The organism is Rothia sp. HC945 (assembly GCF_051370785.1).
Classification (GTDB): Bacteria; Actinomycetota; Actinomycetes; order Actinomycetales; family Micrococcaceae; genus Rothia.
Genome location: NZ_JBFCSN010000001.1, coordinates 1,824,876 through 1,925,109 on the forward strand (window position 1 = coordinate 1,824,876; position 100,234 = coordinate 1,925,109).

A 100,234-nucleotide genomic window follows, 5' to 3' on the forward strand; every position below is an offset into this window, starting at 1 on the left:
TGCCGCTGGTACTCCGGGTGTTCACGACGGCGGAGCCGATGGAGGGGCCGACCGCTCTTGAACCCCTTCGACATCGCCTCCCAACGCCCCGGATCCCCAACAGGGACCGGGGTGTTGGACTCTCTGCTCACGAACTGTGACCAAGACACCTTCGCCCGCGAAGTCTGGGGCAAGCGTGCCTTGCTTTCCAAAGGCGCGAGCGACTTCTCCGACCTCTTCTCGGGACGGGCCGTGGACGAGCTCATCTCTCGACGTGGCTTGAGGTCACCTTTTCTGCGCGTGGCAAAGGACGGGTCGACCCTTCCGACCTCTTCATTCACCGGACCAGCCGGTGTGGGGGCCACGATTACGGATCAGCTCGACGACACGTCCCTGTGGCGCCACTTCGACGACGGCGCAACCCTGGTTCTCCAGGCATTGCAGAGAACGTGGGGACCGGTCGGCGATTTTTCGGCCCAACTCAGTTCCGAGCTCGCGAACCCGATTCAGGCAAACGCCTACATCACGCCGCCTCAGAACCAAGGTTTTGACGACCACTACGACGTCCACGACGTTTTCGTCCTCCAGATCGAGGGCACGAAACGATGGGTTATCCACGAACCGGTTCTCGATTCCCCTCTGAGGGACCAACCGTGGACCGATCGTCGCGATGCGGTGGCCACCGCGGCCGCTGGGGAACCCTACATCGACGCCGTGCTCGAACCGGGAGACGCGCTCTACCTGCCTCGGGGGTGGTTGCACGCGGCCACGGCCCAAGGTGAAGTATCGATCCACCTGACTCTCGGCATCCACAACAGGACTCGATACGCGGTCGCCGAACAGGTGGTGGCCTCGGTTCTGGCGAACCTGCGCGATGATCCGCAGATGCGCGCCAGCCTGCCGCTAGGAATCGATGACCCTGACTCGGCCGATCTGGACATGGTCAAGGAAGCCATCCTCTCTGCGGTGCCGGAGGCTGACCCCTATCCAGAACTGGCCCGGGTCCACCGTTCCCAAGCTCGTCCGGGACCCCTGGGGCCCTTGGCACAGTACGAACTGCTGAAGAACCTGACCGAGCAGACTCCGCTCCAGCTGCGTGACAGCCTCGATGCGCGATTCGAGGGCTCACGTCTGCGGACCCGCGTGGGCTGGCTGGAATTCTCGGACGACGATCTTGAGCATGTCCGCGCACTGGTCGTTGACCGGATCACGACTGCGGGGGACCTCGGCGTCGACCTCGCCGAACGTCTCGTCAGAGCGGGCGTGCTCGTGCCGGTTGCCCACTGATCTGTCGTGTCGGCATCATCAATCCCTGCTCGTTGCGCCGATGCGGCCCGGCAACGCGGTGACAATATCGGTGGCACGGCACCCTGCGGGACCTACTGGGTACTCATCGAATACCGCGGTGGTTGGCCTATTAACGGCTTCGACGGACTCGACCTCGATCCGGACGTGAAAACCGAGGTATTCCAAGCAGCCCAGGCCCTTCGCGCCAGGATCCTGCTGATCAGGCGACACGGGAAGCGGGCCCGGGAAGGAAGCGCACACTGGGCGGTCATGCACCTCGGCGGACCCGGGAACCTGGTACAACTCTGGGGGACCTGGACCCAGGATTCGGACTTGCTCGGCATCGTTGCCGCATTGCCACGGTGCACGGAGAACTCCGCATCTTCACCGGACACGCAGACCCCTCTCGTCCTGGTCTGCGCCCACGGCCAGCACGACGTCTGCTGTGCCATCCGCGGACGGCCTGTGGCGGCTGCCCTGAACCAACGGTGGCCCGAGAACGTCTGGGAATGCACACACGTCGGTGGAGACCGTTTTGCCGCGAACATCCTCCTCGTTCCCGACGGCATCTATTACGGAAATGTGGACGCCGACTCAGCGGTGGACGTCGTCGACCGTTACCTGTCCGGTCAGGTGGTTGGCGAGTATCTTCGCGGATACACGGATCATGGACCTGTTGAGCAGGCGGCGATCCGCGCCGCACTGAACCGGAACGGTTCTGCCGGCCGGTTCGACTACACGATTGCGGACATTGCGTCCGACGGCGGCTCGTGGACGGTGCGCGTCCGCGGCCGGCGCCCAGGGCAGACCGACCTCGACGTCGGGATGCGCGTGAGCCGGTCCGAACCCGAATATCTGACGTGCCGCGGCCTGGAAAAAGCCGTCGCCTCCAGGATCAGCGTCACGAGAGTCCGGCCGGTGGACGCCGAGGCGCGGTGATCTCGGGCGGACGGCCACCCGCGCCGACCCCCTGCTTCCTGATGGCGGCCGAAGGCTAGGTGAAGATCCCAGACACGAGGCTGACACCGGTCGCCAGAATCACCGTGCCGAAGACAAAGGACAGCAGTCCGTGGCGCAGCACAATGGCACGCAACGTGGTGGTCAGTACCCCGACGTCGGTGGTCCCGTACGTCATTCCGACCATGAAACTGAAGTAGAGAAAATCGATGTAACAGGGCTTTCCGGGCTTCCCGAAATCCAAGCCGCCGGATTCATGGCCGCTGAAATAGACGTGCGCATACTGGGTCGTGTACATCACGTGAAGCATCGCCCAGGCGAGAAAGACCCCGGTCAATCCGACGAGAGCGGCAAGGGATCCGCGTCCCGAATCGTCGATGACCATCACCATGACCATTCCCACCATGCTGATGACAGCGACGATGGTGATCAATAGTTCTTCCAATACCGGGTTGTACCGCTCCCGCATTGCGTGTCTTTGCGTCTGCTCCGGGTCCATGGGCCACAGGGCCATCCAATTGAGAACCACGAAAGCAAGGGCCACTACGGTCAGGCCGACCAGAACGCCCCAGGACACGTCTAGGCCGAGGGTCATGAAGAACCCCACCAGAACCCCTAGAACGAGGGAGTACAGGAGGCGAACGTGGGCGGAGAGCGGAAGAAGCCTTCGCATGGTCTCAGGCTATCTCCCATAGCGGTTGCTGAGGAGGGGCCCGCCTCGTCGCCGTTCCGGTGAACCGCTCCCTGTGCTGGATGGCGCTTTCGCCCCTCGTCCGGGCCGCCCCTTCCGGAAATGGTCCTCCTGGGCCGGGAACGCCCATGGTGACATCAAGGTATGTCCTTTCGCGACGGCGCATGACGTCACCGCCGAAACACCACTCCACACAATTTTTGTTGACTCTCCTTTGTCCCCTCTTCCGAGACGGGAAAACGGCATTGGCCACCGCCCGTTCAACTATTGCATTCCATGACGGATTTCTCCGCGAGTCTTCCCGTGAATAGGCCGTTGACCAGGCTTTTTCGCCTGCTCTAGCGTCCTCAATCAATACCTGTTGAACAGCAGGAATTGTAAAAAGCGCACACGCATCACTCATGCATCACGAGCAGTAACCGGGACCTGACGATTTCAGGCTCGGGCGAAAGGTCACACACCATGCCATCTTTCTCGAAGGGTCTCGCCCCACGCCATGGGCCAAACGCATCGCCTTCCCACGATGCGGGCCTGACGAGGCGGACTGCGCTCCTCGGCCTTGGTTCCCTGGCGGCGATGGGATCGGGAGCGCTGCTCACGGGGTGTGGCGGTGATGCGAAAGCCGCCGAAAGCAGCGACGTCGTCCGTTACCAAGGCTGGCCCCAGACGGTCCTGTTCGCTGAACTCGCCCAGGACCTCGGGTACATCCCCAATGTCACGCTCAAACATATTGGAAGCACCACGAGCGGCCCACAAGACATTCAGACGGTCGCGACTGGGGACGCAGAAATCGGCCACGCTTTTTCCGGAGCAGTCATCAAATTGGTAGAAGCAGGAATTGATATTCGTGGAGTATCCAATTATTACGGTTCGGATGACGACACGTTCGTGGGAATATTCGTGGACAAAAAGAGCCCCATCACCTCACCGCGAGACCTGATCGGAAAGACCGTGGGTATGAACACGCTGGGCGCCCACGCAGAAGCCTTCCTCTACGAATTTCTCTCGACAAGCGGCCTGAACGCGCAGGAAATCAGCGACATTACCTTCGTCCCCATCCCACCGAGTGACCTCGAGATATCCATCCTTCGAGGACATCTGGACGCGGGGGTGATCGACGGGATCGCTCAGGATGTCGCCAAGGACCATGGCACCCTCAGAACGCTGGGTCGCGACGTCGACCTCTTCGGAAAATTCCCCGCAGGGCAGATGGTCATGCGGCAGGAGTGGATCGATGACCATCCCGAGACTGCCGCCGAGTTGGCGCAGGGGGTCGACCGCGCCATCCGCTGGGCCAACGATCAGCCCCGGGAAGCGGTGATCGAGCGATTCACGCGGATCGTCTCCGAACGCGACAGGGGAGAGGATCCCTCCCCGCTTAAGTATTGGAAGTCCACCGGCCTGCCCCGCGGCGGCGAAATGGAGCCGGCAGACTTCTCGCGGTGGGAAACCTGGTTGCGAGACAACCACATTCTCAGTGGTCCGCCCTCCCCACGCCGCTATTTCACCAATTCCCTGATCCAGGCCACACCGTCGAAGGAGGCATCGTCATGACCACTGCCAAGATCCGCGTCAGCGACGTGAACAAGATCTTTGAAGTACCGGGCTCACGTCGAGTACCGGGGCACCTCGCGACCGCCGTCGAAGGGATCGACTTCGATGTTAACGACGGCGAATTCGTGACCATGGTCGGGCCTTCCGGCTCCGGAAAGACCACCATCCTCGATCTGGTGGCCGGGCTGACGACACCGACCTCCGGCAACGTCCTCGTGGACGGGACGCCGATCAACGGGCCGGGGCGCGACCGCGGCGTCGTCTTCCAGCAGTATGCCTTGCTTCCGTGGAAGTCCACCCTGGACAACATCGTCTTTGCCCTCAAAGCTGCCGGTCGGGGGCGTCACCGTGCGGAGAGGCGCCGTTTGGCCAGGGAATATTTGGAGCTCGTGGGTCTCGAGGACCACGCGAACCGTTACCCGCACCAGCTCTCGGGTGGGATGAAACAACGGGTGGCGATCGCTCGGTCGCTGTCCTACCAGCCCGAAATTCTACTCATGGACGAACCCTTTGGGGCGTTGGACGCACAGACTCGTGAACTCCTGCAGTCGGAACTGCTCCGGCTCTGGAAGAGCACGGGAACCACGGTCCTGTTCATCACCCACTCGGTCGAGGAAGCCGTGTATCTGGGCCAACGCGTCGTCGTCCTCGAGGCACGGCCGGGACGGGTGAAAGCAGTGGTCGACGTCGACCGCCCGGAACCTCCGGCAGGTACGGATCCCAGATCGACGCCGGAGTTCATCACTCACCGACGACGCGTCTGGGAACTCCTCCACGGCCGGGACCAACTGACCGAAAACCCCGTGGATCCGGATGCTCACCACGGTCCCGCAACCCACGAGTTCTCCACCGTCGGCCTGACCGGAGACGCGCACCGTCTTGAAAGGAACCCCGAATGAGCACGACGACGACCGAGAAACCCCTCGACTCGCGAACGAAAACACCCACGTCCTCCGGGGCGACGCCGCCCGAAACAGGGCCGAGGGAACGACGGAACCCGAAGCGGTCCGGCGGGGGTCGAACACCTGGACCCTCACAGCGGGCGGCGCCCGCCTGGCGCGCACGACTCCGCGGTTCGTACGCGATTCTTGCCTTCATACTCCTCTGGGAATTTGCGCCTCTGCTCGGATCGCCAGCTTTCCAGGTATTTCTGCCTCGCTTCCACGAGGTCGCTCTGGCGTGGTGGGAACTATTGGTGTCGGGGCAACTCTGGGAACACTTCGCTGCGAGTTTCGCCCGATCGATCGTCGGTTTCGCGATTGCGACGGCCGCAGGAATCGCGCTGGGACTGCTCATCGGGTGGTACCGCGCGCTGCACGAAGCGCTGAATCCGCTCCTCGAAGTGTTCCGCAATACCGCGGCACTGGCCCTGCTTCCCGTTTTCGTGCTGCTGCTGGGCATTGGCGAACTGTCCAAGATCACCATCGTTGTCTACGCCGCCTTCTTTCCCGTGCTGCTCAACACGGCCGCAGGCGTCAAGACCGTGGACCCGCTACTGATCAGGGCCGGTATGACCCTCGGCCTGAACCGATACCAGCTGTTCACGCAGGTGGTCCTCCCGGCCTCCGTTCCCACGATTTTCACGGGGATCCGCATCGCCGGCTCCTCGGCGATCCTGGTCCTCGTGGCGGCCGAGATGGTCGGCGCCAAATCCGGACTCGGGTTCCTGATCACCTCGAGCCAGAACAGCTTCCTCATCCCACAGATGTACGCGGGCGTGCTGACCATTTCCCTTCTGGGGTTGATCGTCAACAGCGCCCTCGTCGCCCTGGAACGCCGGGTCTCCCGGTGGAACTCGACCCTCTAAGGAGAATCCCATGACCAATACCAGCACGACATCGCAGACCACCTCGGCCAATACGACCGGTCCGGGTGGTGCGACCGACCACGGGTTCAGCGTCCGACCCCTCGGGCAACACATCGGCGCCGAGATCCGGGGGCTTGACCTCACCCGTGAACTCGCCCCCGATATCGTGGCCCGCATCCGGGAACTGCTGAACCGCCACAAGGCGCTTGTCTTCAAGGGCACCGGGCTTACCACGGACGAGGAACAATCACGGTTCGCGGAGCATTTCGGCCCACTCACGGCGGCACACCCGACGGTACGTTTTACTGGGCAGAGCTCCAGCAATGTGCTTCCCGTGGACAGCGAGTCCTCGGTCGCCAACAAGTGGCACACGGATGTCACCTTCGTGATCAATCCTCCCCAGCTCTCGACCCTGCGCAGCGTGGTCCTGCCCGAGTACGGCGGGGAAACCTTGATCGCCAACGCGGCCGCAGCCTACGCCGACCTCCCCGAGGAATTACGAGAATTCGCGGAACGACTCTGGGCGGTGCACAGCAATGATTCGGACTATGTCCGACCCGACCGCGTCACCTCCGATGCCGAGCGGAGCTATCAGGAACAATTTGTGTCTTCCGCATTCCGCACGGTGCACCCAGTGGTGAGGGTCCACCCGCTCAGCGGTGAGCGCGGCCTGTTCATCGGTGCTTTTGCCCAACGGTTGAAAATCCTGGGGGTGACCGCCGAGGAGTCGTTGGACATCCTGCGAATCCTCCAACGACACGTGACCAAGCCGGAATATGTGGTGCGAGTGACGTGGGAGCCGGAACAGCTGGTCCTGTTCGACAACCGCATCACCCAGCATTACGCCATCGACAATTACGACCGGCAGCCCCGAAAGCTCAACCGCATCACGGTTGCCGGGGACATTCCGGTCAATGTGAAAGGGGAGCGCAGCTACTCGGTCGAAGGTGACTCGTCGGACTACTCGCAGATCGTGGAACCCTGATCGAGCGGTCGTCGTCGTCCGTTCCCCGCATGCGGGATCCGGTCCGGAGAGATACGGCGGGGGTGTGGTTGTTCTGCCCGGTCAGGAGGCGAATCTCCGTGGACCTCCGCCGTATTCCGGTCCGTTGGCCTTACGATGTGTAACTAACTCGACGAGTTGCAGGCCGCACGGAGGGACGACTCCCATGACTACCCAAAATCCCGGTCCCACGACCGTGGTGGAAGATATCAACCGGTACAGCGATGACTCCCGGCGCTGGACGGCCGAAGCCATCAAGGCTGTGCAGGCCGACGCCCAGCGTTCGGCAGATACGCACATGATCCGGGTGCCCTTGCCCGAAGAGTGGGGCATTGACCTGTACCTCAAGGACGAGTCCAGCCATCCGACCGGATCGCTCAAACACAGGCTGGCCCGGTCCTTGTTCCTCCACGCCCTGTGCAACGGGTGGATCCGACCGAACAGGCCGGTGGTCGAGGCATCGAGCGGGTCCACCGCGGTCTCGGAGGCCTACTTCTCCCGTCTGATCGGGGTGCCATTCATCGCCGTCATGTCGAAGACGACGAGCGCTCGCAAGGTCGAGTTGATCGAGTCCTACGGCGGACAATGCCACTTCGTGGACAGCCCCGACCAGGTCTACACCGTTGCCGCGGATCTGGCCCGCGAAACGGACGGGCACTACATGGATCAATTCACCTACGCCGAGAGGGCCACCGACTGGCGCGGCAACAACAACATCGCCGAGTCGATCTTCAACCAGCTCCGGCTGGAGCCGCACCCCGAACCCGCGTGGATCGTGGCCACCGCCGGGACGGGGGGCACCTCGGCCACACTGGCCAGGTACGTCCGATACACGGGCCGAACCACGGGCATCTGCGTGGCCGACCCGGACAACTCGGCGTTCTTCGCCGGCTGGCGGGACGAAAATCCGGGTGCCACCACGGACAGCGGATCCCGCATCGAGGGGATCGGACGCCAGCGCATGGAGGCCAGTTTCATGCCGGCGAGTATCGACCGCATGATGCACATCCCCGACGCCGCGAGCGTGGCGGCGATCGTTCTGCTAGAACGCCTGATCGGGCGAAAGGCGGGAGGCTCCACGGGCACCGGACTCTACGCCGCCTTGAAGATCGTCTCCGACATGCTCGCGGCGGGGGATCGGGGCAGCGTTGTGGCACTCATCTGCGATGACGGCGACCGCTACCTCGACAAGTACTACAACGCAGACTGGCTACGCGACGAGGGGTTCGACGTCGATGCCCACAGCGCGCGGCTCGATGAGTTCATGCGCACGGGACGGCTCTAGACGCCGATTCTGCGCGGGCTCCCGGCGCTCCGGGGCTCCTGCGCCCCGGGATCCTGTGCGAGGTGGCAGTTTTGTGCGGAATTAAGCCTTGGATCGGCACAAAACTGCCACTTCGGTCGGCCTCGCCTGGGGCGGCGGCGACGTCGTGGTGTGGCGCGGCGCGGTTTGGTGGCGGTCACCCGCTTCAGTGTCGGTTGCCGGCCACGTAGGGCTGCGTGCGCGGCGATATTTGGTGGTGGTTACCCGACAGAGAGGCGTTTTCCGTCGTTAGGTGGCGGCTAAACCCCCACATAACGTCGGAAACCAGCCTCGAATCGGGTAACCGCCACCTAACGCTGACGGCACGCGCGCCAGGTCGGGTATCCGCCACCGAACGCTGCCCGTGCACCGTCCAGTGCGCGGATTGCCGGCGCGCGGCCGAAGCCTTTCGCGGCCCCGACCCGCGACCCGCACTCCTCGACCCGGCCCGAACCCCGCGGCATCAGGCGAAGGGGGCCGAGGCCTCGTCGAGTCGCGATACCTCGGCGTCGTCCAGGTCGAGGGACGCCGCCGCCATCACTGCCGTCAGCTGGTCGGTGGTGCGTGCAGACGCGATCGGGGCGGTGACTCCCTTGGCCAGCAGGTAGGCCAGAGCCACGCTGGTGACCTCGACGTCGCGCGCGCTCGCGACCTCCTCCAAGGCCGACACGACGTCGACGCCGCTCCTGAGGCTTGCTTCAGAGAAGTAGTCGTCGATCATGTCCTTGCGGGCCGACCCCTCGATGTCGGAGGTGCTCCGGTACTTGCCGGTCAGGAAGCCGGAGGCGAGGGAGAAGTAGGAGAACACCGCAGCATCGAATTCGCGGGCGATCGGGGCGTACTCCTGCTCGTAGTCCTTGCGCTTGAGCAGGTTGTAGTGCGGTTGGATCGCGACCGGGACGGTCAGTCCCTCGGCGCTCGCGTACTCGAACCAGCGGCGCATCCGCTCGGGGCTGTAGTTGGACACACCGATGGCGCGTGCCCGGCCGGACTCGACGATGTCGTGGTACGTCCGGGCCTGGTCCTCGATGGAGACGGATTCGTCGTCGAAGTGCGCGTAGTACAGATCCACGGCATCGATCTGGAGGCGCTTCAACGACGCATCGATGGCCGCGAACACGTTGTCTCTCGACTGGCCGGACAGTTCCGGGTGTGCCCCGGCTTTGGTCGCGATGACGACATCATCCCGGTTGCCGCGGGCCGTCAACCACTCGCCGAGAACAGTCTCGGACTCCCCGCCCGAATGGCCCTCGGCCCAGGCCGAATACACGTCGGCCGTGTCGATGAAGTTTCCTCCCGCGGCCACGAACGCGTCGAGGACATCGAAGGACTGTTGACGATCGGATGTCCACCCGAAGGTGTTGCCGCCCAGGTTGATGGGGAACACGGAAAGATCGGTGCGGGGTATGCGTTGCGATGTAGCCACGAAAAGCTCCTAAACGGTCCGGTGTGAAACTCTGTCCTACGCCACAACGACGCGTCACCGGGTGGATATTCCGGGGCCCACCGGTCAGTCCTCGTCGAAGAGGATGATCTGCCGGACCGCCTTTCCTTCCGCGAGCGTGTCCATGGCCTCGTTGATGTCGTCCAGCCGGATGCGGTCGGAAATCAGCTCATCGACCGGCAATTCGCCCTTGCGCCAGAGATCCTCGTACTTCGGTATGTCGCGTGAGGGGACGGCGGAACCGAGGTAGCTCCCGACGACGGTGCGCGCCTCCGAGGTCAACAACAAGGGGTGAATCACGGACTCGGCCTGGGGATGCGGGAGTCCCACGGTCACGGTCCTCCCGCCCAAAGCGGTGGCGTTGAAAGCGGTCTCGAACGCCTTGGGGTGGCCGGCGGCCTCGACCACCAGGTCTGCCTTGACCCCTTGCTCTAGGACATCCTGCGGGGAGTAGGCCTCGTCCGCTCCCAGCTCGCGTGCCCTGACGAGCTTGTCCGGATTGGCATCCACGCCAATGACCTTGCCCTTCTTGAGCCCTATTGCGGTCATGAGCGCCGCTATTCCGACGCCGCCCAGCCCAACGACCATGATGGTGTCGCCATCCTCCGGCTCGCCCGCATTGATCACCGCGCCGCCGCCGGTCAGGACCGCGCATCCCAAGGGTGCGGCGGCCTCGGGCGGAAGGTCGGAGCCGACCTTGACGACGCTGGCCTGATTGACCACGGCATGGGTCGCGAAAGCAGAGACGCCAATATGGTGGTAGATGTCGCCGTCGTTCGGATCATGGATCCGGATCTTGGCTCCGCCCCCGGGAAGGAAACCGGCGTTGTTGGACTCGAGACCGCGACTGCACGGCAGCTTGCCATCGGTCCGACAGTTCTTGCACTCGCCGCACCGGGGCAGGAAGACGGTGACCACTCGGTCACCCGGTTCGAGGTCCGTAACCCCCTCACCGACCTCCTCGACGACGCCGGCCCCCTCGTGCCCCAAAAGCATCGGCACGGGGCGGGGTCGGTTGCCGTCCACGACGGAGAGGTCCGAGTGGCATACTCCGGCCGCCGTCATGCGCAACAGGACCTCGCCCTCTTGCGGAGGATCCAGCTCGAGTTCTCGAACCTCGAGAGGGCGAGACTCCGCGAAGGGAGCCTGGGCATCGGATGTGGTCAGTACGGCGCCGCGAATCTTCATGTCGGTTCCTCCGGTCGAAGGCGAACGGTTTCCTCCATCACAGTACGCCCGAACGGAGCGTATTTCCCAGAATTATTTTTACATTACCGGGCCACAGAAACGTGAGTGAATTGGGAGGTTCCTGCTATTGACACCCCCGAAGAGTAGTGCAAGTGTGACCCACAACGCTTGTTGGCAATCGAGATCGACCAGAAGAACCTCAAGGGGCACCCGATGGAAATGAAAGCGCACGTTCTCCATTCCGGAACCATGGAAGCCGATTACACCTGGTTGTTGTTGAAACCGGGTCGCATTATCAGAACGGTACAAGATCGGGAGGTGCCTCGAGAGTTCGGGGAAGTGCCGACGCACGCCATCCTGGTGGAAACCCCGGAGGGACGAATGCTCTGGGACACCGGCGTGCCGCGAGACTGGCGGCAACGCTGGGAACCCACTGGCTTCGACGAATTCTTCCCTGTCCTGGACGATGAAACGGAACCGCACTCGGGGTATCTCGACCACAGCCTGGCGCAAATGGGTCTCTCCCCGGAGGATATCGATCTGCTGGTCCTCTCCCACCTCCACTTCGATCATGCCGCAAATGCGAAAATGTTCGACAATGGGAAAACCAAGATCATGACCAGTTCTGCGGAATTGGAGGGCGTCAAAGGAATTGAGGGATACAACCAAGGTGCCCACATTCCGTCAGATTATGAGGGGCTGAATATATCCGGAATTTCGGGGGACGAAGAAATCCTTCCCGGCGTCAAAGTGATCCAGACGCCGGGGCATACCTGGGGCACCATGTCATTGATGTTGGATCTTCCCAATGACGGTAAGAAACTCTTCACGTCGGACGCCGTGTACATGCGGGATTCGTGGGGTCCGCCCGCGGTCGGTGCGGCAATTGTGTGGAACAACCTGGCCTGGCTCGATTCGGTCGAGAAATTGCGGCGGATTGCGGAGGAGGAAGAAGCCGAGGTCTTCTTCGGGCACGACGCCGACCAGGCGGAGAACGACATTCGCTGGGCTCCGGAAGGACACTATTCGTGATTCTCTACGACTTCAGATGCCGAGACGGTCACCGCTTCGAGGCGGCCGTGGAATCCATGACCTCGGAAAATCCGCCCTGCGCGGTGTGCGGCGAAACGACGTCGCGCGCTTTCTCCCGGGTCAATATAGGAAATTCTGCCGATGCCGGGCCCACCAGGGAAGAGATGCCGCACAGCTGGGAGGGCATTGGCCGGGGCCACCCGGACGCCGTCCGGCACTGGCGGAAGAAGATCGAGAAGAGGGAGAAACTCGAGGAACGGTACCCCGAGCTGGCGGGCGACCGTCGACCCGTTCTCGCCCACGAAGGAATCTTCGCCGGGTCGCCGTTGCGGGCGGGTGACGACGTCGGAGCCTCGGTGGACGCAGCGCTCAAGCGGTCCGGGTCATCAGGATCGAACGAGACGGCCGAGGGGTCATCGAGCGCGGAGGGACAGGGCTGAAAGCCTGATTCGGTAGGGTGTTTCTGCCACTCATCCGTCGTTTCAGGAGGTCAGCATGTCGAGCCCCGCCATTCGATCGGCCGTACCAGAGGACGTTCCGGAGATCGTGCAGCTCATCGTGGAGCTCGCGGTCTATGAGAAGGAACCGGACGCCGTGAAACTCACGGAGGAAAAACTGGCTGGTGACCTCTTCGCCGAGCACCCCGCCGTATTCGTGAATGTTGCTGAGGCACCGTCCGGGGCAGGACGCCGCATCGACGGGTTTGCCCTGTGGTTCCTCAACTACTCCACGTGGGAGGGGGTCCACGGTATATATCTCGAGGACCTCTACGTCCGTGAGGACGCTCGCGGATCCGGGGCAGGGAAAGCCCTTCTGCGCAGCCTTGCCCGCACCGCCGTCGATCGCGGTTACAAACGGGTCGAGTGGAGCGTCCTGAAGTGGAACGAGCCGTCCATCGGTTTCTACAAGAGCCTGGGCGCTTTCCCTCAGGAGGAGTGGGACACGTATCGGCTGACGGGCGGCGCGTTGGAGAATTTCGCCCGGGCCTAGAGGGACTGTTGGCACTGAGCGCGCATCGCGGTTCAAGGGATTGGCCCGGCGGCCTATCCTGCGCGAATAACCACGTTTTCCGCCTCGGTAGCTTCTTGGGTCTTTCCTCCGTGTCGCCGGAGGACCAGGTGGATGAGCAACAGCATCTCGCCCGAGGTGATGCCGAAGGCTCCGAAGGCCACGAAGCCCCACTTCTCCAGGCCGAGAGCTAAGAGCTGACCGCCCATCCAGGGGCCGAAGACTGCCCCGAAGCGCCCCATGCCGGTGGTGAGTCCGAGGGCGGTCGCACGGGACTCGGTCGGGAAAACGTGCGATACGGCGGCGTAGATCATGATCTGCGCACTGAAGAGGAAGACGCCTGTCACGAAAACCAGGATGTAGGTCACGACCATGGTGGACTTGATGCCCATCGCGCAGACGCCGACGGCCGTGAGCAGGAACCACAGCATCGAGACTCGCACCGGCCCCCAGGTGTCCGAGACTTTGCCGGCCACCAGGGTTCCCACGATCCCGCCCGCATTGATGAGGCACAGGAGCACCAACGAGTTGCCCAGGTCGAACCCCAGGGATTCCATGAGTGATGGCAGCCAGGTGCTCATTCCGTAGACGAGCAGGAGTCCGCCGAAGGATCCCAGCCAGAACAGGAGAGTGACCACGGCGTTGCGCCCTCGGAACAGCTTGGAGAGGTTCTGACCGAAGTTTCCCCCGCGGTTCTTGATGGTGGACTTCTCCAGTGGGACAACGAGGTCGAATCGCTCCGCCAGGGCGCGGGCCTTGTCCAGGCGGCCACGAGCCACGAGGAACGTGGGGGACTCGGGCAGCAGGGCCAGGATCAGTGGAACGAGGACGATCAGGGGCAGGACGCCGACCCAGTAGATCGAGCGCCATCCCAGAGTGGGCAAGAGGTAGAGGCACAGGAGCGGGGCGACGATGCCGCCGGCCTGGTGCGCCGTCATGACTGCCCCGACCGAAAAGTTGCGCACACGGTCCGGAGCGAATTCGGAGACCATCGCAATCGCGGTGGGGAGCAGACCGCCCAGGCCAAAGCCCGCGATCGTGCGCCAGATTCCGAAAGCCCCCGCACTGGCCGCGAGGGCGCACCCTGCGGACGAGATCGAAAAGATCGCGGAACACAGGATGATGCTCCACCTGCGGCCGATCGTGTCGGCAACAATGCCGATGGCCAGCGCGCCGAGGAGCATTCCGAAGGTTGCCAAGGATCCGATGTTGCCGGCGTGCGCCGCGGTCATGTGGAACCCGGGGTCGGCCGTCATGCTCGGGATGGTGGACCCGTACATGAAGGTGTCGATGCCGTCGAAGAAGATGGCCACCCAACACAGGATCAGAACGATCTTGAATGCTCTGTTGTTGGTGATTCTCTGCGTGCGCGGTGCAAGGTCGTGAGTCGTCATGAGGTCCCCTAGAAGTCACGGACCTCCTCGTCGAGGTCCCTGGGATGCGGCATCCCTGAGCCTCCTGTGGCAAGGGGCCGCATCGGGGATCAGTGAATCAGGACACACTCACATTGTCAACAATTTAGTTAATCATGGGAGCGCGGATGAATCATGTATCCGTGGAACGGATGGCCTCGGCGACACTCTCGAGGTGCCGACTCATGGCCTCGGATGCGGCGTCGGCGTCGTGCGAGCAGACCGCCTCGATGATGGCCAGATGCTGGGGGAGGGAAACGCTCGGGCGCCCTGGGTGGTTGGAGAGTCGGAACTGGTACCTCACGGCTTGCCCGCGAAGTCGCTTGATGGTTTCGGCGGCAGTCCGCTGCCCGCTCATTTCGATGATGAGTGCGTGAAGGTCCTTGTTGCACTGGGAGTATTCCGTGAGGTGGCCGGTCTCGACGGCGCGTGTCATTCGTTCGGCGATCGAGCGCAATGTGCGGATCTCTTCTTGTCCGGCTCGTTTGGCTGCCTTCGCTGCGCACATCGCCTCGATGGCTCCGCGGACCTCGGTGATCTCGACCGCCTCCTGGACCGATACTGCGCGGACGCGAGCACCCCGGTTCTGGACGCGCTCGACGAGGCCCTCCACGCTGAGTTCCGACAGGGCGATGCGCACGTTTCCGCGAGAAGCGTTGTACTCCTCGGAGAGGTCGGCCTCGACCAGCCGTTGGTTGGGCACAAGCTGTCCGGAGACGATCGCGTCCCGGAGCATGGCAACCAACTGCGGAGCGGGAGTCGACGGCGTGCGACGGGATCTTTCCGCGCCGTGTGGCGCTTCTGTGGTGGCTGAGCTCTCCTTCGGCAAGGCGGCTCTCCTTCGGGTTGTTCGGATGTCTCCAACTCACACATCTTACCGGGTGGCACCTAAATCGTTTGCAGGATTGTAAACAATAACGTTGACGATGTACGCTCATGTCATTCACATCACGCCTCAACGTTGAGGTCAATCAGGAGGAGGTCAGTCCGGATGACTGAGACCTTTGCGAAGTCCCCGGGCTGGCTTGATTGGGACTCCGACATCGGCAGCCCGAATCTCGAGCTGCCGCACGGTGCGGTCGACTCCCACTGTCACGTGTTCGGGCCATCGACGGAGTTTCCCTTTGCGCCCGAGCGGAAATACACACCCTGCGACGCGGGGAAATACGATCTCCGAAACCTGCGCCGGACGCTGGGGGTATCGCGTTCAGTGATCGTCCAGGCCACGTGCCACGGTCGAGACAATTCGGCAATGCTCGATGCGCTCGACTTTTTCGGCGAGACCGCCCGCGGAGTGGCGACGGTCGGGCCGGATATCGGCCGCGAAGACCTCGAGTCCATGCACCAACGCGGAGTTCGGGGCGTCCGGTTCAATTTCCTCAAACGCCTGGTCGCCGAGGACCCTTCCGAAGACCTGTTGTCGGTCGCGGCGAAGATCAAGGAGTTCGGGTGGCACGTGGTCCTGTACTTCGAACCGGATGCATTGCCCGATATCGAACCGCTCCTGGCGCGGATTGATGTTCCCGTGGTGATCGACCACATGGGGAGACCGGATGTTTCCTCTGCCCCGACTCCCCGTGAATTCGGACGGTTTCTTGAGGCCGTCGACAGATATGAGGCGTGGGTGAAGATCAGCTGCCCCGAACGCCTTACGAAGACCGGGCCTTACGCCGAGCGGGGCGCGAAGAGTCTGTACGACGACGTCGTCCCGTTCGCCCGCAAAGTCGTCGAAGAGTTCCCCGAGCGGGTCCTGTGGGGCACCGACTGGCCTCATCCCAACCTGAAGACGCACATGCCGAATGACGCTGTGCTCCTGGATTACATTCCCCGCGTGGCGGAATCGGAGGCCGCACGGCGCGCGCTGTTGGTGGACAACCCGATGTCTCTCTATTGGCCGAGCCACTCCTCGCGGAAGCGCGAAGACGGCGGGGATGCCTGATGAACACGGCAAACTCGATCAATCGGATCAATCGGCTGCCCGTGACTCGGTATCACAAGACCATGATCGCGCTCATCGCGGTCGCGTACTTCTTCGAATTCGCGGACATCAATACTTTTGCCGCCACGGCTCCCGAAATCAGGAGAGTCTGGGGAATGTCCGTCCCGGACATCGGCTACATCACCTCGATTGCCTTTGTCGGCATGTTTCTGGGGTCTCTGGTGGGCGGCTGGTTGGCGGACCGATGGGGTCGCAAGTCCGCGTTGCTCTCGACCACGGTGTGGTTCTCGGTATTCTCGCTGCTCACCGCCGCGGCCTGGGACTTCACATCCATGGCCGTTCTCAGATTCCTCACGTCCGCAGGTCTCTCGGCGATGACGGTCATCGCAGTCATCTACGTCAACGAGGTATTCCCGGCCAGACTCCGCGGACGGTACCTTGCGTACGCCATGGTCATCGGCATTTGCGGAACACCCGTGACCACCTTCGTCGCCAGCTTGGTGATTCCCTGGAGCGATTCCAGTTGGAGGCTCGTGTATTTGTGGGGGGCACTCGGAGCCGTTCTCGTGCTCGGATTCAAGGTGCTGGTGGAGTCGCCGACGTGGCTTGAGAGCAAGGGCCGCGTGGCGCAGGCCGACAGCGTGTTGCGGCGGATGGAGGAGCGAGTATCCGCTTCCGGTGCGATTCTCGACGACGCCGCACCACCCGAGGAAGAAATCAGACGGTCGGCCAATACCCCGCTCAAAACACTCCTCCACAAGCGCTATCTCGCCCCCTTGCTGGTTCTTTCCGTCCTCTGGATCACCCAGACCGTCGGATTCTTCGGATATTCGAGTTGGGCACCGACGCTCCTGGCGGACCAGGGGTTCCTGGTCGAGAAGTCGATCTTCTACGTCGCTTTGACCACCGTGGGTGCACCCCTGGGCTCCCTGCTGGCCGCCTTCATCACGGACACCTTCGAACGGAAATGGCTCTTGGTTGTTTTCGGGGTTGTGATCGGCGTGTGCGGTCTGCTGTACGGCCTCACCTTCAACCCGGTCATGATCGTGGTCTTCGGGTTCCTGGTGAACATGTTCGAGCGGGGATACACGTCATTCGCGTACGCCTATTCCCCTGAACTGTTCGACACGAGGACTCGTTCCCTGGGCACCGGAATCACCTACGGGATCGGGCGACTGTCGAACGCCGTCGGACCACTGGTCATCGCCGCGATCTATGGGTCGTCCGGGTATTCCTCAGTCTTCGTCTTCATTGCATGCACGTGGTTCTTCGGCGCCGTGGTTCTGGCCCTGTTCGGGCGAAGAACGCGGGTCAGGAGCACCGAACCCGTGGAACCGATCGCAAAGGAACCGAAACTATGACAGCATCTCCGACATCCGCGGGATGGGTTGCCTCCCAGACGGCGATCCCGGCCCATTTCATGCGTGGCGGGACCTCGCGCGGACCGTTCTTTCACGTTTCCGACATGCCCGGTGACCGGGAGCTCAGGGACCGCGTTCTGGTATCGCTCATGGGCAGCCCCCATCCGCTCCAGGTGGATGGAATCGGGGGTGGCCATCCTCTCACCAGCAAGGCCGGCATCGTCTCGGGCTCCGACGAGGCCGGGATAGATCTCGATTTCGCCTTCGTGCAGCTCCATCCCGGGAGCACCAGCGTCCAGACAACCGCCAACTGCGGGAACATGCTCTCCGCCGTGGTGCCCTATGCGCTCGAGACCGGACTGATCGAACCCGGTGGAGAGACCACCACGGCAGTGGTCAGGACCCTCAACACCGGGCTGGTCTCAGAAATCACCGTCCGGACCCCAGAGGTCGGAACCGGTCCCGACTCGCGGCGCGTGGTGGCCTACGACGGTGATACTGCAATCGACGGCGTCGGGGGAACGGCTTCTCCCATCAGGATCATGTTCCGGGACACCGAGGGATCGGTGGCCTCGTCCCTGTTGCCCACGGGCCACGAGCGTGACGTCGTGGTCCTTGCCGGTGGGCGTGAACTCGAGGCGACCCTGATAGACAACGGCCAACCCATGATTCTGGTGCGAGCGGCCGACGTCGGGCGGACGGGATACGAGTCCACGGAGGAACTCAACGATGACGCCGATCTCAAGGAACTTCTCGAAGAACTGCGTATCGAAGGGGCGGGCCTCATGGGTCTCGGAGATGTGCGGGACAAGAGCTACCCGAAGATGACCCTCCTCGCCGAACCACGTGGTGGGGGTGCGGTCTCCACGAGATGCTTCATCCCGCACGTTGCGCACGAGTCCATCGGAGTGCTCGCCGCGGTAACGGTGGCGACCGCCGTCTGCATGGACGGAACCGTGGCCCATGACCTGGCCGAATCCGGGATCGGTCGCCAACGCACCCTCGCGATCGAGCACCCGAGCGGCAACTTCGACGTCGACCTGGAACTGTCCGACCGCGGCGAGGTGCTGCGTGCCGGGATCACCAGGACGGCACGTCTGCTGATGTCAGGAAACCTCTGGGTTCCCCGCACGGTGTGGGACCCCGAGAGCGAGATTCCAGGAACGGAGAGAACCGAGTCATGATCGTCGATTGCCACGGGCACTACACCACCGCCCCGGAAGCGCTAGGGCGCTGGCGGGAACAACAGATTGCGGAGCTGGACGGAGGTCCCGAACCCGACCCGGCCGGTCCGGAGATCACGGATCAGGAGATCAGCGAGAGCATCGAGGCCAATCAGTTGCGCCTGATGGACGAACGGGGCATCGACCTCACCGTCTTCTCGCCGCGGGCTTCTTTCATGGCACACCACATCGGGGACTTCCGCACGTCGTCGGACTGGGCGCGCATCTGCAACGACCTCTGTGCACGCGTTGCGTCCCTGTACCCGGACCGGTTCGCGCCCGCTGCCATGTTGCCCCAGTCGCCGGGGGTCGACCCCTCGACGTGCGTCGAGGAGATCGATCGTTGCGTCCGGGAACACGACATCGTGGCGATCAATCTCAACCCGGACCCCTCAGGCGGCTACTGGACGGCTCCACCACTGACCGACGAATCCTGGTTCCCGGTCTACGAGGCCATGACCGAGCACGGGCTCCCCGCCATGATCCATGTCTCGACGTCGGTCAATCCCGCCTTCCACACGACCGGGGCCCACTACCTCAACGCGGATACGACCGCCGTGATGCAGCTGATCCAGGGCGATCTGTTCGCCCGCTGGCCCGACCTGAAGTTCGTGATTCCGCACGGTGGGGGAGCCGTGCCGTACCACTGGGGTCGCTTCCGGGGCCTGGCCCAGGCTCTGGGTAAGCCCCGCCTCGAGGAGCACCTGCTCGGCAACGTCTACTTCGACACCTGCGTCTACCACCAGCCGGGAATCAACGAGCTGCTGTCCGTGATCCCGCACCGGAATGTCCTGTTCGCATCGGAAATGATCGGGGCCGTTCGGGGCGTGGACCCGGAGACCGACCAGTTCTTCGACGACACCGCCCAGTACATCAAGTCCGCCGCGCTGACCGACGACGAGCGGGCGAACATCTTCGAACGCAACGTCCGCGAGGTCTACGGCCGTTTGGACCGGCGCATCACGACCACCCGTTCCACGGAAGAGAAGGAGAACCGTACTCATGTTTGATCTCGGAATCGTTCACACCGATGTTCACCGGCCCGACCCCGAGCACGTTGCGGCCCTGGACCGATTCGACGTGCCGACCATTCACGAAGCCATGGGGCGCGTCGGGCTCATGCGCCCCTACATTCGTCCCGTCTATCCCTCCGCCAGAGTGTGCGGAACCGCCGTGACGGTGCTTCTGCAACCGGGCGACAACTGGATGCTCCACGTGGCCGCGGAGCAGGTCCGGGAGGGCGACGTCGTCGTGGCGGGGTGCACCACGGAGAGCGAGGACGGATTTTTCGGCGAATTGTTGGCGACGTCGATGCGAGCCCAGGGGGCCAAGGGGCTGGTGATCGACGGCGGATGCCGGGACACCACGCAGCTCGAGGATATGGACTTTCCGGTCTTCGCCCGGGCCATCAACTCGAAAGGAACGATCAAGGCCACCCTGGGATCCGTCAACGTGCCGGTGGTCTGCGCCAACGCGCTGATCCACCCGGGCGATGTGGTGGTGGCGGACCATGACGGAGTCGTCGTGGTCCCGAAAGACCGTGTGGAATCGGTGGCCCGGGCGGCGCAGGAACGAGTGGATCGGGAAGAGAGCAAGCGCAGGAAATTCAGGGACGGAACCCTGGGACTCGACCTCTACTCGATGCGCGAACCGCTCGAAGCCGCCGGGCTGAAATACATCGACTGAGCCGACGATCGAGAAAGGACACCTCATGGCCGAGACAGAGAATTTCGACCTCTCCCACGTGGGAGCCGTTGAACTCTACACCCCCGAATTCGAGAAGAGCCTCTGGTTCTTCCGCGACCTGCTCGCAATGCGCGAGATCGCCCGTATCGGCGACTCCTCGTACCTCCGGTGCTGGGACGAGTACGAGAACTACACCATCAAACTCACCGCTTCAGAAACCAATGGCGTGGGGCGCACGCTTTACCGAGCATCCAGTCCGGACGCACTCGAACGGCGGGTCACCGCGATCGAGGCGGCCGGGCTCGGGCACGGTTGGAAGGAACCCGAGGTCGGAGTCGGCCGGTCCTATGAATTCGAGGATCCGGACGGCCATCTCATGGCGGTGTACTACGAGACGGAACGCTACGTTCCCGACGACGAGGACACACCGGCGCTCAAGAACCAGGCCGCGGCCTACCCCGGGCGGGGAGTCAATGCACGGCGTCTGGACCACATCAATTATCTCGCGAAGGACGTCAATGCGGTCGGTGAATTCTGGCGAGATGTGATGAAGGCGCGGGAATCCGAGCGCGTCAGGCTCGATCGAGGAGGGTACGGTGCCTGGTGGTTCAGGTTCCAGCAGAAGTCCTACGACGTCGTGTACTCGGACGACTGGACGGGTGAGCGCGGGCGCTTCCATCACCTGGCCTTCGCTCCGGATACTCGCGAGGACATTCTCAAGGCCGCGGACATCTTCCTGGAAAACGGCGTGTACATCGAGTACGGGCCGTACAAGCACGCGATCAACCAGACCTTCTTCCTGTACGTGTGGGAGCCCGGCGGAAACCGCATCGAACTGGCAAATGCCGGTGCGCGACTGGTGATGGACCCCGACTGGCCGGTGGTCGAATGGTCCGAGGCGGAACGTGCCAAGGGGCAGGCCTGGGGCATGAAGACGGTGCCGACCTTCCATACCCACGGCACGCCGTACGTGAGGGATCAGGAGCGTATTGACCGCGAAGCCATGGACGGCGTCCGGCACGAACAGGTCAAAGAGGTCTACACGGACTGACCCCGATGCGTGCCGGAGTGCACGGCCCGTTTCGCATAGTGATCCCGAAATATGGGGCGTCCCCGTGCCGGAGTAGCCTGGGGCACAAAGGCCTGGGTCGCCGGTCACACGGCTCACCCCGGGTCTGTCATGAGCACTTCTGAAAGGATCCCCGCTTCACGATGTCCACCTTGTCCGACCAGATCAGCGCAACTATTTCAAGTAATGGGAGCGAGATGGTCGCGTTGCGCCGCGAGCTCCATCAGATTCCCGAGCCCGGGCTGCACCTCCCCGAGACCAATGCTCGGCTCCGGCAGGAATTTGAGGCGTTGGGCATGGACATGACCGATGCTCAGGAGGTCTCCGGGTTCACCGCGGTGCTCCGGGGCGGCGCCGGTGCGTCGTTGCCGATCGAGAAGCGGCCGATCGTTCTCCTGCGCGCCGATATGGACGCCCTCCCCGTGACCGAGGAGACCGGGCTGAGCTGGGCCTCGACCAACGGGGCGATGCACGGATGCGGACACGACATGCACATGGCCGGCCTGGTCGGGGCGGCACGAGCGTTGCACGCGGTGCGCAAGGAGCTGAAGGGCGACGTCATCTTCTTTCTGCAGCCCGGCGAGGAGGGGTGGGACGGCGCCCAGCACCTGATCGACGAAGGTCTGCTGGAGTCCGCGGGACGGCTGCCTGACCACGCCTACGGCCTGCACGTGTGGTCCGCGCAGTACCCGAGCGGAACCATCGTGTCGAAGCCCGGACCGCTGATGGCCTCCTCGGACACGATCAACGTGCGGGTTCACGGCGTCGGCGGTCACGGGTCGGCCCCGCACAAGGCGTTGGATCCCGTGCCGGTGGCCGCGGAAATGGTGACGCAGTCCCACGTTGCGGTCACTCGGGAGTTCGACATCTTCGACCCGGTGGTCGTGACCTGCGGCAGCGTGGTTGCCGGCTCGACGGCCAATGTCATCCCGGACCATGCAACCGCCAAATTCACCCTCCGGGCCTTCGACCCCGACACTCGCAACCGACTCATCGATACTTTGGTCCGCCTGTTCGAGGGGGTCGCGGCCGCTCACGGCACGACGTGCGAGATCGAGGTCAAGAAGCTGTATCCGGTCACCACGAATGACGACGACGAGACGGGCTTCCTCTCGGAGGTCACCGAGGAGGTCTTCCCCGGTCGCTGGTCGGAGCTGACCGATCCCGTGGGTGCCGCCGAAGACTTCTCCAAGATCCTGGAACGCATCCCGGGAACCTTTGCCTTCGTCGCCGCGGTGGACCCGGACAAGGACCCGGAGACAGCTGCCTTCAACCACTCGCCGTTCGCGACCTACGACGATTCGGTACTGGTGGACTGCTCACGCCTCCTCGCGGAGCTCGCCGCACGACGGCTCAGCGTCTGAGAGCCCCCTTAACTTCCCTCCTCACTACACCTCGAAAGGACCAGTATGAGTTCCTCGAGCACCGCGACGGCGCCCGCCCCGAGCAAGCAGTCGCACGCCAAAACCCTCCTGGGCACCGGTATCGGCAACGCCCTGGAGTGGTTCGACTGGAATATCTACGCCAGTTTCGCCGTATATTTCTCGACCCAAATCTTCAACGACGACAACCCGCAATCGGCCTTCCTGGAGACCATGGCGGTCTTCGCGGTCGGGTTCGTGGCACGGCCATTCGGCGGCTTCGTGTTCGGTTTCCTGGGCGACCGGTGGGGGCGTAAACGCTCCCTGACGCTTGCCGTGGTCTGCGCCTCGATAGGGTCGCTGATCGTTGCGGTCTGCCCCACGTACGACAAGGTCGGTTGGCTGGCCTCGGCCCTCCTGCTGCTCGGCCGGCTCGTCCAGGGGCTATCCCACGGTGGTGAACTCCCGGCGGCCCAAACCTATTTGGCGGAGCACGCACCGCGCGAGAAGCGTGGCCTGTTCGCGAGCTCGATCTATGTGACCGGAACGATCGGACTGGTCTGCGGACTGGTGCTCGGGCTCGTCCTTCAGGGCGCCCTGACCGAGGACCAGATGAACTCTTGGGGTTGGCGGGTGCCCTTCCTGGTGGGCGCATTGCTCGGCGTCGTCGCCATTTGGATCCGTTCCTCGATGGAGGAGTCCGAACTGTTCACCGAGCACATGGAGGCCGTGGAAAAGCAGGAGGTCAAGAAGGAGAACATCCTGCTGGCCGTCCTCAAGAACTGGAGGACGGGTCTCCAGGTCATTTTCCTGACCGCAGGTCTCACGATCGCCTACTACGTTTGGTCCGTATCCATGGCCTCCTTGGCGACGACGACGTTCGGGTACGACTCCCAGACCGCCTTCACCGCCTCCCTCATCGGCAACGTGGTGTTCATCCTGGTCCTGCCGTTCTGGGGCATACTCTCGGACAAGATCGGGCGGAAACCGTGCATCCTCATCGCGATGCTCGGGAGCCTGGTCCTGTCGATCCCGATGATCAAACTCGTCTCCGGAGGAGAAGGGTGGCAACTGATCCTCGCGATCTGCGTTCAGCTGGTCCTGCTGGGCGGATTCCTCAGCCACGCCCCGGCAACGTACGCGGAGATGTTCACGACCGACCAGCGCACGGCCGGTTTCGGGATCCCGTACTCGATCGCCATCGCCCTCTTCGGCGGAACCGCAAGCTACGTGCTGACGGCGCTCGGCGACCCGTACAAATTCGCGGTCTACACGATGGTGTTCCTGGCGCTGTCGGCCCTGACCGTCCTGACCCTGCCGGAGACGAAGGGCAAGGACCTGAGGTAGCCGGCGCTCGCGGTCGGTCGTGGATCCGCGCTTCGCGGGGTCGTCCCTGTGCCGAGTCAGTCATAACGTTCGTCGGCCGTGACCCAGACCGGGAACGGATCGGGCATCACATTCCACGTCTCCGGTGCGCTGAGCAGTTCTCGGTCATTGAGCGTGGCATCGTCGAGGGCCTGCGTCAGGCGAGTCGGTTGGAGATCGACGCCGGTCAGGATGATGTCCTGACCAAAGCTGAGGGGCTCTTGGGCGGCGTCGTCCCTGGCCAGGGGCTCTATGACCATGGCTCCACCGGCGTGGCTCCACTGGGCCGTGACGCCCTGCCGTGTGGCGAGGCGGCAGAACCCGCACGACCGGATGACCGAACCGCCCGTACCGGGCTCGATGTACTCGTCCAGGACTCGTTGCAATCGCAGCGGGTGGAACGGCCGAGGGTTGGTGTACCGCATGGAGGCCACTCGTGGGTTCCGGTGCGGCGTTGTGTGCTGACCGTTCAGGTGGGCGATCCATCCCGGGCGGATACGGAGTCCCGGGTGCCGCAACTCGATCTGGTCGGTGGCCATGGATCCATGCTCCGGGCGGGGTTCGGGCTCGACATCGTGCAACCGCTTGCCGTGATAGCCGTCCCTGACGACCTCGGCCAGGGACTGAGCTCGCCGATCACGGAAACCATGAGGGAGTCGTCTTCGGATGGAAGATTCCGGCCGTTGACCACCAGGGCCGTTGAGCAGTACTCGATGTGCTGGGCGGCGAACAACGACCTGGCCGTCACGGCCTGGAACGGCATGCCGTGATGCACTTGGAGATGCTCGACCCGGTCCGTCCGGGACAGCTCGCTGAAGAAGTGCGTCGCGTCCAGCACGCAGACGACGTCGACGAGCCGCGTGGGCTCCTCCGGGTCCGCGAGCGAGCCGATGACGTCCAGAATCGGTGCCTGGATCGGGTATTCCACCACGACGCCGTCCGCCTGGGCCCAGGGGATGAGGGCCATCGCTTCCCGGATGGGGTCCATCGCGATAGCCAGCCTCTCGGCAGTGATCACTTCGAAGCCGGTTTCGCTCGCGATTTTCTGTGCGTGGAGGCGACGCTCGGGTTCGCACGTGCCGACGACGGCGATCACGGCGGTCCTGTCCATGGGCTTCTCCTTAGTTCGGCCGGGTCCTGATGCGTGGTTGGGATTCGTGTGGTTCGATCTTCTACTGTACTCTGTGAATGAGAATCAATAGCAATAAGGAGAATCATGAAGGTTCGAGCATCACTGCGATCGTTGAAGAATCAGCCCGGTGCGCAGGTCGTCAAGCGCAAGGGTCGGATCTACGTGATCAACAAGCAGAACCCGCGCATGAAGGGCCGGCAGAAGTAAATCCGGCGGGGGTCCTGTGCGGTTCCTGTCGCGAGGTGGCAGTCTTGTGTGGTTTCTGGCCCGATTTCGTCCCAAATATGCCACCTCGAGGGGGAGCGGCGGGTAGTGTCACGTCGCGGGGCGGCGTCTGACCGGGGCATTCCGGCAGTCCCCATCACCAGCCGAACCGCTATCGACCCGAACGAGGACCCATCGTGAGCACCACCTTGATCACCGGCGCATCGTCCGGCATCGGCGAGGAGCTTGCCTCGCGGTTCGCGGAGCGGGGAGAGGACCTCGTTCTCGTGGCGCGACGCAGGGACCGGCTGGACGCGCTCGCTGACAGGATCGGCGACGAGTTCGGTGTCGACGTCGAGGTGATCGACATGGACCTCTCCGATGTGCACGCCGCCCGCGAACTCCGAGACCGGGTCGGTTCCCGGCGGATCGACACGGTCATCAATAACGCCGGTTTCGGTCTGAGCGGCGACGTCGCCGACCTGGATCCCGAGGACCTGGACGCGATGGTGAGGGTCAACTGCCTCGCCCTGACCGGGATCACGTCACGATTTCTGGGGGACATGGTGGCGCGAAATCACGGAACCATCGTCAACATTGCCTCGACCGCTTCCTACCAGCCCGTTCCGCACATGGCGGTCTACGCGGCGTCCAAGGCCTTCGTGCTGTCATTGACCGAGGCCCTGTGGGCCGAAGCCGCCGAGCACGGGGTCAGGGTCCTGGCCGCCTGCCCCGGCCCGACCGAGACCGAATTCTTCGAACACGCCGGGCGGAAGGCCGCCGTCGGGCGCATGCGATCAACCGGGCAAGTGGCCGATGCTCTCATGGAAGCCCTCGACGGGCGCTCTCCAAGCTTCGTCGACGGGTGGCTCAACCGCCTCATCGCCCAAGGATCATCATTTCTGCCGAAGAGGTGGGTGCTCAAGATCGCCGGCGCGGCCGTGAACTGACTCGCGTACCAACCCGTGCGCTCGAGGCCGGCCCCCACGGAGTGGGCTGACGGCGAATTCCTGGACAGCTCTCAGCCGTGGGGAGCACTCTGGGATACATGCACGAACACCGCGGTGACTGCGAACAAATTGCCCAGCTCATGACCGGTACTCGGAGGACGGCACGCGCGCCGTGACGGGAAACCAACGCCATAATCACCGGGGAGAGCGAGGAACGCGACCAGTATCCCCGGGCCCACGCCGCGCCGGCCTACATCCTCCACCTCAGGGGATGGCCGTTGACCCAGGAGTACCCGACCCAGGGCAGCGCCATGGCACGAGACGTCAAGGGGGCCGCCTTCGCGTGGCTCGGTCAGGAGAAGAATTCATGAAAACACTCATCAGTTCCGTCGGCGTCTTCAACGGCGAAATTCTCTTGGAAGGTCTCCACGATGTCGTCTTCGACGACACCGGCATCCTCTCGGTCCAGGCCGCCGGAACGTGCGAGGCGGCCGCCGCGGAGGTGGCCGTGGACGGGACCGGACGGACCCTCCTTCCCGGCCTCATCGACTCCCACGTGCACATCACGGACCCCCAGCAACTGGACCAGTTGCTCGATCACGGTGTCACCACCGCGTTGGACATGGCCATGTGGCCATTCGAGTTCCAACAGCAGATTCGTTCGGAGGAACACGGCACCGCGATCCTCACCGCGGGCGCACCGCTCGTCTCCCCTCACGGAACACATGCCCAGATCCCGAACTTTCCCGCAGCATCGATGGCGGACGACGCCGAGGGCGCCCGCAGGCTCGTGCGTGAGCGCGTCGATCAGGGCAGCGACTACATCAAGATCATCCTGGAGAACCCGGATCATGGTGGTTTGGAGGCCGACGTCGCCCGGGCCGTGGTCGATGAGGCACACCGTGCAGGGAAATTGGTGGTTGCCCATGCTGCGGCCGCCGGTGCCTACGAGATCGGGGTGGAGGTCGGCGTCGACATCCTGACCCACGCGCCGCTCGACAAGAAACTGTCGCCGCGCCTGCTGACCGACATGCTCCAGAAGCACATCGTCTCCTCGCCCACGCTGACCATGATGAAGGGGACCGCCGAGTTCTACGCCGCCCAGGGGCTCGACTTCGCCTACGCGAACCAGGCGGTCGCCGACATGCACAGGGCCGGAAGCACGATCCTGGCAGGTACCGACGCTAACCAGGCGCCCGGCGTCCCGGCGAACGTGGTCCACGGAACCTCGATCCACGAGGAACTCGGGTTGCTGACACAGGCCGGCCTCGCCCCCGTGGTAGCGCTCCAGGCGGCCACGAGCCTGACCGCCAAGGTCTTCGGGCTGGAGGATCGCGGCGTCGTCGAACCCGGGCGTCGTGCCGATCTGGTTCTCGTGACCGGGGATCCAACCCGTGACATTACCGTGACCGAGAACCTCGAAGGGGTCTGGATAGGAGGTCGCCCGACGTCGCCCCGATCTGCCCCGCGCGACCAATGACACGCTTGCCGCTGCGATGAACCGGCACCCGTCCCCGGCCTCGCTGGCCACCACCGAGGAGAATGACGGCGAGTTCAGCGAGGCGGTGACGGCCCGACTCCAGACAGTTGCTTGGGTGTCACCAGGAGATGGCCGTCCATTTCCTGCACCTGGTCCTTGCGGGCGTGTTCGACCGACACCCCGATCTCAAGCCCATCCTGGGTCACTGGGGCGAGTGATTCCGTTCTTCCTGGAACGTCTCGACGAGATGTTGTCGACCCGAATCTCGCGGTCTAGGAGAGCGCTGCGACGTCGTCGATGACGTAACATGTATCACTGGCCACTGTGACCTGACGGAAAGACCAAGTATGAGCGAGTCCTCTTCGAAACCTGTCTCGACCAGCACCCAGGGAGAGAGCCTGGAACGGGGACTCAAGAACAGGCACCTCCAGCTCATTGCGATTGGTGGAGCCATCGGGACCGGGTTGTTCTTCGGCTCCGGCAAGCTGACCAACCTGGTCGGCCCCGGCCTGCTTCTGGTTTACGCACTGATCGGCTTCGTCCTCTTCTTTGTGATGCGCGCCCTCGGCGAGTTGTTGCTGTCCAATCTCAACTACAAGACGTTCGGCGACATCGCGAAGGACAACATCGGCCCGTGGGCCGGGTTCATGGTGTCGTGGAACTACTGGTTCTCCTGGGTGGTGGGGTGCGTTGCCGACCTGGTCGCCATCACCGCCTACATTCAGTTCTTCTGGCCGGACGTGCCCGTCTGGCTGCCGGCGCTGGTCACGGCGATCGGCTTGATCGTGCTGAATCTCCAGCCGGTCAAGGCCTTCGGCGAGACGGAGTTCTGGTTCGCGATCATCAAGATCGTCGCGATTCTTGCGTTGATCTTCGTAGGCATCGTGCTGGTGCTGACCGGGTACGAGAGCGGTGACGGAACCCGGGCGGCGGTTTCGAACCTCTGGACCCACGGTGGCTTCTTCCCGACCGGCATCACCGGATTCGTGCTCGGATTCCAGTTGGCGATCTTCTCCTTCATTGGGATGGAGCTCGTGGGCACCACGGCCGCCGAGACGGAAAACCCGCACCGCAACCTGCCTCGGGCCATCAACTCGATCCTGTTGCGCATCGTCGTCTTCTACATCGGGTCGCTGGGAGTGATCATGATGGTCACCCCGTGGGATCGCATCGATCCCGAACAGAGCCCCTTCACCACGATGTTCAGCAACACGGGTTTTGCCGCCGCCGCGTTGGTGGTCAACCTGGTGGTCCTGACGTCGGCGGCTTCGAGCGCCAACTCGGGGGTATATTCTGCTACCCGCATGTCTTTCGGGCTGGCGAAAGACGGTCACGCCCCCAAGGCGCTGGACTATACGACCCGGCGTGGTGTGCCCATGAAAGCCGTCTTCTTCACGACGGTCTTCCTGTTCGCCGCAATCCCGATCCTGTTGGGCGGCGATGCCCTGACGCAGGCGTTCACCGTGGTCAGCTCGATTTGTTCCGCGGACATCCTGTTCACGTGGGGATCCATCGTGGTCAGTTACATCATGTACCACCGGCGTCACCCGGACCGGCACCGTGCTTCTGGGTTCCGCATGCCGCTGCCCCGCATTGCCCCGTGGGTGGTCCTGGCCTTCTTCGTGTTCATCGCCTTCACGCTGACGCTCAGTCCCGATACCAGGATCGCCGCAATCCTCAGTCCCTTCTGGTTCCTGCTCCTTGCGGTGCTGTGGCAGGTGGTCAAGCGACGCCTCCAGAAGCAGCACCGGCCGCTGACCTCCGAGATCCCCTTGGTCTCGGCGCGGGAAATCCGGCAACACTTCGACGACGCCGAGGACAAGTAGCCGTCAGGCCGAAGGCGACGCCGGACTCACACTTTTGTGAGGGTGAGTGTGGCATGAGGCTCATGCGGTGGAGCGCACCGGACCGGCGCGGAACGGTTTACACTGCGGATTGACCCGACGGACCGATCCCCACCCGCAAGCAAAGGACCCCATGTCTCACCGCATCATTGGACGCAGAAGCTTCGACTTCGAGAAGCAGGTTGCGGTGATGGCGGTGATCAACCGGACGCCGGATTCCTTCTACGACCGTGGAAGGACCTATGAGATCGATGCCGCGGTCTCGTCCGCGGTGCGGGCCGCCGAACAAGGTGCCGACTGGGTCGATATCGGGGGTGTGCCCTTCGGGCGCGGACCCGCGGTCAGCCCGGCCGAGGAACTCGACCGCATTGTTCCGGTGATCGAACAGGTTGCGGCTGCGAGCGACGTCGTCATCTCGGTGGACACGTACCGCGCAGAGGTCGCGGAGGCGGCTACCGCTGCGGGCGCATCCGTCATCAACGACACCAGCGGATTCTCCGACCCCCGGATGGCGGCGACGGTCGCCGAGTCGGGGGCGCACGTCGTCATCACCCACAGTGCCGGTAGGCCGCGCGAGGAGAAGCCACCGGCCAGGTACGCCGACGTGGTTGATGACGTCTGTTCATTCCTCTCCGAGCGGGTCGACCAGGCCGTGGAGGCGGGCATCCCGCGTCAGAACATCATCCTCGACCCCGGGCACGACCTGGACAAGAACACCCTTCACACGCTCGACATCACGCGGCGGCTCGACGAGATCGTCGGCCTCGGTCTTCCGGTGCTGGCGGCAGTCTCCAACAAGGACTTCATCGGCGAGGCCATCGATCGTCCGCAGGGAGAACGCCTCCACGGTTCGATTGCCGCGATGATGGCGTGCATCGAGCGAGGAGCGCGGATCGTCAGGATGCACGACGTCGCCTCCGCCGTGGACGCGGCCCGCATGTATGAGGCCATCCTCGGGTGGCGGGAGCCCGTCCGAGTCGAGCACAACGCCCAGTCAGGAGGGAATGTATGAGCATCGACCAGTTGTTTCCGACCGCCCGGCAGGGACTGACCGACGAGCAGTTGCTCACCCTCTACGCGCCGCGCACCGCCGACGACGGCGCCTGGCTGCGCATGAACTTCGTGGCCAGCCTCGACGGCGCCGTTGCGGTCGACGGGGTTTCGGGGAGTCTGGGCGGCCCAGGCGATTTCCGGGCCTTCGAACTCCAGCGGTACCTGGCCGACGTCGTGCTCGTGGGTGCCGGAACGGTGCGGGACGAAGGATACGGCGCCATGGTCCTCCCACAGGAGGCCACCCAGTGGAGGGCAGATCACGGTCTCGCGGCCCAACCCGTCTTCGCCCTGATCAGCGGGTCGGCCGATCTGTCCCCGGACGCGGAAACCTTCTCCGGGGCACCGGTCCGGCCCCTGGTCTTCGTGTCTGCTGATGCCGACGAAGCGTGCCGCGACGCACTCGCGGAGGTCGCCGACGTCGTCATTGCCTCGGTTCCTGGCGGAGCGGCCATCGATCCTCGCATCGTGCGAGCGCACCTGGTCTCCCGCGGGCTGACACGGATCCACGGCGAAGGCGGCCCCCGGGTCTTCGGCTCGTTCCTTGAGGCCGGAGTCGTGGACGAACTGTGCCTGACGATGGCCCCGAAGCTCCTGGGCGGACGGGCCGGCCGCATCGCCGCCTCGGAGTCGTCCGTCCCGACGCAGATGGACCTCGCCTCCGTGCTCCGGTCCGAGGATGAGCTTCTGCTTCGGTATATCCGGAAGTGAATCGCCGGGCCGGGTGAGTCGCGTAGTCAGGGCCGGGGGCCGTGGCGTGGTGGCGAGCGCTCGCCGTCAGGCCCCGCCCCGCAACCACTGGCCCGTCGCGGACTCCTCGCACGCGGCGACGTCGGCCGGGACACCGGAAACCAGGATTCGGCCACCGCGGTCACCGGCGCCCGGCCCCATGTCGACGACCCAGTCGGCACCGGCCACCACCCGCAGGTCGTGCTCCGCGACGATCACGCTGTTCCCCTGATCGACCAGCCGGTTGAGCTCGCCGACCAGAAGGTCCGTGTCCGCGGGGTGCAGGCCCGTGGTCGGCTCGTCGAGCAGGTAGACGGTATGCCCCCGGGGTGCCCGCTGGAGTTCCGTGGCGAGCTTGATCCGCTGGGCCTCGCCGCCGGAGAGCTCCGTGGCGGGTTGGCCCAGGGTGAGATAGCCGAGACCCACGCCGTTGAGCGCCCGCAGGGAACGGGACACGGTCTTGTCCTCGCCGAAAAAGTCGAGAGCGTCACGCACGGACAGGTCCAGGACCTTGGCGATGGTCTTTCCGTTCCACGTGACCTCGAGCGTCTCCGGGTTGTACCGGGCACCGTGGCAGTCGGGACACGGAGAGTAGCTGCCCGGCAGGAACACGAGTTCGACCTCGATCTGTCCCTCACCCTGGCAGGTGGGGCAACGTCCCTCCGTCACATTGAACGAGAACCTGCCGATGCCCCAACCGCGCGCCTCGGCCTCTGGCGTCGAGGCGAAGAGCTTGCGCACGCGGTCGAACAGGCCGGTGTATGTGGCCAGGCATGACCGAGGGCTGCGGCCGATGGGCTTCTGGGTGATCTGCACCAGGCGGTCCACGACGTCGGCCCCGGCCACCGAGTCGATCGCGGGGGACTCGCCCGGGTCGTCGTCGTTCTCGAGCACGCTCGAACGGGCGCTGTCTCGCAGAACCGGGGCCAGGACTTCGCTGAGGAGCGTGGACTTGCCCGCGCCGGACACACCGGTCAGTGCCGTGAACGTGCCCAAGGGGAAGGACACATCGATGTTTCGGATATTCCGCGCTTTCACACCGCGCAGTGTCAAGTGACTGGTGGCTTCCCGGGCGTCGTCCGCGGTTTGCGGATCGGGCAGGGGCTGGTACAGGTACGGTGCGGTCTTCGAATCGGCGACGTCGGCGAGATCGCGGACCGGCCCGGAGTGCAGGACCCGTCCGCCGTCAACACCGGCCGCCGGTCCGACGTCGACCGCCCAGTCCGCCCTCTCGACCAAGCGCATGTCGTGCTCGACCAGCAGCACCGAGTTGCCGTCCTCGATGAACCGCTCGAACAGGTCCAGGAGAACACCCTTTTCGCTGGGGTGCAGGCCGGCCGAGGGCTCGTCCAGAACATAGGCGACCCCGAAGAGCCCGGATCGCAACTGGGCCGAGAGCCGGAGCCGTTGCATCTCCCCGGTCGAGAGCGTTCGCGCCGGGCGGTCGAGGCTCAGGTGACCGAGCCCCAGCCCGACCATGGTCTCCAGCACGGGAACGACATTGGGAAGGAGAAGACGTTCCGCCTCGACCTCGGGCGTCTCCGTTTCGTCGAGGACCTCAGCCCACCTGTCCCGGAGTAGTGTCAGGACCTCTTCGGCGGAGCGGGCATTGAGCTCGTAAATCTTCAACCCCAGATAGTCGACCGTGAGCGCATCGGGGTTCAGCCGGTGGCCGCGACAGGTCGGGCACTCGAAGGTGTCCAAGTAGCGGAGGGCACGGGCCCGTGTCTTCTCCGACTTCGCCTGCTCCACGGTCTGCAGCAAGTACCTGTTGACCGACCGCCACCGGCCTTTGTAGGTGCCTTGGGCCTGATCGACTCCGCGCACCGGGCGGACCTCGACCACCGGTTGTTCCTCGGTGAACAGGATCCAGTCCCGGGTTTCCTGGGGTACTTCGCACCAGGGCCGGTCCATGTCGACGACGTCGAGCGTTGCCAGGATGTCGTGGAAATTCTTGCCGAGCCAGGCCCCGGGCCACGCCTGGATCGCGCCGTCGTTGATGGACAGACGGGGGTCTGGCACCATCGACCGTTCGGTGGGTTCGTGAAGCACACCCGACCCGTGACACTGCGGACACATGCCTTCCGGGGTATTGGGGCTGAACGCCTCGGCGAGCAAACGACCCCCGTGCACGGCGGATCCGCGGTCGAGCGGTTCATCGGGGTGCTCGCCTGCACGAGAGTAGAGCAGACGAATGCCGTTGGAGAGCGTCGTGATGGTGCCGACGCTCGAGCGGGCGCCCCCGCCGCCGGTCCGCTGCTCGAGGGCCACCGTGGGAGGAAGCCCCGTCAACGACTCGACGCGAGGGTCCATCGTGCTCCCGATCAACCGGCGAGCGAACGGGGCGATCGACTCCAGGTAGCGACGTTGGGACTCGCCGTGGATCGTCCCGAACGCGAGCGACGACTTGCCCGATCCCGAGACTCCCGTGAATGCGACGAGAGATCCCCTGGGGAATGCGGTACTGACGTGTTGGAGGTTGTGCAGGTGGGCGTCCCTGACGACGACGTCGCCCCCTCCCCATTCGGTAGCAGGGCGGTGTCCGGAGGGGTAGGGGCTGGGAGCGGGCTGCTGGTCGGGGCGTGGTTCGGAATGCGGCATGTCTTCGAGGCTAACGGGAATTCGAGTCGATGCCACCGACGCGAGGCTCGCACGGGATTGCCACCTCGACGCCGGAGGGTCGGGCGCGGGGCGTCGTGGGAGGAACGGAGCGCGCCGGCCGCCGCACGCACCCGCCGCGCGCCCGCAGGCCACCCACACCCCCGCAGGCCACCCACACGCCCGGCGTCTCCGACCAGCATCAGGCCTTGCGCTTCTGGATCCCCTTCGGCAGATCCATGGGACCGGCGAATACCCCGGTCCACACGGCGCCCAGGATGGTGAGTACCCCGGTCGCGACCACGGCCAGGGGCAGTGACGCAAGGCTGAGCAACAGTGCCACGATCGCGGGCCCGCCGAGTTTGCCCGAATTGTTGAAGACGGCCCAGATGCCCAGGAACTTGGCTCGTCCGACCTTGGGGCTGAGGTCGGCGCCGATGGTCATATTGACCCCGGCACCCAGACCGTTGCCCACGGCCATGACGACCACGGCAATGATCGTCCACACCAGGACCGGTTGGATGCTCATGATCAGGAACCCACCACCGAAGATCACCAGGCACACGATGAGCACGGCCGTGCGTCCGAGGCGGTCCTTGATGTACCCGCCGGGGAACATCAGGACCAGTTCGAGCGCGGCCCCCAACGCGACCAGCAAGGAAATGCCCGACTCGTGCAGGTGAATGTGGACGCCCCACAGCTGGATCAGGGTGGGCTGAGCCGCCCGCGCGATCGAGAGAATCGTGACCGCGATGCCGGCCAAGAGCACCGCCTTCCACCGAACCCGCAGTTTCCGGGACGCGGGTTCGTTCGGGTCGGCGAGGGCGGCAGTCGGCGTCGTCGCCGTGCTCGTGGATTCCATCGCGTCGAACCCGCGGTTGAGCGCCGGAATGCACAGCACGACGACGGCGAGCACCGCACACATCGCGCTGAACACGTAGACCGACCACAGCGGGAACCACAGCAGAAGCATCGCACTGATCATCGGCCCCACCAGGTTGCCCACGCGCTGTGTCCCACCGAGTGCCGTCATGGCTTTGCCCATGTGCATCGCGGGTATCTTGTCGGCGACGACGGCCTGCCTGGCGAGACTCCAGATGTCCTGGACCGGTGCGAGCAGCATGAGCAGGACGATGTACATGACCAAGGCGAACGGATCGGGGAGCGAACCACTCAGGGAAAGCACCAAGAGGCTGGTCACCACCACGGCCGCACCGGTTCCGAAGATCATGGCCCGGCGGTCGCCCACTTTGTCGATCAGCACACCCACCGGGACCGTCAGGATGAGGCTCGCCGCGCCCATCAGGGAAACGACGGCACTGGCAAGAGCGCCGCCGGCGCCCAAGCTCAACGCCGAGAGAATCAGCACCGGGACGGTGGACCCCACCCCGATCGCGAACAAGAGGGAAGGCACGATAACCGGCCAGAAGATGGGGCGGAGCATGGCTTCCACCCTACTCGCGGCATTTCGGCACGTCAGATGACTCTCAGGCCGGAGATTCACGACCTGCCGAGCCGCCCCGCACGACGTCGGAATCGGTGGTCCCCGGCACAATGGCCGAATTCACACCCAAATTTCTTTCGAACCAGAAATAAACGCCCTGCGCCCTCAGTTGTTGTCGAAGGTCGCGGGTTCTCGCGGCCGCGCACATTGCTTGAGAAGGGAGGGATCATGTCGGCAAGCCGTATGTTCACTTTGAATCGGAATTCATCCAATACTCGACTCGTCACCGTCCTGCTGGCGGTCGGTACTTTTGCCTTCGGGGTCGGCGAATTCGCCTCGATGACTCTCTTGCCGTCGATCTCTTCCGAGATGGGCGTCGACGAGGGCACCGCGGGGCACATCATCACCGCGTACGCCCTCGGCGTCGTCCTGGGCGCGCCGGTCATTTCCGCCGTGGGCGCCAAATGGCCTCGCAAGCCGTTGCTCCTGGGCCTGCTGCTCCTGCTCACCGCGGGGAACCTGTTCGTCTCGGCCGCACCGTCGATGTCCTGGCTCGTCGCAGGCAGGTTCGTCTCCGGTATTCCCCACGGGGCCTTTATCGGACTGGCCATGGTCACGGCCTCGAGCATCAACCTGCCCACCAAGCAGGCCCGCGCCGTGAGCACCGTGCAAATGGGAATCACCGTGGCAACCATTATCGGCGTCCCGCTGTTCACCCTCGTGGGGCAATTCGGCGGTTGGCGCGCAAGTTTCGTGCTGATGAGCGTGATCTCCGCGATCGCTCTGGGCATGCTGTGGAATACCGTGCCGAACCAGGCCGGGAACAAGGCCACGAACTCGCGCGTCGAACTGTCCGCACTCACCAACCCCAAGGTCCTGTTGACCCTGGTGACGGGGGCGATCGGTTTCGGCGGCATCTTCGCCGTGTACTCATACTTCAGCTCGGCCTTCGAGGGCTCCCACGCGGGTCCCGGTTGGGCGATGTCCCTGATCCTCATGCTCTACGGAGTCGGCTCCACGGTAGGAAGCTACGTCGCCGGATTCATCCATGCCAAGATCCTTCTGCCCGCCGCGATGGCTTTCCAGGTGCTTCTGGGGCTTTCGGCGGTGCTCTACGCCGTCGGGATCGGCAACGCCTGGGTCACCGGGATCGCGATGGTCCTCATCGGAGCCAGCGGGGGAATGGTCGTTCCCCTGCAGACCCGGTTGATGATGGCCGCGGGCGACGCCCAGACCATGGCGGCCGCGATGAACAATGTCGCGTTCAACCTCGCGAATGCTCTCGGCCCGTTCCTCGCGGGAACGGCGATGTCGAACGGGAGCAGCTGGGCCTCAACCGGCTGGATCGCGGCGGCGCTCGCGCTCTGCGGACTGTTCCTCCTCGGGGCCAACGTGCTCTCCGACCGGCGCACCCCCGTGACCCGCTACGCCGTGCGTTTCGAGCCGCAGACTCTGACCGTTCCGATCACCGGAGTCGTCCCCGTCGCCAAATGACGTCCGGTTACCGAACTGTCGACGTCGTCGACCCGGCGCGAGTACTTTCAACGTGATCAATCGACGCACCGAATGAAAGCAGACAGTTCACTATGATCCTCACCGGACTCGTCGTCGGCGCCCTCTTGGGAATCGTCATGCAGCGCGGACGCTTCTGCGTGACGGGCATGCTCAGGGACATCTTCCTCCAACGCTCGTGGCGAACGTTCACGGCACTCATGGTCGTGATCGCTGTTCACGGCGTGGGCATCGCGGCGTTGACCTCGGCCGGCGTGATTTCCCCCGAGTACGAGGGGTTCGCGCCCGTCGCCGTCGTCGTCGGAAGCCTCATGTTCGGCCTGGGCATCGTTCTGGCCGGCGGATGCGCCTCGGGAACGTGGTACCGGGCGGCCGAAGGGCTGGTTGGCTCCTGGATCGCCCTGGCGATGTACGCCGTGTCCTCCGCCGCCATGAAGAAGGGCGCACTGGGCGGATTCACCACCTGGATGAAGCAGTGGGACACCGGTCTGACCACCGTGCCCGCCGCGCTCGGCGTCTCCCCGTGGATCTTCGCGATCCTCGTGCTCGTGGTGGCAGGCCTGATGGTGCGGCACTTCCTGCTCAAGGAGCGTCGGATCGCCAAACCGGCAGCACCCAGCAACCGCCCGCGGTGGAAGCGGCCGCTGCACTTCTACACGGCCGGTGCCCTGATCGGCCTGATCGGCGTCGTTGCCTGGCCGCTTTCCGCGGCTACTGGGCGCAATGACGGACTCGGCATCACGACTCCGTCCTCCAACATCGTGAAGTTCGTGGTGACCGGGGACGGCGGCTCGATCGACTGGGGCGTCATGCTGGTGCTCGGCCTGTTCGTCGGCGCCTTCGTGGCGGCAAAGGCCAGCGGTGAATTCCGCGTCCGCGTGCCGGACGCCAGGACCGCGACCCGGTCCGTCGCGGGCGGAGTCATGATGGGTGTCGGGGCCTCCCTTGCGGGCGGGTGCACCGTGGGCAATGGCATGGTCCAGACGGGCCTCTTCACGTTCCAAGGTTGGGTCTCGCTCGTGTTCATCGCCCTCGGCGTCGGGTTGGGTGCCAAGCTGTGGCTTCGCCCGACGACGTCGCTCCGCGTTTCTCGCGACGCCACCGGATCCGACGGGGTCGTTGCTTCGGGCGTTCCGTCAGGCTCGGAGGATGGCACGTACTCGACCAGCGAGAGCCTCGACAACACCCTGACCGTGGCTTCCGACGGGCGGTCGATCGAACCGGCACCGATCGGTTCGGGGTCGGTCGGTTCGGAACCTGTGGGGGCCGGTACCGGACGGGCGGAGACGACGTCGGGTTCTGCGGTTTTCGGCGGGTTCGCTGCGGTTCCCAACGCCGTCGGGATCAAGGAGAAATCCCAGGCTTCGTCGACGCTGCGTGAGCTCGGGAACGGGTACTACGCCTTGGATTCCCTGGGCGCCGTCTGCCCCTTCCCGCTGATCGACGCGAAGGACGTTATGACGACCCTGGACTCCGGCGACCACTTGGTGATCGATTTCGACTGCACCCAGGCGACCGAGGCCATCCCTCACTGGGCTGCCGAGGACGGTCACGAGATCACCGACTTCCGGGAGAAGGGCGACGCGAGCTGGCAGATCACCCTGCGCAAGGCCTGACGCGGTCGGCGGAGGATGCCGCCACCAACCCCGAGAGCGAACACCTCATACAACATGAAAGAGGGCCGGCGCGGAACATGTTCCGCGCCGGCCCTCAGTGTGGTTCTGGCTTGATGCGTCAGCCGACCCAGCTGACGTTGACGAAGGGTTCGAACGGGGCGCTCTGGACCAGCGTGGAATCCTTGAGATCCAGACGACCGTTCTCGGAGGCGACCGTGAAGTGCTCGGTCTGACCGCCGACCGTGATGTCGACGCTGTAGGTCGCATCCGGTGCCGGTGCTTCACCGATGCCGTTCGGGCTGGGAACCTTCAGGTAGTAGACCGTGGGGTCGGTGACCGACTTGACCAGGACGGCCTGGTTGATGACCTCGGGACCGCTCTGCTGCGCGTCCTCCGCCTGGTGGGTGCCCTGATCCTGCGACGAGCCGGCATCGGTTGCAGCAGGAGTCTCTGCGTTTGCCGGACCCATCGCCAGCATTCCCCCGCAGAGGGCCAATGCGGCACCAGCGGCTGTCATGGAAACCTTGCGGCTGATTGCCTGAGTGCGGGTCATTTTTCATCTCTCCTTTGTCGATGGATCCCGGAAGCCTTGCGGCTCAGCAGGACGTCTTCACGCTATCGCACGATTTTCGGAGGTAGACGAGACCGTGATGGTGGTGTCCGGCCGGTCACGGATTGATAACCCGCGAATGGCCGGGACGAAAAGGGAGAACGACGACGCCGACGGGCCGTGCCGTCAGCCGGCCGTAACTCGATCGTTACCGAACCTGGAGGGAATTCACAGCCTCAGCATGGTCCTGAGCACGCTGGCCCGTCCTCGCGCCCATACAGCAACTCTCCACGGCCAGGTGAAAGCGGCATGAATGCATACGTTCCCAATGTTTGCCTGTCCGAAAACCTCGACGGATAGCTTGATCGGGTCAATCCCCCAGTACACACGACAGTGAGGTATGACCCCGTGCATCACGCATCGCCATCGTCGCACCAAGGCCTGAGCCGTCGAAAGCTTCTCCAACTCAGCGGAGTCTCCGCAACCGCCCTGGCCTTGGGCATGAATCTTCCCCGGGCCGAGGCCTCCGTTGCGGCCCCGGACCCGCAGCTCACCGCACCGTTCGGTTTGGGGGTGGCCAGCGGCGCCCCGAGGCCGGACGGCGTCGTCCTCTGGACACGGCTCGCCCCACAGCCCCTGGCCGAGGACGGAAGCGGCGGAATGCCGCAGAGTCCCGTGGCCGTGACGTGGGAGGTGGCGCGGGACCAGAATTTCGTCGGCATCGAAAAGAAGGGTGAAGCCCTTGCCCAGCCCGACCTGGCCCATTCCGTCCATCCGCGGGTCGACGGGTTGCGATCCGGGACCGAGTACTTTTACCGATTCCGCGTGGGCGACCAGATCAGCCGGGTCGGCAGGTTCCGAACCCTGCCCGCCGCCGGGACCTCGGTCTCGAAGTTCTCCTTCGGATTCGTGTCCTGCCAGGCCTGGTACCACGGGCATTACACGGCCCACAAACACCTCGCCCAGGAACCCGATCTCGATCTCGTCCTGTTCCTCGGCGACTACATCTACGAATACGGGATCACGCCGGAGAACATGTGGCGGCAGGGGGCCGAGGTCGGGGCCGCGCACTCCGTGGAGGCCGTGACCCTGGAGCAGTACCGGCTCCGGTACTCCCTGTTCAAGACCGATCAGCACCTCCAGGACGTCCACGCCCGTGCGGCTGCCGCGGTGATCTGGGACGACCACGAGGTGCAGAACAACTACACCGGCAAGACCCCGGCCGTGTCCACCCCTGACCCGAACTTCCGAACCCGCATCGCCGCGGCCTACCGGGCTTTCTACGAGAACATGCCGCTCGACGTCGAGGCCCTCCCGCAGGGCGACACGAGCGACATCACCACGTCGATCGACGTCGGGAACCTGATTCGATTCGCACTGCTCGACAGCCGGCAGTTCCGTGACCCGGCACCCGTGGACGAGGTGGACCGGACGAGTCCTCAGCGCACGATCCTGGGCGCCGACCAGGAAGCGTGGGTCGCGAACCAGTTGCGGACCAGCTCCGCGACCTGGAATATCCTGGCCAACGGGGTGGTCCTTTCCCCGATTTCGCCCGACAAGGTCGACATGTGGGACGGTTACCCCGCAGCGCAAACCCGGATGCTCGAGGCGATGAGCAGGGCTTCCAACCCGGTCATGCTGGCAGGGGACATCCACAAGCACGTGGCCGCGGAGCTCAAGGCCGACTATGCGGACCCGAACAGCCGGACGACCGGCGTCGAACTCGTGTGCAGCTCGATCGCCTCGGACGGAGACGGCGCCGTGACCGACAAGCACACCGCGGAGTGGACCCGGCATCCCTACGTCAAGCACTACGACGGCCGTCGTGGCTATGTCCACGTGACCGTGACCCCCAAGGACATGGTCTCGACCTTCTACTCGGTCGACTGGGTCCAGAGCGACGACCTGGCGCCCAAACAGGTTTCCGCACGCTTCTGCACCAGGGCGGGCCAGATGGGGCTGAGCCCCATGTGACCCGCCTCAGGGCTAACCGATCGGATTCCTCAGGCTCCCTGTGTAAATCAGGGAGCCTGAGGCGTCCTGAAGGTCGACCATCTCCAGGGTGTTCCGCAACTGGAGCCGGTTGAGGCACGAGTGGCGGAACTCCGGTACCTCGAGATCCAGGTGACGGCGGCGAGGGAGCCCGCGGGCCCGGTACGCATCCACGTTCTCCCTCACCAGGGTCCAGAACTCGGCATGATCGAGGACACCGGCCCGGTGAAGGATTCCGGACAGGTGGCGCAGGACGCCCACGAAGACGTCGGTGAAGATCAGCTGAGCGGCCTCGTCGTCGTCGATCACGTGGCGCATCCGTGAGATCTCCTCCGGGAGATCACGATCGCCGATGATCGCCGCTTCCTCTCCGATGTCCTTCATGAAGGCGCCGACGACGCGCCCCTCCTTCACCCGGAGGATCAGATTCTCCCCGTGGGGCATGAACGCCAGGTCGTGCCCTTCCACGGAGTGCAGGACAGGTGTCAGGTAGGCGGCGAGGTATTCGCGGATCCACGTCCGGGCGTCGGTCCCGGAGGCGCGGATCAGTTCGGTGACCACCGACCTGCCGCGGGCATCCCGGTGAAGCAGGGATGCCATCGAAAGAATGCGCTCGTCCTCGTCCAGGAACGGCAGGGGGCTCTCGCGCCACAGGGCCGCGAGCATCTTCTGCTGGTCGGACTTGGTCTCGGTCGCGTGGTACGCATCGCCCGTGTAGCCGATCGAGGCGTGTTCGCGCAGCACGTCGAAGTTGAGTTCGCGGAAGAGTTCGTCCCCGCGAACGAGCTCGGCCACCCAGTCGTTGATCGCCGGAGTGGCACGCATGTAGGCGGGTGACAGGCCGCGAAGGAACCCCATGTTCTGGATCGAGAGGGCGGTCTTGATGTACGACTTCGCGGGGTGGTCCCGGTTGAAGGCCGTGCGGATCGACTGCTGAGGCTGGTATTCGTCCGATGCCTCGCCGAGGACCACCAGGCGCCGCGAGGCAATGTCCGGGGCGAAGCTGACCGCGAGTCGGTGCTGGAACTGCCACGGGTGGACGGGGATCCACACGTAGTCCTCGGGGTTCAGGCCCAACTCGGTCAGGCGGTCAGCGAACTCGCTCCGGGTCTCGGTGGACAGCTCGTCGGCCCAGTGCTTCTCCTCCGTGCTCGCCCGCGATACCTCCAGGGTCGTGTGCTCACGGTGTGCGGCCACCCAGACATATCGGAAACGTGAACCGGCTTCCGGGGCGTAGCGGCGGAATTCGTCCAGGCCGAACCCGATGCGGCCATTGGTCGCGACGAAGCACGGGTGTCCCTCGGTCATCGCCGCCTCCGTCTGCTGGAAGTCCGCCGTGACGTCGACATCCTTCCGGCCCAGGGCCAGCTGGTGCGCATTCGGGCCACCGCGGAAGTTCTTGAACGCCCCACTGGCCAGGGTCGAGGCGAGTTCCTCGAGATAGGTTCCCAGGAGTTTCTCCGGGATGCCGAGCGTCTCGTGCAATTGCGCCACGAACTCCTGCGCGTCGAGCGGCAGGCCCTCCGGACTGGCCTGCGCGTGACGGGTGACGGACCCTTCGTCGATGACCCAATGGTTGAGGGGGAGGACCTCGGCGCAGAACCGGTAGACCGAGCCGTCGGGGAGGGCGAGCTCCCACAGGTCATTCTCGATCCGGGTCGGTTGGATCAGGTGCTCGTGGCTGAACTCGGCCAAGGCCTTCGAGACCACGTGGCGCTGCGCCGCATCCATGTATTCGGGATGCAGGTGGGGCGTGGGGTCCGAGGCGAGGGGCCGGCCGGCGTCGTCCGCCTCGACGATACTGAGCGCGGCGACCTTCCCCGGCAGATCGACAGTACGGAGTACCCGGAAGCCGACCTCGCGGTTCTTCGCCGCGATCGCGTGATTGCGCACGTCCGGTTCGACGACGATGCGCCGTGCGCCCAGCTCGCGAATGCAGTGGTCGACGACGGCGCGCATCACGCGACCGGTCAGGCCGCTTCGGCGACGGGACTGGTCCTCCGGCGGGGGAGCAACGAGCAGGTGCATGCCTACGTCACCGGGTCGGGCGTCGAAAACCTCGTTCAGGAGCACGCGGGCCGGATCGTAGGTTTCGGCGTACCCGATCGGTTCGTCGGCATCGTGGATCAGCCACGCGTTCTGGGCGTCGTCCGCGACGATGTCGACGAGGTAGGCCCGCGTCTTCTCCGGAGTGGTCTCCTGCATATCCCAGAAGTGCGACGCCGGGTGCGTCAGCCAGTCGGTGATGATCCGCGAATCTGCGTCGGGGTCGACGGGGCGGAAGGTCAGCGAGCCCGTGGTCTGCTCGCGGTGCTGGGGTGTGTCGACGGTTGTGGTCATTTGATGTCCTCCTTGGCCTGGGACGTGCCGAAGTCCTGGAACGCGATGCTGCGCTCGACGGGATAGACCTCCCGGCCGGTGATCTGTCGAAGAATGGTGGCATTGCGCCATGCGCCCATGCCGAGGTCGGGTGCCGTGAGGCCGTGCGTGTGCTCCTCCGCGTTCTGCACGAAGATGCGGCCACCCAGGGTGTCGACGTGGAATTCCAGGTCGACGTCGAACCGTCCGGCCTTGTCCCGTGCGATGAGGTCCTCGACGGGTTTGAGGAATTCCGGGTCGCGCGGGGCGTAGCCCGTGGCCAGCACGAGCTGCTGGGCCGTGCGCTCCGAGGTTTCGCCCGTCTCCTCGTGGCGCAGGGTCAGGCGGACCTCGCCGTTGCCGGCGTCGTATTCCGAGCCGACGACGGCCGTATTGGTCAGCAGGGTCGTCGGCACGGTGCGGTCGACCGATTCCCTGTACAGGGCTTCATAGATCTCGTCGATGGTGTTCATGCTGATGCCCTTGTAGAGGCCGCGTTGTTCGCGTCCCAACCGGTCGCGCGTCTCTTCCGGAAGGCTGTGGAAGTGACGAACGTATTCGGGGGAGGTCAGCTCGAGGGTCAGCTTGGTGTCCTCCATCGGGAAAAACCGAGGTGAACGAGTGATCCAGTCGAGACGGTACCCGTAGTCCTTCTGCGCGTTCAGGAGGTCGAGGTAGATCTCGGCAGCCGACTGGCCGCTGCCGACGACGGCGACCGACTCCGCGGCGAGCAGATCCTCTCGTTCGTGCAGGAAGCGCGAGGAGTGTCGAGTGTTCCCGTCCAGGCCGCGGAAGGGCTCCGGGACGCGTGGACCGGTTCCGATGCCGGTCACCACGTTCCGGGCCAGGTGCTTCTCGACTCCTTGCGGGGACAGCGCCGTGACCCGGAAGACGTCGTCGTCCTCGAGGTACTCGACCGATTCGACGCGGTGCTGCCAGCGCAGACTGGACACCTGGTTCGCGGCCCAGCGGCAGTACGCATCGTATTCGCGGCGGAGCGGGTGGAAGTCCTCGCGGATGTAGAAGGGATAGAGCCGGCCGGTCTGCTTGAGCCAATTCAGGAACGAGTACCTGGAGGTCGGGTCGGCCATGGAAACCATGTCCGCCAGAAAGGGCACCTGGATCGTGGCGTCGTCGAGCATCATGCCGTGGTGCCAGGCGAAGCCGTCGTTTTCGTCGAAGAACAGGGCGTCGACGTCGTCGAGCGGCTCGCTCAGGCAGGCCAGCCCCAGATTGAACGGGCCGATCCCGATCCCAATGAGATCGTGGACGCGTTCTGCGGGGTCACTTCGTGTCATTCAGGCTCTCCTCGTATGTGGGGGTCGGGCGCGCGGTCTGCTCGTGCATCCGTGCGGCAGTGGCGGCGATCTCCTCGATGCGCTCGGCGATGCGATCGACCTCGGCACCGGGATTCCGAAGAGTCAGTTTGAGGCAGGGCCGGTTCGCGATGACCGTCTTGGCGACGAGCAGGCTGCCGGACTCCTGAAAGTGGCGTCGGATGGGGGCAACCAGGGCGTCGGCGTCGACATCGGTCACTCCCTCGGGCTGCCATCGGAAGACCACGGTCGACAGATCCGATCCGGAGACGAGACGCAGGTCAGGATGCTTCTCGACTACCTCGTGCACCTCGTGGGCGAGATCGACGACGCGGTCGACCGCTTGGCCCAAGGCGTTGGCCCCCGTTCCGCGGAGTGTCGCGAACAGCTTGAGCGCGTCGAAACGGCGCGTGGTCTGCAGGGACTTGTCGACCTGGTTCGGCTCGTCCGATTCCTCGGGGTTGAGATAGTCGGCGTGCCACGTGCCCAGACGGAAGTCCCGCGGATCGCGGAGCAACAACGCGGAGGACGATACGGGCTGGAAGAACCCTTTGTGGAAGTCCACGGTCACGCTCCGTGCCCGCTCGATCCCGGACAGGAGGTCCCGACGCGTGGGGGAGAGCAGGAGCGCCCCGCCGTAGGCCGCGTCCGCGTGGAACCAGATGTCGTATCGCTCGGCGATCTTGGCGATGTCGGGGAGCGGATCGATCATCCCCCGATCCGTGGTCCCGGCCGTCGCGCTGATGGCCATCGGGACCTTGCCGGCGGTCAATGCGTCCTTGAGGCTCTCCTCGAGAGCCGCGGGATCCAAGCGTCCTTCGACGTCGGAGCGGACGGTGACCACGGCGTCGTCGGCGAGACCAAGGAGCAGCGCCGACTTGTCCACGCTGAAATGGCTCTCCTCGCTGGTCAGAATGACCAGTCGGGATTGCCGTTCGCTGCGATGGCGCCAGGAGAAACCATGGAGTGCGGCCTCGCGCGCCAGGAACAGGGCTTGCATGTTCGACTGCGTCCCGCCCGAGGTGAAGACTCCATCCCCCTGGGGGAAGCCGATTTTCCGGGTGGTCCAGTCGATCAGCTTCCGTTCGATGAGGGTTGCGATACGGGACTGGTCGTAGGTGTCCACCGACGTGTTGACCGCAGCCAACGCCGTCTCTGCGGCCACGGCGTTCACGTCCACCGGGCAATTCAGGTGGGCGAGGTAGTCCGGGTGGTGGAACCAGACCGCTTCCTGGAGGAACAGCCGGTCGATTTCTTCGATGACCCGTTGCCCTCCGAGGGGCTCGGCGTCCATATCGATGTCCTCGACGCGGCGCCGCAGTTCGTCGATCGGCGTCGAGGTGGCGGGGGACGATGTCGCGCCGAGATGGCCTGCGACGCGGCCCGCCATGTCCGAGACGAGGTCGACGTATTCACCCGTCGAGTTCGCGTCCAGGAGGTCCAGACGCCCCCTCTTTACTGTATTGACTGCACTCAATTTTAGGTAAGCCTAACCATAGGGGATGAATCCATTCAGAGAAGCTAGCAGAGGGGCAACATGGCCTTCTACCCGGCAAAACGCCCGAACCCAGGGTATTTGACACGTGGAGACCTTGAGGGAAAGAAAAGTTTGCTAATTATTATTTGAGAAGTAAAGTTTGTTGCGGGACTATGCGAATTGTCACTGTGTGTGGGGGCGCCCGGTCGGGTGGCCCGGTTGGGTGGCGGTTTCCCGATGGGGTGGCGGTTTCCCGGCGGGTCGGCGTCGTCCGCGCGGCGGTTCTGTGGGAGATATGTGGCGGTTGCCCGATGGCGTGGCGCTTACCCAACGGTTCGGCGTCGTTCGGGCGGTGATTCTCTGGCAGTTGTGTGGGGGTTGCCCGATGGGGTGGCGCTTAACCTTGTTTGGAGGCGGTTAAACCGCCACCCAACGGGGGCTATCGCCTCCGAATCGGGTAACCGCCTCGTAAGTGGGTCTTACAAGCGGGCCGAAAGGGGATGGCCCCGACATCCGGACCCCGACAGGGCGACCGCGTGGGACCGTCGTCGCGCGCCATCGACCGTCCTTTGGGCCGTCCGTCTTGACCCGGTATGCAAAAATGAGGGGTATGACCAGGTCAGGTATCGATGCCTCGCGGCGTCAGGAGGTTGTCGGCGGATTGACCGTCGGCACCAGATAGCCCCGCTCCGACGGGTTGCGCTCCCACCAGCGGCGCAACTCGCGATTGAACCTGCCCGATGAGAGCCCGCGGCGGGCCGCGAATGGGCGCAACGTAAATAGTCGTCTCGAACGCGCGCCGACCGGACCCACTGCGTCGGCCGGTCGACGGGGCCCTTGGGGGCCTTCGCTCCCACAGACCTCAGACCTCGGTATCCGGACGTACGCGCCCGACGCCGACGACGCCGCCGCAACAGCGCCGTTCCGACGACGCAGCAGCGTCCCCGACGCCGCGCGCCGCCACACCGACGCCGCGCGCCGCCAGGCTGTCGCCGCGCCGGACACGGCCGCTGCGCCCGACGACCAGCCGCGGAACGGCGTCGTCCCGGGCTTCCATCCAGGCAGGATGCACCTACCAATCCCGCGCGGGACCCCGACCGTGGTGTCCCCGCGCCATCAGACCAATGGGGTACTGACCATGCAGCAGCACAGCGAGAAAGAGATCCGCAAGAGTTTCATCAACTGTTCCAAGGGGGCGGCTCAGCGGCTGAACGTTCCCAAGGGTCTTGCCGAGACCGCCTGGGATTCCGAAATTTTTCTCGGATGGATCGACCCGAAGGCACCGCAGAATGCCTATGTCGTCGCCGAAACTGAGAACGGGCTCAGAGGCCTCGTCCTTCAGAAGAACGACCAGAAGACGCGTGGAGGGGCACAGATGTGTCAGCTCTGCATGACGCTTCATCCGGGCAGCGGCGTCTCGATGTATTCCATCCAGCGATCCAAGAGCACCAAGGAGCACTACAACAGCATCGGGACCTACATCTGCTCCGATCTGAAGTGTTCCGACTACACCTGGGGAAAGAGGAAACCAGAGGGTGTGCGTCAGATGGAGGAGACGTTGACGCCGGAGGAACGAGCCGAGCGAACCCGACGCAATGTCGAAGGGTTGATCGAGCGGGTCGCCGAAAAGATGAAGTGATCGGTCGGTCGCGGAGCCGTGCCAGAGGCGTGGACGCAGTAGGATTCTGACTATGTCCATTGCATCCAGTTCTGCCCAGCACGGCTCCAAGATCACCGGCCTCGGTCACTATCAGCCCGAGAAGGTCCTGACGAATTTCGACATCGCCCGGATGGTCGACACGAGCGACGAGTGGATTCAGGAACGTACCGGGATCGTCGAGCGGCGCGTCGTCGAGGACGAGACCGTGGCCGACCTGGCCGTAGCCGCCGCCCGTATGGCGCTTGAGGATGCCGGTATCGAGGACGTGGACCTGGTCGTCGTCGCGAGCACGACGTCGACCGACCGCAGCCCCAACACCGCCGGCCGCGTGAGCCAGCGCCTCGGATTCACGTCCCCGGCCATCATGGACGTCAACACCGCGTGCTCGGGATTCGAGTACGCCATGGGCGTTGCCGACCAGGCCATCCGCGCTGGGAGTGCCGAGTCGGCCGTCGTCATCGGGTCCGAGACGCTGAGCATCGTGACCGATTGGACCGATCGTCGGACCTGCATCCTCACCGCCGACGGCGCCGGGGCCGTGGTCCTGCAGAAATCGGAGGAGCCGCGCGTCAGCCAGACCGTTTGGGGATCCGTTCCCTCGATGGCTGACGCCGTGGTGATCGACGGCGACCCCGAATACTTCTCCCAGGACGGTCGGCAGGTTATGCGTTGGGCATTCACCGATGCGTCGAAGCAGGCGCACAAGGTGCTCGACGCCGCCGGCCTCGGCCTGGACGACATCGATGTCTTCGCCTTCCACCAGGCGAATCTCCGCCTGGTCGAGCCTCTCGCCAAGGCGCTCAAGGCCACCGACGAGCAGATCGTCATCAAGGACGTCATCGAATCCGGGAACACCTCGGCCGCGAGCGTTCCCCTCGGCCTGTCGAAGTACTGGCACCGCGGGGATCTGCCCCGGGGCGGTACCGCCCTGTTGCTTGGTTTCGGCGGAGGATTCACCTTCGCGGGCCAGGTCGCGAAGTTGCCCGAATAGGAGGTCGCCCGAGCAATTCGGGCCCTTACCCGTCCGGCCGGTGGTGTCTGTGCGGGCTCAACTGTTCTGCGATGCCTTGTGGCGCATCAAGTCCAGCGCGATCATGCCGCCGATCAGACCCATGCGGTCCAGTGGGGTGACGTCCGGCCGGATGTCCAACGCGTAGCGGCTGTGCCCCAGGATTCCTCGGCCGAGGCCGCCCCATCGGCGGGTGGCCCGGGCGATGTCGACGTCGCCGACCTCGGCAACGAACTCCATGCCCAGGGGTTTGCCCCTGAGCACGATGGTGGACCCACCACCAATCTGGATCTCGGCTCTCAGCCCGATCATGGAAAACCGCTTCTTGATCAGCGCAAATTGGTTGCCGTACGCGTCCGAGAGCTCGTAGGTATCGCGCATGAAGTCTATGGGGTCGGTGACCCCCATGATGAATCGGCCGTCCGCTTCCGTCACGACGAAGGAGCGGCTGCCGATGAGCCAGCGCGGACCTGCGTCGTTGGTCGTGGCGACGTTGCCGACGGCCGCACCGGCCTCATCGAGGATCTGGAAGTCATTGGACATGAAGCCGGTGACCTGTTGCATCACCAGCGTGTTGTGGTTCAGGAGCGACTGCGGAGAATTGCTGTGTTCCATGCCTCCAGTATGAGCGGTCGGCCGGCTATTGCCGACTGGAGCGCGTCGTCGGTGGGCCGCGAGGTGGCAATCCTGGGCAGTTCCCCGGTCGAGACGGCCATCCCGTGCAGTGTTCGGCCCGAATTCGTCCCGAATCTGCCACCTCGCGAGCGGGGCCGCACGAATCTGCCACCTCGCCGACCCGCCCCGTCCGGCCCATACACCCCGCCCCTGTAACAATTCTCCGTGAGATGACACGGACGCGACATGCGGCGTCATTCCCGCAACGGCGGGACACAGCCTGTCTTGATGACGGTCGTTTCTCCTAGCCTCGACCTAAAAGGTTCGTCCCCAGAGAAACGAGGCCCCATGACGGACATACCGAGCCTGCCCAGCGATTACCCCTCCTTGGCGCAACATTTCGCCCCGCTCTTCGAGAGCATTGCGAAGGGGTCGTTGGAACGCGACGTCGAGCGGCGTCTTCCGTACGAGGAATTCCGACGGCTCGAGGCCGCCGGATTCAGCACGCTCAGAGTCCCCGCGGAGCACGGTGGTCCCGGTGCCAGTATCGAAACCTTCACCCGTCTCCTGATCGATCTCGCCGCTGCGGATGCCAACGTCGCGCACGTCTACAGGTCGCATTACGGGTTCGTCGAATCTCTGAGGTTCCAGCCTACGGAGATCCAGGCCGCCTGGTACCCGCGTGTCCTGGCGGGTGAGACGGTGGGCAATGCTTCGACCGAGATCGGCGGCAACTCTCTGGGAACCCTGAACACCCGACTCGCGGACACGCCGGGAGGCTGGCGCGTGCGCGGCGAGAAGTATTACACGACCGGGACGATCTTCTCGGACTGCACCCGTGTCTCGGCGTCGCTCGAGGAAGGCGAGGGTCGCCGCTTCGCCGTCGTGCGGACGGACGCCCCCGGGGTGAGCATCGCCGACGATTGGGACGGCTTCGGTCAGCGCCTGACCGGCACGGGCACGACGACGTTCGAGAACGTCCCCGTCGAAGAGCACGGTGTCCTGGACAGGGTCACCGGGTCCCCCGAGGCCATCCACGAGGCGGCCTTCTTCCAGCTCGTGCTTCTGGCGGTCATGGCCGGTATCGCTCGCGCGGCCCGCGACGATGCCGCCGGGGCAGTCGCCCGGAGGGCGCGCACCTTCAATACGGGGTCGGGACTGCCCTTCCGGGAGGACCCCCTGATCCAGGAGGCGACGGGGAGAATCGCGGCCAAGGCCTACACCGCCGAAGCAGTCGTGACCCACACGGCCAGGATTCTCGATGACGGTATCGCCGCGGCAGAGGCGGCCGGGGCGGCGTCGTCCGAATTCCTCGACGATCCGGACTTCGTGGCCCGGATTCCGGAGGCGCTCTCGTTCTCCGAGGTCGCGGTCGAGCACGCGCAGGTGAGCGTGCCGGAGGCCGCCCTCGGTGCCGCCCAGGAGCTCTTCCTCACGGGTGGGGCGTCGGCCACGTCGCGGTCCAAGGGCCTGGACCGCCATTGGAGGAATGCTCAGACGGTCGCCACCCACAATCCCATTGCTTTCCGCGCTCGGGCCGTGGGCGACTACTGGATCAACGGGACCCTGCCCGAGGGGCTCAACGCGATTGGCGACGCGACCTCAAGGAAGGGCGCAACGTCATGACCCAACAGACCCTCGATGCCGCCCCCGGCCCGCGGGAGACCGTGAACCGGTCCCGTCCCGTCCGGGTCCTGGGCAGTGCCTTCGCCGGTACGACCTTGGAGTGGTACGACTTCTACCTCTACGGGATTGCCGCCGCGATCATCTTCAACAACCAGTACTTCCACGGGTCGACCCCATTGATCAGCCTGCTCGCCTCGTTCGCGACCCTCGCCGTCGGGGTTCTGGCGCGCCCCATTGGGGGAATTCTCGCGGGGCACATCGGGGACAGGGTCGGGCGGAAGTCCCTGTTGGTTGTCTCGCTGCTGACCATGGGGATTTCATCGTTCCTCATCGGCGTGCTCCCGAACTTTGACGCCATCGGCATCTGGGCCCCGATCGCCCTGGTGGCCCTGCGCATTCTCCAGGGCCTGTCCGCGGGCGCGGAATGGGGAGGGTCCGCGCTGCTGAGCGTCGAGCATGCGCCGACCGGATTCCGGGGATTTTTCGGATCGTTCACGCAGATCGGCTCCGCCGGGGGAATGCTCCTGGCGACCGGGCTCTACGCCATCGTTCAAGGCGTCTTCACGGACGAGCAATTCGTTGCCTTCGGGTGGCGGCTTCCCTTCCTCGCCTCCGGAGTGTTCGTGCTGGTGGCCCTGTGGATTCGCCTCGGCGTCACGGATGCCCGGGAATTCACCGAGATCAAAGGGGCGGGCCGGACCGAACGGGCACCGGTGTGGACCATGGTCAAGAAGTATCCTCGTGCCCTGGCCGTGACCACCTTCCTCCGCGTGGCACAGAACGGGATCTACTATCTGGTCACGGTCTATCTGCTGACGTATCTCAAGGACACGCAGGGCGGGTCCGGGCCGGTGCTCACCGCCGTCATGATCGCCTCCGCCATTGGACTGGTATCCGGACCCTTCTGGGGGTGGGTCTCGGACCGGGTCGGTCGGCGGCCCGTGTCCCTCGCCGGGTACGCGGCGATCGGCGTCTTCGGCTGGGCCATCTTCCTCGCGGCCGACGCCGGAAGCTTCTCGACCCTCCCGCTCATCATCATCGTCGGTCTCGTCTTTGCCCACGACTCCGTCTACGGACCGCAGGCCGCGTGGTTCGCCGAGCAGTTCCCCGTGGAAGTCCGGTACTCCGGGGTGAGCATGGGCTACCAGCTCGGAACCCTCATCGGTGGCGGCCTCATGCCGTTCACCGCGACCTTGCTCTATGCCTGGGGCGGCGAGACCCCCTGGCTGATCACCACTTACCTGACCGTACTCGTGGTTCTTTCCATCCTCGCGGCCCTGCTGGCCGTGGACCCGGTGAGAGCTGCCGTCAAGGAGAACAGATGACCCGTCCCCTTCTCATCAACGCGTTCGACATGCTCGTGCCCGTCCACCAGACCCCAGGTCTGTGGCGACACCCCGAGTCACGGATCCATGAATTCGACACGTTGAGCTACTGGACCGACCTGGCCACGACGCTCGAGGACGGCGGATTCGCCTCCCTCTTCCTCGCGGACATCCCCGGGATCTATGACGTCTACGGGGGAGACGGCGACGCCGCGGCGCGCGGTGGCGTGCAGTACCCGCTCCTGGACCCTTTGGTCGTTGTGACCGCCATGGCCCAGGGGACCGAGAATCTCGGCTTCGGGGTCACGGCCTCCGTCAGTTACGAACAGCCTTACCTCCTGGCGCGGACCTTGAGCACCCTGGACCACTTCACCGACGGTCGCGTCGCCTGGAACATCGTGACGAGTTACCAGGACTCGGCGGCCAAGAACTTGGGAATGGCCGGGCAAATCCCGCACGACCAGCGGTACGACCGCGCCGACGAGTACATGGAGGTCATGTACAAGCTGTTCGAGGGTTCCTTCGAACCGGGGGCGGTGCAGAACGACGCCGAGGCCAACGTCGTCGTCAAGCCGGACCGGGTGCGCCCCATCGAACATGAGGGGCGGTACTTCTCCGTGCCGGGAGTTGCCCTTGCTCACCCCGGCCCCCAGGGGACGCCGTTCCTCTTCCAGGCCGGCGCGTCCAAACGTGGGCAGCAATTCGCCCTCGATCATGCCGAGGCGATCTTCTTCTCGGGCGGCACGCCTGAACTCGTCCGCACCTGGACCCAATCGGTCCGGGACCAGCTGGAAGCGCAGGGCAGGCCCCGCGACTCCGTCAAGATCTTCAGTCTGGCAACCGTCGTCGTGGCCGAGACGGATCAGGAAGCCGAAGCACGGCTCGAGGAATACAAGAAGCTCGTGGACACGGAGGCCACCTTGGCCCTCTTCGGCGGGTGGACGGGCGTCGATCTCTCCGGCGCGGACCCCGACGACGAGATCGAGCACGTGACCACGGACGCGAACCAGTCCGCGCTCGCGAGCTTCACAACCCTGTCCCCGGACAAGACCTGGACCGTGCGCGACCTGGCGGAATTCGTCGCGATTGGAGGTCGTGGTCCCGTGATCGTGGGGTCGCCGGAGACCGTCGCCGACGAGCTCGAGCGCTGGGTCGAGGAGGCCGACGTCGACGGCTTCAACCTATCGGCCGCCGTGCGCCCGGCCGACCTCGAACGTTTCGCCCACCTGGTCTCTCCCGAACTGAGGCGCAGGGGGCTGCTCGACGAGCCCGAGGGAAAAACACTGCGCGAACGGATCAGCGGTCGTGGCCCTCAGCTGCCGGACGACCACCGAGGTGCCTCCTACCGACGGTAAGAACGCGGGGGACTTCCCGGAAGTTCGCCGAGCATTCCCTCGGCATCTCCCCACAACGTGCTTCGCCCTCGTAGTATGTGGTGAACCATGAAAAGTCATGGTATCCATCTCGGACCGAGGGACTGGGGAGAGAGACCTATGGCGACTTCTGACGGTGCTCACGCGGCTTCGCGCGAGCAGCCGACGCGGCGGGGGCCTTCTCGTGGAAGCGACCCCGCCCCGCCGGCACCCAAGCAGCTCTGGAAGGACTCGTTCGGCCGGGCATCGATCCGTGCATTGCAGATCCTGCTGATCGCCGGGGCCGTGGCGCTCCTGGGGTACCTCGTGGTGACCCTGAAGCTCGTGACGCTCCCCCTGCTGCTGGCCCTCATCATCGCCTCGGCGATGCACCCGATTATCCGGATGCTGCATCGCGCCCACTTCAACAGGACCTGGGCCGCGATAACGGCCCTTCTGGGGATCGTCCTGGTGCTCGCGGCCGTGATCTCCTCGGTGGTCATGACCGTGATCTACGAGTGGTCCGACCTTGCCGTCCAGACGCAACAGGGCATCAACAAGCTCATCACGATCCTGACCGATTGGGGCGTGCCCCTGGACGAGACCCACCTCCAGGAATACCTCAACAAGGGGAGCCAGTACCTGCAGACCAGCAGCGCCGGAACGAGCGCGGTCGAAGGGGTGTCCATGGTGACCGAGCTGGTGGCAGGGGCCCTGCTGATGATCGTCATGCTGTTCTTCTTCCTTCTGGACGGTCCCCGCATGTGGCGTTTCATCCTCGGTTTCGTGCCGGAGCGGCTTACCTCCAGGATCAACGACGCCGGCCTGGCCAGCGTCCACGTGTTGGGCAAGTACATCCGTGGAACCGTGATCATCGCCGCCTTCGCCGCTGTCGTGGACCTCATCGCGATGCTCGTGATGCAGGTTCCCCTCGCGTTCCCGCTCGCGGCCATGATCTTCCTCAGCGCGTTCATCCCGATCGTCGGCGCCTTGGTCACCGGGATCTGCGCCGCCCTGATCGCCCTTGTGGCGGCCGGCCCGATGGCAGCTATCGTTCTCGTCGCCGTCGTGGTCGTGGTGAACCAGGTCGAGCACCACATCCTGCAGCCCAAAGTCATGGGGTCCGCCCTGAGCCTCCATGGGATCGTGATCATCGCTGCGCTCGCCGTCGGAGCGCATCAAGGCGGTGTGGCCGGCGCGCTTCTGGCCGTTCCGCTCTCCGCCGTGATCTGGGCCAGTTACAAGGCCTTCCGCTCCACCAGGTTGGCATCCTCGACCGAATCCGATCTCGCCCAGGAGCAGGCGGAGTTCGACGACGACCAGGCGGGTTCCGAGGAGGCCCCGGCGCAGTCCTGACCGCGGTTCCTGGGCCGAGGTGGCACTCCCGTGCGGTTTTTGGGTCGATGTCGTCCCAAGATGCCACCTCGCGGGCGGGACTGCACGAGGTTGCCACCTCGCGGCTGGAAACCGCACAAATCTGCCGCCGCGCGCGTGTTCGTATCGTGAACACGCGTTCGACCTGTGTGCTGGGACACGCCTAAGCTAATTCGAGTTCATGCACGGACCCAGAGTGGGACGGTGCACACGTCTTCGCTGAGACTCCTTGAGTAGTGATCCCCGCGGAGAACATCGATCGGGTGCAAAGGTAGGCTCATGTCCACTCACGGCGCAGAAGAAACGGCTGTCCTGCCGGCCAAATCTCCCAGACGCGCGGCCCTTGCCGGCTGGATCGGCTCGGCTCTCGAATACTACGACTTTGCGGTGTACGCGACGTCGGCGGCCGTCGTGCTCAACCACATCTTCTTCCCGGAGGGCAATGCCGCGGCCGCGGTCCTGCAATCCATGGGAGTCGCAGGCGTCGCCTACGTGGTCCGCCCGTTCGGTGCCCTGATCATGGGGCCGCTCTCGGACCGGCTCGGCCGCAAATTCGTGCTGATGATGACCCTGTTCCTCATTGGTGGAGCGACGTTCGCCATCGGGTGTCTTCCCACCTACGGGTCCGTCGGCATCCTGGCGCCGATTCTTCTGGTCCTGTGCCGCGTGATCCAGGGCATGTCGGCAGCGGGCGAGCAGGCATCGGCGATCTCGATGTCGCTCGAACACTCCGAGGACCGCAGTCGCGGCCTGATCACCAGTTGGTCCCTGCAGGGCACCCAGGCGGGCTCCCTGTTGGCCACGGCAGTATTCATCCCCTTCACCGCCTTCCTGAGCGAGGACCAGCTCTTCGCCTGGGGGTGGCGAGTTCCTTTCTGGTTCTCCGCCCTGGTGGTACTCGCGGCATACCTGATCCGTCGCAAACTCGAGGAGCCCCCGGCCTTCGAGAAGCAGGACCAGGAGCAATCGGTGCTGGACAAGTCGACGCCGTTGGCCATCACTTTCCGCTACCACAAGGCCGCGATCATCCGGGTCGCGGTGTGCTCCCTGATCAATACCGTCAACGTCGCGTTCACGGTCTGGGCCATCTCCTACGCAACCAACGGCGTCGGCATCGAGCGCTCGACCATGCTCTGGGTTCCCGTGGTTTCCAACTCGGTCGGGCTGCTGGTGATCCCGCTGTCGGCTATGGTTTCGGACCGGGTCGGTCGCAAACCGGTCTTCGTGCTCGGAGCCCTGCTCTCCGGGGGCATGATGTTCCCGTTCCTCGCGGCCGTGTCCGAGGCGAATATCCCTTTGATCTTCCTGTTCGGGGCCCTGGTCCACGGCGGTTTCTACTCGTTCTCCAACGCGACATGGCCCTCGTTCTACGCCGAAATGTTCCCGACGCCGGTGCGCTCGACCGGTCTCGCACTGGGAACCCAGGTGGGCTTCGCCGTATCCGGCGGGTTCGTCCCGGTCATCGCGGCGGCCCTCAACGGCAACGGCATGGACAACTGGGTCATGCCCGCGCTGTTCGTGATGCTCGTGTGCGTGTGCGTGGCCGTCGTCGCGCTCACGGTCAAGGAAACGTCCAAGCGTCCGCTCGAGAACATCGACAATCTCCACATGTCGCGGACCGAGGCGCTCGAGGTCGTCCGGCTCGAGCGCAAGGGAGGCATCGATCCGGAGAGCTCGAACGCGAGCGGGTCGGCGAGGACCACCGTCATCGACTAGGCAGGCCGCGCTTCGTCCTGCGACCGCTCCATCCTGTGGCCGACTGGCCCGAGAGGGCGACCCCTCAGCGGGACAGCAGCGAGTGGGTGTACTGGCTGGCCATGCGGACCGGAGCGTTGGGGGCGCCGTAGCCGCTGTATCCGTCCAACCGCTGCACGACCTCGAAGAACAGGCTTCCCACGGTCTGCGTGTAGAAGTGCAGGAATTCCCCGTGATCGTCCCTGTCGTACAGGAGGTTCAGGGAGGAGAGCTCCTCGATGGTGGCATCGCTCAGATTGAACCGGGCACGCAGGTCTTCGTAGTAGTTGTGCGGGATCGGCAGGAACCGCAGCCCGGAAGACTGGGCCCTCCGGGCCAGACGGACCACGTCGGTGCAAGCGAACGCGATGTGCTCGACCTCGGGTTCATTGCCCAAGTCCGGGGCCACATTCAACGGGAGCCGAACGCTGCCGGATTCATTGCGTACGACCTGCGAACTGACCAGCCCGGTCGGCCCGGGGACGTCTTGGGACGGCTGGACCGTGAGCCCCAGGGCCGCACGGTAGAACAGCACGGACTCGGGATAGTGGTGTTTGGGCTGGGCCAGATTCACGTGGTCAATCCCCGTGATGAGGGGCAGATCGTGATCCGTTTCGGGGTCCGGCCGACGGCGTGCGGCGACGTCGAGGTGATCCGGCCAGGAGAATTCCGTGAGCCACCTGTCGCCCCCGGCTGACTGGGGCGGGCAGAAGAAGATCTCGGTACCATCCGGTGCGAGGTAGGCGGGGAACGGCTGTTCTCCTTCTCGGGTCACGCGGGGGACTTCGGGGACCATCAGGGCCGAGGCGTGCGCGGCTGCGGCGTCGTCGTGCTGGACCTCGAAGCCGAGGGAGGCCATGCTCGGTGCATCTTGTGCGCGCGGTTCTTCGTTGATGACCACGCGGGCGTCCCCATGCTCCCAGAGCTGAACCGGTTTGCTCGTGTGTCGTCCACGGTGGTTGAACCCCAGGTGGGACAGGAGCACTTCGACCTGTTCCGTCTCCTGGCCGCGGACCTCCGCCCACGTGATGCCCTGGGGCGCCACGGCGCCCGGCAACCTGGTGAGTTCGCCGATCCGGGCGGTCGCCCGGATCACGTTCGTGTTGGTTCCTGTCGAGGCCTTGAGCGTGCGCGCCGTCCGGTCCTGAAGCCAGATCAGGGAGCGCAGGGCGTCGACCGCGGTGCGGTGGACGCGCGTCTGCCGGAAGGAGTCGTTGAAGATTTCGAGGGAGAGGGGGCCGGAATATCCTCCGGCCAAGAGCTTGATCATGAAATCCACGAGGTCGAATCCGCCTTCGCCCGGGAAGACCCGGAAGTGGCGGGACCACGAGAGGACGTCCAGGGACATCAGCGGGGCGTCCGCGAGCTGGACGAAGAAGACCTTGTCGCCGGGGATGTCAGGAACGGTCTCGGTCGACCACTGCCGCGACAGGATATGGAAGGTGTCGAGGCAGACGCCCAGGTTCTCCCGGTCGGCCGCCTCGACCAGGCGCCACGAGTGCTCGAAGTCGTTGACGAATCTGCCCCACGCCAAAGCCTCGTAGGCGAGACGGATCCCGTAGTTTGCGGCGAGGTCGGCCATGCGTGCCAGCTGGGAGGCGACGACGGCGTCGTCGTCCACGGTGGCGGTCCCGGCGTTGGAGGGGATGAGCATGAGGTCCATCCCCAGGCGATTCATGAGGCGGAACTTCTCCTCGACCCGGCGGAGCGTGTCCTGGAACACCTGCTCCTCGGTCCCCTCGGCATCCCGGAACGGTTGGTACAGGTCGAGGGTGAGTCCGAGCTCGGCGGCGTAGCCGCGAATCTGCTCCGGCGTCTCGGGCGCGACGACGAGGTCCTGCTCGAAGACCTCGATGCCGTCGAACCCGGCGGCTGATGCCGCTCGCATCTTCTGGCGCAGGGATCCGGAGAGGCAGACGGTGGCGATCGACGTTCTCACAGCGATTCTCCTTGTTGGGCGGCGATGAGTCGTTCGAAGTGGGTTCGCATGGATGCGTCGTCGGGGCGGATCCCGGTGATGAGTTCGAAGGCGTCGACGGCCTGGCCCACGGCCATGTAGCCGCCCGGAAGGACCCTGCATCCGAGGTCCCGCGCCCGCCGAATGAGGGCGGTTTCCTGCGGGAGGTAGATGACGTCGGCGACCCACAGTTCGGGCCGCAAAAGATCAAGATCCAGCGGAGCTCCGGGGTGGTGGTGCATTCCGATGGGCGTCGCGTTGACCAGGCCGTCCGCCGCCCTCACGGCGTCGGGAAGGGTCTCGGGAGCGAGAGCGTCCACGGTCGCCCCGGGGAACTGGGCCGACAGCTCGCGGGCCTTGGCCTCGGCGCGGGAGCGGTCGAGGTCGTACAGGGACAGGTGGCCGACGCCGCGGGGGAGCAGAGCATAGGCCGTGGCCGAACCGGCACCGCCCGTGCCGAGCTGGACGACGTCGTCGAGGCTCGCTCCGGGCAGGCCCTGATCGAACGCGTGGGCGAATCCCGAGAAGTCCGTGTTGTGCCCGATGAGACGCCCGTTCTCCCGAACCACGGTGTTGACCGCGCCGAGACGCTCGGCATCGGGGGCGAGTTCGTCCAGGTGCTCAATGATGGACTGTTTGCAGGGGAACGTGATGTTGAAGGCGTTGAAACCCAGTTCGAGGGCGGTCTTCATGAGCTGCGGGGCGCGGTCGACGCCGTCGGCAATGGTGTCCAGATCGATGGGGCGGTAGATGTACCGCAGGCCCAGACGATCCGCCGCCTCCTCGTGCATCGGGGCACTGAGCGTCGCGGTGATTCCGCTGCCGATCAGTCCGACTACATATGATTCGCCCACTAGGCTCATAACGCTCCGATCCTTCCGGCCACGACGTACCATCTTCACGGTACCCAGTCCACGGGTCGTATGGCGCATGGACGTTCGAATGGCGCACAGGTTGAGGGGTGGGTGGCGACCTCTCGCTCTCTGGCCGCGAGGTGGCGGTTTTGTGCGTTCATTCCGGCGAGGTGGCAGTTTTGGGACGTTTTCGGGTCGAAAACTGCACGGGAGTGCCACCTCGCCGCGGACTCTGCACAAGACTGCCACCTCGAGGCCGCCCCGAGAGGCCTCACCGAAAACTCATGCGTCAGTTGAAGCAAGACGTCTGACGGTGTCCCGGATCCGTTCGGCATGCGCGTAGATGTCCTCGATGTTCTCAAGCAATACACGGGTTTCCGTCTTGTTCTCGTCGAAAAGACCCAAGTATTTCTTCGATTTGCCATTGAAGTGGAGGCGGGCCACGGTCCGGCGGTTGTTGTCATCGAGCAGGATCGCGAAGTACGACTTGCTGTCTCGTTGCGTGATCCTTTGCGGTTTCACCTCGCTGCACGCTATAGCTTTGACGATCTGGTAGCCGGCGAGCTCCTCCTCCGTGGTGACGACGCCTGGCTTGCCCAAATCGCCTTCTGGTTTTGTCGATTCCTCCGAGGTTGATGATCCGGCATCGACGGGGTCGTGGGGCTCCGGAGCCTCGCTGTCCTTGAGCGCAACGGACAGTCGCTCATTGACTCTTTCTTTGAGGAATTGTTTGCTCGCCTTGGAGACCAGCCCCGCAAACATCTTCAGGTTGTCCACGGTGCCGCGGCGTTCGGAGACCCTCCCCATGAGCATCCTGACAAGCTCTGGGCTCGGGTCGCGGAACTCCGTTGCCAGTTCCCGCTTCAGCGCTCCGACGTATTTGAGTTCCTCTGCCGAGTTCAACACCGAATCGAGATTGAAATCCTCCTTGGTGATTTTTCTCAGCGCAGGCAACATGCTCTCGTCGATGTTCAGCAAATCCAGAACAAGGAATGGCTGTCGGTCCATGATGTTGGGCGAGTCCAGGTCGCTGTAGAAATTGAAAATCCGTCCGTTGGTCAGAATCCCGATGCGCGCGTTCGTCACGGAAAAATACCGGAAAAGCTGCGAGGCGTGGTTGAGGTTCAGGGGCTCTTCAAGCTGTTTGCACTCGATGAGAATCTTTACCTCGGCGTCATTCATGATCGCGTAATCGACCTTTTCGCCCTTCTTGGTTCCGTGGTCCGCGGTGTATTCGGGGACGACTTCCAAGGGGTTGAAGATGTCGTAGCCCAGGACCTGAGAGATAAAGGGCATGATGAAAGCATTTTTGGTCGCTTCTTCGGATTTTATTGAGCCCTGTTGGGCACGGAGCTTGGTGGCGAGCTCTTTCAGATTGTCCTCGAACGGCATCGTGGGTCCTCCAGGAGGTTCGGGCGCAGCGGGATCTGCGGTGAGGTGAGACTTAGTGTAAACCAAAGTGACATAAGTTACATATACCGACCGGGCCGCTTCGTAGACTGGCCGCATGGCAACTCCCGAAGGAACCTTGAACTGGACCCCGCTCCTGGACGCTCAGGAGCTCGTGGCGCAGCCGGTGGCCGACGCCGCCCGGGCCGGGGCCGTGCCCGGAGCCCGCGTGGCTGCGATCAGCGAGACTCTGGCGGATACCGCCGAGTTCTGCGAGGCGTACGACGTCGCCCCGGAGGCCTCCGCGAACTGCGTGATCGTGCGCGGCAAACGGGGTGAATCCGTGACCGATGCAGCCGTGATCGTCCTCGCGACGGATCGGGCCGACGTCAACAAGACGGTGGTTTTCATTTTGGCGTTGTGGGCTTTCTGCACTGGCATGTTCATCATCGCGGTTCTACCACCGTCGGCAGAAGAGCCGTTCGAGCATCATCCATTTTGGACCTGGAAGGGATCGCTCTTCACCGTCGTCGGCCTTGGTTTAGGTCTCGGGTTGATAGTGTCACTTGCTTGGGATGGTCTGAAAGCATTGTGCGAATGGATGAGCGGCCGTAATCGGTCAAAACAGCGTCCCTTGATCTCGGGGGAGTCCAAGCATTAAGGCCTTGATTGCCTCGCGGTCGTAGCCGTTTGCGATGACCAGATCTCGTAGAGCGCGCGCCTTCGGCGCGCGCTCTTTCTTGCTCTCGTACCGGAAGAACTCAGCCGCGGCTTGCCTGTTGTGGCGGCCGCGGGTCGCGCGGTCTGCCATGTTTGATTCGCGGGTTCCAATGTGGAGGTGTGAGCTCTCGCCGGCCTCGGATCGAAAACAAATAGGGTTGTCGCAGATGTGGCACGCTTCGTATGTTTTGATTGCTTCGAGCCCGTCGTGGACAAGTGCCAGCGCGTAGCGGTGGGCGCGGACCATCTTCTGCTCGCCAGTGGTCGGTGTGGTCCAGAATTGTCCGTAACCGTCGTCGCCAATTGCGCCGGTCCATATCCAACAGTCGGCCGAGTCTGGCCCCTTGACGACTTTGGACCAGAAACGTTCCTGCTCATGGCTCATGATCTCGACTCTAGCCCTGGGTACAAGGACATCACAGGAGATCTTTTGGAGAAGCTAGGTCTCCCGTGGCTTCTCACTTTTGGGATAACGGCCGGGTCGTCGCTTGGCCCAGGAAACTTGCCATGTGTCGATGGTTTCTGTCGTCCATCCGGAGACATCGCCTATGTGAGCGTCCGCTGGTGGCATGCTGCGTTTAATGAGCGCCTGGACTGAGATTCCGCATCGAGCGGCAGCTTCATTCATGCTCAAAAACGTTTGTGGCGTAGACTGAACCATGCCCGTCCTTTCGGGTGCTGGCCCCGGTATTCTGCCCCCGCATCTGCGGGTTTACCGGGGTCTTTTTCGTGACTTCAACATCAAAATCAGGCGGTCGCGATGACTACTCAACGGGACATGGCGCGCGCCCTCGGTGGTACTACTGACTCTCAGCGGTCACGGTCAGCTTCGCGTTCTCCTCGCTGGACTTCCTCCGGGTGTGAGCAGTAGGCCCGCCCCTCGCGTGCGCAGACCAGGCAAGCCCTGGCCTCAGCGGCCTCGCACGTGCGTCATTGTTCCACCTACTCGATATAGAGATCTTCGATCCATCCGCCCGGCCCGACGAATTCGAGCGTCAAATCGGGCTTCCAGTGGGGCCGGTAGTCGGCGGAGCTCTTTTTGTCCCGTCAGTTTCAGTTTCGGTGCCGGTGCTCTCCCCTGTTAGCGGACGCGTTTGATGCTCTCGCGGGCCCGTTCGATCAACTGCTCCCGTTGCATCCGTGCCAGAGCAAGATTCACATGGACGACGAATTTACCCATCGCGGTCCCGCTATCCAGACCGACATCCTGGGCCTGGACACGGAAACCGCGTCCGTCGAGGTCCATGAGGGTTTTAGGGCATCGATCATGGAGCGGCCGAGTTGGTCGATGCGGGTCATCAAGAGAAGGTCACCCTCGCGCACATATTAGAATAATCTCCCTAACTAGAATAAATCCCACATATACCAAAAAACCTCCTGGTGATTGAATCACGACTTGCTTACTTTGTAAGTTCGACGGTATTCTAGAGCGCTGAATCGCCGGAAAATTCCTTTATCGATCTCGTTATACACCTCAGGGACATAATGGAACGGCGCGAGGCCCCATTGGTGATCCGGGTCTCCAAGGACCTCGCATTCCACCTTCAGTATGGAGAACCCGAGGGACTCGAGGTGGTAGTAGTACGGAACGAACTTCTTGTTCGCTTCACCGGCCGTGATGCCCATACTTGCCGGAACACCCTCTCCGCCCCGGCTTCGAACGGCCCAGGGGACCTGGATGACAACAACCTTGTCCCACAGGTCTCGCTTCCGCAGCTCTCGGGCGAATTCGTCGGCAGCGGCCGTCCACGCGTCGAAATGAACACTCGAACCGAACGGGATCTTCTCCCCCTGGTCCATCCGTTCCTGCACGGCCTTGCTCGACATGGAGTCCATCGATCGAGTGACCACGTCCCCGCTCGGTAGAACGCAGACGCCGTGCCTCTCGTCGATCAGGTCCCAGAGCAGTATGTCGAATTCTCCGGCGCTCTCGAGCTGTTCCCAAAGGTCTCCGGCCCAGTCTCCACGGACCATCCGTTCCTGGAAGGCGTGTTTCAGCCCCAGCTCTTCGGGCAGGAGATCGGACCCATCACGGCCCACCGAAATCAGTGATTGACGGGCAACGTATTTCGGAAGCTCGAACCGACCCTGGCCGAGATGCTCAACGGCATCTCTGGAAACACACGAACCGTAGACAGCGATCCTGGGGACGGCCGCATTCTTACCACTGGTCACATCCGCACCTTCCTTCCTTGGCCACCGATTCTGTTGCCGGCAAACCGCTAGACTTATGGGGCCACACCCAGGAAAATGCGCCCCACTTGGAGTTTTGATGCCAGCACGTCGTCTTCCCGACTTAAGCCATCTTCGTAGAATAGCTTGGCATTGGCGTCGGGGAGGCATCGAGCAGGCTCGCACCTACCTGAGGCGGCAGCGCCTCGGCCTGAACGCGGAACAGCCCGCCCTCCGCCCCGCAACCGTCGCGGGGAGCGCTTCCCCGCAGAAGCACGAATCCGTCTCGGCCCGCAACGGGCTCGCAGGCTGGTCAAAGAGTACGACCCCGGCCGGATACACTCTGGACTTTCTGCCGACGCAGACCTCACGCAAGGAACCGACGTTCCCGGACATCCGCGTGGCAACGATCCTGGACGGCTTCTCCGAAACGGCGTGGGGACACGAATTCCCGATCCTGCCCGTCACACCCGATCAGTGGCGCGAACAACTCCTCGAGACCCCAGTGGACCTCTTGCTCGTCGAGTCGGCCTGGGCCGGCAACGGGGGGGTATGGCGATACCATCTCACGGGTTCCAAGGCGCCGTCAGAGCCCCTGCGCTCTCTGGTGGCGCACTGCCGGGACCAACAAGTCCCGACCGTCTTCTGGAACAAGGAGGATCCGCCCCACTTCGAAGATTTCCTGGAGACAGCCCGCCTCTTCGACGTCGCGCTGACCTCGGACAGCCGGCTCGTCGAGAAATACCGAGACCTGCTGGGCCACGACAGGGTCTTTCCCCTGTCCTTTGCGGCTCAACCGGCGGTTCACAATCCCATCCGTCCGCAGCACGGATTCCACGAACGCGATGTCGCATTTGCAGGAATGTACTTCGCGCACAAATTCCCCGAGCGCCGTGAGCAAATGCAACTCCTTCTCCAGGCGGCGCTGGACGCTTCGCCCCGCATGAAGCGCGGCCTGGAAATATTTTCCCGCTTCGTGGGCGACGACGACCGTTACCAATTTCCCGCTCCATTCTCGGATCGGGTCGTGGGCGGACTCGATTACGACAAAATGCTCACCGCGTACAAAGCATTCAAGGTATTTCTCAACGTCAATTCCGTGACCGATTCGCCGTCCATGTGCGCGCGTCGGGTCTTCGAGATCACGGCCTCCGGTACCCCGGTGATCACGACGGAGTCCGCGGCCATCCCCCGGTTCTTCTCCCCCGACCAGGTGCCGGTCGTTACCACGCGGGAAAACGCGCAGCACACGATCCGCGCGCTCGTGAGGTCGCCCGAACTGAACATGCGGACGGCCCACCTGGGGCAGCGGGAGATCTGGCGTCATCACACGTATGCCCACCGGATGGTCCAGGTTCTCGAGGCCGCCGGCCTCGTCGCCGACGCCGGCCGACGCACCTATCGCTCAAGACTCGAGCTTCCCTCAGTCAGCGCCCTCGTCAGCACCAACAGGCCGCACAAGCTTGACCATGTTCTGCAGACCCTCGGTGCCTTCGAGGACGTGGACCTCGAGGTCATACTGGTCGCCCACGGATTCAGCGTTGATGACGATCTGCTTCGGACCAGGGCTGCGGCCGCCGGGATCGAGAATCTCCGGGTCATCGAGGCCCCAGGATCGTGGTCTCTTGGCGAAGCCCTCAACGAGGCGATTGCCGCCGCCTCGGGAGAGGTCATGACCAAGATCGACGACGACGATCTCTACGGCCCCCAGTACATTGCGGATCTGTTGAGGGCGATGCGCTATTCGGGAGCCGACCTCGTGGGCAAGCAGGCCCACTACATGCACCTGGAGAGCCGCAACGCGACGATACTGCGATTCGCCGAACGGGAGCACCGGTGGACGGACTTCGTGATGGGCCCCACGATGACGGGCAAGGCCGAGCTCTTCCGGCGCATCGGTTTCAGCGGTCTCTCCAGGGGTGAGGACTCGGACTTCCTCAAGAGGGCGATATCGGCGGGCGCATCCATTTACTCGGCCGACCGGTTCAACTTCTGCCAGATGCGAAGCGGTGGCGGAACGGGACACGCCTGGGATGTCGACGACGTCGAGCTCCTCGCCACGGGTGAGGTCAGGTCCTTCGGCCTCCCGGTCGAGCACGTCGTGGCCTAAGAACCTCCAAAGCCGTTCAAATGTGACGAAGGTAGTTCGTTCCTACTAGTCAAACCGGTATAACATCGTTTATCGAACTAGTAGACGGCCGTATCGCAGGCCGCCCCGGTTGCTTGACTTCGCATTCGTATCATCGGATTTTCGCCCCGGTTCAGATAGAGGAATTTCGCCCTTATGACCCAACAATCAGTCGCATTTGTAGGCCTCGGATACATCGGCCTGCCCACATCCGTCACGATGGCCAACCACGGTGTCGAGGTCACGGGCGTGGACATCAATGAAGAGAACGTGGCCCGCATCAACCGCGGCGAGGTGACCATCGTCGAACCAGGGCTCGAAACGCACCTCGGCAAGGCCATCGAATCGGGAAACCTGACGGCAACCACCGTCATGCCTCATGCCGACGCCTACATCCTGGCCGTACCGACCCCCTTCGCCGAGAACTACGAAGGAAACCTGTCCTACGTCTTCGCCGCGGCGGAATCCATTGCGCCGCTGCTCGTCGGAGACGAACTGGTTATTCTCGAGTCCACGTCTCCCCCGCGTTCGACGCAGAAGATGGCCAAGAAGATTCTCGCGCTGCGCCCTGACCTGGTCGCCGACGGCACGCCCAACCCCGAGAACAAGCCCGTCATCTACTTCGCGCACTGCCCCGAGCGCATCCTGCCCGGCAATGCGATGGAAGAGCTCATCACCAACGACCGCATCATCGGTGGCCAGACCGAAGAAGCCACGCGACGCGCAACGGAAATCTACGCAACCTTCTGCACCGGCGAGCTCCTGCCGACCGATGACACGACGGCCGAAATGGCCAAGCTGACCGAGAACGCCTTCCGCGACGTCAACATTGCCTTCGCCAACGAGCTCGGACTGATTTCGGACAATCTCGGGATCAATGTCTGGGAACTCATCGAACTCGCCAATCACCATCCGCGCGTGAACATCCTGCAACCGGGCCCCGGCGTCGGCGGACACTGCATCGCCGTGGATCCGTGGTTCATCGTCGCGGCCGACCGCGAAAACTCTCATCTCATCCGAACGGCTCGGGAGGTCAACGACGGCAAGCCCCAATGGGTCGTCGACAAGACCAAGCACGCCGTGCAGGGCCTCGAGCACCCCACGGTGGCAGTCCTCGGCCTGTCTTTCAAGGCCGATATCGACGACCTGCGCATGTCACCGGCCTTGAACATTGCCGCGGACCTGGCTGGTTCGCTCCCCGACATCGATGTCCTCGCGGTCGAACCCAATATTTCCGCTCTGCCCGCCCAGCTCGGGGCCCTCGAGAACGTCCGCCTGGCGGAGCTGAAGGAGATCGAGTCGACTGATGTCGTTCTGCTTCTGGTCGATCACAAGGAGTTCAAGCAGCTCCCCGCGACGGCTCTGAAGGGCAAGACGATCATCGATACCAAGGGCATCTGGCGGTAGGAAGGCATGACCGATCACGGAGTGGCCCGCCACCTTTCTGAGACCGACACGACCATCAGATCGAAGCTCTCGGCCATCAAGAAGATGCGGCCCAATCAGGCTCGCATTGCGTACCGCGAACTTCTGGTGACCACTGGGCTGAATTCGGAAGTCCTGACCCATTATGGACGATTCCTGGTCGAATCTGCCGAGGCCCGGGCCGCCGAGGAGATCCTTGCGTTGGCTCTTGAGGTCGACGGCGCAAACGTGGACGCCCTGGAGCTGTTCATGGCCGTCCAGGGCGAGATCAAGGCCCATTCCTCCCGACAGCGTTGGGCCCTCAACCGCTTGGAAGAGGACATCCTCACGACGCCGCGCGCCCACCGTGCAGCCCTCGATTACATCATTCCTCACCGGCTGGACCGGAGCCTGCGGCTCCTGCGCCATTCGGAGGATACGGTGGTCCGGGCGGCTGTCAGACTCAACGCGGTGATGGGCGCGACGGCTCCTGAGGGCGAAACCTTGGCCACGGCCGTCGAAGGGCTTTCCCAGACCGACACGGATCGCGCGATGCTGATCGTCAGCATGGCCCGAGGGAGATCCGGCCTGGCCGAGAACGTCCTGCAGCGATGCGAGGTCTCGGCCGTCCCGGTCGATTCCGCGCGCCGCGCGATCCGGAGGACCCAGCAGACTCGCAAACCCGATCAGACGGAAATCTATGTCCGGGCCTATCTGAAGGCGCGTCCGAAGGATTCCTGGGGCAAGCAGCAGCTCGACAAGGTCGCCAAGGAACACACGTCGGACTACCAACTCTCCCTCCACGGCTTCCCGTTTTCCCCCACCGAGCACCGGCCGGTGTATGAGGCGCAGAAGAACAAGGTTCTGTACCTCCTCTACAACTCCTTGCCCTTTCATTCGGCCGGGTACGCAACCAGGTCCCAGGGGCTCATCCACGGACTCAACGAGCTCGGGTGGGACGTCGACGGCGTCACGCGCCTGGCATATCCCTATGACATGCCCGGCTACAAGGACGTCACCGAGGTTCCCGCCCTCGAGAACGTGGATGGGGTGGGCTACCACCGTCTTCTCCTGCCGGACCGCCAGATCATGCGCAAGAAGCCGGTGTACCCGTACACGCAGAAGTACGCGGAATCCGTGGAGGCCTTGGCCCGAGAGACCAAACCGGCCCTGATCCATGCCGCCTCGAACTACGTCAACGGCGTGACCGGTGTGCAGACCGCGCAGAAGCTCGGGCTTCCCTCCATCTACGAAATCCGTGGACTCTGGGAAATCACGCGCGTCTCGCGCGAACCGGATTGGGGGAATTCCGACCTGTACCGCCACATGGTCCGGATGGAGACCGACGCCGCCCGCCAGGCCACGAAGGTCCTGACCATCACCAACGCGCTGCGCGAGGAAATGATCGCGCGCGGCGTGGGCTCGGAGAAGATCACGGTCCTGCCGAACGGTGTGAACACCGACCGGTTCCAGCCCCTGCCGCGCGACGAGGCCCTCGCAGAACGGCTGGGCGTCCAGGGCAAGACCGTGATCGGGTACATCGGTTCGATCCTCGACTACGAGGGAATCGGCCTCATTCTCGAGGCGGCACGGCAACTTGCAGCCGAGAGGAACGACTTCCATGTCCTGGTCGTTGGTGACGGACCGGAGAAGCCCAAGCTCGAGGCCTTCGTCCGTGACGAGGGGTTGCAGAATTTCGTGACGTTCACGGGGCGGGTGCCTCACGCCGAAGTCGAGGGGCACTATTCGCTCATCGACATCGCGCCCTTCCCCCGGTTGCCCCTTCCGGTGTGCGAAATGGTCTCCCCGCTCAAACCCTTCGAGGCCATGGCCATGGGCAAGGCAGTGGTGGCCTCCGACGTCGCGGCCTTGGCCGAGATCGTCAGGCCCGGCGTGAATGGGCGCCTGCACCACAAGGGCGACGCCGACAACCTCAAGGAACAGCTCCAATTGCTCATGGACAACCCGGAGCACGCCCGGATGCTGGGAGTCCAGGCCCGCGACTGGGTCGTCGAGCACCACGACTGGAGAAAGCTGGCCGGTAGGGTTTCCGACATCTACTCGTCCCTCGTGACCTGATCCGTGCACCAGAACGAAGAGGTGAAACTGCCCATGGTCGATGTGGACGCTGCCCGCAAGCAGATTCTCAACCATCAACCGAACGACGAGAAGCTTGCGGCACTGAGGAACGCAGAAGTGCGTCTCTCTCCGCACCCGGCCTGGACGTTGCCGTCCCCCATGTCTTGGGATGCGGACCCCTTCGCAGACAGGAACTGGCGCTGTCAGCTGCACATGCTGCGATGGCTCGAACCGTACCGGACCGCTGGCTCCCAGGGGGACGAGGAAGCAACATCACGGTGGATCGATCTGGCCCATGACTGGTTCATCAACAACAGACCGCCGTGGTCCTCCGATCGCAGGTCACTGCCGGATGCGTGGAGCGACATGATCGAATCCGTTCGTGCGGTCCAGCTTGCGGAGGCGGTTCCGATGGTCGCCGAGAATCGTCCGGAGGAATTGCCCTGGCTGGTCGAGAGCTTGCGCGAGCATCTCGAATGGCTGTCTGACGCTTCGCGCCTCGGCCACGCCAACCACGCGCTTCACCAGCACGAAGGCCTCCTGGTGTGCGCTCTGGTCCTGGAGGACGACGACGCGATCGAACTCGCGCTTGCTCGGCTGAACGAGCTCTGCAGTGAGCAGTGGGACCACGAGGGCGTCAATGCCGAAGGCGCGATCGCATACCACCGCAACAACTTCATCTGGTGGAAGCGCCTGGCCTGGCGTCTGGAACAGGCTGGGCTCGAGGTGCCGGAGGCAATGCGGTCGCTCGAGAAGACCCCGGAGGAACTTGCCCACGCAACCCGTCCCGACGGCACGTTGGCGCCCATCGGAGACACCGACAACGCCGCCGCGACCACAATCGACCATCCGGCCTGCATCTACGTCACGTCCCGGGGCGCCAAGGGTTCTCCGCCCGCCGAAAAGGTACGGCTCTACCAGGACGGATACCTCTTCGGCCGCAGCGGTTGGGGAGAGTTCGAACGGGACATGGACCAGGAAACCTTCTTCTCGCTGGTCTTCGGCCGGTTCAAGGTGCACGGTCACGAAGACGGCGGATCGGTCACCTATTCGGCTCGTGGAGTCAACTGGATCACTGATCCGGGAAAGTATTCTTACACCCACGCGCATCCGTTCCGCAAGTACGTCATCGATCACGACCATCACACTCTCGTCCGGCTCGAGGACGAGAGGAGAAAACGACGTGAATCCGTCGACCTGGTCTCGTCCCACCTGTCCGGCTCCGTGTGGGAGGCGATGGTCGAGGACTCCGCCTACGAAGGCACACGCATTCGCCGGCGCGTCGCATACTCCACGAGCGGAGAGTACCTCGTCGTCGTGGACACGGTTCGCAGCGACAGACAGGTCACGGCCGTGCAGCGCTGGCAGCTCGGCCCGAACGTCCAGGCCGTCAAGGAAGGCGGGGCCGTCCGGCTCCACTGTGACGGAGAATCCGCTCTCCTCGCGCCCTTCGGCATCACACCGGAGTGCTCGATCCTCGAGGCCACAGAAGACGAGGACGACTGGACGGGCACCATAGCGACCGGCTGGAAGAGAACCGCCTCCGCGCCTGTCGTCGAGTTCTCCAGGACCGGAGACGCGTTCCGGTTCATCACCGTAGTGGCCGCTGGCCATCGGAAGTCCCCAACCGCCGTGAACCTCAGCGGGCTCCCTGCCGGATACTTCGGGCTGAAGGTCTCCAACGGCACCGTCACGGAGAAGATCGTTTTCGGCCACACCTCGCGGTATGTCTTCGACGGCGACGCCGAGGCCGAAACCATTACCGCTGCGCTGGAATCCGCTGCCGCCAGGAAGCAGGACGAGCCCGAGGCCGTTCACGCAGATACGTCCAGGGCCGAGGCTCTGGAGCTCGTGGAGCGCACTCGAGATGCCGCGTGGAGCACCAATGCCGAGGGACGTCGCAACCTCCTGAGCAGCTTCCGTGACCATGCCGCGTCCCTCGGGCTTCCCCAGCATCTGGATATGGGGCTCGCATCGGTCGCAGCCGACCTCGACCCGCGGTCCGAGCCGGGACAGTACGGCGCACGCGGTGGCAGAGGTGCCTTACTGAACTGGTCGGACGATGCTTCGTGGAGACCGACCTTCTACGACATTCCGGTGGTTTCCCACCATGGTGTTCTCGATCCGCAACGAATCACGAAGAAGCCGGCCGTGCACACGGTCGACCTCGGACGTCTGGTTCTGCCGTTGGTTGTCGCCCCAGACCCCGGGGCAACACTCACGGTCCAGTTCCACGGCGCGATTGATCGGAACAAGACCAGAATCCCGATCTTCCAGCGCCTCGAATTCCAGCGGACTCTCGAGGTCGGCCCCACGATGAACATCGCTGACCCGACTCTCGACCTCGCTTCGACATTGCGTCTCGGATGGTACATGGGCGTAGACGATCTCGACCTGCACGCGATCATCGCCCGGCAGATCAGGGCAGCGGCAGACGCTCTCGGCACGGAGAACATCGTTATCCAGGGCGGTTCCGGTGGAGGGTTCGCGGCTCTCCAAGTAGGCGCTTTCCTTCCCGAAGCAAGTGTGGTCGCGTTCAACCCCCAGACTGACGTGCGCAAGTACCACGCCCACTCCGCTTCGGACGCGTTCGAGGTATCCTTCGGTAGCAGAACGGCACCCACTGAGGAGAGCCTGGTACGGCGCCTCAGCGTGATCGACAGGATTGCACACGCCGGATCCGTGGGCCGGCTCTACCTGGTCACCAACACCGGGGACACGTTCCATGCGGAGGTCCACGAGCAGCCCCTCTCCCGTTTCCTGGACGAGAACCAGGTCGCGGAGTCCCACGAAACCATCCGGTTCGACCTGGGACCCGGCCACCGGTCCCCGGACAACATGCAGTACGCGGAGGTGCTGGCCCGCGTCTACGCGGACCTGGGGATCGAGATCTGAAAACCCTGTAGGAGCTGCGGGCAAAGCTGCTCTTGAGAGGAAGAGGCCGGGCCCAGGGGGCGCGGCCCGGCCTCTTCCTCTCAGTTCAGCGGTTCAGTGCTGGAGCTCGAGCAAAAGCCTTTGCAATTCTCGGAGCTTGGCCTCATGGCGTTTCGTCTCCTCACGCATGGCATCTGCTGCGAGTTCGACGGTCTCACGGTTTTCTCCACGAGCTTGGTCGACAGCGGCCGAAAGATCTGTGCCCCATCGGTCCTGACGTTCCCTCAGGTTGCGGATTTCGGTCTGAAAATTCCACAGGCCCCGGCGCTGGTACATGGCGAAGCGGAACCAGCCGATTCCCAGGACCACGAGCCCGACGATCAACACCATGGATCCGACCCACGAACCGTGGACGATCGCGAACAGGATGACACCCACGAGAATCAGGATCATCCCCGCTCCCGAGAGGAGAAGACTACGTCGAGTTTGGGTCACTGTTCGCTCCTTGCTTGCGAGGTCGGGGAGAAGACAGCCATCCGTTGTCCCAAGCCGAAGAAGGATTCGAGGGCGGCCACTGTGCGAGAAGCGGCTTTGCCGTCGCCGTAGGGATTGACCGCGTTGGCCATCGACCGGAAATGCTCCGGGTCCCGCATCAGACGGCTGGACTCCTCGACAATGGTTTCGTAACGGGTGCCGATCAGCCGCACTGTACCGGACTCGACAGCCTCCGGTCGCTCGGTGTTCTCACGAAGCACCAGAACCGGTATGCCCAGGCTCGGGGCCTCTTCCTGCACTCCGCCCGAATCGGTCAGCACGAACCGGGCCGCGGAGATGAGGTGCGTGAACTCTGCATAGTCCAGGGGTTCCACGGTCAGCACGTTGTCGATCCCCTCGATCTGAGGCATGACAACCTCGCGGACCTTCGGGTTCTTGTGGATCGGCAGCACGAAGCAGTACTCGGGGTGCTCGACCGCCAAGTAGTTGACCGCCCGCCCGATCTGGACCATGTTTTCGCCCAAATTCTCACGGCGATGAGTCGTCACCAAGACCATGGGCTTGTCCGACGCCGCGAATTCTTCCAAACGAGGATCGGTAAAGGGGACAGGCTTTTCCACAGCCGCCATCAGGGCATCAATCACGGTGTTGCCAGTGACCACGATGTCGCCTTCGGCGACGCCCTCGGCCAGCAGGTTGTTCTTGGACTCGGCCGTGGGCGCCAAGTGGACGCGGGCGACCTGCGCCGTCAGTTTGCGGTTGGCCTCTTCCGGGAACGGTGAATCAATATCGCCCGAGCGCAGACCCGCTTCCACGTGGACCACCGGAATGCGACGGTTGAAAGAAGCGATGGACGCACCCATCACGGTGGACGTATCGCCTTGGACAATGACGGCGTCCGGCTCGTGGGCGGCCAGTTGCTCGTCGATACCCGTGATCACCTTTGCCAAGATCTGGTTCAGGGTTTGGTCCTGGGTCATGATCGCCAGGTCGGCGACCGGCTCGATGCCGAAGAGATCGTTGACCTGCTTGAGCATTTCCCTGTGCTGTCCAGTCACGACCGGGAGGCTCTCGAAATGCTCCGATTCCTCGAGTGCCTTGATCACCGGAGCCACCTTGATGGCCTCCGGACGTGTTCCGTAAATGGTCATGATGCGCTTCATGAGATCTCCTGAGTGAGTGATTGATGTTTCGTTGTGCTTGCTCTCGGGCTTCAGAATTGTCGGAATTCTTGCTGATACGCACCGGCCAACACTTCAAGAGCCTTGTCCCGGTCCCCTTGTGCGAGTACGTGAGCAAACCATCGGTATCGGCGGGCAACTTCTTCCGCGGGCCCGTCCATGACGAGCGTCCCTTCCTCGAGCCAAATGGCCCGCGAACACATCTCCTCAACGGTCTGGGCCGCATGGCTGACCAGGAATATGGTTCCGGCTCGAGCAAGCATCGCGTCCATCGACTGCTTGGACCGCTCCTCGAAGGAAGCGTCTCCCGTGGAGAGCGCTTCGTCGATGAGAAGGATTTCAGGATTCGCCGTACGGGATATCGCGAAGCGAAGTCTGGCCTGCATTCCGGACGAATATGTCTTCATCGGTCGGGAAATCGCGGATCCCAAACCAGCCAGGGCTTCGATGGACGGCCGGGCCGCCTCAGCCTCGTCACGGCTCATACCCATCGCCAGGCACCCCAGCACGACATTCTCCGAACCGGTCAGGTCACCGATCAGGGCGGCGTGCACACCGATCAGGGTCGGTTGGGCGTTGGCATAGACAGTGCCGGTGGTGGGCGATTCGACCCCCGCTATGGCCCTCAGAAGCGTGCTCTTCCCGGAGCCGTTCCGGCCGACGACGCCGATGAACTCGCCCGCCCGCGCGGCGAAGCTCACGCCGTTGAGGGCGTGGACAGACCGGTCCGAGCGCTTGCGGAACAGGCTTCGTCTGCCCAGTGAGTACGTGAGTGAGACCTTGTTGACCAGAACGCTCAGCTCGCCCTCGGGAGAAAGCTCATGGGCGCCCATATTTTTCCTCCGCTCTCCAGAAGAAGACGAAACCGAAGACGATCAGTCCCAAGCACCACAGCGCCAGGGACAACCAGTTCTGCGGCGGCGGCACCGAACGATCGATCAGGATGGTTCTGTACATGGACAACAGGATGAACAGCGGGTTGTTCGTCATGACGTCGTAGACCGCTGGATGATTGATGAACCGTTCAATGGGGAAAATGACGCCTGAGCCGTACATCAGGATCCTCGACAGGAACGTCATGCCTTGGGAGATGTCGGGGACGCTGAAACCCAACCGAGCCATGACGAAGGAGAGACCCAGGTTGAAGAACCCCTGCAGGACGATGAGGGGCAGAGCCAGGAGCCACACCAACGAGGGGGCGACGTGGGGAGGAATCGCCAGGATCATCACGATCAACGAGAGCAGCAAGGGCACTGCCGAGAGCGCTTCTCGCAATGCGAAGGAGACGACCAAGCTCGCCCGTGGGAAGTTGAAGGCCTGGATCATCGAACGGCTCGACCGGATCAGTCCGACCGACTGCGTCATGGCCACGGAGGAGTACCGAAACATCAGTACTCCTACCGCCACGTAGGCGACATAGTTGTCGATCCCCCGGTTCGCCTTCAAGAGGAGACCGAAGACGAGGAAATAGAAGGCGACGTCGAGCACGGGCTTGCCGACAAGCCAGAATGAGCCCAGACGAGTGTGGCTGTTCCGGGTTCGAACCCGAGAACGCGCGTCGTAGACCAAGAAGTCGCACCTCTTCCAGATCTGAGCGACGTACCTTGCCAGGGAAGGACGCCCACCGACCCGCATCACTGCCCCGGAAGCGATGAGCTCCTTGTAGGGGGACTCCTCGGCTGGCACAGGGTGGTTCCAGGGCGCGGAGATGTCGCCCTGATGGAACTTGCGCTGGAATTCTACGGGCCTCACGGACGCATCACCTCGTGGTAGATATCTTGGATGGTCGCCGCGTTGCCTGCCCAGGTTCGAGTGCGCGCGAACTCCCGGCCGGCGTCCAATAGCGCTTCGGGCCACGGGGTGCGGGAAGCACCAACGATAGCCGCGGTCCATGGGGAGACCGAATCGGCGGGGACGAGCGCCCGATCCGCGCTACCGCCGTATGCACCTTCCGCCAACTCGCGCAACGGCGGGAGGTCGGACATGAGGGTCGGGGTCCGCGCCGCCAAGGCTTCGATAGGCTTGAGAGGAGTGACGGCCCGGCACACCTCGGCATCCGTGCGCGGAACGCAGAACAGGTCCAGGCACTCGTGAAGGTCCCGGGCGGTTTCGGCGTCGACTTGTCCCGTGAATTCGACGGACGAGGACATATTCAGCTCGATCGCGAGCCTCTGAAGAGCTGGTCGAGCCGCGCCCTCACCGGCAAGCAGAACCCGGACGTCCTCACCTTCGCGTCGAGCCGCTGCCGCGGCCCTGAGCAGGGTGTCGAACCCCTCGTAATCCACGAGTGAGGAAACGGAGCCCACCCAGAAGCCCTCCGCCGGAAGCCCCTGGACACGCCGGGCGTCCGAGGCAGGGACCCGCGGCCGGAAGTACTCCTCAGAGACCCCGTTGGGTACGACCGTGATCTTCTGCGGAGTGATGCCTCGGTTCACGAGCTGGTCCTTCATGACCTCGGAAAGCGTGATGACGTGGTTCGCGCGCGACATCATGCGAGTCTCTTGGTCTCTCAGGGCGAGGAAGCGATCCGAGTTTCTCGCCTCCTCCTGTGCTTGCGCATCCCCTCGGCCTGCCGCCCAGGTTTCCTCGAGGATTCCGCGAACCTCATAGACCCAGGGAAGACCCAGTCCCCTCGCGAGGGCGTCGGCCATGAGGGCGTTCGTGTAGTTCGTCGTGCAGTGGAGTACGGTCGCACGAAATTCCGTGGCCGTGTGCGCCATGATCTCGACCTGTTGTTGGAGACGCCCCGCCATGTCGGGGGCAAGGCACGCCGGCAGGATTCGTTGGTAGGCGACGCCCTCGACCTCCTGCTTGTCAGACCCGAAGGGGATACCGACCGTCGCCGGATAACCAAGTCTGGTCACCGCCCGTACCGGCACCGAGGACTCCGTCAATGCTTTCAAGAGCCTCTGGGTACGCATGGTATAGCCGGATCGCGTATGAGGAACGGACCCAGTCAGGATGTGGAATGTACGCGGTGTGCCGTCTCCGGCGGAAGGATATCGTGTCGCCGGTGATTCGCGGGGCGGTTCCAGGAGAAATGAGGTATCCATCGTCGCAACTTCGCTGTGCAGTCTTCGGGCCGTGTTCCGATGACTGCGACCCGCCGCGTCGATCGTCTTGAGAGACTCGTTCATGTGCCCTTGCTTCCACAGGAGACGTGCCCGCGTCGCTGGCGGCACCGACGTGGGGCTGACGGCCACGGAACCGACTTCGAGGGCCACTTCGGCGGCCAGACGGTGAGGGAACCCGCGGCCGGAATCGGCGAGCACGATCTCCGAAAGATCCCGTGCCCTCTGCGTGTCCCCACCGCAATATGCCCCTAGTGCACGAAGACCGAGCACTGGCGCCTTCCGCAGGGCGAATTCGACTCCTCGAGTTATGCGACGCGGTAGCCTTCGCGTTCCTTGGACCAGCAGATGCGCAGGGTCATCCTGGGCATGCTGGAAGACCGTGCGAGCCATCAGCTTGATGTTCCTGAGTAGAATTCGGATGTCACTCATCATCCGCCCTCAATGAGCTGCCCTGTGGTCTCCCGGATCACGCCCAGATACGCCGAACTGAGCTTCCGGAAATCGGACTGCTCTCGGACCCAGTCGCGACCTGAGTCACTGTGAACGAGCAAAGACGGGTCGTGGGCAAGCTGGAGCCAATGCCGCCCCAGCGCCTTCGCGTCCCCCGGTGGGCAGACGAATCCCGCTCCGGCGTCCCGCACTATTTGTGCGGCCTCGCCGGAGAGCATCCCGGAGATGTGCCTGTTCGTCGCCAGGACCTCGTAGAGCTTGGACGGAACCGTCCATTCGAAAGGTGCCCATTCGCGCAAGGACACGACCACGGTGTCAGCCCACTGGTAGTGGCTCCACACCTCGTCATGCGGGACGGTGTCCATGATCGTTATGCTGGCACGGGAACCTCTTGCCCGTTCCAGCAGGTGGGCGCGGGCAGCGCCGTCTCCCACGAGCCGCAACTCGAGGTCGACCCCGCCAGCCGCAGCCATGCCAGCGGCATCGATCACGGCAGCCAGTCCCTGACTGCGCCCCAGGGTGCCCAGGTAGAGGACCTTAAGACTTCCCTGGTGCGCAATCGGGGGGACGGGCTGGGGCATTGTCTCGAGATCGGCGCCGTTTCGGATCACGGTCACGTGCTCGGCCCCTCGCGACCGAAGGACCTCCGCGAACCGGTAGCTGGTGGTGACCACGTGTTTCGACTTCAGCTGTGATCGGGTGACCAACCGGTGCACCACCGCACGAGCCTGAGCGAGAAAACCGGTCGTGGTCTGCGCCCAACCCGCGTAGGTGACCAGATCCGGCCAGGCATCACGCATCTCGAGGATCAGAGGAACACGGAATATACGGGAGGCAATATGACCGGGGGCGAGCGACGCCAGAGCAGGCACGGTAGCAATTACAACCGTAAAACGCCTTCGGCCAAGAGACAGGGCGACCACCGCACTCAGTGCAGCTACCAGAAGATGATCGATCGTACGAGAGGCGGCCCCGTACCCGTGGGCGAAGTAGGGGACTCGAATCACCGTTTCGCCGTGGACACCTCGTTGGTGCCTGAACGGCCGGTTACCCCGGCGAAGCCTGGACGTATGACGCGGAAGCGGATAATGGGGCAACGAGGTGATGACCGTTACCTGGTGACCCTGACGCTGCCAATGTTTGACGAAACTGCCCCACCGCCGCTGGGGCGCTCCGACCTCGGGACGGTAATAGTGAGTAATAAGAAGAATTTTCACGACGGTCCCCTGGTCACGCAGGCTCTCATTCGTCTCAGGGGCAAAGACAATTCTTCTCCTCACAACATCTTCACTGGTCATAGGGCATATTACCGGTGGCCAGCGCCGAAATGTTATTCAAAAATGATGTTTACGTTCAAAACCGGACCTGGGATCGTCCTCGAGGAAAGTCACAAAGGATCGTCTGGAACAACTTCCCCGTACCGGAACTGACCGAACGGCAACGCGAGCAAATCATCGAAGCCGGCCAAGACATTTTGACCGCCCGTGGTCTGCATCCTGATCGATCCCTGGCTGAGCACTACAACCCGCTGGCCATGGACCCGGCGTTGCTCAAAGCCCATGACAAGCTCGATCGGGCCGTGGACAAAGCCTTCGGGGCGACGAAGAAACTCAGCACCGAAGAGCAACGTCTGGAGATCTTGTTCCGCAACTATCGTGAGCTGACCGCCGAGCAATAGCGTCGCATTGGGTCGATCCCGCACCGGCCTCCGGACCCTGGAGGATCCTCACGGGGTTCGTCGGTAAGACCTCTGGTCGCGTTAGTTCGCCACGGTGAAGCGCATCCCCTGGTGAGACTGGGACTCGGCTTCGTCGATCATCGCGACCGCGAAGTCCTCGGCGGAAACCGAATCACCCGCGGGCCGATCCAATTCGATCTTGTAGGTGCCGGTTCGATCCCCGGGCGCGATCATCGGCGCCGGAGCCAACATTGTCCAGTCCACATCGCGCGAGGACATGTAATCCTTGTAGACCTCAGCAAAAGCATCCGCTTCCGTCTTGAATTGCTCAGGGAATCCCTCCGTGTCCTTAAGCATGGTGTCCTCGTCGACGTAGAGAGCGCCGGCGCCGCCGACCACCAAGAACTTGCCCTCCGGCTGTGCAGCCAGGAGGTTCCGGTGGTTCCTGATGTCGTCGGCGTAGTCGCCGGTACGGCCGCTGACCGTGGTGATGACGGTGTATTCGTGTTCGGAAATAACGCCGGCGACCGAGGCGGAGTCCGCGAGGTCCAACGCATGGGCTGATTGGGTGCCCTCGACCTCCTTGCCGCTCCGTGAATAGGCGTCCACAGTGTGTTCCCGTCGGGCGGCTTCCGCGACTGTGCGGCTCCCGACCATTCCTGTGGCACCAATGACTGCGATCTTCATGATTTCTTCCTTTGCTGGTAGGCGCACCGGCTGTGCTTGCCGGTTGTTTACTCAGAGGCTATCTTTTGGATACGGAGTACCTCAAGGAAACTAAGGAAGGAAATTGTGGCTGAAAATTTTTCGTCCCCGGAACAGGCGTTCGACATCATGGATCCGCACTGTCCCTCGCGGACGGTGCTCCGTCACGTCACCGACCGATGGACGCCGCTGATCGTCACCAGTTTGGAGGCGGGGCCGCTGCGCTTCAGCCAATTGCGGGAGAGCATCGGAGGAGTGACTCCCAAGGTGCTGACGCAGACCCTTCGTTCGATGGAGCGGGACGGTCTCTTGACACGCCGTCCGAGCGGGACCGTGCCGCCACGGGTCGACTACGAGCTGACCGAGCTCGGGAAAAGTCTGGCGGAACCCATCGATGCCTTGCGCCGCTGGGCAGAGGGCAACGCGGAGGCGATTATCCGATCCCGGACGCATCACGGTTCTTCGAGGGCATGAGGATTCCCCTCTGGAATATCCCCGTCGAAAGCTGGAAACAATCGGCTTTAGCTCTTTGTACTACTTCGGCACGCAACCTAGAAACATGGACCATGCCAACTAGCTTTCGCCACAAACACCATCACGGGCAGCGCCAGCATAACCCGCCATAACGTCGTAAACGTCGCTGGCAGCCGGCTCCGCACCATCATGAGCGGGGCACTGGTCCCCTTGGTCGTTTCGTCGACGGGAAGCGAAGTGGGGCGTATTCTCGGGACCATTCCGATGCGGATGGTGAGGTGGCCGATGACCGAGTCAGCAGAGCTTCGAGCGGTGGATGCCTGGTGGCGTGCCGCAAACTATCTTACGGTGGGACAAATCTACCTGCGGGACAACCCATTGGCCCGGGGTGGGATCGCCGCCGAGCAGATCAAACCGCGTCTTCTCGGCCACTGGGGCACCTCGCCTGGGCTCAATCTGCTCTGGGCGCATCTGAATCGGGTGATCTGCCAACGTGAGTCCGAGGTGCTGTTCGTGTGCGGTCCCGGGCATGGCGGTCCCGCGATGGTTGCCAACGCCTGGCTCGACGGCAGCTACTCCGAACTCTTCCCTGAGGTTGGTGAGAACGAACCGGGAATGGCGCGGCTTTTCCGACAGTTCTCGTATCCCGGCGGGATTCCCTCGCACGCGGCACCTGAGACTCCCGGATCGATCAACGAGGGCGGTGAACTCGGGTACAGCCTCATGCATGCCTATGGGGCGGTGTTGGACAACCCGGACCTGATCGCCGCGTGTGTCATCGGAGATGGCGAGGCTGAGACCGGCCCGCTGGCGACGAGCTGGTTCGGCAATATGTTCGTCGACCCGAGCACCGATGGCGCCGTGCTGCCGATTCTGCACTTGAACGGATACAAGATTGCGAATCCGACAGTACTGGCCCGTCTCGGACAGGACGAGCTGGTCACGTTGATACGTAGTCACGGGTACGAACCGATCGTCGTCGCCGGTGGCGAGGACGGTGAGGCCCCGGACGCCATCCACTCTCGTCTGGCCACGGCCCTGGACACCGCCTTCGATGCTATTGCTGGCATCCAGTCCGAAGCCCGGGCAGGCCGGGGACCGGCGCGTCCGCGGTGGCCGATGATCATACTGCGCACGCCCAAAGGGTGGACTGGTCCTCGTGTGGTGGACGGGACCCGGGTGGAGGGGACCTTTCACTCCCATCAGCTTCCCCTCCCGCAGGTACGAGAGGACCCCGATCACCGGGCTCTGCTGGAGCAGTGGTTGAGTTCGTATGAGCCGGAGTCGTTGTTCCCGGATGGAGAGATTTCTTCCCAGCTGAGGTCGCTGCGACCGAATCCGGAACTGCGGATGAGCGCGAGCCCGCATGCCCATGGCGGAATGGTCTCGGCCCTCGTGAAGCCCGAGATTGCCGGCTATCACGTTCCGCAGGACCGGGCAGGGGAGGTCGAGAGCACTCGAGTTTTCGGTGGCTGGCTTGCCGAGGTGATGAAGGAGAACCCGCAGAGTTTCCGTCTTTTCGGTCCTGATGAGGTGCTGTCCAACCGGCTCGACGAGGTCTTTCGCGTGGCCGAGCGGTCGTGGTCCGGCGAGATCGTGCCGACCGACGAGCACTTGGCGCGGCGTGGTCGTGTCATCGAGATGCTCAGTGAGCACATGATGCAGGGGTTGCTGGAAGGCTATTTGCTGACGGGCCGGCACGGTCTTCTCACGTCGTACGAGGCATTTGTTCACATCGTCGACTCGATGTTCAATCAGCATGCCAAGTGGCTTGAGAGCGCAGCCCATGTCCCGTGGCGTGGTTCGTTGGCCCCACTGACATATCTGCTTTCATCGCATGTGTGGCGGCAGGACCACAACGGCTTCAGTCATCAGGACCCGGGATTCCTGAACGTGGTCGTGAACAAACAAGCCGACGTGGTGCGTGTTTACCTGCCCCCGGATGCCAACACCTTGCTGGCCACCATGGACCATGCTTTCGGCACCAGCGATTTGGTGAATGTGGTTGTCTCGGGCAAGCAGCCGCAGCCGGTGTGGCTGGCGGGGGAAGAAGCCCAGGCCCATGTAGAAGCCGGTATCGGTATTTGGGACTGGGCGGGCAACGAGCCTCGAGGTCCCGCCACGGAGCCTGGTAGCGAACCCGATGTCGTTTTGGCCTGCGCCGGTGATGTGCCGACTTACGAGACGATCGCGGCGGCCCAACTACTGCGGGAGGAAGCCCCCGAGATCGCGGTGCGGGTGGTCAATGTGGTTGACCTGTTCCGGCTGCAGAGCAGTTCGTTGCATCCCCATGGGATCGACGACGCTTCCTTCGACGCCTTGTTCACCACAACCCGACCGGTGATCTTCGCCTTCCATGGGTATCCTTCACTGATTCACCAATTGACGTATCGCCGGGCCAACGATGCCAGAATCCATGTGCACGGGTTCAAGGAATTGGGCACGACCACCACGCCGTTCGACATGGTCCACCTGAACGACCTTGACCGATACGGGCTCGCGATCGATGCATTGGAACGAGTCCCCGGGGGCACCGAAGCCCACCCGGGACTGACCGAACACTGGCAACAGGCGCGGGATGAGGCGCGATCGTACGCGTACGAGCACGGCGAGGACCCGGAGTTCATCCTGGGGTGGCGGTTCCGGGCTACTGATTGCTGACGTACGGAATTATCCAGATCGGCCAGTATCAGCAGAGTCAGCGGCATTCGCATCTTTGATGCATCCGATAACAGAGATGGTTCGGCTACCGTCGTCCTTGACTACGACGGTCAGATCAGCATGCCGACGGGTGCGAGCCACAGTTTGTGCAACTTGCACGCCCCTTGTCGGTGAGGTCGGCTATTGTTCGTGACGAATGTGTGGCTACCCCAAAGCCAGGTCTGCCTTTCAGGATATGCTCCCGTCTTGCTCACGGGCAGGGCTCAAATCAGTTGACCGAGAGCGGGACGACGCCGGTATCCTTAGCTACCTTTTGAGCCAGTTCTTTAATCGACCCCTTCTCGGAACTTTTTTAGAACTAACTGTCCTCCGCCTGTTGAGTTTTATATTTCCCGGCTTCCGTCTTTTTCTCGTGTTACCCCGTGTCCCTATCGTCAGTGTGCTCCAGGGCGTTCGGATGCGTTTCTTTATCTTCCCCATTTTTTGGTCCCCCCCTTCGATGTCAGACGCGGATTCCGGTTCCTCCGTACTTCACTCCCAGGCCGTCGAACCACGCCATATTTTCATCGTGGTCTCCTAGATGAGCGTCGTCAAACATCAAAAGCGCTAAATCTACATGCTTCTAGTCTCTGCGGAGCCCGCCCGTTCCTCAAGCGAGATGGGTACAGCTCGCGAACCGCCTTTTCACCGATCTCGTTCCGTTCAGGCGGCCCGGGATGTGCGGATACCGGCCGGCGTGAGGATTTGCGTGGCCACCTCCGGTTCGAAGATTCGGATCGTGGATCTGAGGTTCGTGTCATGGGTGAGGAGGCCTCGAGCCAGAGGTCTAGAGTGCCCTGTACCTGCGATAGGTGAAGCTTGGCCCGCTTATAAGGTCGTCCAAGCCGCCGGGGTAAGAAGATGACGAGAAGGAAGACGCGACATGAGCAAAAAAGACAAAAATGAATTGTTTGTATACGGAGTGTTCGCTGCGACAGGGAAGCAAGGTAGTGCCACGGCAGATGCTCTATTGGACTTGGGCAAGCCGGTTCGTGCTTTGGTGCGTCGCCCCGAGTCTCAGACCGCTCGGCGGCTCGCTAACCGCGGGGCGCAAGTTGTGCAGGCAGATGTAGAGAAGCCCGAGACGCTTGTGTCGGCGCTGCAAGGTATCGGTGCATTGTGGTTCATGACCACACCTTCCGGCCCGGGCGGCGCGGTTGCCGAGGTCGGGCAAGGAAGAGCTCTTGCGGAGGCAGCTATGGAAGCCGGAGTAGCGCGGATCGTGTTCAGCTCTGTCGGCGGCTCGGATAGAGATACCGGCGTCCCGCACTTCGATAGCAAATTTCAAGTTGAGCGTGAGCTTCAGGAGCTAAAGCCCGACGTACACGTGACGGTAGTTCGGCCGGTCTTCTTCATGGATAACTTGCGTGGCATGGCGCAGAAGGAGAATGACGGTTCGTTGTGCTCCATATGCCAATGCCAGGAGACATCCCCTTACAAATGATCGCCACTGAGGACATCGGGCGAGTCTGTGCCGCAGTTTTACAGGACCCTGAGCTTGTACCCGAAGACGCGATAGAGATTGCTGGGGATGAGCTTACCGGCCAAGCTATCGCCGAGGTCATCGCGGAGGTGGCTGCTGTCCCGGCCAGATACGAAGCCTTGCCTTGGAGAGCGTCCAGGACCAAGAAGAAATGTTCACCATGTTCCGGTGGTTTGCGCAGACGGGCGCTTACGAGGCGAGCATCGACCAGACCCGTGCAATCAACCCGAATCTGACGGACCTCAGCGTCTGGATCGCGGATGCTCAGTTGTTCAGAGACTGAGTCCTGTGCCTAGAAGGTGCCACCCGGAGAAGGGCTCCACCGCGGAAACTCCGATACGAGACCAGGATACGCCGGCAACCCTTACAGCGAGTGTTCTAACTCTGATAACTGCGCTTGGTTGGCCCTCATTGTTGGGAACAACCTCTCGCCAGGGTGCCCGAGCGTGTTGTTCGCTCGACGGACTTCTCAGCCTTCTCCGTGCCCTCTGATATCTGACCCTCTCCGCCCTCAGGGGCGTTTCCGCTAGTCAGGCAGCGAAAATTAGCTCAGCTCGGTAGCCAACAGCGCTATTAGGTGGAAGACTCACCAGACAAGAGACAAGGGGATCCCCAACAACTAGCAGTGCCGCAGAGCACGCGTTCGGAGCCGCAACATGGACAACAAAACGAAGACCGCAGGCCTACTTTTAGGCGGTTACCTGCTCGGCCGAGCCAAGAAACTGAAGCTTGCCCTGGTGGTCGCCAGCACGGTCTCCGGAACCACGGCTTTCAGCAAGCGCAAACAATTGTCAGGAGCTCTCAGCCAATTTGCCCAGTCCACTCCCGAGCTCAAAGAGCTAGGGGAGAAGATCACGGGACGTCTCGCCGATTCCGGCAAGGGTGCGGCAATGAACCTGGCAACACGGGGTGCCGATCAGTTGGGTGCCAAGTTGCAAGAGCGGACGGACAGTCTGAAAGCTTCCCTGGACGATCCCGCGAAGAGTCTGCAACCCGAGGTCGCGGCGGAAGAGTCCGATTCTGGTACGGCAGCCGAAGACAAGCCCCGAGACGTCACCGAAGATGCCGCTCCGGAGGAGGAAGTACCCGCCGCTGAGACGGTTGAAAACGAGCCTGATGCTGCGGAGGCCCCCGAAGAAGAGGAGCCAAAGCACCCAACCCAGAAGCGTTCGTCTTCCTCCCAGGGAACTGCTAAAAGCGGCTCGGCTCCGGCCCGAGGAACCTCCAAGCGGGGAGCTCCGAAGAAGTCATCGACGAGCAAATCGCAGCACACGACTAAGCGCGCGAACACCACGAGGAAAAACGCTTCATCCAGTCGCAAGGGAGATTCAGCATGACCGATAGCACGGTCCTTGGAGGACTCAAAGGACAGGTAGCTGATTATGCTCAGACGCTCGGACGGAAAGCGATCAGCTCCGCCACTAACAAGGTCGATCAGCTCGCGGATCGGTTCGATGGAAACGGTGGCGCCGGCGGCGAGGCTGCCAAAGCTGGTGCCGAGAAGATCGCCGAGGGCGAGTCTCCTGCCAAAGCAGCTGTCTCGGCGGCGGCGGCTGGTGGGAAAGATAAGGTCAAGGGCGTTTTCGGGGGCGGGAGTTCCGGTGGTAGTGGCTCCAGCGACAACAAATTCATGAATATCGTTGAATGGGCCGAGGTAGGGGTGCCAATTTCGGTCGCATATAATGCCTTCACCCAGTTCGAGGACTGGCCCGACTACATGAAAAAAGTCGAGAACGTCGAGCGTACTGAGGATACGAAACTCAAGTTCAAAGGTCAGGTCTTCTGGTCGCACCGCACCTGGGAGGCGACCATCGTAGAACAGGTTCCCGATTCCCATATCGTCTGGGAGTCCACTGGAGAGAAGGGATATATCAGCGGAAGCGTGTCCTTCCACGAGGTCGCACCGCGGTTGACCCGTATGGTCGTCATCGGTGAATACCACCCCCAGGGGTTCATGGAACGGACCGGCAATATCTGGCGGGCCGTGGGACGGCGCTTCCGGTTGGAGATGAAATTCTTCGTTCACCATGTCATGACTGATACGATCCTCGTCCCTGAAAGTGTCGAAGGCTGGCGGGGTGAGATCCGCGACAGTGAGCTGGTGACATCCCACGAGGACGCGCTGGAAGAAGAGCAGGAAGCTGCCCAGGAGAACGAGTCCGGAGACCCTCAAGATGATGAGGATGCGGAAGACTTCCAAGAACAGGCCCCCGTAGAGGATGAAGCCGAGGACGAAGTCGAAGAACTTGACGAAGAAGAAGCTGCTCCTATAGCGGAAGACGAGGAGCCTCTCGAGGACGATTCTGTCGAGGAAACGGAGCCAGCCGACGCGAGCGAAGAAGACTATGCAGACGAGGACTACGAGACACCAGCTGATGAAGAGGACGAACTCAGTTAGTCCTCACCTCTCGAAAGATTGCAGGTACCGAAAATGACCACCAGTACTGCTGAACGTTCTCGCGGAAGCTATGTCGATCGCCCGTCGTCGAGCTCCCTTGCGGACGTTGTAGAGATCATCCTCGACAAGGGTCTTGTCATCGACGTCTACGTACGAGTCTCTCTCGTGGGGATTGAAATTCTCACGATTGACGCGCGCATCGTCATTGCCAGCGTGGATACCTACTTGCGCTTTGCCGAAGCAACGAACCGTCTGGACCTGACACAGCAGGGAGGACGAGATCTCCCCGAATTATTTGAAGGCATGACACAGGGCGGAGCCAAAGGAAAAACCCAAGGTGCGGTCGAAGGGGTCAAGAACGCCATCACGCCGAATAAAGAGGCCGAGCAACGAGAAGAACAGCCTCGGAGGCAGACCAAGCGCCCGGTGCGGCAGAAAAGCGACAGCTCAGAATGACTAACATGGCCGCCCCATCGGGGGAGACGTACTTCTATGGGATACTTCTTAATGACCGGGAGGAGCATCTCGATCTTGAAGGCGTGCAGAATCAACCCGTGCGTAAGATTAGCTCGGGTCGACTCGCCGCGGTAGTCAGCGACGTCGACACCGTTGAGGACCTGGGGACGCCGCATGATCTGGTGGCCCACACCACCGTCCTGGACCGGATCGGTGCCAACGAACCGGTTCTGCCACTGGCTTTCGGGACAGTGGTCCCTGATCCAGGCGAAATAGCTAGGGATGTTCTCGAGCCGAACGAGCAACAATACTACGAGAGTTTGGTTCAGCTTAAGGGCCACGCCCAGTACACCCTGCTCGTGCGCTTCGACCGGGACGAGGCTTTGCGGGAGATCGTTGAGGAGAATCGAGAAGCTGCAGAGCTTCGTGTTGCGATCGCTGGCACCAGCGAGGACGAAACGCGGCCCCAGCGCATTCGCCTGGGAGAGATTATCGTCGGAGCTTTCGAGGCCAAACGTTCTACCGAGGCCGAACCTTTGCTTGAAAGGCTCGAAGAAGTCACCGCCGAACGTGTCGTTCGCGATCTTGGACAGGCCGAAGACGTCGTTGAGGTCGCCGTACTCGTCGAAAACGATGCGGTCGAGGATTTCGAGTCGACTGTGGAAGAACTGGCAGAACAGAATCAATCACGGCTGGTCTTCCGGCTGCTCGGCCCCCAAGCGCCCTACGATTTCCTCCCCAAGCTCCCCGCGTAAGGGTCTCCGATGGGCATTTTCTCCGCAATTTTCTCAGCTCCATTTGCTCCCCTCCGGGGGACCGTATGGGTCGCCGAACAGGTGCGTGACGAAGCCGAGAAGCAGTTCTACGACCGAGGAAAGATTCGCCGCCAACTGGAAGAAGTAGCCGATGCCCGTCGAGACGGACGCCTTGACGACTCGGAAGCCGATCAATTGGAGCGGGAACTAGTCGGGCGACTCCTCGAAGCCACCAGACGCAATAAATCGAAGGAGCAAGGATGAACGACCACCGCCCAGCATCCATGGCGAAAAACGACTCCGCAGAGCACCAGCCCGAGGACCGGAAACGAAAGCCTGCAAACCGCCACGATGAACCTCCTCGGCGCAAACCATCGACTACGAACTCTAACCGCACGCCGGATAAGCGACCTTCATCTGAGCATGAGCGTCCATCCGACCATAAGCAACACCAGACATCGCCGGAACAACAGCCCTGGACAGATAGCTCGCCAAAGAACGTAAGGCCGAAGCTCTCTGCCGGCAAAGCCGTCAAATCAGCGCTTGAACAATTTGTCGAGTTAACGCGACGCCAACCCGAGTCGGTAGTCGGGGTCAAGAAGGCCGGGGAAGGATGGGTGGTTCGACTGGAGGTAGCGGAGTCCCGCCGCATCCCTGATACAGCTGATCTGTTGGCCATCTACGAAGTGGAATTAGACGCCGAGGGAGACATCGCCGCTTATGACCGAACGGACCGCTATGTACGTGGCCACCCCTCCGACTGAACCGGCATGCCTATCTCAAGCTGCTACAGCCGGCCGTGCTGTCATGACCAAAGGAGCTACTGATGAGCGTAGCGAACACCTCGAATAATGCTATGGAACCCCAGCGGGATCGGGAAGGCACTCTTCTACAAGTCGTAGAGACACTTCTCGATAAGGGGCTGGTACTTAACGCTGACATCATGGTTTCAGTAGCAGGAGTGGAGTTACTGGGGATCCGAATCCGGGCCGCTTTGGCCTCGTTTGAGACCGCCGCGCGGTATGGTCTGGATTTCCCGGCAGGTACCGACCGGGAGACTGTGGCGTGGAAAGAAGCGATTGAGCAGAAGGACACATGTCCCCAGTGCGGAAAGCGCGCCGAGCTTAAGCAACTGATGAATGAGTACTGCCCTTGGTGCGGTTGGCAGAGCGCGCGTTCCAAAGAGCTGAGCCGGCAGGGGCCGAGCCAGTCCGTAAGTTCGAAGACGCCTGAGCAGCGGCCCGAAGATTTCTCGAGTTCCGGCCTCCAAGCAGGAGAGTAGCCTTCCATGACCGACACCGCGGCGATGCAGCCCAGTCGAGACCCACGGGCGACACTCCCCGATTTGATTGAGGTGCTCTTGAACAAAGGTGTGTACCTTAATCTTGATCTCATCATTTCGGTGGCTGACGTTCCCCTGATCGGCGTGAACCTGAGGACCACCATCGCTGGCATTGAGACGATGCTGGAATACGGGATGATGCGCCAGTGGGACGAACAGACCCGAGCCTGGGTTCGAAAGTCGATGACGGCTCATCTGCCTATGGGCGAAGACGAAGAAATCATCGCCAAGATGGCCGGCGGGCATTACCAGGACAATTTTTACAGGACATGGAGGCCGGGTAGCGCCTACCTGACCAACCGTCGGTTAATCATCCATCGACGAGACCCGCAGGAGACCTTGTGGGAGGCAAACCTGTCCGACATAACCTCGATTCGGCCGCTCAATGAACGCTCCATCGGCGGAGAAGGACGAACTCGCATCCACGTCGAGCTCCGCGATGCCAGTACTGCCAAGCTCTCAGCTGTAGACCCGGAACGACTGATCGGCCTGGTCAAGGAACAGCTACGAGATACGAGTATGCCGCAAGCCCTGGAGGCTGAAGCTCCGCAGCACGGTCCACTGTATGAGGGTCGGGTTTGGTTCCTCGAATCTCGCTCCGGTGACATCACATGGCGCGCCGGTCGGGCCACGTTGAGCGAGGGTGAAGGGCTGGTTTGGAAATCGCCGATGGACAGCCGGGCCCTAGTCCGCTTGCACCCCGGGGATGTGTGGGATCTGGAAACCAAGTCCCGGCACAACCCGACTGACCAGCCCGCGGTATTGAGCCTCACGACCAAACACGGCACCACTGTCCTGGCCACCGAAGACCTCGAGACCTGGCAACAGAGCCTCGCCGCATGGTGGGGGAGCCGGGCACCGGTGCCGGCTGATCCGGCAGCGGAAACGACATCACCCAAGAACGAGTTGTAGCAGAGGTATGGCATGGCACTTCAAGTTGACGAGGAAAGCCTCAAACACGGTGTTCTCACGCTCGTAGTGACCTTAGTCGAGGTGATTCAAGAGGCCTTAGAGACCCAAGCCGTCCGGCGGATGGAGGGTGGAGACCTTACCGAGGAGGAACAAAATCGTCTCGGTGAAGCCTTAATGGAGCTTGATGAGGCGATGGATCAGCTCAAGGCGGAACACGGAATCAGCGCATCGGTCAATGATCTGCACCGCGGTCTCGACGACGTCGTCGACGAGGTCGTGGATAAACTCATCAATCCGGCCCGGTGGGCCGAGGAGGACCGGAAGAACGTCACATGACTGGCAACAAGCTTTACGTATATTCGATCGTTCCTGCTGGGGACTATCAACCACAGATCACGGGTATCGACAGCGCCCCCCTTCATATTGTCGGTAATGAAACCGGCCCTCGTGCCGTGGTGCACTCCCACGAAGGCGGTCCGTACGATGGCCCGGACGAGGACGTCAAACGATGGGTCTTGCAGCATAGCGATGTGGTCGAAGAGGGCTGGGTGACCGCCGGTGCGGTGCTTCCTATGTCCTTCAACGTCATCGTCCAGTCAGATGAAGACCAAGGGGCATCGGCCGAAGAACAACTTAAGTCGTGGCTTGCGACCTCCGAAAAAACGCTGACGGGCAGGCTCAACTCTTTGGCTGGGAAGTCTGAGTTGCGTGTCGAAATCTCGCTGAACCGGTCCCAGCTGGCTGCTGAGGACCCAAACATCCGTCAGCTCCAAGAGGAGTTACAGTCACGACCTGCGGGAGTGCAACGACTGTTGCAAAAACGCCTCGAAAAGATCTCGAAAGAAACTGCGGACACGGCTGCCGACCATGCGTACCCAGGCTATCGGACCAGAATGGCGGCCCATTGTGTGGAAATCCAGGAATACCGGCATCCTTCCAGACAACAAGATCTAGTCCCTGTACTTAGCGCCTCATGCCTGGTCGAGGCAGAACGGACGCATGATCTCGGAGTCGAGCTCTCAGCGATCAAGGATGAGAACCCCGCTGCCACCATCAGGTTCCTGGGACCTTGGCCTCCTTACTCATTCGTCGAAACTTTAGAAAGCGAAGAGGGCCTTAAGGCCTCATTCGAGGAACGAAACCACGTTTGAGTGATCTGATTGAGGGCCGGAAACTTTTATGGGGCCTGCGATTCTGCCCATGGGGACACGATTTTGGACAGGTTCCGTGCACATGGTCAGGAGGGGAGAACTCCTGTGTGTAGCATGCCGACTGTGTGAAATCGCAACCAGCCCGCCGGGAGCTGGATGAGATCAGCTATACGCCACAGCTCAGCCTCCGGCAGGTCCTGCTTACCGGAGAACGTAACGTCGAGTACACCTTGGAGGTAGACGCAACTACCGGATCTCCCGAACGGAACCGACGTCGCCCGGAAGTCCGCGAGCGTTGAAACGCTCCTCGCCGTTCAGAACCAGACTGAGAATCTTAACCAGGATGATGTATCCAACGACCACGGCCATGAGGCGGTTGCTCGTGGCCGTGTCCACACGGTGGCTAGGCGAACAGCTCTCCAACCTGGTGGGCACTGGAGTTTGCCAGCCGTTTCCTGGAGTGGTCATAGCGGCGGGTGGTTCGGGGATCGGCATGACCCAAAGAATCTTGCAGGTGGTGCAACGGCACACCGAGTTCCAAAGCCAGGGTGGCGTGGGTGTGACGCAGGACGTGGGAGCTGATCGTCTTGGTGATCCCTGCAGCCCGAGCTAATCGGGTCAGGGTGGTGTGGACATTCGATCGTGCCCAGGCCCGGCCGGTGGCGGTGGTAAAGACCAGCCGCTCAGCTTCGGCCCCGCGGATGACTTCTACCCCTGTAGTTCCGGTCAAGGCCCGCAAGGCCACCGCAGTATGTTCAGGCAGATACACCAGGGCTTTCTTCCCGCCTTTGCGGCGGATGACCAATCGGTCAGGCCCCAGTCCGGAGACCCTCGCAGAAAGGGCTTCGCTGATCCGGGCCCCGGTCGAGAGCAGCAAATCCACCAGTGCATAGGCCCGGGCCGAATCGGCCTCAGCGACTTCCAGTAACCGCATGGCCTCGCGCCGGGTCAATGCCGCAGTGGTGGTTTGATCCTGGTCAATGACCGGGCGGCGGACGAATTCGGCCGGGTTCTTCTCCACGGCCTCCACGGTGAGGGCGTATTTATATAGTGCCGAAACGGCTGCGATCCGCCGGGCGACGGTGTTATCGGCATCGCCGGTAGCAGTCCGGGCCCGGGCAAAGACATCAATATGGGCGCGGGTCACCGCCAGTAGATCCTGGCCAGCAGCATCGAGAAAGGTGCAGAAGATGACCACATCCCGACGATAGGAAACGCGAGTGTTCTCCGACCCGTAGGAAGCCAACCAGGCACCGATTAGGTCCCCATGTCGGGTTGCGTTCGCTCCAGGCAATTTTGACGAGTCGATCTGGCTCATGGTGGGCCTCCTAGGTCAGGTTCACCTCCGAACCTCTGAAATATAACATAACAGAGATTATGTCACGTTCAATTGTGGTCCACCTGAAGGGTCTAAGAAAGGTCAACGGATATGGCATCTTCTGGATATTTGGAAGATCTAGAACGCCTGAAAATTCTTGGTAGGCTGGCATGGTGCAGTATTGACATAGGTGCTAGCCAAACCGCTAGGTAGCTTGAACGTCTGAGGAGGGCGCTGTGGGATTTGAGGTCTTTGACCAGCGCAGAACACCCATGAAGGGCGCACCTAGTGTGACCATCCAAAAAAGTGGTGTCATCTCGATCAACGCCGCAGCACATGACCTGATCGACACACCTGCGGTCGTTGAGTTGCTCTTCGACCCTGACCGGCAGGTTGTGGCCTTCCAGGAAGCTGAAGTGTCTCCACGCAGCTACCGGTTGCGCGTCTCCCCCGGATCCGGCCAAGCCCAAGTGGCGGCGGTCAGCTTTCTACGCTACTACCGGATCGAACACGAGACGAGCCGACGCTACGAGCCCTACGTAGAAGACGGCATGCTGTGTGTGGATCTGCAGGGAGGTTCCGCCGAAGTCCGCGGGAACCGTTCCAAGACCATTGCTACTGAGGCCGAAGACACCGATAAGCTCTGAGGAGGGCACGAGGTTGCATGCCTGGGTGGATGAATCATGCGTAGCACCGGCGTGGAGGTGCCCATATACCTCTTAGGGGCGTCCCTATCCACCATCGAACAGGCAGTCCGCGCCTCGGAACTGTTGCTCGAGCACGCTCCGCGAGGTAAGAAGCTGCTTTGGCGAGACCTCGGTGACGCTGGTAAGAAAACCGTCCAGCAAGTCATCCCCAGGCTCGATCTCAACCACGTCATCGTCATTGGTACGCCACTGGTGGGCATCAAACAGGAACGGGCCCGTGGACTGTGTTTGGAACGGTTGCTGTGGGAATTGGACCAACGGTGCGTCTCCCGGATTTTCCTCGAATCCCGCGGAGAAGCGCTAGATCTCAGCGATCGCCGACGCATCGATGGCCTGCGCGCCCGCCATGCCCTTAACCGTGAGACCCGCGTCGACTGGATGCGGGGTGAAATCGACCCCATGCTCTGGTCCCCCGATATCGTCCTCGGCACCCTCGGGGACGCGCACGTTCATCATGACGAGCTGCCGGAGCAGATCACCCGGCTGATCACTGAGGTTACGATCGAGCTGAGTTAAATACGTAAGGCCAGGTCCTACGAAACCGCAGGTGCCCTGGCCCTTCCTTTCCAACTCCCAACGGAAGTGGGCAATCCTAGTACATCTCATCTCAGGGCGTAGGTCAAGAAGGGCTGTGATTCACCCCCACCCTGAAGGGTGGAGCACTCTCACGACGCTCGATAGAATCGAGCCCCATCAATGGTGCCGGGTCCACTGCGCACCAACGAAAGTGAAAATGGATGTCCCAAACAAACATGCATGCCCTTGTCGCTGGCGGATCGGTCGGTGGGTTGGCCGCCGCAATCGCCCTCACCCGCATCGGCGCGAAAGTTAGCGTCTTCGAACGTTCACCGGGACAGGTCCAGTCCCGCGGAGCTGGTATCGTCATGCAACCCGAGGCTGAATTCCTCCTCAATCAGATCGGCTCGTCCGCCCACTCCGTGAGCGCGCCACTGAGCATTCGCCAGCGCATGGACCGAGAGGGCCGTGTCCGGAGCTACGAAGCCGCACAGTTAATGACCTCCTGGGACACCTTGTATCATACTCTGCGAGATGCGGCCCCCGAGACCCCTATCAGCTCGGTTCAAAATTCGTCTCCGCCGATGAACACGGGACCACCCTTTTGTGGCGTGTCCATCCGCAATGATGAATACGTCGGTAATCAGCCCCCTCGTCATGATTTCTTGTCCCCAGCCGCCCTGTGGGCAAGCCAGATCAGATGTCACCTATCGGTGCGGCAGTCCCAAGGCCACGGAGAGCCGCAGTCCCGTAGACGAACACGGGTACTCAGGGTCATGGTGCTGCCAGGCTGAGGCGGTAGTCCCCTAGCCGCTCTCGCCGGGCAGCTTGTACGCGAGTACGTCGATGTTCTGGATGCTCGGTTCTGCGCTGAACAGCTCTCCTGCCTGCGCGGTGAGTGCCTGCCCGACGCTCCCCGAGAGGTGGGTCCGGCGGGCGTCGTCGGGGAACACGTCGAAGATCCCGAAGCTCGACTCGTCGAACTGGAGAGCGAACCAGGCCCGCGTGCCCTGCTCCTGCTCGACGACGAAGCGCGCGCCGCGCAGAAAGTCGGCGACGTCCTTCTCCTTACCGGGCTTGGCCCGCACGATCACCGATAGCGCAACCTCGATCATGTTCGTTTACCGGCCTGACTGAGCAGTTCCACGATCGCGGAGTTGAAGGCCGGGAGGTCGTCGGGCGAGCGGCTGGTGACCAGGTTCCCGTCGCGTGCGACCTCCTCGTCCACCACGTTCGCACCGGCATTGCGCAGGTCGGTGCGGATACTCGGGTACGAGGTCAGCGTCCGGTTCGCCGCGACGCCGGCCTCGATCAGCGTCCACGGTCCGTGGCAGATCGAGGCAACCGGCTTGCCGGTGGCCATGAAATCGCGCACGAAGCCGACCGCGGCGGGGTCCACTCGTAGCTGGTCGGGGTTCACCGTGCCGCCAGGGAGCAACAGGGCGTCGTAGTCATCGACCGAGGCCGACTCAACCAGGGCATCGACCGGAAACGTGCCGGCCGCATCCAGGTCGTTGTTGCGGGCCTGAATCTCGCCCTCGTGCAGTGACAACAGCTCGGTCGTGGCCCCGGCATCCTGTAGAGCCTGTCTCGGCTGTTCCAGCTCCACCCGCTCCACGCCATCTGCTGCCAGGATCGCGACTCGCTTGCCGTTCAACTCGTCTGCCATGATCTGCTCCGTTCTGTGAGAGGTGGCGGTCTGCCCGTGCGGGCAGCCCGCCCGGTGTCCCCACCGGTTAACGTGGGGAGAAAGGGGTCAGCGCGAGGCTGCTGCGGCCTTCTGCTGGCCGGAACCGTCCGGGTGCAGCACGACCTTGGTCCAGCCGTCGTTGCGCTCATCGAAGTTCTGGTAGGCATCGGGGGCCTGATCCAGGGACAGATCGTGGGAGACGATGAAGGACGGGCGGGCCTTGCCGGCGGCGATGAGGTCCCGTAGCTGGCGGTTGTACTTCTTCACCGGGGCCTGGCCGGAGCCGATGGTCTGGCCCTTGAACCAGTGCAGGCCGTAGTCGAAGGCGACCTTCCCCTGCTTGGCCATCTCGTCCGGGCCGCCGGGGTCCTGGGGCAGGAAGACCCCGACCACGCCGATGCCCCCGGTGAACCGCACCGACTGCACCAGACGGTTCAGGGTCATCACCGGATCCTCGGTGCCTTGCGGGTCGTGGGCCTGGTAGCCCACGCACTCACACCCACGGTCCGCGCCCAGGCCCATCGTCTGGTCGAGGACAAACTGCACAGGATCGGTCTTGGAATCATCAACCGCGATGGCCCCGATGCTCTCGGCCAGCCGCAGTCGGCCCGGGTGGCGATCGACGACCATCACCTTGGCCGCGCCCTTGATCGTGGCCGACAGGGCTGCCATCAACCCCACCGGGCCGGCGCCGTAGATCACCACGGAGTCGCCAGGGACGACCCCGGCCATCTCGGTGGCGTGGTAGCCGGTGGGGAAAATGTCGGAGAGCATGACGTAGTCGTTTTCCTTCTCGGCTGCGTCCTCACCCAGCCGCAGGCAGTTGTGGTCGCCGTAGGGCACCCGCAGCATCTCCGCCTGCCCGCCGGCCCACGACCCCATCGCCGCGAACCCGTAGGCCGCGCCGGCCGCTGCCGGATCGGGCTGAGTGGTCAAGCAGTAATTCGTGTAACCGCGTTCACAGTTCTTGCAGAAGCCGCAGGAGATGTTGAACGGCAGGACCACCCGCTCACCGACCTTAACCTTGTCCACACCGTCGCCGACCTCGATGACCTCGCCCATGTTCTCGTGGCCCAGGGTGCGCCCGGTCTCGAAGTCGGTGCGCCCCTCGTACATGTGCAGGTCCGAACCGCAGATGTTGGTGGTGGTGATCCGTACCAGGACGTCGGTGGGCCGTTCGATCTTCGCGTCCGGGACCTCCTTGACGCTGATCTGGCGCGTTCCGTCATAGACAACAGCCTTCATGATGAGCCTCCTGGGATCGGTACTGCGGCGAGGATGGTGCGGAACGAGCGGCCCGGTCACCCTCCGCAACTATTGAGGGATTAAAGGGTCGTACACCACTCTCCCACGGGCCGCCGGACACTGCCAGAAAGTGTTTCCTCCTGCACGTTAGCCGGGGGCTAACATGGCTGGTATGGAGCTCCGACAACTCCGGTACTTCGTTGCTGTGGCCGAGGAACGGCACTTCGGGCGCGCCGCCCGCAGGCTCTGCATCGCCGTGCCCTCGCTGTCGCAACAGATCCAGGCCCTGGAACGGGACCTGCACGTGACCCTGCTCGAGCGCAGCCCGCGCAGCGTGGCCCTCACCCCCGCCGGGGAAATGTTGCTCGAACACGCCCACGGCCTGCTAGCCAGAGCCGAACGCGCCCGCAACGAGGTCCGCTGCGCAGACGGCCGCCACCGGCACCTCACCCTGCGCGTCGTGCCGGCCGTGGAGCACGTCATGGACGGGTCCCTGCACCACCTGTCCGGACCGGACTCCGGCTTGGAGGTCACCACCGCGATCAGCACCGACAGCGACGCGATCCGCGCGATCCGCCAGGAACACATCGACGCCGCCATCGTGTGGGTCCGCTCCCCCCAGGACCAGGACCTCGCCGGGACCATCCTGCGCCAAGTGCCGTTGCACCTCGCACTGCCGGCCGGGCACCGGCTCGCCGCCGCGGAAGCAGTCCCGGTCGCCGACCTCGCCGCCGAGACGATCGTGATGTTTCCCCGCGACCTCTTCCTCGGCATCTGGGACCACATCATCGGCCACCTGCTCCCGGCCGGCCCACCCCGTCCCGACCAGGTGCTCACCCAACCAGACCTCATCAACGCCCCGGAAGCCATACTCCGCTCGGTCGCGGCAGGTCACGGTGTGGGACCGGTCGCCCCGGCGATGGCCGAGCGCCTCCCGGCCCCCGGGATCATCATCCGTCCCCTCGCCCCCCCCTTACTGGTCCCCGTCGAACTGATCTGGCGCGAACCCGCCCACCCCGCACTCCAGAAAGTCATCACCCTGCTCGCCGGCACCCGGGGGCAGGAACGGTGAAGGTGCTGAATTCTCAGGATCTGTCGACCGGCCCGATCGCGGAGTGCTGCCAGAGTTCCCAGCCGATCAGGAGCGCGCAGACGACGGTCAGTCCGGCGAGTGCCGCCAGCGCCGGCGCGAACACAGCCACCGGGATCAGCACGAGGGCCCCTACCGCGGCAAGGAGGCGATCGGCGGCCAACTGGTGATGATCGCGCCATCGGTAGCCGACGTCGCCGACGAAGAACAGCGCGACACCACCGGCCAGAGCGACGGCGGGCAACAGTGAGAGCGGATCAGTCGCACCCGCGACGGTCTCGTGTACTCCGAGCGCGAAGAACACGACCCGGCTATCAGCTGCAGGTGCAGGTAGCTGTAGAAGTCGCGCGCCAGCCGGGCCCGCTCCCGGTTCCCGGTACCGCGCAGCCGCCGTTCGACCCCGCCGTGGAGATAACCGAAGTAGGACCACCACAGGCCGGCCGCGATCAGTACGGCGAGGAGGATGGCGGCCACCACACCCGGCTGCCCCAGAGAGTCTTCGGTGCCGGCGCCGACCTGGACGATCGCCTGACCCAGCGCGATGATGATGTGCCCGTGCCGCTCCATGAAGTAGGCAGGCGCCACACCCCAGCCGGCAGTACCGAGAAGCCGACCACCGCGGCCGCGATCCACAGCAACTCCGGCCCCGGTGTGTCGACGAATGCGGCGGCCACTAGCAGCGCCGGCCAGGTGAGCAGGGTGGGGACCAGCCGCAGCACGGCCGCACCCACGTCCGCCTCGCCCCGCACGTCGAGAGCCAGCAGCGCAACGTGGATCAGCCGGACCGCCAGGAACGCGATCCCGAACACCAGCGCCTGCGCGCCGAATGCCTGCGGTAGCGCGACCGCCGCGACCAACATCGCCGCCATCGCGAGGAAGATCAGCAGTCGGTGCCCGGCATGGTCCGAGGTGTTGGTCAGCCAGGCGTAGCAGACCCATGCCCACCACACTGCGGCCAGCGCCAGGAACCCGCGGCCGAAGCCCGCCCAGGAGATATCCGCCAGCATCAGGATCATTACCTGGGACATCGCGAAGACCAGGCCGAAGAACAACTCCAGCGGCCCGACCGACCGATCCGCTGTGTCCTCGGCTGCCTGCTCGTCCGCACCGCCGTGACCATCGCCGCGCATACTCCGCTCCACACCCACCTCGCCGACCTCGACATTGCCTAGATCAACCCACATAGCGCGCCTCAAAACGGCGATCACTTTCTACAGCGGA

General features: G+C 63.3%; 90 protein-coding genes and 2 pseudogenes. 58 read left to right on the forward strand and 34 right to left on the reverse strand.

The annotated features are described in order from the left end of the window. Positions 1–57 precede the first annotated feature (57 nt). Positions 58–1,266 carry a cupin domain-containing protein gene (locus AB0Y14_RS08120; RefSeq protein ID WP_436588675.1) on the forward strand — a complete coding sequence of 403 codons (1,209 nt, stop codon included), beginning with the start codon at positions 58–60 and terminating at the stop codon, positions 1,264–1,266. 6 nt (positions 1,267–1,272) lie between these two features. After that, the gene (locus AB0Y14_RS08125) at positions 1,273–2,205 is read left to right on the forward strand and encodes a sucrase ferredoxin (RefSeq protein WP_436588676.1); all 933 of its coding nucleotides are present in this window, start codon (positions 1,273–1,275) and stop codon (positions 2,203–2,205) included. 55 nt (positions 2,206–2,260) lie between these two features. Here AB0Y14_RS08125 and AB0Y14_RS08130 read toward each other — a convergent pair whose 3' ends face one another. Then, the gene (locus AB0Y14_RS08130) at positions 2,261–2,896 is read right to left on the reverse strand and encodes a DUF1345 domain-containing protein (RefSeq protein WP_436588677.1); all 636 of its coding nucleotides are present in this window, start codon (positions 2,894–2,896) and stop codon (positions 2,261–2,263) included. A gap of 480 nt (positions 2,897–3,376) precedes the next feature. Between AB0Y14_RS08130 and AB0Y14_RS08135 the strand changes: the two genes are divergently transcribed. The 5 genes from AB0Y14_RS08135 to AB0Y14_RS08155 all read left to right on the forward strand — a co-directional run bounded on the left by AB0Y14_RS08135 (position 3,377) and on the right by AB0Y14_RS08155 (position 8,563). Beyond that, entirely contained in the window at positions 3,377–4,468 is a 1,092-nt protein-coding gene (locus AB0Y14_RS08135; protein ID WP_436588678.1) for an ABC transporter substrate-binding protein, read from the forward strand. Continuing rightward, positions 4,465–5,367 carry an ABC transporter ATP-binding protein gene (locus AB0Y14_RS08140; protein WP_436588680.1) on the forward strand — a complete coding sequence of 301 codons (903 nt, stop codon included), beginning with the start codon at positions 4,465–4,467 and terminating at the stop codon, positions 5,365–5,367. The genes AB0Y14_RS08135 and AB0Y14_RS08140 overlap by 4 nt, the downstream gene beginning before the upstream one ends. Next, positions 5,364–6,275 (forward strand): ABC transporter permease, encoded by a 912-nt coding sequence (locus AB0Y14_RS08145; RefSeq protein ID WP_436588682.1) that lies wholly within the window; start codon positions 5,364–5,366, stop codon positions 6,273–6,275. Before AB0Y14_RS08140 ends, AB0Y14_RS08145 begins: the two co-directional genes overlap by 4 nt. Before the next feature lie 10 nt (positions 6,276–6,285). After that, positions 6,286–7,260, forward strand: a complete 975-nt coding sequence (locus tag AB0Y14_RS08150; protein WP_436588683.1) for a TauD/TfdA dioxygenase family protein — start codon at positions 6,286–6,288, stop codon at positions 7,258–7,260. Between the two features lie 184 nt (positions 7,261–7,444). Then, entirely contained in the window at positions 7,445–8,563 is a 1,119-nt protein-coding gene (locus AB0Y14_RS08155) for a PLP-dependent cysteine synthase family protein (RefSeq protein WP_436588685.1), read from the forward strand. Positions 8,564–9,044: 481 nt separating this feature from the next. On the opposite strand, the gene AB0Y14_RS08160 is transcribed toward AB0Y14_RS08155, so the two are convergent. Both AB0Y14_RS08160 and AB0Y14_RS08165 read right to left on the reverse strand, forming a co-directional pair. Beyond that, positions 9,045–10,007, reverse strand: coding sequence for an aldo/keto reductase (locus AB0Y14_RS08160; protein WP_436588686.1), 963 nt, complete (start codon positions 10,005–10,007; stop codon positions 9,045–9,047). An 84-nt stretch (positions 10,008–10,091) separates the two neighbouring features. Next, the gene (locus AB0Y14_RS08165) at positions 10,092–11,213 is read right to left on the reverse strand and encodes an alcohol dehydrogenase catalytic domain-containing protein (RefSeq protein WP_436588687.1); all 1,122 of its coding nucleotides are present in this window, start codon (positions 11,211–11,213) and stop codon (positions 10,092–10,094) included. A gap of 168 nt (positions 11,214–11,381) precedes the next feature. On the opposite strand from AB0Y14_RS08165, the gene AB0Y14_RS08170 reads away from it, so the two are divergent. Genes AB0Y14_RS08170 through AB0Y14_RS08180 form a run of 3 tightly spaced genes read left to right on the forward strand, consistent with a single transcriptional unit; the run spans position 11,382 to position 13,235 of the window. Further along, positions 11,382–12,245, forward strand: a complete 864-nt coding sequence (locus AB0Y14_RS08170; protein ID WP_436588688.1) for an N-acyl homoserine lactonase family protein — start codon at positions 11,382–11,384, stop codon at positions 12,243–12,245. Further along, positions 12,242–12,685, forward strand: coding sequence for an FmdB family zinc ribbon protein (locus tag AB0Y14_RS08175; RefSeq protein WP_436588689.1), 444 nt, complete (start codon positions 12,242–12,244; stop codon positions 12,683–12,685). Before AB0Y14_RS08170 ends, AB0Y14_RS08175 begins: the two co-directional genes overlap by 4 nt. 55 nt (positions 12,686–12,740) lie before the next feature. Next, on the forward strand, positions 12,741–13,235 hold the full coding sequence (locus AB0Y14_RS08180; protein WP_436588690.1) for an N-acetyltransferase family protein: 495 nt from the start codon (positions 12,741–12,743) through the stop codon (positions 13,233–13,235). Positions 13,236–13,288: 53 nt separating this feature from the next. On the opposite strand, the gene AB0Y14_RS08185 is transcribed toward AB0Y14_RS08180, so the two are convergent. Continuing rightward, positions 13,289–14,647 carry an MFS transporter gene (locus AB0Y14_RS08185; RefSeq protein ID WP_436588692.1) on the reverse strand — a complete coding sequence of 453 codons (1,359 nt, stop codon included), beginning with the start codon at positions 14,645–14,647 and terminating at the stop codon, positions 13,289–13,291. A gap of 151 nt (positions 14,648–14,798) precedes the next feature. Next, positions 14,799–15,494 carry a GntR family transcriptional regulator gene (locus AB0Y14_RS08190; RefSeq protein ID WP_436588694.1) on the reverse strand — a complete coding sequence of 232 codons (696 nt, stop codon included), beginning with the start codon at positions 15,492–15,494 and terminating at the stop codon, positions 14,799–14,801. A 162-nt stretch (positions 15,495–15,656) separates the two neighbouring features. On the opposite strand from AB0Y14_RS08190, the gene AB0Y14_RS08195 reads away from it, so the two are divergent. The 8 genes from AB0Y14_RS08195 (at position 15,657) to AB0Y14_RS08230 (ending at position 24,651) form a co-directional block, all read left to right on the forward strand. Beyond that, the gene (locus tag AB0Y14_RS08195) at positions 15,657–16,604 is read left to right on the forward strand and encodes an amidohydrolase family protein (RefSeq protein ID WP_436588695.1); all 948 of its coding nucleotides are present in this window, start codon (positions 15,657–15,659) and stop codon (positions 16,602–16,604) included. After that, positions 16,604–17,965 (forward strand): MFS transporter, encoded by a 1,362-nt coding sequence (locus tag AB0Y14_RS08200; RefSeq protein WP_436588697.1) that lies wholly within the window; start codon positions 16,604–16,606, stop codon positions 17,963–17,965. Before AB0Y14_RS08195 ends, AB0Y14_RS08200 begins: the two co-directional genes overlap by 1 nt. After that, positions 17,962–19,149 carry a 4-oxalomesaconate tautomerase gene (locus AB0Y14_RS08205; protein ID WP_436588698.1) on the forward strand — a complete coding sequence of 396 codons (1,188 nt, stop codon included), beginning with the start codon at positions 17,962–17,964 and terminating at the stop codon, positions 19,147–19,149. The genes AB0Y14_RS08200 and AB0Y14_RS08205 overlap by 4 nt, the downstream gene beginning before the upstream one ends. Further along, positions 19,146–20,198 (forward strand): amidohydrolase family protein, encoded by a 1,053-nt coding sequence (locus AB0Y14_RS08210; protein ID WP_436588700.1) that lies wholly within the window; start codon positions 19,146–19,148, stop codon positions 20,196–20,198. The genes AB0Y14_RS08205 and AB0Y14_RS08210 overlap by 4 nt, the downstream gene beginning before the upstream one ends. Next, positions 20,191–20,874 (forward strand): 4-carboxy-4-hydroxy-2-oxoadipate aldolase/oxaloacetate decarboxylase, encoded by a 684-nt coding sequence (ligK, locus tag AB0Y14_RS08215; protein ID WP_436588702.1) that lies wholly within the window; start codon positions 20,191–20,193, stop codon positions 20,872–20,874. Before AB0Y14_RS08210 ends, ligK begins: the two co-directional genes overlap by 8 nt. Before the next feature lie 25 nt (positions 20,875–20,899). Next, positions 20,900–21,925, forward strand: coding sequence for a VOC family protein (locus AB0Y14_RS08220; protein WP_436588704.1), 1,026 nt, complete (start codon positions 20,900–20,902; stop codon positions 21,923–21,925). A gap of 161 nt (positions 21,926–22,086) precedes the next feature. Next, positions 22,087–23,307 (forward strand): M20 metallopeptidase family protein, encoded by a 1,221-nt coding sequence (locus AB0Y14_RS08225; RefSeq protein WP_436588706.1) that lies wholly within the window; start codon positions 22,087–22,089, stop codon positions 23,305–23,307. A 45-nt stretch (positions 23,308–23,352) separates the two neighbouring features. Next, positions 23,353–24,651 (forward strand): MFS transporter, encoded by a 1,299-nt coding sequence (locus AB0Y14_RS08230; protein WP_436588708.1) that lies wholly within the window; start codon positions 23,353–23,355, stop codon positions 24,649–24,651. 56 nt (positions 24,652–24,707) lie between these two features. Here the strand turns inward: AB0Y14_RS08230 and AB0Y14_RS08235 are convergent, their stop codons facing one another. Continuing rightward, positions 24,708–25,208 carry a GTP-binding protein gene (locus AB0Y14_RS08235; RefSeq protein WP_436588710.1) on the reverse strand — a complete coding sequence of 167 codons (501 nt, stop codon included), beginning with the start codon at positions 25,206–25,208 and terminating at the stop codon, positions 24,708–24,710. Beyond that, positions 25,139–25,780: a hypothetical protein gene (locus AB0Y14_RS08240; RefSeq protein WP_436588712.1), complete on the reverse strand. Its 642-nt coding sequence runs from the start codon at positions 25,778–25,780 to the stop codon at positions 25,139–25,141. Before AB0Y14_RS08240 ends, AB0Y14_RS08235 begins: the two co-directional genes overlap by 70 nt. Positions 25,781–25,885: 105 nt before the next feature. Here AB0Y14_RS08240 and ykgO point away from each other — a divergent pair, with 105 nt between their 5' ends. From ykgO to AB0Y14_RS08270, 6 genes are all read left to right on the forward strand, one after another. Further along, complete coding sequence (gene ykgO, locus AB0Y14_RS08245) at positions 25,886–26,008, forward strand: type B 50S ribosomal protein L36 (protein WP_129316372.1); 123 nt, start codon at positions 25,886–25,888, stop codon at positions 26,006–26,008. A 194-nt stretch (positions 26,009–26,202) separates the two neighbouring features. Continuing rightward, entirely contained in the window at positions 26,203–26,955 is a 753-nt protein-coding gene (locus AB0Y14_RS08250; protein WP_436588714.1) for an SDR family NAD(P)-dependent oxidoreductase, read from the forward strand. Between the two features lie 367 nt (positions 26,956–27,322). Further along, positions 27,323–28,435 carry an amidohydrolase family protein gene (locus tag AB0Y14_RS08255; RefSeq protein WP_436588716.1) on the forward strand — a complete coding sequence of 371 codons (1,113 nt, stop codon included), beginning with the start codon at positions 27,323–27,325 and terminating at the stop codon, positions 28,433–28,435. Positions 28,436–28,782: 347 nt separating this feature from the next. Beyond that, positions 28,783–30,261: an amino acid permease gene (locus tag AB0Y14_RS08260; protein ID WP_436588717.1), complete on the forward strand. Its 1,479-nt coding sequence runs from the start codon at positions 28,783–28,785 to the stop codon at positions 30,259–30,261. A 151-nt stretch (positions 30,262–30,412) separates the two neighbouring features. Next, on the forward strand, positions 30,413–31,291 hold the full coding sequence (folP, locus tag AB0Y14_RS08265; protein WP_436588718.1) for a dihydropteroate synthase: 879 nt from the start codon (positions 30,413–30,415) through the stop codon (positions 31,289–31,291). After that, entirely contained in the window at positions 31,288–32,040 is a 753-nt protein-coding gene (locus AB0Y14_RS08270; RefSeq protein WP_436588719.1) for a pyrimidine reductase family protein, read from the forward strand. Before folP ends, AB0Y14_RS08270 begins: the two co-directional genes overlap by 4 nt. Positions 32,041–32,106: 66 nt before the next feature. Here the strand turns inward: AB0Y14_RS08270 and AB0Y14_RS08275 are convergent, their stop codons facing one another. After that, positions 32,107–34,659 (reverse strand): hypothetical protein, encoded by a 2,553-nt coding sequence (locus AB0Y14_RS08275; protein WP_436588720.1) that lies wholly within the window; start codon positions 34,657–34,659, stop codon positions 32,107–32,109. Between the two features lie 199 nt (positions 34,660–34,858). Then, on the reverse strand, positions 34,859–36,100 hold the full coding sequence (locus tag AB0Y14_RS08280; protein ID WP_436588721.1) for an MFS transporter: 1,242 nt from the start codon (positions 36,098–36,100) through the stop codon (positions 34,859–34,861). 243 nt (positions 36,101–36,343) lie between these two features. On the opposite strand from AB0Y14_RS08280, the gene AB0Y14_RS08285 reads away from it, so the two are divergent. Next, entirely contained in the window at positions 36,344–37,594 is a 1,251-nt protein-coding gene (locus AB0Y14_RS08285) for an MFS transporter (protein ID WP_436588722.1), read from the forward strand. A gap of 92 nt (positions 37,595–37,686) precedes the next feature. Further along, positions 37,687–39,228 (forward strand): YeeE/YedE thiosulfate transporter family protein, encoded by a 1,542-nt coding sequence (locus AB0Y14_RS08290; protein ID WP_436588723.1) that lies wholly within the window; start codon positions 37,687–37,689, stop codon positions 39,226–39,228. A gap of 118 nt (positions 39,229–39,346) precedes the next feature. Here the strand turns inward: AB0Y14_RS08290 and AB0Y14_RS08295 are convergent, their stop codons facing one another. Beyond that, complete coding sequence (locus AB0Y14_RS08295; protein WP_436588724.1) at positions 39,347–39,781, reverse strand: hypothetical protein; 435 nt, start codon at positions 39,779–39,781, stop codon at positions 39,347–39,349. Between the two features lie 405 nt (positions 39,782–40,186). On the opposite strand from AB0Y14_RS08295, the gene AB0Y14_RS08300 reads away from it, so the two are divergent. Beyond that, entirely contained in the window at positions 40,187–41,752 is a 1,566-nt protein-coding gene (locus tag AB0Y14_RS08300) for an alkaline phosphatase D family protein (RefSeq protein WP_436588725.1), read from the forward strand. 12 nt (positions 41,753–41,764) lie between these two features. Here the strand turns inward: AB0Y14_RS08300 and AB0Y14_RS08305 are convergent, their stop codons facing one another. The 4 genes from AB0Y14_RS08305 to AB0Y14_RS08320 form a co-directional block, all read right to left on the reverse strand. Continuing rightward, positions 41,765–44,110 (reverse strand): GNAT family N-acetyltransferase, encoded by a 2,346-nt coding sequence (locus AB0Y14_RS08305; protein WP_436588726.1) that lies wholly within the window; start codon positions 44,108–44,110, stop codon positions 41,765–41,767. Next, a complete protein-coding gene (locus AB0Y14_RS08310; RefSeq protein ID WP_436588727.1) occupies positions 44,107–45,426 on the reverse strand; it encodes a lysine N(6)-hydroxylase/L-ornithine N(5)-oxygenase family protein in 1,320 nt (439 codons plus the stop codon). The genes AB0Y14_RS08305 and AB0Y14_RS08310 overlap by 4 nt, the downstream gene beginning before the upstream one ends. Beyond that, positions 45,413–46,921 carry a pyridoxal phosphate-dependent decarboxylase family protein gene (locus AB0Y14_RS08315; protein WP_436588728.1) on the reverse strand — a complete coding sequence of 503 codons (1,509 nt, stop codon included), beginning with the start codon at positions 46,919–46,921 and terminating at the stop codon, positions 45,413–45,415. Before AB0Y14_RS08315 ends, AB0Y14_RS08310 begins: the two co-directional genes overlap by 14 nt. Positions 46,922–47,783: 862 nt before the next feature. Further along, on the reverse strand, positions 47,784–47,993 hold the full coding sequence (locus tag AB0Y14_RS08320; RefSeq protein WP_436588729.1) for a hypothetical protein: 210 nt from the start codon (positions 47,991–47,993) through the stop codon (positions 47,784–47,786). Here AB0Y14_RS08320 and AB0Y14_RS08325 point away from each other — a divergent pair. Continuing rightward, positions 47,988–48,560, forward strand: coding sequence for an FBP domain-containing protein (locus AB0Y14_RS08325; RefSeq protein WP_436588730.1), 573 nt, complete (start codon positions 47,988–47,990; stop codon positions 48,558–48,560). The genes AB0Y14_RS08320 and AB0Y14_RS08325 overlap by 6 nt on opposite strands. Before the next feature lie 52 nt (positions 48,561–48,612). Then, positions 48,613–49,572 (forward strand): beta-ketoacyl-ACP synthase 3, encoded by a 960-nt coding sequence (locus tag AB0Y14_RS08330; RefSeq protein WP_436588731.1) that lies wholly within the window; start codon positions 48,613–48,615, stop codon positions 49,570–49,572. A 57-nt stretch (positions 49,573–49,629) separates the two neighbouring features. Here the strand turns inward: AB0Y14_RS08330 and AB0Y14_RS08335 are convergent, their stop codons facing one another. Then, the gene (locus AB0Y14_RS08335) at positions 49,630–50,205 is read right to left on the reverse strand and encodes an LURP-one-related/scramblase family protein (protein WP_436588732.1); all 576 of its coding nucleotides are present in this window, start codon (positions 50,203–50,205) and stop codon (positions 49,630–49,632) included. 348 nt (positions 50,206–50,553) lie between these two features. On the opposite strand from AB0Y14_RS08335, the gene AB0Y14_RS08340 reads away from it, so the two are divergent. From AB0Y14_RS08340 to AB0Y14_RS08360, 5 genes are all read left to right on the forward strand, one after another. Further along, positions 50,554–51,831: an acyl-CoA dehydrogenase family protein gene (locus AB0Y14_RS08340; protein ID WP_436588733.1), complete on the forward strand. Its 1,278-nt coding sequence runs from the start codon at positions 50,554–50,556 to the stop codon at positions 51,829–51,831. Next, on the forward strand, positions 51,828–53,156 hold the full coding sequence (locus AB0Y14_RS08345) for an MFS transporter (protein WP_436588734.1): 1,329 nt from the start codon (positions 51,828–51,830) through the stop codon (positions 53,154–53,156). Before AB0Y14_RS08340 ends, AB0Y14_RS08345 begins: the two co-directional genes overlap by 4 nt. After that, positions 53,153–54,511 (forward strand): LLM class flavin-dependent oxidoreductase, encoded by a 1,359-nt coding sequence (locus AB0Y14_RS08350; protein WP_436588735.1) that lies wholly within the window; start codon positions 53,153–53,155, stop codon positions 54,509–54,511. The genes AB0Y14_RS08345 and AB0Y14_RS08350 overlap by 4 nt, the downstream gene beginning before the upstream one ends. Before the next feature lie 138 nt (positions 54,512–54,649). Next, the gene (locus tag AB0Y14_RS08355; RefSeq protein WP_436588736.1) at positions 54,650–55,864 is read left to right on the forward strand and encodes an AI-2E family transporter; all 1,215 of its coding nucleotides are present in this window, start codon (positions 54,650–54,652) and stop codon (positions 55,862–55,864) included. Positions 55,865–56,161: 297 nt separating this feature from the next. Beyond that, positions 56,162–57,598, forward strand: coding sequence for an MFS transporter (locus AB0Y14_RS08360; RefSeq protein WP_436588737.1), 1,437 nt, complete (start codon positions 56,162–56,164; stop codon positions 57,596–57,598). 64 nt (positions 57,599–57,662) lie between these two features. Here the strand turns inward: AB0Y14_RS08360 and AB0Y14_RS08365 are convergent, their stop codons facing one another. The 3 genes from AB0Y14_RS08365 to AB0Y14_RS08375 all read right to left on the reverse strand — a co-directional run bounded on the left by AB0Y14_RS08365 (position 57,663) and on the right by AB0Y14_RS08375 (position 61,819). Continuing rightward, positions 57,663–59,555 (reverse strand): bifunctional sugar phosphate isomerase/epimerase/4-hydroxyphenylpyruvate dioxygenase family protein, encoded by a 1,893-nt coding sequence (locus AB0Y14_RS08365; RefSeq protein WP_436588738.1) that lies wholly within the window; start codon positions 59,553–59,555, stop codon positions 57,663–57,665. Further along, complete coding sequence (locus AB0Y14_RS08370) at positions 59,552–60,436, reverse strand: shikimate dehydrogenase (protein ID WP_436588739.1); 885 nt, start codon at positions 60,434–60,436, stop codon at positions 59,552–59,554. Before AB0Y14_RS08370 ends, AB0Y14_RS08365 begins: the two co-directional genes overlap by 4 nt. A gap of 273 nt (positions 60,437–60,709) precedes the next feature. Next, positions 60,710–61,819: a type I restriction endonuclease gene (locus tag AB0Y14_RS08375; protein ID WP_436588740.1), complete on the reverse strand. Its 1,110-nt coding sequence runs from the start codon at positions 61,817–61,819 to the stop codon at positions 60,710–60,712. 115 nt (positions 61,820–61,934) lie between these two features. Between AB0Y14_RS08375 and AB0Y14_RS08380 the strand changes: the two genes are divergently transcribed. Further along, positions 61,935–62,477 carry a hypothetical protein gene (locus AB0Y14_RS08380; protein WP_436588741.1) on the forward strand — a complete coding sequence of 181 codons (543 nt, stop codon included), beginning with the start codon at positions 61,935–61,937 and terminating at the stop codon, positions 62,475–62,477. On the opposite strand, the gene AB0Y14_RS08385 is transcribed toward AB0Y14_RS08380, so the two are convergent. The 3 genes from AB0Y14_RS08385 to AB0Y14_RS08395 form a co-directional block, all read right to left on the reverse strand. Continuing rightward, positions 62,436–62,921: a hypothetical protein gene (locus AB0Y14_RS08385; protein WP_436588742.1), complete on the reverse strand. Its 486-nt coding sequence runs from the start codon at positions 62,919–62,921 to the stop codon at positions 62,436–62,438. The two genes, AB0Y14_RS08380 and AB0Y14_RS08385, sit on opposite strands and share 42 nt — an antisense overlap. Positions 62,922–63,617: 696 nt before the next feature. Beyond that, on the reverse strand, positions 63,618–63,782 hold the full coding sequence (locus AB0Y14_RS08390; RefSeq protein WP_436588743.1) for a recombinase family protein: 165 nt from the start codon (positions 63,780–63,782) through the stop codon (positions 63,618–63,620). A gap of 143 nt (positions 63,783–63,925) precedes the next feature. Then, on the reverse strand, positions 63,926–64,711 hold the full coding sequence (locus tag AB0Y14_RS08395) for a DUF6270 domain-containing protein (protein WP_397556190.1): 786 nt from the start codon (positions 64,709–64,711) through the stop codon (positions 63,926–63,928). A 97-nt stretch (positions 64,712–64,808) separates the two neighbouring features. Between AB0Y14_RS08395 and AB0Y14_RS08400 the strand changes: the two genes are divergently transcribed. The 4 genes from AB0Y14_RS08400 to AB0Y14_RS08415 all read left to right on the forward strand — a co-directional run bounded on the left by AB0Y14_RS08400 (position 64,809) and on the right by AB0Y14_RS08415 (position 73,214). Beyond that, positions 64,809–66,818, forward strand: coding sequence for a glycosyltransferase family protein (locus AB0Y14_RS08400; RefSeq protein WP_436588744.1), 2,010 nt, complete (start codon positions 64,809–64,811; stop codon positions 66,816–66,818). A 174-nt stretch (positions 66,819–66,992) separates the two neighbouring features. Beyond that, a complete protein-coding gene (gene wecC / locus AB0Y14_RS08405) occupies positions 66,993–68,243 on the forward strand; it encodes a UDP-N-acetyl-D-mannosamine dehydrogenase (RefSeq protein ID WP_436588745.1) in 1,251 nt (416 codons plus the stop codon). Between the two features lie 6 nt (positions 68,244–68,249). Continuing rightward, the gene (locus AB0Y14_RS08410) at positions 68,250–70,319 is read left to right on the forward strand and encodes a glycosyltransferase family 4 protein (RefSeq protein ID WP_436588746.1); all 2,070 of its coding nucleotides are present in this window, start codon (positions 68,250–68,252) and stop codon (positions 70,317–70,319) included. Between the two features lie 33 nt (positions 70,320–70,352). Further along, entirely contained in the window at positions 70,353–73,214 is a 2,862-nt protein-coding gene (locus AB0Y14_RS08415) for a heparinase II/III domain-containing protein (protein WP_436588747.1), read from the forward strand. Between the two features lie 93 nt (positions 73,215–73,307). Here AB0Y14_RS08415 and AB0Y14_RS08420 read toward each other — a convergent pair whose 3' ends face one another. From AB0Y14_RS08420 to AB0Y14_RS08445, 6 genes are read right to left on the reverse strand one after another with little or no spacing between them, the layout of a single operon-like run. Further along, positions 73,308–73,688 carry a hypothetical protein gene (locus AB0Y14_RS08420; protein ID WP_436588748.1) on the reverse strand — a complete coding sequence of 127 codons (381 nt, stop codon included), beginning with the start codon at positions 73,686–73,688 and terminating at the stop codon, positions 73,308–73,310. Beyond that, positions 73,685–74,851, reverse strand: a complete 1,167-nt coding sequence (gene wecB, locus AB0Y14_RS08425; protein WP_436588749.1) for a non-hydrolyzing UDP-N-acetylglucosamine 2-epimerase — start codon at positions 74,849–74,851, stop codon at positions 73,685–73,687. Before wecB ends, AB0Y14_RS08420 begins: the two co-directional genes overlap by 4 nt. A 50-nt stretch (positions 74,852–74,901) precedes the next feature. Beyond that, on the reverse strand, positions 74,902–75,702 hold the full coding sequence (locus tag AB0Y14_RS08430) for an ABC transporter ATP-binding protein (protein ID WP_436588750.1): 801 nt from the start codon (positions 75,700–75,702) through the stop codon (positions 74,902–74,904). Beyond that, the gene (locus AB0Y14_RS08435) at positions 75,689–76,621 is read right to left on the reverse strand and encodes an ABC transporter permease (RefSeq protein WP_436588751.1); all 933 of its coding nucleotides are present in this window, start codon (positions 76,619–76,621) and stop codon (positions 75,689–75,691) included. The genes AB0Y14_RS08430 and AB0Y14_RS08435 overlap by 14 nt, the downstream gene beginning before the upstream one ends. After that, positions 76,618–78,372, reverse strand: coding sequence for a glycosyltransferase family 4 protein (locus tag AB0Y14_RS08440; protein ID WP_436588752.1), 1,755 nt, complete (start codon positions 78,370–78,372; stop codon positions 76,618–76,620). The genes AB0Y14_RS08435 and AB0Y14_RS08440 overlap by 4 nt, the downstream gene beginning before the upstream one ends. Further along, positions 78,372–79,691 (reverse strand): glycosyltransferase family 4 protein, encoded by a 1,320-nt coding sequence (locus tag AB0Y14_RS08445; RefSeq protein ID WP_436588753.1) that lies wholly within the window; start codon positions 79,689–79,691, stop codon positions 78,372–78,374. The genes AB0Y14_RS08440 and AB0Y14_RS08445 overlap by 1 nt, the downstream gene beginning before the upstream one ends. A 14-nt stretch (positions 79,692–79,705) precedes the next feature. Between AB0Y14_RS08445 and AB0Y14_RS08450 the strand changes: the two genes are divergently transcribed. Beyond that, entirely contained in the window at positions 79,706–80,071 is a 366-nt protein-coding gene (locus tag AB0Y14_RS08450; RefSeq protein ID WP_436588754.1) for a type IIL restriction-modification enzyme MmeI, read from the forward strand. A gap of 81 nt (positions 80,072–80,152) precedes the next feature. Here AB0Y14_RS08450 and AB0Y14_RS08455 read toward each other — a convergent pair whose 3' ends face one another. Further along, positions 80,153–80,758, reverse strand: a complete 606-nt coding sequence (locus AB0Y14_RS08455; protein WP_436588755.1) for an NAD(P)-dependent oxidoreductase — start codon at positions 80,756–80,758, stop codon at positions 80,153–80,155. A gap of 105 nt (positions 80,759–80,863) precedes the next feature. Here AB0Y14_RS08455 and AB0Y14_RS08460 point away from each other — a divergent pair, with 105 nt between their 5' ends. From AB0Y14_RS08460 to AB0Y14_RS08530, 15 genes and pseudogenes are all read left to right on the forward strand, one after another. After that, positions 80,864–81,250: a winged helix-turn-helix transcriptional regulator gene (locus AB0Y14_RS08460; protein WP_436588756.1), complete on the forward strand. Its 387-nt coding sequence runs from the start codon at positions 80,864–80,866 to the stop codon at positions 81,248–81,250. 285 nt (positions 81,251–81,535) lie between these two features. Beyond that, positions 81,536–83,911, forward strand: a complete 2,376-nt coding sequence (locus AB0Y14_RS08465; RefSeq protein WP_436588757.1) for a phosphoketolase family protein — start codon at positions 81,536–81,538, stop codon at positions 83,909–83,911. Between the two features lie 922 nt (positions 83,912–84,833). Next, positions 84,834–85,394, forward strand: coding sequence for an NmrA family NAD(P)-binding protein (locus AB0Y14_RS08470; RefSeq protein WP_436588758.1), 561 nt, complete (start codon positions 84,834–84,836; stop codon positions 85,392–85,394). Beyond that, positions 85,391–85,504: pseudogene (locus tag AB0Y14_RS08475) on the forward strand (hypothetical protein); the annotation flags it as partial. The gene AB0Y14_RS08470 and the pseudogene AB0Y14_RS08475, both read left to right, overlap by 4 nt. 53 nt (positions 85,505–85,557) lie before the next feature. After that, a complete protein-coding gene (locus AB0Y14_RS08480) occupies positions 85,558–85,716 on the forward strand; it encodes a hypothetical protein (RefSeq protein ID WP_436588855.1) in 159 nt (52 codons plus the stop codon). A gap of 373 nt (positions 85,717–86,089) precedes the next feature. Further along, positions 86,090–86,770, forward strand: coding sequence for a hypothetical protein (locus AB0Y14_RS08485; RefSeq protein WP_436588759.1), 681 nt, complete (start codon positions 86,090–86,092; stop codon positions 86,768–86,770). Then, on the forward strand, positions 86,767–87,831 hold the full coding sequence (locus AB0Y14_RS08490) for an SRPBCC family protein (RefSeq protein ID WP_436588760.1): 1,065 nt from the start codon (positions 86,767–86,769) through the stop codon (positions 87,829–87,831). Before AB0Y14_RS08485 ends, AB0Y14_RS08490 begins: the two co-directional genes overlap by 4 nt. A gap of 33 nt (positions 87,832–87,864) precedes the next feature. Beyond that, positions 87,865–88,287 carry a gas vesicle protein GvpJ gene (gene gvpJ / locus AB0Y14_RS08495; RefSeq protein WP_436588761.1) on the forward strand — a complete coding sequence of 141 codons (423 nt, stop codon included), beginning with the start codon at positions 87,865–87,867 and terminating at the stop codon, positions 88,285–88,287. A gap of 5 nt (positions 88,288–88,292) precedes the next feature. After that, positions 88,293–89,042, forward strand: coding sequence for a GvpL/GvpF family gas vesicle protein (locus tag AB0Y14_RS08500; protein ID WP_436588762.1), 750 nt, complete (start codon positions 88,293–88,295; stop codon positions 89,040–89,042). Between the two features lie 9 nt (positions 89,043–89,051). Next, complete coding sequence (gene ccmI, locus AB0Y14_RS08505; RefSeq protein WP_436588763.1) at positions 89,052–89,306, forward strand: c-type cytochrome biogenesis protein CcmI; 255 nt, start codon at positions 89,052–89,054, stop codon at positions 89,304–89,306. After that, a complete protein-coding gene (locus tag AB0Y14_RS08510) occupies positions 89,303–89,806 on the forward strand; it encodes a gas vesicle protein (RefSeq protein WP_436588764.1) in 504 nt (167 codons plus the stop codon). Before ccmI ends, AB0Y14_RS08510 begins: the two co-directional genes overlap by 4 nt. 62 nt (positions 89,807–89,868) lie before the next feature. Next, positions 89,869–90,324, forward strand: a complete 456-nt coding sequence (locus tag AB0Y14_RS08515) for a gas vesicle protein (protein ID WP_436588765.1) — start codon at positions 89,869–89,871, stop codon at positions 90,322–90,324. Positions 90,325–90,330: 6 nt separating this feature from the next. Beyond that, on the forward strand, positions 90,331–91,296 hold the full coding sequence (locus tag AB0Y14_RS08520) for a gas vesicle protein (protein ID WP_436588766.1): 966 nt from the start codon (positions 90,331–90,333) through the stop codon (positions 91,294–91,296). 12 nt (positions 91,297–91,308) lie between these two features. Next, the gene (locus AB0Y14_RS08525) at positions 91,309–91,632 is read left to right on the forward strand and encodes a gas vesicle protein K (protein ID WP_436588767.1); all 324 of its coding nucleotides are present in this window, start codon (positions 91,309–91,311) and stop codon (positions 91,630–91,632) included. Next, positions 91,629–92,447 (forward strand): GvpL/GvpF family gas vesicle protein, encoded by an 819-nt coding sequence (locus AB0Y14_RS08530; RefSeq protein ID WP_436588768.1) that lies wholly within the window; start codon positions 91,629–91,631, stop codon positions 92,445–92,447. The genes AB0Y14_RS08525 and AB0Y14_RS08530 overlap by 4 nt, the downstream gene beginning before the upstream one ends. Before the next feature lie 246 nt (positions 92,448–92,693). Here AB0Y14_RS08530 and AB0Y14_RS08535 read toward each other — a convergent pair whose 3' ends face one another. After that, positions 92,694–92,816 carry a hypothetical protein gene (locus tag AB0Y14_RS08535; RefSeq protein ID WP_436588769.1) on the reverse strand — a complete coding sequence of 41 codons (123 nt, stop codon included), beginning with the start codon at positions 92,814–92,816 and terminating at the stop codon, positions 92,694–92,696. A 34-nt stretch (positions 92,817–92,850) separates the two neighbouring features. Continuing rightward, positions 92,851–93,765, reverse strand: coding sequence for a tyrosine-type recombinase/integrase (locus tag AB0Y14_RS08540; RefSeq protein ID WP_436588770.1), 915 nt, complete (start codon positions 93,763–93,765; stop codon positions 92,851–92,853). A gap of 236 nt (positions 93,766–94,001) precedes the next feature. Here AB0Y14_RS08540 and AB0Y14_RS08545 point away from each other — a divergent pair, with 236 nt between their 5' ends. Together AB0Y14_RS08545 and AB0Y14_RS08550 are read left to right on the forward strand one after the other, a co-directional pair. Further along, the gene (locus AB0Y14_RS08545) at positions 94,002–94,412 is read left to right on the forward strand and encodes a hypothetical protein (RefSeq protein ID WP_436588771.1); all 411 of its coding nucleotides are present in this window, start codon (positions 94,002–94,004) and stop codon (positions 94,410–94,412) included. Between the two features lie 36 nt (positions 94,413–94,448). Then, entirely contained in the window at positions 94,449–94,988 is a 540-nt protein-coding gene (locus AB0Y14_RS08550; protein ID WP_436588772.1) for a hypothetical protein, read from the forward strand. An 806-nt stretch (positions 94,989–95,794) separates the two neighbouring features. Here AB0Y14_RS08550 and AB0Y14_RS08555 read toward each other — a convergent pair. The 3 genes from AB0Y14_RS08555 to AB0Y14_RS08565 form a co-directional block, all read right to left on the reverse strand. After that, the gene (locus AB0Y14_RS08555; protein ID WP_436588773.1) at positions 95,795–96,103 is read right to left on the reverse strand and encodes a putative quinol monooxygenase; all 309 of its coding nucleotides are present in this window, start codon (positions 96,101–96,103) and stop codon (positions 95,795–95,797) included. Next, entirely contained in the window at positions 96,100–96,657 is a 558-nt protein-coding gene (locus AB0Y14_RS08560; protein WP_436588774.1) for a type 1 glutamine amidotransferase domain-containing protein, read from the reverse strand. Before AB0Y14_RS08560 ends, AB0Y14_RS08555 begins: the two co-directional genes overlap by 4 nt. An 87-nt stretch (positions 96,658–96,744) precedes the next feature. Beyond that, a complete protein-coding gene (locus AB0Y14_RS08565; protein WP_436588775.1) occupies positions 96,745–97,923 on the reverse strand; it encodes a glutathione-independent formaldehyde dehydrogenase in 1,179 nt (392 codons plus the stop codon). Between the two features lie 172 nt (positions 97,924–98,095). Here AB0Y14_RS08565 and AB0Y14_RS08570 point away from each other — a divergent pair, with 172 nt between their 5' ends. Then, on the forward strand, positions 98,096–98,995 hold the full coding sequence (locus tag AB0Y14_RS08570; protein WP_436588776.1) for a LysR family transcriptional regulator: 900 nt from the start codon (positions 98,096–98,098) through the stop codon (positions 98,993–98,995). 13 nt (positions 98,996–99,008) lie between these two features. Here AB0Y14_RS08570 and AB0Y14_RS08575 read toward each other — a convergent pair. Then, positions 99,009–100,197: pseudogene (locus AB0Y14_RS08575) on the reverse strand (low temperature requirement protein A). Positions 100,198–100,234: the final 37 nt, after the last annotated feature.

What these genes read in the sequence shown, in the direction of transcription:
- AB0Y14_RS08510 (WP_436588764.1), top strand. Translation starts at nt 89,303, where the DNA reads ATGAACGACCACCGCCCAGCATCCATGGCGAAAAACGACTCCGCAGAG.
- AB0Y14_RS08200 (WP_436588697.1), top strand. Translation starts at nt 16,604, where the DNA reads ATGAACACGGCAAACTCGATCAATCGGATCAATCGGCTGCCCGTGACT.
- AB0Y14_RS08360 (WP_436588737.1), top strand. Translation starts at nt 56,162, where the DNA reads ATGTCCACTCACGGCGCAGAAGAAACGGCTGTCCTGCCGGCCAAATCT.
- AB0Y14_RS08130 (WP_436588677.1), bottom strand. Translation starts at nt 2,896, where the DNA reads ATGCGAAGGCTTCTTCCGCTCTCCGCCCACGTTCGCCTCCTGTACTCC.
- AB0Y14_RS08555 (WP_436588773.1), bottom strand. Translation starts at nt 96,103, where the DNA reads ATGATCGAGGTTGCGCTATCGGTGATCGTGCGGGCCAAGCCCGGTAAG.
- AB0Y14_RS08185 (WP_436588692.1), bottom strand. Translation starts at nt 14,647, where the DNA reads ATGACGACTCACGACCTTGCACCGCGCACGCAGAGAATCACCAACAAC.
- AB0Y14_RS08210 (WP_436588700.1), top strand. Translation starts at nt 19,146, where the DNA reads ATGATCGTCGATTGCCACGGGCACTACACCACCGCCCCGGAAGCGCTA.
- AB0Y14_RS08220 (WP_436588704.1), top strand. Translation starts at nt 20,900, where the DNA reads ATGGCCGAGACAGAGAATTTCGACCTCTCCCACGTGGGAGCCGTTGAA.
- AB0Y14_RS08385 (WP_436588742.1), bottom strand. Translation starts at nt 62,921, where the DNA reads ATGAGCCATGAGCAGGAACGTTTCTGGTCCAAAGTCGTCAAGGGGCCA.
- AB0Y14_RS08415 (WP_436588747.1), top strand. Translation starts at nt 70,353, where the DNA reads ATGGTCGATGTGGACGCTGCCCGCAAGCAGATTCTCAACCATCAACCG.
- AB0Y14_RS08140 (WP_436588680.1), top strand. Translation starts at nt 4,465, where the DNA reads ATGACCACTGCCAAGATCCGCGTCAGCGACGTGAACAAGATCTTTGAA.
- AB0Y14_RS08225 (WP_436588706.1), top strand. Translation starts at nt 22,087, where the DNA reads ATGTCCACCTTGTCCGACCAGATCAGCGCAACTATTTCAAGTAATGGG.
- AB0Y14_RS08520 (WP_436588766.1), top strand. Translation starts at nt 90,331, where the DNA reads ATGACCGACACCGCGGCGATGCAGCCCAGTCGAGACCCACGGGCGACA.
- wecC (WP_436588745.1), top strand. Translation starts at nt 66,993, where the DNA reads ATGACCCAACAATCAGTCGCATTTGTAGGCCTCGGATACATCGGCCTG.
- AB0Y14_RS08535 (WP_436588769.1), bottom strand. Translation starts at nt 92,816, where the DNA reads ATGGCCGTGGTCGTTGGATACATCATCCTGGTTAAGATTCTCAGTCTG.
- AB0Y14_RS08165 (WP_436588687.1), bottom strand. Translation starts at nt 11,213, where the DNA reads ATGAAGATTCGCGGCGCCGTACTGACCACATCCGATGCCCAGGCTCCC.
- AB0Y14_RS08275 (WP_436588720.1), bottom strand. Translation starts at nt 34,659, where the DNA reads ATGCCGCATTCCGAACCACGCCCCGACCAGCAGCCCGCTCCCAGCCCC.
- AB0Y14_RS08155 (WP_436588685.1), top strand. Translation starts at nt 7,445, where the DNA reads ATGACTACCCAAAATCCCGGTCCCACGACCGTGGTGGAAGATATCAAC.
- AB0Y14_RS08370 (WP_436588739.1), bottom strand. Translation starts at nt 60,436, where the DNA reads ATGAGCCTAGTGGGCGAATCATATGTAGTCGGACTGATCGGCAGCGGA.
- AB0Y14_RS08380 (WP_436588741.1), top strand. Translation starts at nt 61,935, where the DNA reads ATGGCAACTCCCGAAGGAACCTTGAACTGGACCCCGCTCCTGGACGCT.
- AB0Y14_RS08500 (WP_436588762.1), top strand. Translation starts at nt 88,293, where the DNA reads ATGGCCGCCCCATCGGGGGAGACGTACTTCTATGGGATACTTCTTAAT.
- folP (WP_436588718.1), top strand. Translation starts at nt 30,413, where the DNA reads ATGTCTCACCGCATCATTGGACGCAGAAGCTTCGACTTCGAGAAGCAG.
- AB0Y14_RS08325 (WP_436588730.1), top strand. Translation starts at nt 47,988, where the DNA reads ATGCACCTACCAATCCCGCGCGGGACCCCGACCGTGGTGTCCCCGCGC.
- AB0Y14_RS08570 (WP_436588776.1), top strand. Translation starts at nt 98,096, where the DNA reads ATGGAGCTCCGACAACTCCGGTACTTCGTTGCTGTGGCCGAGGAACGG.
- AB0Y14_RS08390 (WP_436588743.1), bottom strand. Translation starts at nt 63,782, where the DNA reads ATGGACCTCGACGGACGCGGTTTCCGTGTCCAGGCCCAGGATGTCGGT.
- ykgO (WP_129316372.1), top strand. Translation starts at nt 25,886, where the DNA reads ATGAAGGTTCGAGCATCACTGCGATCGTTGAAGAATCAGCCCGGTGCG.
- ccmI (WP_436588763.1), top strand. Translation starts at nt 89,052, where the DNA reads ATGGGCATTTTCTCCGCAATTTTCTCAGCTCCATTTGCTCCCCTCCGG.
- AB0Y14_RS08230 (WP_436588708.1), top strand. Translation starts at nt 23,353, where the DNA reads ATGAGTTCCTCGAGCACCGCGACGGCGCCCGCCCCGAGCAAGCAGTCG.
- AB0Y14_RS08290 (WP_436588723.1), top strand. Translation starts at nt 37,687, where the DNA reads ATGATCCTCACCGGACTCGTCGTCGGCGCCCTCTTGGGAATCGTCATG.
- AB0Y14_RS08340 (WP_436588733.1), top strand. Translation starts at nt 50,554, where the DNA reads ATGACGGACATACCGAGCCTGCCCAGCGATTACCCCTCCTTGGCGCAA.
- AB0Y14_RS08205 (WP_436588698.1), top strand. Translation starts at nt 17,962, where the DNA reads ATGACAGCATCTCCGACATCCGCGGGATGGGTTGCCTCCCAGACGGCG.
- AB0Y14_RS08565 (WP_436588775.1), bottom strand. Translation starts at nt 97,923, where the DNA reads ATGAAGGCTGTTGTCTATGACGGAACGCGCCAGATCAGCGTCAAGGAG.
- AB0Y14_RS08515 (WP_436588765.1), top strand. Translation starts at nt 89,869, where the DNA reads ATGAGCGTAGCGAACACCTCGAATAATGCTATGGAACCCCAGCGGGAT.
- AB0Y14_RS08375 (WP_436588740.1), bottom strand. Translation starts at nt 61,819, where the DNA reads ATGCCGTTCGAGGACAATCTGAAAGAGCTCGCCACCAAGCTCCGTGCC.
- AB0Y14_RS08525 (WP_436588767.1), top strand. Translation starts at nt 91,309, where the DNA reads ATGGCACTTCAAGTTGACGAGGAAAGCCTCAAACACGGTGTTCTCACG.
- AB0Y14_RS08310 (WP_436588727.1), bottom strand. Translation starts at nt 45,426, where the DNA reads ATGACACGAAGTGACCCCGCAGAACGCGTCCACGATCTCATTGGGATC.
- AB0Y14_RS08430 (WP_436588750.1), bottom strand. Translation starts at nt 75,702, where the DNA reads ATGGGCGCCCATGAGCTTTCTCCCGAGGGCGAGCTGAGCGTTCTGGTC.
- AB0Y14_RS08135 (WP_436588678.1), top strand. Translation starts at nt 3,377, where the DNA reads ATGCCATCTTTCTCGAAGGGTCTCGCCCCACGCCATGGGCCAAACGCA.
- AB0Y14_RS08335 (WP_436588732.1), bottom strand. Translation starts at nt 50,205, where the DNA reads ATGGAACACAGCAATTCTCCGCAGTCGCTCCTGAACCACAACACGCTG.
- ligK (WP_436588702.1), top strand. Translation starts at nt 20,191, where the DNA reads ATGTTTGATCTCGGAATCGTTCACACCGATGTTCACCGGCCCGACCCC.
- AB0Y14_RS08410 (WP_436588746.1), top strand. Translation starts at nt 68,250, where the DNA reads ATGACCGATCACGGAGTGGCCCGCCACCTTTCTGAGACCGACACGACC.
- AB0Y14_RS08295 (WP_436588724.1), bottom strand. Translation starts at nt 39,781, where the DNA reads ATGACCCGCACTCAGGCAATCAGCCGCAAGGTTTCCATGACAGCCGCT.
- AB0Y14_RS08260 (WP_436588717.1), top strand. Translation starts at nt 28,783, where the DNA reads ATGAGCGAGTCCTCTTCGAAACCTGTCTCGACCAGCACCCAGGGAGAG.
- AB0Y14_RS08485 (WP_436588759.1), top strand. Translation starts at nt 86,090, where the DNA reads ATGGACAACAAAACGAAGACCGCAGGCCTACTTTTAGGCGGTTACCTG.
- AB0Y14_RS08530 (WP_436588768.1), top strand. Translation starts at nt 91,629, where the DNA reads ATGACTGGCAACAAGCTTTACGTATATTCGATCGTTCCTGCTGGGGAC.
- AB0Y14_RS08330 (WP_436588731.1), top strand. Translation starts at nt 48,613, where the DNA reads ATGTCCATTGCATCCAGTTCTGCCCAGCACGGCTCCAAGATCACCGGC.
- AB0Y14_RS08470 (WP_436588758.1), top strand. Translation starts at nt 84,834, where the DNA reads ATGAGCAAAAAAGACAAAAATGAATTGTTTGTATACGGAGTGTTCGCT.
- AB0Y14_RS08180 (WP_436588690.1), top strand. Translation starts at nt 12,741, where the DNA reads ATGTCGAGCCCCGCCATTCGATCGGCCGTACCAGAGGACGTTCCGGAG.
- AB0Y14_RS08455 (WP_436588755.1), bottom strand. Translation starts at nt 80,758, where the DNA reads ATGAAGATCGCAGTCATTGGTGCCACAGGAATGGTCGGGAGCCGCACA.
- AB0Y14_RS08560 (WP_436588774.1), bottom strand. Translation starts at nt 96,657, where the DNA reads ATGGCAGACGAGTTGAACGGCAAGCGAGTCGCGATCCTGGCAGCAGAT.
- AB0Y14_RS08285 (WP_436588722.1), top strand. Translation starts at nt 36,344, where the DNA reads ATGTTCACTTTGAATCGGAATTCATCCAATACTCGACTCGTCACCGTC.
- AB0Y14_RS08355 (WP_436588736.1), top strand. Translation starts at nt 54,650, where the DNA reads ATGGCGACTTCTGACGGTGCTCACGCGGCTTCGCGCGAGCAGCCGACG.
- AB0Y14_RS08240 (WP_436588712.1), bottom strand. Translation starts at nt 25,780, where the DNA reads ATGGACAGGACCGCCGTGATCGCCGTCGTCGGCACGTGCGAACCCGAG.
- AB0Y14_RS08350 (WP_436588735.1), top strand. Translation starts at nt 53,153, where the DNA reads ATGACCCGTCCCCTTCTCATCAACGCGTTCGACATGCTCGTGCCCGTC.
- AB0Y14_RS08400 (WP_436588744.1), top strand. Translation starts at nt 64,809, where the DNA reads ATGCCAGCACGTCGTCTTCCCGACTTAAGCCATCTTCGTAGAATAGCT.
- AB0Y14_RS08345 (WP_436588734.1), top strand. Translation starts at nt 51,828, where the DNA reads ATGACCCAACAGACCCTCGATGCCGCCCCCGGCCCGCGGGAGACCGTG.
- AB0Y14_RS08255 (WP_436588716.1), top strand. Translation starts at nt 27,323, where the DNA reads ATGAAAACACTCATCAGTTCCGTCGGCGTCTTCAACGGCGAAATTCTC.
- AB0Y14_RS08445 (WP_436588753.1), bottom strand. Translation starts at nt 79,691, where the DNA reads ATGACCAGTGAAGATGTTGTGAGGAGAAGAATTGTCTTTGCCCCTGAG.
- AB0Y14_RS08305 (WP_436588726.1), bottom strand. Translation starts at nt 44,110, where the DNA reads ATGACCACAACCGTCGACACACCCCAGCACCGCGAGCAGACCACGGGC.
- AB0Y14_RS08465 (WP_436588757.1), top strand. Translation starts at nt 81,536, where the DNA reads ATGACCGAGTCAGCAGAGCTTCGAGCGGTGGATGCCTGGTGGCGTGCC.
- gvpJ (WP_436588761.1), top strand. Translation starts at nt 87,865, where the DNA reads ATGACCACCAGTACTGCTGAACGTTCTCGCGGAAGCTATGTCGATCGC.
- AB0Y14_RS08490 (WP_436588760.1), top strand. Translation starts at nt 86,767, where the DNA reads ATGACCGATAGCACGGTCCTTGGAGGACTCAAAGGACAGGTAGCTGAT.
- AB0Y14_RS08550 (WP_436588772.1), top strand. Translation starts at nt 94,449, where the DNA reads ATGCGTAGCACCGGCGTGGAGGTGCCCATATACCTCTTAGGGGCGTCC.
- AB0Y14_RS08280 (WP_436588721.1), bottom strand. Translation starts at nt 36,100, where the DNA reads ATGCTCCGCCCCATCTTCTGGCCGGTTATCGTGCCTTCCCTCTTGTTC.
- AB0Y14_RS08150 (WP_436588683.1), top strand. Translation starts at nt 6,286, where the DNA reads ATGACCAATACCAGCACGACATCGCAGACCACCTCGGCCAATACGACC.
- AB0Y14_RS08440 (WP_436588752.1), bottom strand. Translation starts at nt 78,372, where the DNA reads ATGAGTGACATCCGAATTCTACTCAGGAACATCAAGCTGATGGCTCGC.
- AB0Y14_RS08145 (WP_436588682.1), top strand. Translation starts at nt 5,364, where the DNA reads ATGAGCACGACGACGACCGAGAAACCCCTCGACTCGCGAACGAAAACA.
- wecB (WP_436588749.1), bottom strand. Translation starts at nt 74,851, where the DNA reads ATGAAGCGCATCATGACCATTTACGGAACACGTCCGGAGGCCATCAAG.
- AB0Y14_RS08195 (WP_436588695.1), top strand. Translation starts at nt 15,657, where the DNA reads ATGACTGAGACCTTTGCGAAGTCCCCGGGCTGGCTTGATTGGGACTCC.
- AB0Y14_RS08540 (WP_436588770.1), bottom strand. Translation starts at nt 93,765, where the DNA reads ATGAGCCAGATCGACTCGTCAAAATTGCCTGGAGCGAACGCAACCCGA.
- AB0Y14_RS08270 (WP_436588719.1), top strand. Translation starts at nt 31,288, where the DNA reads ATGAGCATCGACCAGTTGTTTCCGACCGCCCGGCAGGGACTGACCGAC.
- AB0Y14_RS08235 (WP_436588710.1), bottom strand. Translation starts at nt 25,208, where the DNA reads ATGGCCACCGACCAGATCGAGTTGCGGCACCCGGGACTCCGTATCCGC.